General features: G+C 71.0%; 103 protein-coding genes, 2 tRNA genes and 2 pseudogenes (2 of these 107 running past the window's edge). 41 read left to right on the forward strand and 66 right to left on the reverse strand.

Annotated elements, in window-relative coordinates:
• Positions 1-799 carry the 5' portion of an endonuclease III gene (gene nth / locus HEP81_RS18000; protein ID WP_037658497.1) on the reverse strand. It extends 224 nt beyond the left edge of the window, so only the first 799 of its 1,023 coding nucleotides appear in the window; the start codon lies at positions 797-799; its stop codon lies beyond the left edge, outside the window.
• 325 nt (positions 800-1,124) lie between these two features.
• Here nth and HEP81_RS18005 point away from each other — a divergent pair, with 325 nt between their 5' ends.
• Positions 1,125-1,799: a Crp/Fnr family transcriptional regulator gene (locus tag HEP81_RS18005; RefSeq protein WP_014674022.1), complete on the forward strand. Its 675-nt coding sequence runs from the start codon at positions 1,125-1,127 to the stop codon at positions 1,797-1,799.
• A gap of 118 nt (positions 1,800-1,917) precedes the next feature.
• Entirely contained in the window at positions 1,918-2,757 is an 840-nt protein-coding gene (locus HEP81_RS18010) for a nucleotidyltransferase domain-containing protein (protein WP_037658495.1), read from the forward strand.
• 71 nt (positions 2,758-2,828) lie between these two features.
• On the opposite strand, the gene HEP81_RS18015 is transcribed toward HEP81_RS18010, so the two are convergent.
• From HEP81_RS18015 to HEP81_RS18030, 4 genes are all read right to left on the reverse strand, one after another.
• Complete coding sequence (locus HEP81_RS18015) at positions 2,829-3,659, reverse strand: MBL fold metallo-hydrolase (protein ID WP_037658494.1); 831 nt, start codon at positions 3,657-3,659, stop codon at positions 2,829-2,831.
• Entirely contained in the window at positions 3,656-4,549 is an 894-nt protein-coding gene (locus tag HEP81_RS18020) for an NUDIX hydrolase (RefSeq protein WP_037658493.1), read from the reverse strand. The genes HEP81_RS18015 and HEP81_RS18020 overlap by 4 nt, the downstream gene beginning before the upstream one ends.
• Positions 4,550-4,668: 119 nt before the next feature.
• Positions 4,669-5,133 carry a RidA family protein gene (locus tag HEP81_RS18025; RefSeq protein WP_037658491.1) on the reverse strand — a complete coding sequence of 155 codons (465 nt, stop codon included), beginning with the start codon at positions 5,131-5,133 and terminating at the stop codon, positions 4,669-4,671.
• Positions 5,130-5,288 (reverse strand): Sp36 family protein, encoded by a 159-nt coding sequence (locus tag HEP81_RS18030; RefSeq protein ID WP_018547934.1) that lies wholly within the window; start codon positions 5,286-5,288, stop codon positions 5,130-5,132. The genes HEP81_RS18025 and HEP81_RS18030 overlap by 4 nt, the downstream gene beginning before the upstream one ends.
• Positions 5,289-5,388: 100 nt before the next feature.
• Here HEP81_RS18030 and bagA point away from each other — a divergent pair, with 100 nt between their 5' ends.
• Entirely contained in the window at positions 5,389-6,366 is a 978-nt protein-coding gene (gene bagA / locus HEP81_RS18035) for an ATPase BagA (RefSeq protein ID WP_037658488.1), read from the forward strand.
• A complete protein-coding gene (gene bagB / locus HEP81_RS18040; protein ID WP_243279456.1) occupies positions 6,363-7,829 on the forward strand; it encodes an ATPase BagB in 1,467 nt (488 codons plus the stop codon). Before bagA ends, bagB begins: the two co-directional genes overlap by 4 nt.
• A 182-nt stretch (positions 7,830-8,011) precedes the next feature.
• Here bagB and wblA read toward each other — a convergent pair whose 3' ends face one another.
• Entirely contained in the window at positions 8,012-8,350 is a 339-nt protein-coding gene (gene wblA / locus HEP81_RS18045; RefSeq protein ID WP_037658487.1) for a transcriptional regulator WblA, read from the reverse strand.
• A gap of 494 nt (positions 8,351-8,844) precedes the next feature.
• On the opposite strand from wblA, the gene HEP81_RS18050 reads away from it, so the two are divergent.
• A complete protein-coding gene (locus tag HEP81_RS18050; protein WP_190276009.1) occupies positions 8,845-11,157 on the forward strand; it encodes a transglycosylase domain-containing protein in 2,313 nt (770 codons plus the stop codon).
• A 135-nt stretch (positions 11,158-11,292) separates the two neighbouring features.
• Here the strand turns inward: HEP81_RS18050 and HEP81_RS18055 are convergent, their stop codons facing one another.
• Positions 11,293-11,760 carry a GatB/YqeY domain-containing protein gene (locus tag HEP81_RS18055; RefSeq protein WP_037658483.1) on the reverse strand — a complete coding sequence of 156 codons (468 nt, stop codon included), beginning with the start codon at positions 11,758-11,760 and terminating at the stop codon, positions 11,293-11,295.
• A gap of 94 nt (positions 11,761-11,854) precedes the next feature.
• Here HEP81_RS18055 and HEP81_RS18060 point away from each other — a divergent pair, with 94 nt between their 5' ends.
• The 3 genes from HEP81_RS18060 (at position 11,855) to HEP81_RS18070 (ending at position 13,728) form a co-directional block, all read left to right on the forward strand.
• Positions 11,855-12,781 (forward strand): metallophosphoesterase, encoded by a 927-nt coding sequence (locus HEP81_RS18060; RefSeq protein ID WP_037658481.1) that lies wholly within the window; start codon positions 11,855-11,857, stop codon positions 12,779-12,781.
• 77 nt (positions 12,782-12,858) lie between these two features.
• Positions 12,859-13,587 (forward strand): Pr6Pr family membrane protein, encoded by a 729-nt coding sequence (locus HEP81_RS18065; protein WP_037658480.1) that lies wholly within the window; start codon positions 12,859-12,861, stop codon positions 13,585-13,587.
• Between the two features lie 67 nt (positions 13,588-13,654).
• Positions 13,655-13,728, forward strand: a tRNA-Pro gene (locus HEP81_RS18070).
• 165 nt (positions 13,729-13,893) lie between these two features.
• Here the strand turns inward: HEP81_RS18070 and HEP81_RS18075 are convergent.
• The 3 genes from HEP81_RS18075 to HEP81_RS18085 all read right to left on the reverse strand — a co-directional run bounded on the left by HEP81_RS18075 (position 13,894) and on the right by HEP81_RS18085 (position 16,467).
• Positions 13,894-14,787: an alpha/beta hydrolase gene (locus tag HEP81_RS18075; RefSeq protein ID WP_051850327.1), complete on the reverse strand. Its 894-nt coding sequence runs from the start codon at positions 14,785-14,787 to the stop codon at positions 13,894-13,896.
• Positions 14,788-14,851: 64 nt separating this feature from the next.
• On the reverse strand, positions 14,852-15,454 hold the full coding sequence (locus HEP81_RS18080) for a TetR/AcrR family transcriptional regulator (protein ID WP_037658478.1): 603 nt from the start codon (positions 15,452-15,454) through the stop codon (positions 14,852-14,854).
• A gap of 143 nt (positions 15,455-15,597) precedes the next feature.
• Entirely contained in the window at positions 15,598-16,467 is an 870-nt protein-coding gene (locus HEP81_RS18085) for a 3-hydroxyacyl-CoA dehydrogenase family protein (RefSeq protein WP_037658475.1), read from the reverse strand.
• A gap of 144 nt (positions 16,468-16,611) precedes the next feature.
• On the opposite strand from HEP81_RS18085, the gene HEP81_RS18090 reads away from it, so the two are divergent.
• From HEP81_RS18090 to HEP81_RS41530, 5 genes are all read left to right on the forward strand, one after another.
• A complete protein-coding gene (locus HEP81_RS18090; RefSeq protein WP_037658473.1) occupies positions 16,612-17,334 on the forward strand; it encodes an acetoacetate decarboxylase in 723 nt (240 codons plus the stop codon).
• A gap of 96 nt (positions 17,335-17,430) precedes the next feature.
• The gene (locus HEP81_RS42680) at positions 17,431-18,483 is read left to right on the forward strand and encodes a LysR family substrate-binding domain-containing protein (protein ID WP_421673956.1); all 1,053 of its coding nucleotides are present in this window, start codon (positions 17,431-17,433) and stop codon (positions 18,481-18,483) included.
• Positions 18,386-18,769 (forward strand): hypothetical protein, encoded by a 384-nt coding sequence (locus HEP81_RS18100; RefSeq protein ID WP_381127602.1) that lies wholly within the window; start codon positions 18,386-18,388, stop codon positions 18,767-18,769. Before HEP81_RS42680 ends, HEP81_RS18100 begins: the two co-directional genes overlap by 98 nt.
• Entirely contained in the window at positions 18,766-20,949 is a 2,184-nt protein-coding gene (locus HEP81_RS41525; protein ID WP_243279459.1) for a caspase, EACC1-associated type, read from the forward strand. Before HEP81_RS18100 ends, HEP81_RS41525 begins: the two co-directional genes overlap by 4 nt.
• Before the next feature lie 165 nt (positions 20,950-21,114).
• Positions 21,115-22,530 carry a DEAD/DEAH box helicase gene (locus HEP81_RS41530; RefSeq protein ID WP_243279460.1) on the forward strand — a complete coding sequence of 472 codons (1,416 nt, stop codon included), beginning with the start codon at positions 21,115-21,117 and terminating at the stop codon, positions 22,528-22,530.
• Between the two features lie 198 nt (positions 22,531-22,728).
• Here the strand turns inward: HEP81_RS41530 and HEP81_RS18110 are convergent, their stop codons facing one another.
• The 6 genes from HEP81_RS18110 to HEP81_RS18135 all read right to left on the reverse strand — a co-directional run bounded on the left by HEP81_RS18110 (position 22,729) and on the right by HEP81_RS18135 (position 27,832).
• Complete coding sequence (locus tag HEP81_RS18110) at positions 22,729-23,334, reverse strand: hypothetical protein (protein WP_243279462.1); 606 nt, start codon at positions 23,332-23,334, stop codon at positions 22,729-22,731.
• A gap of 117 nt (positions 23,335-23,451) precedes the next feature.
• Positions 23,452-23,985, reverse strand: a complete 534-nt coding sequence (locus HEP81_RS18115; RefSeq protein WP_051850326.1) for a hypothetical protein — start codon at positions 23,983-23,985, stop codon at positions 23,452-23,454.
• A 2-nt stretch (positions 23,986-23,987) separates the two neighbouring features.
• The gene (gene ctaD, locus HEP81_RS18120) at positions 23,988-25,688 is read right to left on the reverse strand and encodes an aa3-type cytochrome oxidase subunit I (RefSeq protein WP_037658528.1); all 1,701 of its coding nucleotides are present in this window, start codon (positions 25,686-25,688) and stop codon (positions 23,988-23,990) included.
• Between the two features lie 188 nt (positions 25,689-25,876).
• Positions 25,877-26,653, reverse strand: a complete 777-nt coding sequence (locus tag HEP81_RS18125; RefSeq protein ID WP_037658470.1) for an SseB family protein — start codon at positions 26,651-26,653, stop codon at positions 25,877-25,879.
• 114 nt (positions 26,654-26,767) lie between these two features.
• The gene (locus tag HEP81_RS18130) at positions 26,768-27,427 is read right to left on the reverse strand and encodes a vitamin K epoxide reductase family protein (protein ID WP_037658467.1); all 660 of its coding nucleotides are present in this window, start codon (positions 27,425-27,427) and stop codon (positions 26,768-26,770) included.
• A 117-nt stretch (positions 27,428-27,544) separates the two neighbouring features.
• Complete coding sequence (locus tag HEP81_RS18135) at positions 27,545-27,832, reverse strand: metal-sensitive transcriptional regulator (RefSeq protein WP_037658465.1); 288 nt, start codon at positions 27,830-27,832, stop codon at positions 27,545-27,547.
• Between the two features lie 103 nt (positions 27,833-27,935).
• Between HEP81_RS18135 and HEP81_RS18140 the strand changes: the two genes are divergently transcribed.
• Together HEP81_RS18140 and HEP81_RS18145 are read left to right on the forward strand one after the other, a co-directional pair.
• On the forward strand, positions 27,936-30,011 hold the full coding sequence (locus HEP81_RS18140) for an NAD(+) synthase (RefSeq protein ID WP_037658463.1): 2,076 nt from the start codon (positions 27,936-27,938) through the stop codon (positions 30,009-30,011).
• Between the two features lie 153 nt (positions 30,012-30,164).
• Positions 30,165-31,949, forward strand: coding sequence for a potassium channel family protein (locus tag HEP81_RS18145; protein ID WP_037658461.1), 1,785 nt, complete (start codon positions 30,165-30,167; stop codon positions 31,947-31,949).
• Between the two features lie 87 nt (positions 31,950-32,036).
• On the opposite strand, the gene HEP81_RS18150 is transcribed toward HEP81_RS18145, so the two are convergent.
• Positions 32,037-33,809, reverse strand: coding sequence for a S9 family peptidase (locus tag HEP81_RS18150; RefSeq protein WP_167739858.1), 1,773 nt, complete (start codon positions 33,807-33,809; stop codon positions 32,037-32,039).
• Positions 33,810-34,018: 209 nt separating this feature from the next.
• Here HEP81_RS18150 and HEP81_RS18155 point away from each other — a divergent pair, with 209 nt between their 5' ends.
• Entirely contained in the window at positions 34,019-34,810 is a 792-nt protein-coding gene (locus tag HEP81_RS18155; RefSeq protein WP_037658458.1) for an SURF1 family protein, read from the forward strand.
• 69 nt (positions 34,811-34,879) lie between these two features.
• Here HEP81_RS18155 and HEP81_RS18160 read toward each other — a convergent pair whose 3' ends face one another.
• The 7 genes from HEP81_RS18160 to HEP81_RS18190 form a co-directional block, all read right to left on the reverse strand.
• A complete protein-coding gene (locus HEP81_RS18160; RefSeq protein ID WP_220511607.1) occupies positions 34,880-36,028 on the reverse strand; it encodes a hypothetical protein in 1,149 nt (382 codons plus the stop codon).
• A gap of 58 nt (positions 36,029-36,086) precedes the next feature.
• Positions 36,087-36,764, reverse strand: coding sequence for a SigE family RNA polymerase sigma factor (locus HEP81_RS18165; protein ID WP_078967502.1), 678 nt, complete (start codon positions 36,762-36,764; stop codon positions 36,087-36,089).
• 312 nt (positions 36,765-37,076) lie between these two features.
• Positions 37,077-38,132, reverse strand: coding sequence for an aspartate-semialdehyde dehydrogenase (locus HEP81_RS18170; protein WP_037658454.1), 1,056 nt, complete (start codon positions 38,130-38,132; stop codon positions 37,077-37,079).
• A complete protein-coding gene (locus HEP81_RS18175) occupies positions 38,129-39,400 on the reverse strand; it encodes an aspartate kinase (protein WP_037658452.1) in 1,272 nt (423 codons plus the stop codon). Before HEP81_RS18175 ends, HEP81_RS18170 begins: the two co-directional genes overlap by 4 nt.
• A gap of 204 nt (positions 39,401-39,604) precedes the next feature.
• A complete protein-coding gene (locus HEP81_RS18180) occupies positions 39,605-40,267 on the reverse strand; it encodes a DUF5063 domain-containing protein (protein WP_037658450.1) in 663 nt (220 codons plus the stop codon).
• Positions 40,260-40,859, reverse strand: coding sequence for a recombination mediator RecR (recR, locus tag HEP81_RS18185; RefSeq protein WP_037658449.1), 600 nt, complete (start codon positions 40,857-40,859; stop codon positions 40,260-40,262). Before recR ends, HEP81_RS18180 begins: the two co-directional genes overlap by 8 nt.
• Positions 40,860-40,910: 51 nt before the next feature.
• Positions 40,911-41,255 (reverse strand): YbaB/EbfC family nucleoid-associated protein, encoded by a 345-nt coding sequence (locus HEP81_RS18190; RefSeq protein WP_037658448.1) that lies wholly within the window; start codon positions 41,253-41,255, stop codon positions 40,911-40,913.
• 236 nt (positions 41,256-41,491) lie between these two features.
• Here HEP81_RS18190 and HEP81_RS18195 point away from each other — a divergent pair, with 236 nt between their 5' ends.
• Positions 41,492-42,238: an SLATT domain-containing protein gene (locus tag HEP81_RS18195; RefSeq protein ID WP_037658447.1), complete on the forward strand. Its 747-nt coding sequence runs from the start codon at positions 41,492-41,494 to the stop codon at positions 42,236-42,238.
• 193 nt (positions 42,239-42,431) lie between these two features.
• On the opposite strand, the gene HEP81_RS18200 is transcribed toward HEP81_RS18195, so the two are convergent.
• Positions 42,432-44,288 carry a serine/threonine-protein kinase gene (locus tag HEP81_RS18200; protein ID WP_037658446.1) on the reverse strand — a complete coding sequence of 619 codons (1,857 nt, stop codon included), beginning with the start codon at positions 44,286-44,288 and terminating at the stop codon, positions 42,432-42,434.
• A 210-nt stretch (positions 44,289-44,498) separates the two neighbouring features.
• Here HEP81_RS18200 and HEP81_RS18205 point away from each other — a divergent pair, with 210 nt between their 5' ends.
• The 3 genes from HEP81_RS18205 to HEP81_RS18215 all read left to right on the forward strand — a co-directional run bounded on the left by HEP81_RS18205 (position 44,499) and on the right by HEP81_RS18215 (position 47,393).
• Complete coding sequence (locus tag HEP81_RS18205) at positions 44,499-45,854, forward strand: aspartate aminotransferase family protein (protein ID WP_037658445.1); 1,356 nt, start codon at positions 44,499-44,501, stop codon at positions 45,852-45,854.
• Between the two features lie 117 nt (positions 45,855-45,971).
• Positions 45,972-46,667 carry a GntR family transcriptional regulator gene (locus tag HEP81_RS18210; RefSeq protein ID WP_037658442.1) on the forward strand — a complete coding sequence of 232 codons (696 nt, stop codon included), beginning with the start codon at positions 45,972-45,974 and terminating at the stop codon, positions 46,665-46,667.
• A 75-nt stretch (positions 46,668-46,742) separates the two neighbouring features.
• On the forward strand, positions 46,743-47,393 hold the full coding sequence (locus tag HEP81_RS18215; RefSeq protein WP_037658440.1) for a hypothetical protein: 651 nt from the start codon (positions 46,743-46,745) through the stop codon (positions 47,391-47,393).
• Positions 47,394-47,473: 80 nt separating this feature from the next.
• On the opposite strand, the gene HEP81_RS18220 is transcribed toward HEP81_RS18215, so the two are convergent.
• Positions 47,474-49,303: a bifunctional metallophosphatase/5'-nucleotidase gene (locus HEP81_RS18220; protein WP_037658439.1), complete on the reverse strand. Its 1,830-nt coding sequence runs from the start codon at positions 49,301-49,303 to the stop codon at positions 47,474-47,476.
• A gap of 257 nt (positions 49,304-49,560) precedes the next feature.
• The gene (locus tag HEP81_RS18225) at positions 49,561-50,844 is read right to left on the reverse strand and encodes an adenylosuccinate synthase (protein ID WP_037658437.1); all 1,284 of its coding nucleotides are present in this window, start codon (positions 50,842-50,844) and stop codon (positions 49,561-49,563) included.
• A 212-nt stretch (positions 50,845-51,056) separates the two neighbouring features.
• Here HEP81_RS18225 and HEP81_RS18230 point away from each other — a divergent pair, with 212 nt between their 5' ends.
• Both HEP81_RS18230 and HEP81_RS18235 read left to right on the forward strand, forming a co-directional pair.
• Positions 51,057-51,881: a diacylglycerol kinase family protein gene (locus HEP81_RS18230; protein ID WP_190276010.1), complete on the forward strand. Its 825-nt coding sequence runs from the start codon at positions 51,057-51,059 to the stop codon at positions 51,879-51,881.
• A 127-nt stretch (positions 51,882-52,008) separates the two neighbouring features.
• Positions 52,009-53,520: an APC family permease gene (locus HEP81_RS18235; protein WP_037658433.1), complete on the forward strand. Its 1,512-nt coding sequence runs from the start codon at positions 52,009-52,011 to the stop codon at positions 53,518-53,520.
• Positions 53,521-53,525: 5 nt separating this feature from the next.
• On the opposite strand, the gene HEP81_RS18240 is transcribed toward HEP81_RS18235, so the two are convergent.
• Positions 53,526-54,026, reverse strand: a complete 501-nt coding sequence (locus tag HEP81_RS18240) for a GbsR/MarR family transcriptional regulator (RefSeq protein ID WP_037658431.1) — start codon at positions 54,024-54,026, stop codon at positions 53,526-53,528.
• A gap of 74 nt (positions 54,027-54,100) precedes the next feature.
• Here HEP81_RS18240 and HEP81_RS18245 point away from each other — a divergent pair, with 74 nt between their 5' ends.
• On the forward strand, positions 54,101-55,015 hold the full coding sequence (locus HEP81_RS18245; RefSeq protein ID WP_037658429.1) for an ABC transporter ATP-binding protein: 915 nt from the start codon (positions 54,101-54,103) through the stop codon (positions 55,013-55,015).
• Positions 55,012-56,616 (forward strand): ABC transporter permease, encoded by a 1,605-nt coding sequence (locus tag HEP81_RS18250; RefSeq protein WP_037658427.1) that lies wholly within the window; start codon positions 55,012-55,014, stop codon positions 56,614-56,616. The genes HEP81_RS18245 and HEP81_RS18250 overlap by 4 nt, the downstream gene beginning before the upstream one ends.
• 242 nt (positions 56,617-56,858) lie before the next feature.
• Here HEP81_RS18250 and HEP81_RS18255 read toward each other — a convergent pair whose 3' ends face one another.
• The 19 genes from HEP81_RS18255 to HEP81_RS18340 form a co-directional block, all read right to left on the reverse strand.
• Positions 56,859-58,079 carry a cytochrome P450 gene (locus tag HEP81_RS18255; RefSeq protein WP_037658425.1) on the reverse strand — a complete coding sequence of 407 codons (1,221 nt, stop codon included), beginning with the start codon at positions 58,077-58,079 and terminating at the stop codon, positions 56,859-56,861.
• Between the two features lie 45 nt (positions 58,080-58,124).
• The gene (locus tag HEP81_RS18260; RefSeq protein ID WP_037658423.1) at positions 58,125-58,790 is read right to left on the reverse strand and encodes a response regulator; all 666 of its coding nucleotides are present in this window, start codon (positions 58,788-58,790) and stop codon (positions 58,125-58,127) included.
• A complete protein-coding gene (locus HEP81_RS18265) occupies positions 58,787-60,145 on the reverse strand; it encodes a sensor histidine kinase (protein ID WP_037658422.1) in 1,359 nt (452 codons plus the stop codon). Before HEP81_RS18265 ends, HEP81_RS18260 begins: the two co-directional genes overlap by 4 nt.
• Before the next feature lie 94 nt (positions 60,146-60,239).
• Positions 60,240-60,920 carry a response regulator gene (locus HEP81_RS18270; protein ID WP_037658420.1) on the reverse strand — a complete coding sequence of 227 codons (681 nt, stop codon included), beginning with the start codon at positions 60,918-60,920 and terminating at the stop codon, positions 60,240-60,242.
• Positions 60,917-62,311, reverse strand: coding sequence for a sensor histidine kinase (locus tag HEP81_RS18275; RefSeq protein WP_375139840.1), 1,395 nt, complete (start codon positions 62,309-62,311; stop codon positions 60,917-60,919). Before HEP81_RS18275 ends, HEP81_RS18270 begins: the two co-directional genes overlap by 4 nt.
• A gap of 10 nt (positions 62,312-62,321) precedes the next feature.
• A complete protein-coding gene (locus HEP81_RS18280) occupies positions 62,322-63,650 on the reverse strand; it encodes an acyltransferase family protein (protein ID WP_243279471.1) in 1,329 nt (442 codons plus the stop codon).
• The gene (locus tag HEP81_RS41535; protein WP_037658418.1) at positions 63,643-64,599 is read right to left on the reverse strand and encodes an alpha/beta hydrolase; all 957 of its coding nucleotides are present in this window, start codon (positions 64,597-64,599) and stop codon (positions 63,643-63,645) included. Before HEP81_RS41535 ends, HEP81_RS18280 begins: the two co-directional genes overlap by 8 nt.
• 221 nt (positions 64,600-64,820) lie before the next feature.
• Positions 64,821-65,696 carry an alpha/beta hydrolase gene (locus tag HEP81_RS18285; RefSeq protein ID WP_037658416.1) on the reverse strand — a complete coding sequence of 292 codons (876 nt, stop codon included), beginning with the start codon at positions 65,694-65,696 and terminating at the stop codon, positions 64,821-64,823.
• Between the two features lie 223 nt (positions 65,697-65,919).
• Positions 65,920-67,101, reverse strand: a complete 1,182-nt coding sequence (gene kynU / locus HEP81_RS18290) for a kynureninase (RefSeq protein WP_037658414.1) — start codon at positions 67,099-67,101, stop codon at positions 65,920-65,922.
• On the reverse strand, positions 67,094-67,939 hold the full coding sequence (locus HEP81_RS18295; RefSeq protein WP_037658412.1) for a tryptophan 2,3-dioxygenase family protein: 846 nt from the start codon (positions 67,937-67,939) through the stop codon (positions 67,094-67,096). Before HEP81_RS18295 ends, kynU begins: the two co-directional genes overlap by 8 nt.
• Positions 67,940-68,088: 149 nt before the next feature.
• Positions 68,089-68,502: a DUF3151 domain-containing protein gene (locus HEP81_RS18300; protein ID WP_037658410.1), complete on the reverse strand. Its 414-nt coding sequence runs from the start codon at positions 68,500-68,502 to the stop codon at positions 68,089-68,091.
• A 76-nt stretch (positions 68,503-68,578) separates the two neighbouring features.
• A complete protein-coding gene (locus HEP81_RS18305; protein ID WP_037658408.1) occupies positions 68,579-70,039 on the reverse strand; it encodes an MFS transporter in 1,461 nt (486 codons plus the stop codon).
• 114 nt (positions 70,040-70,153) lie between these two features.
• Positions 70,154-71,176, reverse strand: a complete 1,023-nt coding sequence (fbaA, locus tag HEP81_RS18310; RefSeq protein WP_037658406.1) for a class II fructose-bisphosphate aldolase — start codon at positions 71,174-71,176, stop codon at positions 70,154-70,156.
• Between the two features lie 140 nt (positions 71,177-71,316).
• Positions 71,317-71,865 carry an orotate phosphoribosyltransferase gene (pyrE, locus tag HEP81_RS18315; protein ID WP_037658405.1) on the reverse strand — a complete coding sequence of 183 codons (549 nt, stop codon included), beginning with the start codon at positions 71,863-71,865 and terminating at the stop codon, positions 71,317-71,319.
• Positions 71,866-71,874: 9 nt separating this feature from the next.
• A complete protein-coding gene (locus tag HEP81_RS18320; protein WP_037658404.1) occupies positions 71,875-72,663 on the reverse strand; it encodes an aldose epimerase family protein in 789 nt (262 codons plus the stop codon).
• A 122-nt stretch (positions 72,664-72,785) separates the two neighbouring features.
• Positions 72,786-73,595 (reverse strand): SRPBCC family protein, encoded by an 810-nt coding sequence (locus tag HEP81_RS18325; protein ID WP_037658402.1) that lies wholly within the window; start codon positions 73,593-73,595, stop codon positions 72,786-72,788.
• A 58-nt stretch (positions 73,596-73,653) separates the two neighbouring features.
• Positions 73,654-75,291 carry a polyamine aminopropyltransferase gene (locus HEP81_RS18330; RefSeq protein ID WP_037658400.1) on the reverse strand — a complete coding sequence of 546 codons (1,638 nt, stop codon included), beginning with the start codon at positions 75,289-75,291 and terminating at the stop codon, positions 73,654-73,656.
• Between the two features lie 100 nt (positions 75,292-75,391).
• A complete protein-coding gene (locus tag HEP81_RS18335; protein WP_037658399.1) occupies positions 75,392-75,934 on the reverse strand; it encodes a DUF2617 family protein in 543 nt (180 codons plus the stop codon).
• Between the two features lie 311 nt (positions 75,935-76,245).
• Entirely contained in the window at positions 76,246-76,659 is a 414-nt protein-coding gene (locus HEP81_RS18340) for a hypothetical protein (RefSeq protein WP_037658397.1), read from the reverse strand.
• Positions 76,660-76,799: 140 nt separating this feature from the next.
• On the opposite strand from HEP81_RS18340, the gene HEP81_RS18345 reads away from it, so the two are divergent.
• Positions 76,800-77,984, forward strand: a complete 1,185-nt coding sequence (locus tag HEP81_RS18345) for a pyridoxal phosphate-dependent aminotransferase (RefSeq protein ID WP_037658395.1) — start codon at positions 76,800-76,802, stop codon at positions 77,982-77,984.
• A gap of 70 nt (positions 77,985-78,054) precedes the next feature.
• Complete coding sequence (locus HEP81_RS18350; protein ID WP_051850324.1) at positions 78,055-79,239, forward strand: glycosyltransferase family protein; 1,185 nt, start codon at positions 78,055-78,057, stop codon at positions 79,237-79,239.
• A 13-nt stretch (positions 79,240-79,252) separates the two neighbouring features.
• Here HEP81_RS18350 and HEP81_RS18355 read toward each other — a convergent pair whose 3' ends face one another.
• A complete protein-coding gene (locus HEP81_RS18355) occupies positions 79,253-79,795 on the reverse strand; it encodes a type III secretion system chaperone family protein (RefSeq protein WP_037658393.1) in 543 nt (180 codons plus the stop codon).
• Positions 79,796-80,062: 267 nt separating this feature from the next.
• Here HEP81_RS18355 and HEP81_RS18360 point away from each other — a divergent pair, with 267 nt between their 5' ends.
• Positions 80,063-80,200: a hypothetical protein gene (locus HEP81_RS18360; protein ID WP_172636897.1), complete on the forward strand. Its 138-nt coding sequence runs from the start codon at positions 80,063-80,065 to the stop codon at positions 80,198-80,200.
• A gap of 3 nt (positions 80,201-80,203) precedes the next feature.
• Here HEP81_RS18360 and clpB read toward each other — a convergent pair whose 3' ends face one another.
• Positions 80,204-82,801: an ATP-dependent chaperone ClpB gene (gene clpB / locus HEP81_RS18365; protein WP_037658391.1), complete on the reverse strand. Its 2,598-nt coding sequence runs from the start codon at positions 82,799-82,801 to the stop codon at positions 80,204-80,206.
• 126 nt (positions 82,802-82,927) lie between these two features.
• Here clpB and HEP81_RS18370 point away from each other — a divergent pair, with 126 nt between their 5' ends.
• Positions 82,928-83,341, forward strand: coding sequence for a pyridoxamine 5'-phosphate oxidase family protein (locus tag HEP81_RS18370; protein ID WP_037658389.1), 414 nt, complete (start codon positions 82,928-82,930; stop codon positions 83,339-83,341).
• Positions 83,342-83,522: 181 nt separating this feature from the next.
• Here HEP81_RS18370 and HEP81_RS18375 read toward each other — a convergent pair whose 3' ends face one another.
• A complete protein-coding gene (locus HEP81_RS18375; protein ID WP_037658388.1) occupies positions 83,523-83,858 on the reverse strand; it encodes a Rieske (2Fe-2S) protein in 336 nt (111 codons plus the stop codon).
• Between the two features lies 1 nt (position 83,859).
• A complete protein-coding gene (locus HEP81_RS18380; protein WP_037658386.1) occupies positions 83,860-84,159 on the reverse strand; it encodes a hypothetical protein in 300 nt (99 codons plus the stop codon).
• 87 nt (positions 84,160-84,246) lie between these two features.
• Here HEP81_RS18380 and HEP81_RS18385 point away from each other — a divergent pair, with 87 nt between their 5' ends.
• Entirely contained in the window at positions 84,247-85,257 is a 1,011-nt protein-coding gene (locus HEP81_RS18385; protein ID WP_078967499.1) for a helix-turn-helix transcriptional regulator, read from the forward strand.
• Positions 85,258-85,419: 162 nt separating this feature from the next.
• Here HEP81_RS18385 and HEP81_RS18390 read toward each other — a convergent pair whose 3' ends face one another.
• The 7 genes from HEP81_RS18390 to HEP81_RS18420 form a co-directional block, all read right to left on the reverse strand.
• The gene (locus HEP81_RS18390; protein ID WP_037658382.1) at positions 85,420-86,436 is read right to left on the reverse strand and encodes a helix-turn-helix transcriptional regulator; all 1,017 of its coding nucleotides are present in this window, start codon (positions 86,434-86,436) and stop codon (positions 85,420-85,422) included.
• Positions 86,437-86,645: 209 nt separating this feature from the next.
• A complete protein-coding gene (locus tag HEP81_RS18395) occupies positions 86,646-87,752 on the reverse strand; it encodes a sugar ABC transporter substrate-binding protein (protein WP_037658381.1) in 1,107 nt (368 codons plus the stop codon).
• A gap of 338 nt (positions 87,753-88,090) precedes the next feature.
• Positions 88,091-88,546, reverse strand: a complete 456-nt coding sequence (locus tag HEP81_RS18400; RefSeq protein ID WP_037658517.1) for a heat shock protein transcriptional repressor HspR — start codon at positions 88,544-88,546, stop codon at positions 88,091-88,093.
• A 5-nt stretch (positions 88,547-88,551) separates the two neighbouring features.
• Positions 88,552-89,727 carry a molecular chaperone DnaJ gene (gene dnaJ / locus HEP81_RS18405; protein ID WP_037658379.1) on the reverse strand — a complete coding sequence of 392 codons (1,176 nt, stop codon included), beginning with the start codon at positions 89,725-89,727 and terminating at the stop codon, positions 88,552-88,554.
• A 36-nt stretch (positions 89,728-89,763) separates the two neighbouring features.
• Positions 89,764-90,438 carry a nucleotide exchange factor GrpE gene (gene grpE, locus HEP81_RS18410; protein ID WP_037658377.1) on the reverse strand — a complete coding sequence of 225 codons (675 nt, stop codon included), beginning with the start codon at positions 90,436-90,438 and terminating at the stop codon, positions 89,764-89,766.
• Complete coding sequence (gene dnaK / locus HEP81_RS18415) at positions 90,435-92,279, reverse strand: molecular chaperone DnaK (protein ID WP_093679426.1); 1,845 nt, start codon at positions 92,277-92,279, stop codon at positions 90,435-90,437. The genes grpE and dnaK overlap by 4 nt, the downstream gene beginning before the upstream one ends.
• Before the next feature lie 94 nt (positions 92,280-92,373).
• Positions 92,374-93,405 (reverse strand): MraY family glycosyltransferase, encoded by a 1,032-nt coding sequence (locus tag HEP81_RS18420; protein WP_037658373.1) that lies wholly within the window; start codon positions 93,403-93,405, stop codon positions 92,374-92,376.
• Between the two features lie 220 nt (positions 93,406-93,625).
• On the opposite strand from HEP81_RS18420, the gene HEP81_RS18425 reads away from it, so the two are divergent.
• Positions 93,626-95,908 carry a (Fe-S)-binding protein gene (locus HEP81_RS18425; protein ID WP_037658372.1) on the forward strand — a complete coding sequence of 761 codons (2,283 nt, stop codon included), beginning with the start codon at positions 93,626-93,628 and terminating at the stop codon, positions 95,906-95,908.
• A 139-nt stretch (positions 95,909-96,047) separates the two neighbouring features.
• On the opposite strand, the gene HEP81_RS18430 is transcribed toward HEP81_RS18425, so the two are convergent.
• Complete coding sequence (locus HEP81_RS18430; RefSeq protein WP_037658371.1) at positions 96,048-96,374, reverse strand: antibiotic biosynthesis monooxygenase family protein; 327 nt, start codon at positions 96,372-96,374, stop codon at positions 96,048-96,050.
• A gap of 109 nt (positions 96,375-96,483) precedes the next feature.
• On the opposite strand from HEP81_RS18430, the gene HEP81_RS18435 reads away from it, so the two are divergent.
• Positions 96,484-97,587 (forward strand): Yip1 family protein, encoded by a 1,104-nt coding sequence (locus HEP81_RS18435; protein ID WP_172636898.1) that lies wholly within the window; start codon positions 96,484-96,486, stop codon positions 97,585-97,587.
• A gap of 77 nt (positions 97,588-97,664) precedes the next feature.
• Here HEP81_RS18435 and HEP81_RS18440 read toward each other — a convergent pair whose 3' ends face one another.
• Together HEP81_RS18440 and dcd are read right to left on the reverse strand one after the other, a co-directional pair.
• On the reverse strand, positions 97,665-98,162 hold the full coding sequence (locus HEP81_RS18440) for a phosphoribosyltransferase (RefSeq protein WP_037658369.1): 498 nt from the start codon (positions 98,160-98,162) through the stop codon (positions 97,665-97,667).
• A 13-nt stretch (positions 98,163-98,175) separates the two neighbouring features.
• On the reverse strand, positions 98,176-98,751 hold the full coding sequence (dcd, locus tag HEP81_RS18445; RefSeq protein WP_037658368.1) for a dCTP deaminase: 576 nt from the start codon (positions 98,749-98,751) through the stop codon (positions 98,176-98,178).
• A gap of 548 nt (positions 98,752-99,299) precedes the next feature.
• Here dcd and HEP81_RS18450 point away from each other — a divergent pair.
• The 4 genes from HEP81_RS18450 to HEP81_RS40925 all read left to right on the forward strand — a co-directional run bounded on the left by HEP81_RS18450 (position 99,300) and on the right by HEP81_RS40925 (position 102,874).
• Positions 99,300-99,373 (forward strand) — tRNA-Gly (locus HEP81_RS18450).
• A 104-nt stretch (positions 99,374-99,477) separates the two neighbouring features.
• Positions 99,478-100,176 (forward strand): serine hydrolase domain-containing protein, encoded by a 699-nt coding sequence (locus HEP81_RS18455; RefSeq protein WP_397911833.1) that lies wholly within the window; start codon positions 99,478-99,480, stop codon positions 100,174-100,176.
• A 640-nt stretch (positions 100,177-100,816) separates the two neighbouring features.
• On the forward strand, positions 100,817-102,496 hold the full coding sequence (locus tag HEP81_RS18460; RefSeq protein ID WP_037658516.1) for an RICIN domain-containing protein: 1,680 nt from the start codon (positions 100,817-100,819) through the stop codon (positions 102,494-102,496).
• Positions 102,497-102,550: 54 nt separating this feature from the next.
• On the forward strand, positions 102,551-102,874 hold the full coding sequence (locus HEP81_RS40925) for an RICIN domain-containing protein (RefSeq protein ID WP_037658364.1): 324 nt from the start codon (positions 102,551-102,553) through the stop codon (positions 102,872-102,874).
• 153 nt (positions 102,875-103,027) lie between these two features.
• Here the strand turns inward: HEP81_RS40925 and HEP81_RS18465 are convergent, their stop codons facing one another.
• The 4 genes and pseudogenes from HEP81_RS18465 to HEP81_RS18480 form a co-directional block, all read right to left on the reverse strand.
• Positions 103,028-105,457 carry a non-reducing end alpha-L-arabinofuranosidase family hydrolase gene (locus HEP81_RS18465; RefSeq protein ID WP_051850322.1) on the reverse strand — a complete coding sequence of 810 codons (2,430 nt, stop codon included), beginning with the start codon at positions 105,455-105,457 and terminating at the stop codon, positions 103,028-103,030.
• Between the two features lie 331 nt (positions 105,458-105,788).
• Positions 105,789-106,574, reverse strand: coding sequence for a superantigen-like protein SSL4 (locus tag HEP81_RS18470; RefSeq protein ID WP_037658360.1), 786 nt, complete (start codon positions 106,572-106,574; stop codon positions 105,789-105,791).
• On the reverse strand, positions 106,571-107,101 hold the full coding sequence (locus HEP81_RS18475) for a SigE family RNA polymerase sigma factor (RefSeq protein WP_037658358.1): 531 nt from the start codon (positions 107,099-107,101) through the stop codon (positions 106,571-106,573). Before HEP81_RS18475 ends, HEP81_RS18470 begins: the two co-directional genes overlap by 4 nt.
• A gap of 141 nt (positions 107,102-107,242) precedes the next feature.
• Positions 107,243-107,509, reverse strand: a pseudogene (locus HEP81_RS18480) (expansin EXLX1 family cellulose-binding protein); the annotation flags it as partial.
• A gap of 541 nt (positions 107,510-108,050) precedes the next feature.
• On the opposite strand from HEP81_RS18480, the gene HEP81_RS18485 reads away from it, so the two are divergent.
• The 3 genes and pseudogenes from HEP81_RS18485 (at position 108,051) to HEP81_RS18495 (ending at position 110,236) form a co-directional block, all read left to right on the forward strand.
• Positions 108,051-108,680: a Mu transposase domain-containing protein gene (locus HEP81_RS18485; protein WP_421673957.1), complete on the forward strand. Its 630-nt coding sequence runs from the start codon at positions 108,051-108,053 to the stop codon at positions 108,678-108,680.
• A 21-nt stretch (positions 108,681-108,701) separates the two neighbouring features.
• Positions 108,702-109,514, forward strand: a pseudogene (istB, locus tag HEP81_RS18490) (IS21-like element helper ATPase IstB); the annotation flags it as partial.
• Between the two features lie 134 nt (positions 109,515-109,648).
• On the forward strand, positions 109,649-110,236 hold the full coding sequence (locus HEP81_RS18495) for a P-loop nucleotide/nucleoside kinase family protein (protein ID WP_051850320.1): 588 nt from the start codon (positions 109,649-109,651) through the stop codon (positions 110,234-110,236).
• A 456-nt stretch (positions 110,237-110,692) separates the two neighbouring features.
• On the opposite strand, the gene HEP81_RS18500 is transcribed toward HEP81_RS18495, so the two are convergent.
• Positions 110,693-111,571 (reverse strand): TauD/TfdA family dioxygenase, encoded by an 879-nt coding sequence (locus tag HEP81_RS18500; RefSeq protein ID WP_157854489.1) that lies wholly within the window; start codon positions 111,569-111,571, stop codon positions 110,693-110,695.
• Positions 111,572-112,072: 501 nt separating this feature from the next.
• Between HEP81_RS18500 and HEP81_RS18505 the strand changes: the two genes are divergently transcribed.
• The 3 genes in view from HEP81_RS18505 to HEP81_RS18515 are tightly spaced (at most 49 nt apart) and all read left to right on the forward strand, a layout consistent with a single transcriptional unit that may run on beyond the window.
• On the forward strand, positions 112,073-113,572 hold the full coding sequence (locus tag HEP81_RS18505) for an ABC transporter substrate-binding protein (RefSeq protein WP_051850328.1): 1,500 nt from the start codon (positions 112,073-112,075) through the stop codon (positions 113,570-113,572).
• A gap of 49 nt (positions 113,573-113,621) precedes the next feature.
• On the forward strand, positions 113,622-114,551 hold the full coding sequence (locus HEP81_RS18510; RefSeq protein ID WP_243279473.1) for an ABC transporter permease: 930 nt from the start codon (positions 113,622-113,624) through the stop codon (positions 114,549-114,551).
• Positions 114,551-114,647, forward strand: partial view of an ABC transporter permease gene (locus tag HEP81_RS18515; RefSeq protein WP_037658354.1) — the beginning only. 719 nt of this gene lie beyond the right edge of the window; only the first 97 of its 816 coding nucleotides appear in the window; the start codon lies at positions 114,551-114,553; the stop codon falls past the right edge of the window. Before HEP81_RS18510 ends, HEP81_RS18515 begins: the two co-directional genes overlap by 1 nt.

Here is a 114,647-nt window from a genome sequence, read left to right on the forward strand (position 1 = left end):
CGTGGTGGGACAGATCGGTCCAGTCGCTCTTGGGGAACAGCGCGCCGACCGCGGCCTCGATCTTGTCCGGGTCGGTCTCCTCGGTCCAGCGCCAGCGGCGCACCAGCCGCTGGAAGTGCGTGTCCACGGTGATCCCGGGCCGTCCGAAGGCGTTGCCGAGCACGACGAAGGCGGTCTTGCGGCCGACACCGGGCAGCTTGACCAGGTCCTCAAGACGCCCCGGCACCTCGCCGCCGAAGTCCTCCACCAGCGCCTTGGAGAGACCTATGACGGACCGGGTCTTGGCCCGGAAGAACCCGCAGGGGCGCAGGATCTCCTCTACCTCCTCCGGGTTCGCGACGGCCAGGTCCTCGGGGGTGGGATAGCGGCCGAAGAGGCCGGGGGTGGTCTGGTTGACGCGCAGATCGGTGGTCTGGGCCGACAGGACGGTCGCGACCAGCAGCTGGAAGGGGTTCTCGAAGTCCAGCTCCGGGTGGGCGTACGGGTACACCTCGGCCAGCTCGCGGTTGATCCGGCGGGCCCGGCGGACCAGGGCGGTCCGCGACTCCTTGCCCGGTGGTGCGACGGCGACCTTCTCGGCGGGCGCGGCCTTCTTCACCGGGACCGATCCATCGGCGGCCACGGCCTTCCCGGCCGGGGCGACCTTCCGGCCCGAAACGGACTTCCCGGCCGGGGCGGCCTTTCGGGCGGAAGCGGACTTCTTGGCCGGTGCCGCCTTCTTCGTGGAAGGCGCCTTCGCGGCAGACACCGCCTTCCCGGCAGACTCTGCCTTTCCCACCGAACCGGTCTCTTCCGCCATGTCAGCCTTTTTTCTACTTTTCCTACTGCCTCCGGGGCCCTGTTCGCCCACAGCGGAATCGCGACGTACAACCACCCGCTAAGCCCCCTTGGCCTGTGCTCTCACCGGTGATTTGGACACCCGGCCAGCCTAGAGCCCGGCACCGACATCCGCCCCGGACCCCGAAGATCGGCCCCCGATTGGACCCCTGACGCTTACCCCGGCACACCGGTGCGGCATCCTTGTGACAGATCACACTGTTTGGACCGTCCGGCAAAATGAGAACACGGTCCCTGGCACACAGGGGAGAAAGACCCCCCTGAGCAGGTCGACAAGGAGAAAACTCGTGGACGACGTTCTGCGGCGCAACCCGCTCTTCGCGGCGCTCGACGATGAGCAGGCCGCGGAGCTTCGCGCCTCGATGAGCGAGGTGACCCTCGCTCGCGGCGACTCCCTGTTCCACGAGGGCGACCCGGGCGACCGCCTGTATGTCGTCACCGAGGGCAAGGTCAAGCTGCACCGCACCTCCCCCGACGGCCGCGAGAACATGCTCGCCGTCGTCGGTCCCGGCGAGCTGATCGGCGAGCTGTCGCTGTTCGACCCGGGCCCGCGCACGGCCACCGCGACCGCGCTGACCGAGGTCAAGCTGCTCGGCCTCGGCCACGGCGACCTCCAGCCCTGGCTGAACGCCCGCCCCGAGGTGGCAGGCGCCCTGCTGCGCGCCGTCGCCCGCCGACTGCGCAAGACCAATGACGCCATGTCCGACCTGGTCTTCTCCGATGTCCCCGGCCGTGTGGCGCGCGCCCTGCTCGACCTGTCGCGCCGCTTCGGCGTGCAGTCCGAAGAGGGCATCCATGTCGTCCACGACCTCACCCAGGAGGAGCTGGCCCAGCTGGTGGGCGCCTCCCGCGAGACCGTCAACAAGGCCCTGGCCGACTTCGCCCAGCGCGGCTGGCTGCGCCTGGAGGCGCGCGCGGTCATCCTGCTGGACGTGGAGCGACTGGCCAAGCGGTCCCGCTGACCCGCGGTCCTTCCCCGTACGACGTCCAGGGCGCGGCTTTTCAAGGGCCGCGCCCTGAGCCGTTCCTCCCGGCACAAACCCGCTGCCCCGGCCCGGTCGGGCACGGCAGGATGGCCCCATGCCCGGACCGCCCGCCCCACCCCGCCCGCACGGCCTCGACCCCGATGGCTTCTTCCTGCGTGAGGGCTCCCTCGCGCGCGTGCCCGCCGCCTTCCGGCCGGTCGTGGCCGCCGTACGGAAGCGGTTGCCGGAGATCTTCGGGGCGCGGCTGGACGGCGCGTACCTCTACGGGTCGATCCCCCGGGGCACCGCGCGGGTGGGCCGCAGCGACCTGGACCTGCTGATCGTCCTGCGCGAGGAACCGGCCGACGCCGACCGTGCCGCCGTACGAGCCCTCGGCGAGGCCCTTGACCGGGAGTTCCCGGAGATCGACGGGGCCGGGACGCTGCTGTACGGCCGGGAGCGGCTGCTGAGCGAGCCGGAGCGGTACGACATGGGCTGGTTCCTGGCCTGCCTGTGCACACCGCTGCTCGGGGACGACCTGGCCGAGCTGCTGCCCCGCTACCGCCCCGACTCCCTGCTGGCCCGTGAGACCAACGGCGACCTCGCCCGGCTGCTGCCCCGCTGGCGGGAGCGGATCGCGGCCGCCGGGGACGACGAGGCGGCCCGGCGGCGCCTGGTGCGCTTCATCTCCCGCCATCTCGTCCGCACCGGCTTCACGCTCGTGATGACCCGCTGGAACGGCTGGACGAGCGATCTGCGCGAGATGGCCGAGGTCTGCGGTGCGTACTACCCCGAGCGGGCCGCCCAGCTGCTTACGGCGGCGGAGTACGGCCGCGAGCCCGTGGGCGACCCCCGGGTGCTGCGCGGCCATGTGGACGACCTGGGGCCCTGGCTCGCCGCCGAGTACGCGCGCGTGCACGGCGTGAAGAGCCCGGGGCCGGAAGAGAGCCCCTAGGGTCTTTCGTCCGGATCAGGCCGGATCAGGCACCAGAGCCCGCGAGCCCGGCGTGATCCGAACGAGAGGCCCTAGATCAGGCCGTGCTCGCCGAGGTACTCCAGCTGGGCGCGGACCGAGAGTTCCGCGGCCGGCCACAGGGAGCGGTCCACGTCGGCGTAGACATGGGCGACGACATCGGCCGCGCCGCGGTGGCCGTTCTCGACGGCGGTCTCCACCTGGGCGAGCCGGTGGGCACGGTGGGCGAGATAGAACTCCACGGCACCCTGGGCGTCCTCCAGGACCGGTCCGTGCCCCGGCAGCACGGTGTGCACGCCGTCGTCCACGGTGAGGGAGCGCAGCCGGCGCAGGGAGTCCAGGTAGTCGCCGAGCCGCCCGTCGGGGTGCGCCACCATCGTCGTACCGCGCCCGAGGATGGTGTCGCCGGTCAGCACCGCCCGGTCGGCCGGGAGGTGGAAGGACAGCGAGTCCGAGGTGTGCCCGGGGGTCGGTACGACCCTCAGCTCCAGGCCGCCGGTGGTGATCACGTCGCCCGCGGCCAGGCCCTCGTCGCCGAGGCGGAGCGCCGGGTCCAGGGCCCGCACCCGGGTGCCGGTCAGCTCGGCGAAGCGGCCCGCGCCCTCGGCGTGGTCCGCGTGCCCGTGCGTGAGCAGGGTCAGGGCTATCCGGCGGCCCGCCTTCTCCGCCGTGTCCACGACCGCGCGCAGATGGCCCTCGTCCAGCGGGCCCGGGTCGATCACCACGGCCAGATCGGAGTCCGGCTCGGCGAGGATCCAGGTGTTGGTGCCGTCCAGGGTCATCGCGGAGGGGTTGGGCGCGAGGACGTTGAGGGCCCGCGCGGTGGCGGGTCCGGAGCCGACCACGCCCCTGGGCTGGCCGGGCAGCGCGCTCGCGTCGGTCATGCGCGGCCTCCCCCGGTCGCGTCGGCGGGCGCCGAGCTCGACGGAACGTGCTTGGTGAACTCCTCGTGCCCCGGCCAGGACAGCACGATCTCGCCGTCCCGGAGCCGGGCGGTGGCCTGCACCGGCGTCAGATCGCGCGCGGCGGCGGCCGCGAGGGCCTCGGCGGCGGTGCCGTACGGCAGCAGCTCGCGCAGCGCGGCGATGGTGGGCGGCATCATCAGCAGCTCGCCCCGGTCGTACCCGGCGGCGGCCTCGGCCGGGCGGATCCACACCGTGCGGTCGGCCTCCGTGGAGGCGTTCCGGGTGCGCTGCCCTGCGGGGAGGACGGCCGCGAAGAACCAGGTGTCGTAGCGGCGCGACTCGAACTCCGGGGTGATCCAGCGCGCCCAGGCGCCCAGCAGGTCCGAGCGCAGCACCAGGCCGCGCCGGTGCAGGAACTCGGCGAAGGACTGCTCACGCGCGACCAGGGCGGCGCGGTCCGCCTCCCAGTCGTCGCCCGTGGTGTCGCCGACGACCGAGTCCGGGTCGGGCCCGGCGAGCAGGACTCCCGCCTCCTCGTACGTCTCCCGGACCGCCGCGCAGACGATCGCCTGCGCGCCGGCCTCGTCCACCCCGAGCCGCTCGGCCCAGGACGCGCGCGGCGGGCCCGCCCAGCGGATCCGCGTGTCGTCGTCGCGCGGGTCGACGCCGCCCCCGGGATACGCGTACGCGCCTCCGGCGAAGGCCATGGAGGCGCGTCTGCGCAGCATGTGGACGGCCGGTCCGGCCTCGGTGTCCTTCAGCAGGAGCACCGTCGCCGCGCGCTTGGGGGACACCGGGGTGAGGGTGCCGTCCGCGAGCGCGCGGATGCGGTCCGGCCACTCCGGGGGGTACCACTGACCGTTCGCCATGGCCGGAGGCTATCCCGTGTAGGGCGAATGTTCGAGAGGTACCCGAGGTGCCGGAGCGGTGCGGGCGATGCCGGTGGTACGGATGCGGCGGGGCTACGGACGGTACGGGTGCGGCGGGGCTACGGAACCAGCTCGACCTGGATCTCGACCTCGACCGGCGCGTCCATCGGGAGCACCGCGACACCGACCGCGCTGCGGGCGTGCACGCCCTTGTCGCCGAGGGCCTCGGCGAGCAGCTCGCTGGCGCCGTTGATCACACCGGGCTGCCCGGTGAAGTCGGCCGCGGAGGCGACGAACCCGGTGACCTTGACCACGCGCGCGATCCGGTCCAGGTCGCCGGCGACGGACTTCACGGCCGCCAGCGCGTTCAGCGCGCAGACGCGGGCCAGGTCCTTGGCCTCGTCGGCCGTGACCTCGGCGCCCACCTTGCCGGTGACGGGCAGCTTGCCCTCGACCATCGGCAGCTGGCCCGCGGTGTACACGTAGACACCGGACTGCACGGCCGGCTGGTAGGCGGCCAGCGGCGGTACGACCTCCGGCAGGCTCAGGCCCAGACCGGCCAGCTTCTCCTCGACCGCGCTCATGCCTGCTTCTCCCGCTTCAGGTAGGCGACCAGTTGCTCGGGGTTCGGCCCGGGCACGACCTGGACGAGCTCCCAGCCGTCCTCGCCCCAGTTGTCCAGAATCTGCTTCGTGGCATGGACGAGCAGCGGCACGGTTGAGTATTCCCACTTGGTCATGGGCCGACTGTATCCGCTGTGACCGATCACTCCCTCGTCGTCTCCCCGTTATCCACAGCCTCCCGCGTGACGGTCGGCCGGACTGGTTAGTCTCGAAGACGTGAGCAGGCTCCAGGTCGTCAGCGGCAAGGGCGGGACCGGAAAGACGACGGTCGCCGCCGCACTCGCGCTGGCCCTCGCGACCGAGGGGAAGCGGACGCTTCTCGTGGAGGTCGAGGGCCGGCAGGGCATCGCACAGCTCTTCGAGACGGAGGCGTTGCCGTACGAGGAGCGGAAGATCGCGGTGGCTCCCGGGGGCGGGGAGGTGTACGCACTGGCCATAGACCCCGAACTGGCCCTTCTGGACTACCTCCAGATGTTCTACAAGCTGGGCGGCGCGGGCAGAGCCCTGAAGAAGCTCGGCGCCATCGACTTCGCCACCACCATCGCGCCCGGCATCCGGGACGTCCTGCTCACCGGCAAGGCGTGCGAGGCGGTGCGCCGCAAGGACCGCGCCGGCCGGTTCGTCTACGACTACGTGGTCATGGACGCGCCCCCGACCGGCCGTGTCACCCGCTTCCTCAATGTGAACGACGAGGTGGCGGGCCTGGCGAAGATCGGCCCGATACACAATCAGGCGCAGGCCGTGATGCGGGTCCTCAAGTCTCCGGAGACCGCGGTGCACCTGGTGACGCTGCTGGAGGAGATGCCGGTCCAGGAGACCGCCGACGGCATCGCCGAACTGCGCTCGGCGCGGCTGCCGGTGGGCCGGGTCATCGTGAACATGGTGCGGCCCGAGGTGTTGGACGCCGCCGATCTGGAACTCGTACGGACGGTGGACCACTCCGCCATGGCCCGGTCCCTGTCGGCCGCCGGCCTCGGCGGCGCGCGGCGCGGCGGCAACGCGGAGAAACTGGTGGACCCGCTGCTCGCCCAGGCCGCGGAGTACGCCGAGCGGCACGCCCTGGAGCAGGAGCAGCGCGGTGTGCTCGGCGAGCTGGGCCTGCCCCTGCACGAACTGCCGCTGCTCGCCGAGGGAATGGACCTGGCGGGCCTGTACGAACTCGCCGCCGAGCTGCGCGAGCAGGAGGTGTCATGACAGCCGAGGAGCAGTTCGCGGCCGACGGGCGCGAGGCGGCGACCGGGGACCGGGAGAAGGCCGGGAGCCGCGACAAGGCCGGGGGCCAGGAGAAGGCCGAGGAGCGGGGCGCGGCTGGGGAGCGGGGCTCGGCCGAGGGGCGGGAGGCGACGGCCCGGCGGCTGGCTTCCTCCCGGGTGCTGGACGTCGACGCGCTGCTGGACGACCCGAAGACACGCATCGTGGTGTGCTGCGGCTCCGGTGGCGTCGGCAAGACGACCACCGCGGCCGCCCTGGGCCTGCGCGCGGCCGAGCGGGGCCGCAAGGTGGTCGTGCTCACCATCGACCCGGCCCGCAGGCTGGCCCAGTCGATGGGCATCGACTCCCTCGACAACGTGCCCCGCCGGGTCAAGGGCACCGACGGCGGCGGAGAGCTGCACGCCATGATGCTCGACATGAAGCGCACCTTCGACGAGGTCGTGGAGGCGCACGCGGACCGCGAGCGGGCGGCCGCGATCCTGGCGAACCCCTTCTACCAGTCGCTCTCGGCGGGCTTCGCCGGCACGCAGGAGTACATGGCGATGGAGAAGCTGGGTCAGCTGCGGGCGCGGGACGAATGGGACCTGATCGTGGTCGACACCCCGCCCTCCCGCTCGGCCCTGGACTTCCTGGACGCGCCCAAGCGGCTCGGCTCCTTCCTGGACGGCCGGCTGATCCGCCTGCTCACCGCCCCCGCCAAACTGGGCGGCCGCGCGGGCATGGCGTTCCTGAACGTCGGGATGTCGATGATGACCGGCACCCTGGGCAAGCTGCTCGGCGGCCAACTCCTCAAGGACGTCCAGACGTTCGTGGCCGCGATGGACACCACCTTCGGCGGCTTCCGCACCCGCGCGGACGCCACGTACAAGCTGCTCCAGGCGCCTGGTACGGCGTTCCTGGTGGTGGCGGCCCCGGAGCGGGACGCGCTGCGCGAGGCCGCGTACTTCGTGGAGCGGCTGGCCGCGGAGAACATGCCGCTGGTGGGACTTGTGCTCAACCGGGTGCACGGCAGCGGCGCGGGCCGGCTGTCCGCCGAGCGCGCGCTGGACGCCGCGGAAAATCTTGCGGACCCCGGCATTGTGGATCAGGGGGACGGGAAAGCTGGACTTCGTAACTCTCCCGAAACGTACGGCAGTTCAGAACCTCGCGCGGCCGAGGCCGCAACCGGTACCGACGCGTCCGGCGCCTCCCCCGAAGGCTCCCCCGCCGACGAGGAACGTTCCGTCGACCGGCTCGCCGAGGGCCTGCTGAGGCTGCACGCCGAACGCATGCATCTCCTGGCACGCGAGCAGCGCACGCGTGACCGCTTCACCGCCCGCCACCCCGAGGTGGCGGTGGTCGACGTACCCGCCCTGCCCGGCGATGTCCATGACCTCACGGGCCTGCGCGACATCGGCGGCCGCCTCGCGGCGGGCGCGCCCACGGAGCGTCCGGAACCGTCGTAGCGGACGCGGCCCGGCACAGCGGACGTGATCGCGCTCGCCCTGGGCTCTCGGCCGAACCCGAGGTGCGTGGGCCGCGAGGTCTGTCGGACCTACGACGCCTGACCTGCGGTGTGCTTGATATGCCGTGTGCTTGACCTGCCGCGTGCTTGACCTGCTGTTCGCTGGGCCCGCGCCCGCGGTCCTCAGCTCACGGCCGCGTAGTTCTCGTACACCTCGTCGCTGTCGAGGCTCACGAACCCGGAGCCGCGCTCGTACTCCAAGCGGGCGGTCTCCAGCAGCCTGCGCCAGGAGGTCACGGTGGGCCGCCGGCGCAGCAGAGCGCGGCGCTCCCGCTCGGTCATGCCTCCCCACACGCCGAACTCGACGCGATTGTCCAGCGCGTCGGCCAGGCACTCGGTGCGTACCGGACATCCGGTGCACACCGCCTTGGCTCTGTTCTGCGCTGCTCCTTGAACGAACAGTTCATCCGGATCGGTAGTGCGGCAGGCAGCCTGCGCACTCCAGTCGGTTACCCAGCCCATACCGGCGCCGTCCTCTCCCGAATCGAGGCTCCCCCACGGCGGCAGCGGCATATTCACCGCCGCCAGTTGAGGACGTTACGGAAGGTGGGCACAGCGCAACACCCCCGTCGGGCCCAATCTTGAATGGCCCGAACGGACTATGGGTAAGCGGCAGATCACCCGCGGGAGTGAGCTGGCGACATATGCGACCATCCCGGCAAACCAGGACAGCTACGGTGCGCCACAGCGGGCACCAGGTGACACACGCGGCGCAATCGGACACGTCTCGGGGTGCGACACGAGCGGTTCGCGACGGTTCGGAACGCCGGACGGAGTGCTACGGGGCCGCACTGCCGTGACAGTTGGGAGCAGCTTAGGCCAAGGGCTGCACGCCTGTCCGGGAAATGCAGACGTAGGCAGGTCAGGGGGCACGCGGGGCCTCGTACCGGTTACGGAACATCCCGAAGGCAAGCCGCTCCCTCAAAACGCTCAGGAGTACGGATTAGGCTGCCCCCATGCCAAAGAAGCGCTCGGGCGGTGGTCTGTCGCCGTTGCAGCAGGCCGCGAAGTTCCTCGGTGTCAGTGTGCTCGCGGGAGCCGTGATGGCGGGCATCGCCCTGCCCGCGGCCGGCGCTCTGGGCCTCGCGGCCAAGGGCTCGGTCCAGAGCTTCGACGAGATCCCGGCCAACCTGAAGAGTCCCCAGCTCAGTCAGCGCACGACGATCCTGGACGCCAAGGGCGGCCAGATCGCGAGCGTGTACAGCCGGGACCGCACGGTGGTCGACCTCAAGGACATCTCGCCGTACATGCAGAAGGCGATCGTCGCGATCGAGGACTCGCGCTTCTACCAGCACGGCGCGATCGACCTCAAGGGCGTGCTGCGCGCCCTGAACAAGAACGCGCAGGAGGGCGGGGTCGCGCAGGGCGCCTCCACGCTCACCCAGCAGCTGGTGAAGAACTACTTCATCGAGGAGGCCGGCGACGACCCGACGAAGGTCGCCGAGGCCACCCAGCAGACGATGGGCCGCAAGGTCCGCGAGCTGAAGTACGCGATCCAGATCGAGGAACAGCTCGGCAAGAAGAAGATCCTCGAGAACTATCTGAACATCACCTTCTTCGGTGAGCAGGCCTACGGTGTGGAGGCCGCCTCCGAGCGGTACTTCTCCAAGCACGCCAAGGACCTGAACCTCCAGGAGTCCGCGCTGCTGGCCGGCATCGTGCAGTCCCCGAGCCGCTACGACCCGGTCAACGACGAGGCGGAGGCCACCAAGCGCCGCAACATCGTGCTCCAGCGCATGGCGGAACTGGGCGACATCTCCCCGCAGGAGGCCGCCCAGGCCAAGCGCCAGCCGCTCGGACTCAAGCCCAGCCAGCCCAAGAACGGCTGCATCACCGCGGTCCAGGGCGCCGGCTTCTTCTGCGACTACGTGCGCGAGGTCTTCCTCACCGACCCGGCCTTCGGCAAGACCAAGGAGGCCCGCGCCAAGCTGTGGAACCAGGGCGGTCTGACGATCCGTACGACGCTCGACCCGCAGTCCCAGCAGTCCGTGCAGAGCTCCATCAAGAACCACGTCTACAAGTCCGACCAGGTGGCGACGGCCGCGACGATCGTCGAGCCCGGCACCGGCAAGATCCTCGCCATGGGCCAGTCCCGGCCGTACGGCTTCGGCACGGACGAGACGCAGATCAACTTGTCGGTGAACCAGGGCATGGGCGGCGGCGCGGGCTACCAGCCGGGTTCGACGTTCAAGCCGATCGTCGCGGCGGCCGCGATCGAGGGCGGCAAGTCCCCGGCACAGCAGTACTCGTCGCCGTACGAGATGCCGTACCCGAGCCCGGTGGCGGCCTGCAACGGCAAGACCTGGCGCAACGACCCGGCCAAGCCGGCCAAGCTCACCAATGAGAACGAGTCGGAGCACGGGCCGTACGGCATGAAGGAGGCGACCGCCAAGTCGGTCAACACCTACTACGTGCAGCTGATCAGCGACATCGGCATCTGCCCGGTGATCGACATGGCGAAGAAGATGGGCGTGGCGCGCGCCGACGGCCGCCAGATCGACCAGGCCCCCTCGATCGCGCTCGGCACCCAGGAGATGTCCCCGCTGACGATGGCGAACGCGTACGCCACCTTCGCCTCGCGCGGCATGTACTGCACCCCGGTCGCCATCGAGTCGGTCACCCAGACGACCGGCAGCCGGGTGAAGTCCCTTCCGGTGCCGCGTTCGACCTGCTCGCGCGCGATGTCCGAGAAGACGGCGGACACCGTCAGCACGCTCCTCAAGGGCGTGGTCGAGGACGGCACCGGCCAGGAGGCGGGCCTCGGCGACCGGCCGAGCGCGGGCAAGACCGGTACGACTGACGAGCGCTTCGCCGCCTGGTTCGTCGGCTACACCCCGAACATGGCGGGTGCGGTCTGGGTCGGCGACCCGCGGCACCAGCGCAAGATGATCAACATCACCATCGGCGGCGTCCCGCACGACAAGGTCTACGGCGGTGAGGTCCCCGGCCCGATCTGGCGCGACATGATGAACGGCGCCCTGGAGGGCAAGCCGACGGAGGACTTCAACCTGGTCGACATCCCGGACGACAACGGCTCCGGCGACAACCACCAGGGCCAGGGCCAGGGTCAGGGTCAGGGCAACGGCGGTCAGCACGGCGGCGCCAACGGAGGCGGCCACGGACAGCTGATCGGCGGCCTGCTCGGCGGTCTGACCGGCGGCGGCGCGACGGGCGGCGGCGCGACCGGCGGCCCCGGCAACATCATTCAGGGGCAGACGAACGGCGGGGCGAACGGCCGGGCGGTCGGGGGGACCGGCGGTCGCCGCTAGCGCTTCCAGGAAGTCGCCGGCTCGTCCGGACGATACGACGACGGGGCCGCACCCTTTTCCCGGGTGCGGCCCCGTCGTCGTACTCCCGTACTCCCGTACTGCTTTCCCTGCCGTACTGCTTTCCCGGTCCCGGGGTCAGCCCTGGAGGAGCTTCTTCACCGCGGCGGCGACGCGACCACCCTCGGCCTGGCCGGCCACCTTGGGGTTCACGATCTTCATGACGGCACCCATGGCCCGCGGTCCCTCGGCACCCGCCGCCCTGGCCTCCGCGACGGCCTGGGCGACGATCGCGTCCAGCTCGTCGTCGGACAGCTGCTGGGGCAGGTACTCGGCGAGCACCTCGCCCTCCGCCTTCTCGCGCTCGGCCGACTCGGCGCGGCCGCCCTTCGCGAAGGCCTCGGCCGCCTCGCGGCGCTTCTTCGCCTCGCGGGTGATCACCTTGAGGACCTCGTCGTCGGACAGCTCACGCTTCTGCTTGCCCGCGACCTCCTCATTGGTGATCGCCGAGAGGGTCAGCCGGAGCGTGGAGGAGCGGAGCTCATTGCGCTCCTTGATCGCGGCGTTGAGGTCGTCCTGAAGCTTCGACTTGAGCGTGGTGGTCATGTGGTCGATTGTCTCAGGTGCGGGGCCCGGGGTGCCTGCCGATTTAGCGGGCGGGCGGTCCCGGGTGGCGGGCGCGGTCTGACACGATGGTCATATGCGCGCGCGATACGGAATCCCCCTGGGAATCATGGCGGCAGGCGCCGCCGGTCTGGCGTACTCGGTGGGCTTCGAGGCCCGCTCCTTCCGCCTGCGACGGGTGACCGTCCCCGTCCTGCCGCCGGGCATGCATCCACTGCGCGTGCTCCAGGTCTCCGACATCCACATGGTCGGCGGCCAGCGCAAGAAGCAGCGCTGGCTGCGCTCGCTGGCGGGCCTGCGCCCGGACTTCGTGATCAACACCGGCGACAACCTGTCGGACCCGGAGGGCGTGCCGGAGGTGCTGGACGCGCTGGGCCCGCTGATGGAGTTCCCCGGCGCGTACGTCTTCGGCTCCAACGACTACTACGGCCCCAAACTCCGCAACCCCGCCCGCTACTTGCTGGAGAAGACGAGCGGCCGCCACGGCCTGAACGGCAACGCGCCGGCGGTCGGCGCGATCCACAACCCGTGGGAGGACCTGCGGGACGGCTTCGACGAGGCGGGCTGGGTGAATCTGACCAACACCCGCGGCGCCCTGAAGATCGAGGGCGTGTCGATCGAGCTGACCGGCCTGGACGACCCGCACATCAAGCGTGACCGCTACGCCAAGGTGGCAGGCGGCCCGACGGAGTCGTACGACTTCTCGCTCGGCGTGGTGCACGCCCCCTACCTGCGTGTCCTGGACGCCTTCACCGCGGACGACTACCCGTTGATCCTGGCCGGCCACACGCACGGCGGGCAGCTGTGCATCCCCTTCTACGGCGCCCTGGTCACCAACTGCGACCTGGACACGGACCGGGTGAAGGGCCTGTCCACGCACACGGCGGAGGGCCGTACCTCCTATCTGCATGTCTCGGCGGGCTGCGGCACCAACCGCTACACCCCGGTCCGCTTCGCCTGCCCCCCGGAGGCGACGCTGCTGACGCTGGTGCCGAGGTCGTAAGACGCTGGTGCCCAGGTCGTAACCCGCCTGGCGTAGCCCGCATGGCCCGCACGCCCGCCCCTTCCTAGCGTGAGGGCATGACCGCCCAGATACCCAGGGAGATCCCGGGCCTGCCCCCGGTCCCGGCGTCCCCCCTGCTCCCGCGTTCCCCGGCGCCGGCCAGGGCGGTACTGGCCCCGTCCCACCGCCCCGGGGCCGCCGTGTACCGCCTGCTCACGGCGCTGATCGCGGCGGCGGGCGTGGCCCTCGCCGTCCTGCGGAGCACTCCGGCGCACGCGCTGAGCTACTTCGGTGTGCAGGCGAGCGCGATCCTGGCCGTGACGATGCTCCTGTCGGCGTCCCGCGCATGGCGCGGCCACCGCGCCCTTCCCTCGTGGCTGACCGGCGCGGCCCTGCTGTACGCCCTGGTGTCCGCGCTGACGTACCACCTGCTGCTGGCCAGGACCCCGTTCTCGATGACCGCGCTCTCGACACCCCCGGAGCGCTGGCACACCCAGTGGATCACCCTCCAGCTCCTGCACACGGTGGCTCCCGCGGCGGCCCTGCTGGACTGGCTGTGCCTGACCCCGGCACCCCGGCTGCATCTGCACCAGGCCACGACCTGGCTCCTCTACCCCCTGGCCTACCTGGCCTTCTATCTCGCCCGCGGCGCCCCCTACCTCTACCCCTTCCTGGACCCCGCCGCCCACGGCTACCGCGTCGCCCTGGCCAACGCCCTCCTCCTGGGCCTTGCGACCTACGCCCTGGCCACCCTCCTCGTGGCCCTCGACCACGCCCGCCCGACCCCGATCCGCCGCCACCTCTGAATCGGATTTCGTTTCCCGGCCCCCAGTGGGCTAAAGTAAACGACGTCGCCGCGACAAGCAGTGACATCGGGGTGTAGCGCAGCTTGGCAGCGCGCTTCGTTCGGGACGAAGAGGTCGTGGGTTCAAATCCCGCCACCCCGACAGTGAAACACCAGGTCAGGCCCGGTGCTGAGAGATCAGCACCGGGCCTGACCTGTCGTGTGGGCCGGTTTGGGGGGCCATTCCGCCCTGCGCGGCCAGGTCACCGGGATCGGCCGCGACAAGGCGTCGAAGGTCAGGCTCGCGGCTCCGCTCGGCCTGTGATGATCAGTCGCGCGCGCTCCGCCTGATGCGGTCCGCCGCATCGCGGAGGGCCTGGCGGGCTTCGGGGGTCCGGCCCGCCCCGACGAAGACGTGAATGGCGGTGGGCCAGACGCGCAGGTCGACGTGGGTGCCGGCGGCTCGTGCCTTGGCGGCGAACTTCTCGGCGTCGGGCAGGAGGATGTCGTGGCCGCTCTGGTGGATGGTGATGGGTGGCAGTTTTTCCAGGGTGTCGTGGAGCGGGCCGACCATAGGGTCGGTGACACTTCTGCCGCCTGCCCAGTCCTGTCCGGCGGCGACGAAACCGGCCGGGGCGAGCATGGGGTCGAGCTTGGTGAGGGCGGGGATGCCGGGGTTGGTCATGGTGACGTCGAGCCACGGGGAGAACAGGATCAGACCGGTCGGCGGGCGCAGTCCCTCGTTCCGGCAGTGGATCGCCAGGCCGACGGACAGCCCTGCCCCGCAGGAGTCGCCGGCGAGGAAGACCGGGCGGTCCCCAGCCCGCTGGACCACCCTCTCGTAACCGGTGTCGAGGAACCGGTACGCGTCGTCGGCGGTGTATCGGGGGGCGAGTCCGTAGAGCGGGACGACGAACGTCGCGCCGGTCCGGCGGATCAGGTCCTCGACCAGGTCCTCGACGATGCGCCAGTGCGCGCTGACCAGCGGCCGGACGTAGACACCGCCGTGGAGGTAGATCACCTCCGTTCCCATGGGGCCCGATCTCGGGGTGAGGGTGATGACCTCGTGACCGTCCACGGTCCCGGTGCTGACGAGGCAGGAGCGGCGCAGGGATTCCAGGACGGGGGCGTCGGGCGGGTTGTGGCGCAGCGCCTCGCGCAGTCGCTCCTCGGTGACGAAGACGTTCGGCTTCCCGCGCAGCAGCCAGTCGGTCAGTTTCATCGCCAGGGACGTGGCGTACTCCTCGGAATCCGCGAAGCCGCGCTCGCGCGACCGGTGGGCGGCGCTATCCCGTGACGGGTTCGGTGAGCGCGCTGATGAGATGGGGTGTCAGGTGCTGGGCGTCGTACGCCGGCCCGTGGATGAGCTGTAGGGCGGTGAGTCCCTCGAAGACGGCGGTGAGCAGGCGGGCCAGGTCGGTGACGGGGATGGTGGACCGGCGGCCGGTGCGGGTGAGCGCTTGGGTGAGCACCTCGGTCAGGCCCTGGGTCACCTGGTCCTCGTGGGCGGCCAACTGCGCGGCCAGTTCGGGGTGCCGGGCGGCGTGGAGGGTGAACTCCATGGAGAGGAGGAACCACCGGCGTTCCTCGTCGGTACGGCCGGCCATCCGGTGCTGGATCTCGTCGACGGGGTTGTCGCCCGGCTTCATCTGGGCCGCGGCGTCCCGCAGGTCGGCCAGCAGACGGTCGGCATGGGCGTCGTAGAGCGCGAGGAAGATCTCTTCCTTGTCGCGGTAGTTGGAGTAGAAGGCCCCGCGGGTCAGGCCGGCGCGTTCGACGATGTCGCTGATCGAGGTGGTGTGGAAGCCCTTCTCCGTGAACAGCGCCCAGGCGCTCTCGGTCAGGGCGGCCCTGGTGAGGGGGCGGCGTTTCGTGGGCGACTTCGGCATGACGGGACCTCTCTGCGGCGCTCGGGTTCTGCGGCTTCGGGGCTGTGCCGCGTGTCACCGGCTCCACCGGACGCGGCGCGGGACCGCTTCGCCGGACGGGGACGGCAGGCCAGGCTATGCCGTCCCCCGGACTCGGGCGACGGTCAGTCGCGGGTGCCGTAGTCGTAGAACCCGCGGCCGTTCTTCACGCCCAGGTGTCCGGCGTCGACGTAACGCTGGAGCAGCTCGCGGGGGCCGGTGGGGAGGCTGGGGTTCTCGGCGGCGTAGTGGTTCTCGATGTCCAGGACGACGTCCAGGCCGACCTGGTCCATCATGCGGAACGGGCCGCCCTTGAGGCCGGTGTTGATCATCCACATCCGGTCGACGTCCTCCGGGGTGGACACGCCGTCGGCGACCACGGCGAGGGCCTCGCGCTTGATGGCCGCCCAGATGCGGTTGAAGATGAAGCCGGTGCTCTGGCGGTGCGCCTCGAAGGGGAAGACGCCGTAGCGGGGCAGCACCTCCAGCAGCAGGTCCAGGACGGCCCGGTCGGTGTGGCCGCTGGACATCAGGTCGATCGCCGCCTGCGCGGGCGGCATGTAGAAGTGCATGTTGACCACGCGCTCGGGGCGGGTGACGTGGTCGATGAACTGACTGGCCGGGTACGACGAGGAGTTGCTGGCCAGGATGGCGTCCGCGTCGGCGAGCCGGTCGAGGTCGGCGAAGACCTGCTTCTTGAGCTCCAGGCGCTCCGGGACGGCCTCGACGACCAGCCACGCGCCGGCGAGGGCCTCGGCCAGGTCGGTGGTGGCCACCACGGAACCGGGCGTACCGCCGCCGACGCGCGAGGCGACCTCTGCCACATGCTCCTCGACGTAGCCGCACGCCTGCTTCCCGGCCTCGGCGGACGGGTCGTAGACGCGCACCTGGCCGCCGCGGGTCGCGAACATCAGGGCGATACGGCGACCGAGCGTACCCGCGCCGAGGACGGCGACCGGGCGGGCATCGATGTCGGCGGGGAGGGTGAAGGTCATGTCTGCACTTCCTTGGCGCTGGGGGGTGTGACCGACGTCCGGTTGCGACGGCGAGCCATCGGATTCACTATGTATCCGATACACCGTGTATGCAAATGGATCGCGGTCCGCCGGTCCGCTTGCCGCTCGACGAGAAGAGGCACCATGCGCGCCGAAGAGGTCCGCCGCCACATCAGCACCCCCCTGACCACCCCCGTCTACCCGGCACGGGCCACCCGGTTCACCGACCGCGAGTACCTCAACGTCGTCTACCGCACCGACCCCGAGGCCCTGCGCGCCGTCGTCCCCGAACCGCTGGAGATCGACGAACCGCTGGTCCGCTTCGAGATCATGAAGATGGGCGACGTCGAGGGTTACGGCCCCTACCTGGAGTGCGGCCAGGTCATCCCCGTACGCCACGGCGCAGAGCACGGCGAGTACCTGCACGCCATGCACCTGGACAACTTCGCCGCCACCGCGGGCGGCCGTGAGCTCAGCGCCTACCCGAAGACCATCGGCACCCCGGCGCTCTTCCCCGACAACGGGGCCCTGGTCGGCACCCTCGACTACGGCACCCAGCGCGTCGCCACCGCGACCATGGCCTACAAGTGGGAGCCCCTCGACCTGGACGAGGCCCGCGCACAGATCACCGTCCCCACCTACGGCGTGAAGATCATCCCCGGCCGCGTCTGCGAACTCGCCCGCACCCAGATCACCGACATCACCGTCAAGGGCGCCTGGACCGGTCCCGCCCGCCTCACACTGGTCCCCCACGTCATGGCACCGCTCGCCGACCTGCCCGTGCGCGAGGTCGTCTCGGCCAGCCACATCATCACCGACCTCACCCTCGCCCCCTCCGTAGCCGTCCACGACTACCTCGCCCGCTGAGACGGCGCCCGCGCCCCGTCGCCTGACACGAGGGGGGGCCGGCTGCTCGCCGCCGAGACGGCGGCCCTCGACCGGGCCCGCCGCGTCGGTAAAGGACTGGAAGGCGACCTGCGCCTCGGCTACGTCAGCCTGCTGAGCCTGCGCTATCTGCCCCGGCTGCTGGGCGCGGCGGCCATGGAGCTCCCCGGCCTGCGCGTCCGGCTTCACCAGGACTCCTCGGCCGGGGTGGCCGACATGGTCCTCACGGGCTCGCTCGACCTGGGCTTCGTCCGTGACCTCAGTGCCGTCCCCGCGGAACTGGTCACCAGCGTGTTCGCCCGCGAACGCGTCATGGCCGCCCTGCCGACGGGCCACCCCCTGGCCGGCGCCGAGGCCCTGGACCTGGCCGAACTGCGCGACGAACAGTTCGTCCTGCCGACCCAGAGCGCTCTGCCGGCACTGCGCGGGCAGATCCACCACGTCTGCGAGGCGGCCGGGTTCACCCCCGCCGTCCGGGCGTCCGCCGACGACCTCACCGGCCTGCTCAGCTACGTCGCCTCGGGCCTGTGCGTCAGCCTGCTGACCGAGGCACTGCTCGACCTGCCGGTACCGGGCATCACCTACGTCCGCTGTGCGGAGCGCCGGGGCGCCTGGAGAGCACCGTCACGGCCGTCCACCGACCGGACCCGGACCCGGCCGTACGACGAGTGCTGGACCTGGCCACCGAGTTGTACGGCGGTGGATGACCGGGCCCGCCCCGCAGGGGCGCCCCTCATCGCGGAACACCGACGATCACCGCCAGCCCGGGAGCCGCCTGGCCCCCCGGGCCCCTTCGGGACCACCCGACACCACCCCGCCCCGACAGCCGGGCTCGGTGTCGGCACTCCTGAGAAGCGCCGGCGGCACACTGCGCCTCCAAAGCGCGGAGGTGGCCGGATGCCGTTCCTCCCCTTGCCCCCGACTGTCACCAGCGAACGTCCTCGTGCCAAAGTCGCCGAACAGACCGGACAAGCGAACAGGCGAATGCGAGGAGCAGCACATGCGCGACGGGGGACCGCAGTGGACACTCACCGTGCCCACAGGCGGCGACACACTCCGGCAGGAGCGCCTCACCCGGGATCTGCACAACACCCTGGAAAGGGCAGACGGTCTCGTCGTCGGCTTTCATGATGCCGACGGGCCCGCCGAACCGGGCCGTAAGGGCGCGGGCGTGGGCGAGGTGGCTCTCTGGGCCGCTACGACCGCCACTGTCGTTCGCCCGGCGTCCCAGGTCCTGATCACTCTGATCAAGGAGTGGTGCGCCAAGGAACGACACCGCAAGGTCGTGGTCACCATCGCGGGCGACTCCATCGAGATCACCGGGCGCCCCGACGCCGCGCAGGAACGCATGGTCCGCGAATTCCAGGACCGGATCTCCGGCAACGACGGAACCGAACCGGATGACAGCGCACCGTGACCCGCCTCCATAAGCGCCGAGCCCTTCTGATCGGCAACGAGCACTACGACGACAGCCGCTTCTCGCCACTCGCCTCCGCCCGGGCGGACGTATGGGGACTCGCGCAGGTCCTGAAGCACCGCAGCATCGGCAACTTCGTCTCCGTCCAGCCGGAACGCGATCTCACCGCGGACGACATGCGGGCAGTCATCGGCGAGTTCCTTCAGGAACGCGACGAGGACGAACTCGCGCTCGTGTACGTCTCCGGGCATGGTGTACGCACGGTGCGGGACGGCGGCGAGTTCCACTTCGTCGCCAAGGACACCGACTACGACAGGGTGGCCACGACCGGTGTCAGCGCCGGGTTCCTCAATGATGCGCTGGAAGAGTGCGTCGCACCACAGAAGATCGTGATGATCGACTGCTGCCGCAGCGGCGGGTTCGCCATGGGGCTGCGCACGTCGGACCGACGGTCTGACAGCTCCGTGGCGAAAACCGGCGAGCAGCCCCCGCTGACCAGCAGGGGTGTGTACGTCCTGTCGTCCTCACGAGCCGGGGAAGACTCCTTCGCCGACGCGGGCGACGGCCATGACGTGAAGCCGTCGGCATTCACCGGTGAGGTCATCGAGGCGCTGCGCACGGGAAAGGTCAGCAAGGACGGCGGCAAGGAAGTACAGGTCAGCGACCTGTTCCACTATGTGAACCGGCGTATGCGTGCCCAGGACGGTGGCCGTCAGGTGCCGGTGCACTCCGCGCTCGGCGTCGACGACCGAATCGTCATCGCGGACAGCCCGTTCGGCCGGGCCCCCATCCTCGATCCCCTGATTCCGCGACCCCGCCCCGGCGCCGAGGAGCCACCACAGCCGCACGCCGCGAAGTCCGCTCGTACACAGCCCACTTGGTCCGGCCTGCTGGACTACTACCGCGAGTGCGTTCTGGCCGAAGGCGCTGAGACGCCTCTGATGGAGGTGGGCCACCAGAACACGTCGTACGTATGCCTGGACGGCGCGGAGAGGTTCATCTCCGGCGACGTGGACGACGACGGATGCACCGCGCTCCCCCAAGAAGCGGCCTCGCTGGTGGGCTCGGCGACCGAGGAGGACGCGGAGCTCTGGGCGGGTTACCCGGCCGTGGTCCTCACCGGGCCGCGCTCCGGACGCCCCTGGCGGCACCCGAAGTTCGCGCCGCTTCTGGTACGCCGTGTCGAGATCGTCCATGGCGAGGGCGAGGTGAGGCTGAAGCCGTACGGTCCGGTCCAGCCGCATCCTCAGCTGGCTCTCGACTGGCTCGGTGAGGAGGAGGCCACCCAGCTCATCGACACGTTCCAGCCGTCTTGGCATCGAGGGCAACACGACCGTATGGCGTTGGAGGTGCGCAACCTCCTTACGCAGGAGTTCGAGCTGCCGTGCGTTCAAGAGCTTCGGCCCGACCAACTCGCCGACCGCATCGACGTCCACACACCCGGCCACGGCGCCCGCAACACCGCGGTCCTCTTCTCGGCGCGCCCCCAGACAGGCTTCACCAAGCGCCTGCTCAACGACTTCGCCGACATCGCCAAGCGGACCGATCAGATCGAAAAGACCGCCCTCGGGGCCCTCGCGCCCGAAGCCTCGCCGCGTGACCGAGCCCTCGGCCACACGGAACCCGAACCGGCGCGCCTCGTGACGCCGTTGCCCTGCAACGAGGCGCAGGCCGCAGTGCTCCGGTCCGCCATGACCCGCCCACTCACGGTGGCCACCGGCCCGCCCGGCACCGGCAAGAGCCAGTTGGTCGCCAATCTCGTCGCCACCGCGATCTGTGCCGGTCAGACCGTACTGGTCGCGTCCACCAACAACGAGGCCGTGGACGAGGTCTGGCGCCGTTGCGACACACTGGTGCCCGGCAGCATCGTACGGACGGGTTCGGCGCGGAAGAACGCCAAGAGCAATGCGGAGCACGAGGCCGCCGCGCTGCACGCACTGCGCACCGGCCCGGAGCCGTCGTCCACCGTGGCCACGGCATCCATGGCGGCCACCTTGGCCGCCGACCGTCTGGCAGAAGTACGGCGGGACCTGGCGCACATCGCGGAGACGGAGCTGCGGCTCCGCCGGGCCGGCGAAGCCCGCGACCACCACGCGGAACAGCTCGGGATCGCCGTCGCCGAACTCCAGGACCTGCTCGGTCGTCTGCCCCGGCCGAGGGAGCTGGAGGACAAGGCGTGACGCCTCTCCCGCGCGCGCTTCCTCGGGTCGTGGCGCCGGGCCCGGTTCCTGCGCGGGGTCGGTCTGGACGGATACGACGGCGATTCCGTCGCGGGCTGCCTCGCGCTCGCCGGCTTCGCCGCGGCCGAGACGGAATGGCGTGACGGACGAGAGCGCGCGGCCTCCGTGGACGACACATCGCTCGCGCGTGCACTGCGCGACGCCGAGAACACCGTTCAGGACGCTTCACTCGCTCTTCTCGCCACCAAGGTGCAAACCGCCGCTCTGGCTGGGCGCCGTCGCATCCTCGATCTACTGACCGCTCAGGACCACGATCGCAGCGACTGGCCGCAGATGCGGAAGGTTCTGGGCCGCTCGGACAGCTCGACGGATACGCCCGCGGTGGCCGGGTGGGCCGTCACCAGTCTCTCCGCCCGGCGTTTCCCTCTGGGGCCGGCCCTGTTCGATCTCGTCGTCATCGACGAGGCCAGCCAGTGCGCGATCCCGCATGTCCTGCCGCTGCTCTTCCGCGCACGGCGCGCCCTCGTCATCGGCGACCCCATGCAGCTCACGCACATCACGAAGATCAGCCCGCACCGCGAGGCACTCATCCGCCGCGGAAACGGGCTGCGGTCCGAATGGCTTGAGAAACACCACCTTGCCTATCGGCGCCACTCCGCTTTCCATGCCGCCGAACGCTCCGCAGGCGGCACGTTGCTTCTCGACGAGCATTTCCGCTGCCACCCGCACATCGCCGCGATCTCCAATGACCTCTTCTACGACGGCGGGCTGACCGTTCTCACCGACACCCGCGGCCGACCCGCTCTTCCGCGTCCCGCCGTCATCTGGACAGACGTGCCCGGACGCGCCACCCGCCCCTCGCTGGGTGGCTCCTGGGTCAATGAAGACGAGCTCCGAAAAGCGCACGACAGCGTCAACTACCTGCTGGAACAGCTGCCGCCCGAGGCCACCGTCGGCGTCGTCACTCCCTTCGCGCCGCAAGCCGAAGCACTGCGGAGGCGGCTGCGACCGTACGACGAGGAGCGTCTGCGCATCGGTACGGTACACACCTTCCAGGGTGGCGAACGCGATGTCATGGTGTTCACCCTCGTCGCCGGAGACGGCATGCACCCCGGTGCCGTCGAATGGGTCGGCGGACAGCTGAACCTTTGGAACGTCGCCGTCACCCGCGCGCGAAGTCATCTCATCGTGGTGGGAGACAAGGAGCGCTGGCGGAAACGGGGAGGCGTAGGTGCCGCGCTGCTTGAGATCGCGGAGCGCGACGGCGTGCCTCCGCGTGACAGCAGCGAAGACGCGCTGCTCAAACGCCTGTACCAGGTCCTCTCCCGCGAGGCCGGTGCCACTGTCACGCTGGACGAGACCGTTCACGGGCATCCAGCAGACGCTCTGGTGCGAGGCGTCGGCAACACCGCCCCTAGAGCTGTACTGCTCGACAGAGGAGTCACAGAAGGCGCCGACGCGGCGCGCCACCTTCGGCTCATGCTGCACCGGCGGAACCTGCTGGGCGGAGGGGACGGCGAAGCCGAAGCCGCTCGATGGCCGGCCTGGAGGCTGTACGAGACGGACGAGCATCGAGGGTGAGCCCTCGCGCCTTGACCCGGCGGAAGGCCGCGTCCGTCGGCCGGTCGACGCGGGTTGGGACCCGGGACTCGCGCCTGCCATGGCCGCGCTCAGAGTCGCGCTCCATGAGAAGAACAGCCACGCGCCGAAGTCATCGTGAGGCCAAGGCACCAAGTCGTCCGGCAAGCAGGTGGCCGGCCGGCGCCCTCGACTGATCCCTCAGCCGGCGTCTCCCCAAACAGCTTTCAGATCCTCACAACAGACGGTGATCGACGCATCGGTGAGCGCGATTTCATGCGTACAACCACCGCCCTCGTACGGGAGAATTTCATCGAGGAGCACAGTGTCGACCAGCATCCACTCGACGGCATGCGCATAATCGATAGAGAAATGCTTCACCCCTGAATAGCTGATGCGCAGCCCGACATCATGCTTCCACTGGTTCGGGGCGAATTCCAGTACCAGGTTTCCGCTTTTATCGGTGGCCACCCGAACAGCAGACAGTTCCAAGTCCTTTACGCAGCGACTGTTGCCGTGACCCAAGGCATAATGTGCTGGATCGGACGCAAATTCTCTTGCCTCATCCGGCAACTGATCTCGAAACTTGGGAAGTTCGGCCAAGTATGCGCTGGGGTCGACGTAGAACCCGCCATCATCCCAAACGGCCGTAACGTACTTCATTTGCAACCTTCCGCAGCGAGAGTCGGTCCCCTTGGGTCCGATTCGGCCGATCTTTCGCAGTTCGTAGATCATCCAACCCTTGATGTCGGCGGTCTTGATGTCCAGAACCTGGCCGGGGACGCAGAGTTCACCACTTTCAGCCAAGTCGGCAACTAATTGGCCGGATACATCAAGGTCGTGGGCTTGCCTGTAAGCGGGAGTAGGGCGGGGCGCACGTACAGCTGAGGGGGTGCGCCCCGCCCGGGTTTGGGGCGGGGGTGGTCAGTGAGGGTGGCGGTGGTGGGTGTGGGTGGCGGCCAGGGTGATGAAGAGGGTCAGGATCGCGGCGGGGGTGGTGATCGTGGTCAGCCAGGCTGTCGGGGTGTCGGGGTTCTCGGCCAGGCGGAGGGCGCCGATGACCGTGGCGGTGGTCAGGCCGGTGGTGAGGAGGGCGGCGACCACGTAGCGGGTGCGGTCGGAGGTCGGTGGGGGCTGGGTGGGGGCCAAGTCCGTCCAGTGGGTGGCGGCTTCGCGGGTCTCGCGGGAGTGGTGCAGGGCGGAGGAGATGAGGAGGGCGAGCGCCGGCAGGGTGCCGGTGGCGGCGGCTGCCGCCGGCCAGGTCCAGGGGTTCGTGGTGAGGAGGAGGACGCCGACGGTCGCGGCCGTCGCCCATGCCGTCACGCACGACGCCGCCCGCATCCGGCGGGAGACCGGGCGGTCGGCGCCGGCGCGCAGGTCGGCGAGGGCCGGGAGGTACCAGACACAGCCGGCGGCGGTCACCGCGGCGGTGGCCAGGGCCAGTACGGGATGCGCCACGGCTAGCTCACCGCCTCTGCCTCGAGGGCCGCGATCTCCGGGTGGTGCAGGTCGAACGCCGGGGATTCGCTGCGGATGCGGGGCAGCGCGGTGAAGTTGTGCCGCGGGGGCGGGCAGGAGGTCGCCCACTCAAGTGAACGGCCGTAGCCCCAGGGGTCGTCCACGCCCACCGGCTCGGCGTACTTCGCGGTCTTCCAGACGTTGTAGAAGAACGGCAGGATGGACAGGCCGAGGAGGAACGAACCGATCGTGGACACGGTGTTGAGGGCGGTGAAGCCGTCGGTGGCCAGGTAGTCGGCGTACCGGCGCGGCATGCCCTCGGCACCCAGCCAGTGCTGGACGAGGAAGGTGAGGTGGAAGCCCACCGTCAGCGTCCAGAAGGTGATCTTCCCGAGGCGTTCGTCCAGCATCTTGCCCGTGAACTTCGGCCACCAGAAGTGGAATCCGGCGAACATCGCGTACACGACCGTACCGAAGATCGTGTAGTGGAAGTGGGCCACCACGAAGTACGAGTCGGAGACGTGGAAGTCCAGCGGCGGCGAGGCCAGGATCACACCGGTCAGACCGCCGAAGACGAAGGTGATGAGGAAGCCGGTCGTCCACAGCATCGGGGTCTCGAAGCTGAGCGAACCCTTCCACATCGTGCCGATCCAGTTGAAGAACTTCACCCCGGTCGGCACGGCGATCAGGAAGGTCATGAAGGAGAAGAAGGGCAGCAGCACGCCACCCGTGACGTACATGTGGTGCGCCCAGACCGTGACCGACAGGCCGGCGATGGAGATCGTCGCGGCGATCAGGCCCATGTAGCCGAACATCGGCTTGCGGGAGAAGACCGGGACGACCTCCGAGACGATGCCGAAGAACGGCAAGGCCAGGATGTAGACCTCTGGATGGCCGAAGAACCAGAAGAGGTGCTGCCACAGCAGGGCGCCGCCGTTGGCCGCGTCGAAGACATGGCTGCCGAACTTGCGGTCACACTCCAGCGCGAACAGGGCCGCGGCCAGGACCGGGAAGACGATCAGGACCAGGAGCGCGGTCAGCAGCACGTTCCATACGAAGATCGGCATGCGGAACATGGTCATACCGGGCGCGCGCATGCAGATGATCGTCGTGATGAAGTTGACCGCGCCCGCGATCGAGCCGAAGCCGGACAGCGCCACGCCCATGATCCACAGGTCGGCCCCGAGCCCCGGCGAGTGCACCGCGTCGGACAGCGGGGCGTACAGGAACCATCCGAAGTCCGCCGCGCCGTCGGGCGTCAGAAAGCCGCCCGCCGCGATCAGCGAGCCGAACAGGAACAGCCAGAAGGCCAGCATGTTCAGCCGGGGGAACGCCACGTCCGGCGCGCCGATCTGAAGCGGCATGATCCAGTTCGCGAAGCCGGTGAACAGCGGCATCGCGAACAGCAGCAGCATGATCGAGCCGTGCATGGTGAAGGCCTGGTTGAACTGCTCGTTCGTCATGATCTGTAGTCCGGGCCGGGCCAGTTCGGCGCGCATCAGCAACGCCAGCACGCCACCGATCAGGAAGAACGCGAACGCGCAGACCAGGTACATCGTCCCGATCTGCTTGTGGTCCGTGGTCGTCAGCCACTGGATCCAGGTGGGCCGTGTGCGTCGTACGGCCGGCTGCCGCGGGCCGGCCTCGGTGACCTCGGCGCTCGGCCGCTCGGTCATCACCTTGTGTATCTGTGCCTCGTCCACCGGATGGCGTCCCTCCCAGCTGTGCATGTCGGAGCCGGCCGGGAAGCGCCACGCGTGCGGGTTGTGGACCCGGCGCTTCCCGGCCCGCCACATGATCGGCCCGGGGACACCCCTCGCCGATAGGGCCCAACAGGCCCGGGTACGCCCCTCGGCAGGGCCGGGTGGCCCCTCTTGCCTCGCGCTTGCCGTCAGTGCCTGCGGTACAGCGGGGTGCCGAAGACCGCCCTGTCCCCGGGTACGACCGCGAGGTCCAGGCCGTGGTCCAGGCGCACCCGCAGCAGGGGGTCCCGGGCCAGGTCGGCGGCCAGGTCGCGCACCGCCTCCGCCAAGTTGTCCGCGGCTGCGGGCAGTTGGTCGTCCGTCTCGGCGGACGCCGGTACGACGACCAGCCGGGCGTCCGTGTCACCGGCGGCCGGCAGCAGATGGGCGCGGCTCACGGCGGGATGGCGGGCCAGGATCGCGCACAGGGCCGCGGCGATCTCGGGGTCGCGTGGCGGAGGCAGATGGGGACGGCGTTCGGCGACCGCGCGCAGGGCGGCGCCGGAGAGTTCGTAGAAGACCGGGCCGGACAGGTCGATCAGGAGAGTCTCGGCGCCCGCGTGCCAGGCGGCCTCGACCGCCTGGCAGGCCGGGACCGGTGCGGGGCGGGCGCCGGGGCGCCAGCGGGCCAGCGCGTCGAGGCCGGTGAAGGCCGGCAGTCCGCGGCGGCCGTCGGGGAGGTGCAGGGTGGCGACCGCCATGTCGCTCGTCTTCTCGCCCTTGCGGCCGTCCGGGCCGATCTCCGTCTCGCCGAGTACGGCGACGATCGGCACCAGCAGGCGGGCGTCCGCGAGCAGGGCGAGCAGTTCGGTCTCCGCCGTGACGGAGGGGGCGGCGGACCAGGCGGTCAGGGCGGCGGCGAGACGGGGTTCGGGTGAGCCGTCGTCGCCCGCGAAACCCGGGTCGGGGATGTTCTTGCGCTCCATCGCGCGACGCTAACCAGGGCGAGGCGGGGGGAGGGAGGGCCGATCGGCCCCGGCCTCCTCGACAGCTGGGGCAGCGAAAACGGGGTCAGGGAAGCGGGGTCAGGGGAAGCGGGATCAGAACAGCGACACCCAGTAGTCCCACCACCGCGTGGCGATCAGCATCACGATGCCCAGGTACCAGGTCACCGGCAGCACCCAGTGGAACTCCAGCACGCCCGCCACCACGGCGCGGGGCGCGCGGATGACGCCGTGCATCAGGTTGTGCGCGGTGGTGTACCAGAACATCGCGATGGTGGCCGCCCAGGCCAGGCAGCACCACAGGCACAGCGCGCCGATGCCGTACAGGGCCTGGCTCATCAGCCACATGCAGAAGCCCGCGCCGAACAACGTGCCCGCGTTCAGACCGAGCCAGAACCAGCGCCGGAAGCGGGCGCCGGACAGCAGGGCGAAGCCGATGGTGACCACGACCGGGTAGGCGGCGAGGCCCAGCAGGGGGTTGGGGAAGCCGAGGACGGACGCCTGGGCACTGCGCATCACGTCGGAGCAGGACAGCACCGGGCTGAGATTGCAGGACGGGGTGAAGTGCGGGTCCTGGATCAGCTGGATCTTGTCGATCGTGATCACGAAGGAGGCCAGGATGCCGAGCGCGCCGGTCACGATCAGCAGCCAGGCGTAGGCGCGGGAGGCGGTGGTCGTGGCCTCGGGCGGGATCGGCGGGCTGCTCCGCCGGTCCCGCTGCCGAGGGGTGGCGCCGGTGGTCGTGTCACTGGTCATCGGGCGTTCCGCCTTGCCGGTGGTGGTCGGGGGCCGACGGACCAGTGAAGTCAGGGCGGACGGGGGCGGACAAGGGCCGAACGGCCCGCGCGCGGGTGTTCGAGCCCGGTCAGCGGATCACGCCAGCGAGAGGAACAGCCGCTCCATCCGCGCCTTCATCGCCTCCGCGTCCTCCCCGTTCTTGCGGCCCGACTCGATGTCGGCCACGCACTGCTGAAGCCCCGTGGCGATGATCGCGAAACCGGCGCGGTCCAGCGCCCGCGAGGCGGCGGCCAGCTGGGTGACGACGTCCTCGCAGTCCCGGCCCTCCTCGATCATCCGGATCACCCCGGAGATCTGGCCCTGCGCACGCCGCAGCCGGTTCAGGACCGCCTTCAGGGACGCGCCCTCAAGCTCCAGTTCCACGCTCACTCCTCGAAAAATACCCCTAGGGGTACTGTACGTCCGGGTTCGGGGCAAAGGCGAGCGCCTGTGACCGCCGTAGGGCAGAAGTTCTAGGCTTCCCCCTGTGAACTTCTGGTCGATCTATCAGCATGGCTTCGCGCGCGTCGCCGCGTGCACGGGCCACACCGTCATCGCCGACCCCGGCGCCAACGCCGAATCGGTCCTGCGCCAGGCGCGCCGGTGCGCCGAGGAGGGCGTCGCCGTCGCCGTCTTCCCGGAGATGGTGCTGTGCGGCTACTCGATCGAGGACCTGCTGCTCCAGGACCCGCTGCTCGACGCGGTCGAGACGGCCCTGGCGGCGGTGGTCGCCGGTTCCGCGGACCTGCTGCCGGTGCTGGTCGTCGGCGCGCCGCTGCGCCACCGCAACCGGATCTACAACTGCGCGGTCGTCGTGCACCGCGGCAAGGTCCTCGGCGTGGCCCCGAAGTCGTACCCGCCGAACTACCGGGAGTTCTACGAGCGCCGCCAGATCGCCGGGGGCGACGACGAGCGCGGCGGCACCATCCGGATCGGCGGCGCGGACGTGCCGTTCGGCGTGGATCTGCTGTTCGCGGCGGACGACGTGCCGGGCCTGGTGCTGCACGCGGAGATCTGCGAGGACATGTGGGTGCCGGTGCCGCCGAGCGCGGAGGCGGCGCTCGCGGGGGCGACCGTGCTGGCGAACCTCTCCGGCAGCCCGATCACCGTCGGCCGCGCCGAGGACCGCAGGCTGCTGTGCCGATCGGCCTCCTCCCGCTGCCTGTCCGCGTACGTCTACGCGGCGGCCGGTCTCGGCGAGTCGACCACCGATCTGTCCTGGGACGGCCAGACGATGATCTACGAGAACGGGGTGCTGCTGGCCGAGTCCGAGCGCTTCCCGCTCGGCGAGCAGTTCGCGGTGGCCGACATCGATCTCGATCTGCTGCGGCAGGAGCGCAGCCGGATGGGCAGCTTCGACGACAACCGTCGTACCCATGCCGCGCGCACCGGCGACTTCCGCACGGTGTCCTTCCCTCTGGACCCGCCGGTCGCCGCCGATCTGGGGCTGCGGCGCCGCGTGGAGCGCTTCCCGTTCGTGCCGGCCGACCCGGACCGGCTCGCCCTGGACTGCTACGAGGCGTACAACATCCAGGTCGAGGGGCTCCAGCAGCGGCTCGGCGCGATCGGCGGCCCCAAGGTGGTCATCGGCGTCTCCGGCGGTCTGGACTCCACGCACGCGCTGATCGTCGCCGCCCGCGCGATGGACCGCGCCGGGCGCCCGCGCAGCGACATCCTGGGCTTCACGCTGCCCGGCTTCGCCACCAGCGACCACACCAAGGACAACGCGCACCGGCTGATGCGGGCGCTCGGCATCACCGCGGCCGAGCTGGACATCACGCCGACCGCGCGGCTGATGCTCAAGGAGATGGGCCACCCCTTCGCCGCGGGTGAGCCGGTGTACGACGTCACGTTCGAGAACGTCCAGGCGGGGCTGCGCACCGACTACCTGTTCCGGCTGGCCAACCAGCGCGGCGGCATCGTGCTCGGCACCGGCGACCTCTCCGAGCTGGCGCTCGGCTGGTCGACGTACGGCGTCGGCGACCAGATGAGCCACTACAACGTCAATTCCGGTGTGCCCAAGACACTGATCCAGCATCTGATCCGCTGGGTGATCAGCAGCGAGCAGTTCGACGCGGAGACCGGCGAGATCCTCGCCGCGATCCTGGACACCGAGATCAGCCCGGAGCTGGTGCCGGGCGAGGAGATGCAGTCCACCGAGTCGAAGATCGGCCCGTACGCGCTGCACGACTTCACCCTCTTCCAGGTGCTGCGCCACGGCTTCCGGCCCTCGAAGATCGCCTTCCTGGCCTGGCACGCCTGGCACGACGCGGCGTCGGGCGCCTGGCCGCCCGGCTTCCCCGAGGCCAAGCGGGTGGCGTACGACCTCGCGGAGATCGTGCGCTGGCTGGAGGTCTTCTGCCGCCGCTTCTTCGCCTTCGCCCAGTTCAAGCGCTCGGCCATGCCGAACGGGCCCAAGGTCTCGGCCGGCGGTTCCCTCTCCCCGCGCGGCGACTGGCGGGCCCCCTCGGACGGCAACGCCCGGGTGTGGCTCGCGGACCTGGCGCGCTTCGACTTCGAGGAGGCGGCGGCCGAGGTGGAGAGGGCGGCGGCCGAGCGCTGACGGACGCCGCCAGCCGTCATAAAGGCCGCCACGGGGGCCGAACGCCGGTGTGCGACACGGCGTTCGGCCCGCCCTGGAACCAGTCTTCTTCCTGAGGCAGTCTTTCCCTTCGTGGCGAGCGTTCCGTTTCAAGGGGGACCCGGCGCACCCCATATGGTGGTGTGCGGGGACGACGGGCTTGCGCACCGGCTGGCGGCCGAGTTGCGCGGGGTGTACGGCGAGCAGGTGACCCTGGTGGTGCCGCCGGCCGAGCGCGCGGCGAGAGGGCCGGTGGTCGGCCGGGCGCGGGCCGCCTCGGCGGCACTGCTCGACCGGGTGGTCAACGCGGCGGTCGGCGGTCGGCCGATCGCGCCGGGTACGGCGGGCGCGGTGGCCGCGGCTGCCGGGCCGGTCGGCGAACCTGTGCTCGAAGCCGTGGAGTTGACCGAGGCGGTGCTCGCCGCGGCCGGGGTGGAGCGGGCCACCGCGCTCGCGCTGGTGCACGACGACGACGAGACCAACATCCGTGCCGCGCTCACCGCCCGCCGGCTCAACCCCAGGCTGCGACTCGTACTGCGGCTCTACAACCGGCGGTTGGGCCAGCACATCGAGGAACTCCTCGACCAGGCGGCCGCGTTGGCGTACGACGGCGGGGGCGACACGGACGTGGAGGCGTCGACGACCGTACTGTCCGACGCCGACACCGCCGCGCCCGCGCTGGCCGCGACCGCGCTCGCGGGCACCAGCAAGGTCGTACAGACCGAGGGCCTGCTGCTGCGGGCGGTGGAACGGCCGCTGCCCGCCGACTCGGGCCTGCACACCCTCGCCCTGCTGTCGGTGAGCGATCCCACCGCCGGGGACCAGGAGCCCCGGCTGCTGCCGGCCGACGAGGAGGTGCGGGGCGCCGCCGGACGGACCGCGATCGTGCTGGAGCAGGTGTCCACGGCCGGCGGGCCCGAGTCGGCGGCGCGCGGCGCGGGGGTCATCCCCTGGCTCAACTCGCTGTTCTCGCGGCGGCTGCGGTGGTCGCTGGCCGGTCTGGTCGGCTGTGTGCTGGCGCTGGCGATCGCCCTGTGGGCGGTGACCGGGATCCAGCCGGTGCGGGCCTTCTACCTCACCCTGCTCGACATGTTCGCCATCGACGACCCGGCGGTCGGCGCCCCGCTCGGCCGCCAGCTGCTCCAACTCCTTTCCGCGCTGGTGGGGTTGCTGCTGCTGCCGGTGCTGCTGGCCGCGGTCCTTGAGGCGCTGGGCACCTTCCGCACCGCCACCTCGCTGCGCAGGCCGCCGCGCGGACTCGGCGGGCATGTGGTGCTGTTGGGGCTCGGCAAGATCGGCACCCGGGTGCTGACCCGGCTGCGGGAGCTGAACGTGCCCGTCGTCTGCGTCGAGTCCGACCCCGAGGCGCGGGGGCTCGCCACGGCGCGCCGGCTGCGGGTGCCGGTGGTGCTCGGGGACGTCACCCAGGAGGGGGTGCTGGAGTCCGCGAAGATCCACCGGGCGCAGGCCCTGCTCGCGGTGACCAGCGCGGACACCACGAACCTGGAGGCGGCGCTGTACGCGCGGACGGTACGGCCGGATCTGCGGGTGGTGCTGCGGCTGTACGACGACGACTTCGCCACGGCGGTCTACCGGACCCTGCGTGCCGCCTATCCGGGCGCCCTGACCCGGAGCCGGAGCGTGACGCATCTGGCGGCGCCCGCCTTCGCGGGGGCGATGCTCGGCCGGCAGGTGCTCGGCGCGGTGGCGGTGGAGCGGCAGGTGCTGCTGTTCGCCGCGGTCGACGTGGACGGCCATCCCATGCTGGAGGGCCGCACCGTGGACCAGGCGTTCCGCCCCGGCTCCTGGCGGGTGCTGGCGCTCGCGGGCCGCAGCGACACCCCCGCCGACCATGTACTGGCGAAGGGGGACCGGGTGGTGGTCGCCGTCACCCGCAGGGGCCTGGCCGCACTGCGCTGAACCCGTCCGCCGACCCCCCGCCGACCCGACCCCCCGCCGACCCCTCCGGCGGGATGCCGGAGAGAAGCGGGCGGGCAGGGCGGACGGCTACGCCGGGAGGTGCCGCTTGGCGAAGTCCAGCTCCAGGGCCACCTGCTTGATGCGCTCGTCGACGACCAGGGAGCCGTGGCCGGCGTCGTAGCGGTAGATCTCGTGGGTGGCGCCGAGGGACTGGAGGCGGTGGATGTAGTTGTCGATCTGGCGGATGGGGCAGCGGGGGTCGTTGACCCCGGCCGAGATGTAGACCGGGGCCTTGACCTGGTCGACGTAGGTGAGGGGGGAGGACGCCTCGAAGCGCTCCGGGACCTCCTCGGGGGTGCCGCCGAGGAGGGTGCGGTCCATGGCCTTCAGGGCCTCCATCTCGTCGTGGTACGCCGTGACGTAGTCCGCGACCGGGACGACCGCGATGCCGACCGTCCATGCCTCCGGCTGGGTGCCGATGCCGAGGAGGGTGAGGTAGCCGCCCCAGGAGCCGCCGGTGAGGACCAGCCGGTCGGGGTCGGCGAGGCCCGAGGAGACCGCCCAGTCGCGGACCGCCGCCACGTCCTCCAGCTCGATCAGGCCGACCCGGTGCTTGAGGGCGTCGGTCCAGGCGCGGCCGTACCCCGTGGAGCCGCGGTAGTTGACGCGGACCACCGCGTATCCGTGGTCGACCCAGGCGGCCGGGCCCGAGGCGAAGGAGTCGCTGTCGTGCCAGGTCGGGCCGCCGTGCAGGTCGAAGACGGTGGGCAGGGGGCCGGTCGCGCCCGCGGGCTTCTGGATCAGGGCGTGGATCCGGCCGCCGGGGCCCTCCACCCATACGTCCTCCACCGGCACCGACGGCGGGCACTTCATGCCGGGCGGGTCCAGCACCACACCGCCGGAGGTGGAGCGCACCACCGACGGCTCGGCGGAGGAGGACCACAGGTACTCCACGCTGCCGTCCGGGCGCGCGGTCGCCCCGGAGACGGTGCCGGGCGGGGTGGGGACACGGGTCAGCTCGCGGCTCGCCAGGTCGTACCGGAACAGCTCGCTGCGGGCCTCGAAGCTGTGCGCGATCAGCAGGCCGGAGCCGTCCGGGTACCACTCGGCGCTGACATCGCCGGGCAGCTCAAGGGCGAGGTCCGTCTCCTCGCCCGTGGCCACGTCCCACACCAGCGGCTCCCAGCGGCCCCGGCGCTGGTGTCCGATGAGCAGCCGGGTGTCGCCGTCGACCGGGGCGAAGCCCAGCACCTCCAGGCCCAGCTCCTCGGCGCCGCCCTTGGTGTCGTCCAGGTCGGCGACCGCCGAGCCGTCCGGGCGCAGTACGCGCAGCGCGGCGTGCATGGCGTCGCCGTGCTCGGTGTGCTCGATGGCGATCAGGGATCCGTCGCGGGAGAGGTCGCCGACGCCCGCGGACTCGCGGTGCCGGTAGATCTCCACCGGGTCCGCGCCGGCGCGGGCCAGATGGATCGTGGTGCCGTCCTCGTCCGTGGAGCGGCCGACGACCGCGGTCCGCCCGTCACGGCCCAGGGCGAGGCCGGCCGGGTAGGAGGCGGCGAGGCCCGGGACGGCCGGCTCGTCGGCGCCGCCGGTGAAGGGCTGGCGGCGCCAGATGCCGAACTCGTCGCCGTCCTTGTCGTCGAACCACCAGATCCAGGCGCCGTCCGGGGAGAGGGTGCCGTCCGTCGTGCCGTTCGGCCGGTCGGTGGCCTGGCGCTGCTCGCCCGTGGTGCGGTTCCACGCGTACAGCTCGTACGTCCCCGTCGCGTTCGACACGAACAGCGAGCGGTCCGGTGCGTCCTCGGCCCAGTCGGGCAGGGACACCCGCGGCGCCCGGAACCGCTTCTCCCAGTCCGGCATGTCCGCGCTGCCCGGCGCCTGCGATGCGCTCGGCGTCGTGCTCTCAGTCTTGGCCCCAGTCATGCGCCCCATACTGCCTGGCCGCCGCGACAATTGTGCGGCGGGTGAGCGCAGCCTGTGGATAACTTTCCCGCCAGGGGCACCGCGCACGGACGTGTGAGGGCCGACCCGCGAGCGGGGCGGTGGGGCGGGCGCCGTACCGTGGGAGCGTGTACCGGTTTCTGCTGACTCCGCGCTGGTGGGGCATCAACGTCTTCGTGCTGCTCGCCATCCCCTTCTGCATCTTCATGGGGTCCTGGCAGCTGAGCCGGTTCGAGGGGCGGGTGCACGAGGAACACGCCGCGAACCGGCAGGCCGCGTCCGACGCCGGCCAGGCGGCCCGCCCGCTGGACTCGATGCTGCCGGTGAACAAGGCCACGTCCGGGCGGCGGGTGTCCGCACACGGACGGTACGGGGCGCAGCTGCTCGTGCCCGGCCGGCAGCTGGACGACAAGAACGGGTTCTACGTCCTGACGCTGCTGCGCACCGACCAGGGGAAGTCGCTTCCCGTGGTGCGCGGGTGGCTGCCCGGGACGGCGTCCGCGGCGAAGGCGCCCGCCGCGCCGCGCGGTGAGGTGACCGTCGTCGGCGCGTTGCAGGCGTCCGAGACTCCGGGGGACAACGGGGTCAGTGCGCAGGGCGGCCTGCCCGCGGGGCAGACGGCGGCGATCAGTTCGGCGGCGTTGGTCAACCTGGTGCCGGACCGGTTGTACGACGCGTGGGTGACGCTGGACAGGGCGGATGCCGGGATGAAGGCGGTGCCGGCGTCGGCGCCGGACGGTACGGGGCTGGATCTGAAGGCGTTCCAGAACCTCGGGTACACCGGGGAGTGGTTCGTCTTCGCCGGGTTCACGGTGTTCATGTGGTTCCGGCTGCTGCGGCGGGAGGCCGAGGCGGCACGGGACGCTGCGCTGGGCTTGGCGCCGGAGGAGACCGTGCCGGTTTCGGTACCGAGCAGCTGAGCCGAGTTGGTGCCGCCCCAAGCGGCACGACTGCCCGCAGTAAGTAGAGGCGGCCCTGTGTCCGGCCTCCTACGAATCCGCCAGTACCCCCGTGTAATACACCGTCCCCGCGCACTCCCCCGGCACCTTCGTCGAAGCCGTCGGGCCGCCGGAGGCGGGGGTGTGGGTGATCAGGACGCTGCCGTCGGCCGTGGTGTCGCCCGTGCCCAGTTGGGGGGTGGTGCCGGAGGCGCTGCCGATGTCGGCCGGGCCGTCGCTCGGGGTCGGGGACGGGTCCGGGGTCGCGCCGCCGTCCGTGCCGCCGGTCGGGCCGCCCGTGCTGGGACAGGTCTCGGAGGGGACGAAGGCGAACTTCTCCTGGTAGGCGGCGCCGGGCTGGAGGACCAGACCCGTGGCCTCCTGGGAGGGGTCGGGAAGGCCCGTCGCCGCGTCGCCCGCGGCATGCCGTACGACGGCGATCTTCGCGGGGTCCGCCGCGCCCTGCGCGCTCGCGCCCACCGTGCCCGCACCGCTCACCGCGCAGGGCCCGGAGGAGACATTGCTGACGCGGAACGTGCCGTACACGATCCCCGTGGAGTCCGGCGCGGCCGCGCTGCCCGTGGCCGAGCCCAGCTGGGCCGGCGTGCAGACCGGGACGCCCGCGGCCAGGGTCGCGGAGGGGTTCGCGGCACCGGCACCCCCGGCGTCGCCCGTGCCCCTGCTGTCCTTGTCCCCCGGCTTCCCGGGCCCCTTGCCGGGCTGGACCGAGCCGCCGTCCGTGCCCCTGTCGCCGCCCGCGGTGCCGGCCTTGTCCTTGTCGTGCCCGGAGCCGGACCGCGCCTGCGAGGAATGGCCGGCCATCGCGGTGTCCGGGTCGGAGCCGCCGGAGTCGGAGACATGCACCAGGGCCGGGATCGCCGTACCGAAGAACAGGGCCGCCGCCGCCATGCCCACGGCCGCCTGCCGCTTGCGGGCCCGGCGCGCGGGGACCGCCCGGCGCAGCCGCTCCAGGGTGCCCGCGCCCGGCTCGACGCCGTCGACCGCGGAGTGCAGCAGCCGCCGCACCGCCGCCTCGTCCGAGCCGAGTCCGCCGAACGTCCGGGCGAGCCACTCGCCCTCGGCTCCCGGACGCGCGTCCGGCTCCCCGCCGTCGAGGGGGGAGCCGAAGAAGTCGGCGCTCTCCCGGTCGTGTTCGGGTTCGAGCCCCTCGGTGCTCCGGTCGTCGGGGCCGTGGTTCACAGTTTCGTTCCCAGCGTGCGGTGAGGTGTGGTCGTGGCGTTGCGGTGCGGGTGCCCGGTCATGCGAGTGCCTCCATGGCCACCCGCAGCGCGGCGATGCCCCGCGAGCCGTACGCCTTCACCGAGCCCAGGGAGATGCCGAGCGTCTCGGCGACCTGGGCCTCGGTCATGTCCGCGAAGTAGCGCAGGACCAGGACCTCACGCTGGCGGCGCTGGAGCCCCTTCATCGCCTTGATGAGGTCGCGGCGCTCCAGCTGGTCGTACGCGCCCTCCTCCGCGCTCGCCATGTCCGGCATCGGCTTGGCGAGCAGCTTGAGGCCGAGGATGCGGCGGCGCAGCGTGGAGCGGGAGAGATTGACGACCGTCTGCCTGAGGTAGGCGAGGGTCTTCTGCGGGTCGCGGACGCGTTTGCGCGCCGAGTGGACCCGGATGAAGGCCTCCTGGACGACGTCCTCGCAGGAGGCGGTGTCGTCGAGGAGGAGGGCGGCGAGACCCAGCAGCGAGCGGTAGTGCGCCCGGTAGGTCTCGGTGAGATGGTCCACGGTGGTGCCGGTGACGGCCTCCGTGGCCGCGGTGTCGTCGGCGCCGTCACGCTGACCGGGTATGCGGGCGGGCCGCGCGGCTGGCATGGGCGCGATCACCGGCATGCCGCCGGGCGTGCGGGGGCGCAACGCCGCACGCGGCGGCCGAAGGGCCGCGGTGCCGCGTCCCCCTGTGAGTTCCAGTACCTCTGCCACGCCTGTTGGACACGTCTGCCCCCGCCAGGGTTGTACGCGCCGGGCGTCACATGTGCGACAGCCGGCGGTGCCTCAAGTGCCGTCATGCGTCCCGCTCTTCCCCTATGTCCGATGTGGACGGGCATCCCCGCGCCCGGTCCGCTCACGGCGCCCCCACGCCCCGAAGAGTGACCGCAAAGACGCTCCCGCCCTCCGCGTGGTTGCGGAGGGCGGGGAGCCACATCTTCTGTCGCCGAGAGGGCCGGCTCAAGCGGTTTGGACCATGCCGCCGGACACACTTCGCACACAGATCCTACAAAGCGGCCACACGGTTCACCCGGCGGACTCCTGGGCGACCAGCTCCGCGATCTGTACGAGGTTCAATGCGGCGCCTTTGCGCAAATTGTCGCCGCAGACGAAGAGTTCGAGCGCGGTCGGGTCGTCCAGCGACTGCCGCAGCCGCCCCACCCAGGCGGGATCGGTGCCCACCACGTCGGCGGGGGTGGGGAACTCACCGGCCGCCGGGTCGTCGCACAGCACCACACCGGGCGCGGTGGCGAGGATCTCGCGGGCGCCGTCCACGCCGGCCGCTCCCTGGAAGCGGGCGTGGACCGTGAGGGAGTGGGTGGTGACCACCGGCACCCGGACACAGGTGACGGCGATGGGCAAGCCGGGCAGCGAGAGGATCCGGCGGGTCTCCTCGCGCACCCGCAGCTCCGCCGAGGACCAGCCGTCCTCGGCCACGGTGCCGGCCCACGGTACGACGTTCAGCGCGACCGGCTCCGGGAACGGTCCGGTGGCGTCACCCACGAGGCGTCGTACGTCTCCCGGCGCGGTGCCCAGCTCGGTGCCGGCGACCTGGGACAGCTGGGCGCGCAGCGCCTCCACCCCGGCCCGGCCGGCGTCGCTCACCGCCTGGCAGCAGGAGACCACCAGCTCGCGCAGCCCGTACTCGGCGTGCAGGGCGCCGAGCGCGACGATCATCGTGAGGGTGGTGGCGCCGGGGTTGGCGATGATGCCGCGCGGGCGGTTGCGCACCCGGTGCGCGTTGACCTCGGGCACCACCAGGGGCACATCAGGATCGGCGCGGAAGGCGCCGGAGTTGTCCACGACCACCGCGCCGGCCGCGGCGGCGATCGGCGCCCACTCGGCGGCGACCCGCTCCGGCACGTCGAACAGGGCGATGTCGACCCCGTCGAAGCAGCCCTCGGTCAGGACCGAGACCTCGGCCTCCGCCCCGCGCACGGCCAGCTTGCGGCCGGCCGAGCGGGGGGAGGCGAACAGACGGATCTCACCCCAGATGTCCTTGCGCTGGGAAAGGATCTGGAGCATGACCCGGCCGACCACTCCGGTCGCTCCCACGACCGCGAGCGTCGGCTTGGCGTTCATCGGCCGGTGCCTCCGTAGACGACGGCCTCGTCGGTGTCGGAGTCGAGCCCGAAGGCAGTGTGCACGGCGCGCACGGCCTCCGCCACATCGTCCTTGCGGGTGACGACCGAGATACGGATCTCGGAGGTCGAGATCAGCTCGATGTTCACCCCCGCGTCGGACAGCGCCTCGAAGAAGGCCGCGGTGACGCCCGGGTTGGTCTTCATACCCGCGCCGACCAGGGAGATCTTGCCGATCTGGTCGTCGTAGCGCAGCGAGTCGAAGCCGATGCCGGGGCGGTTGCGCTCCAGGGCGCCGATGGCCTTGCGGCCCTCGGTCTTCGGCAGCGTGAAGGAGATGTCCGTCAGGCCGGTGGCGGCGGCGGACACGTTCTGCACGACCATGTCGATGTTGATCTGCGCGTCGGCGATGGCCCGGAAGATGGCGGCGGCCTCACCCGGCTTGTCCGGCACACCGACGACCGTGATCTTGGCCTCGGAGGTGTCGTGCGCGACACCGGAGATGATGGCCTGCTCCACCTTCTTGTCCCCAATCGGCTCACTGCTGACCCATGTGCCCTGCAACCCGCTGAAGCTGGAGCGTACGTGGATCGGGATGTTGTAGCGGCGGGCGTACTCCACACAGCGGTGGAGCAGGACCTTGGAACCGGAGGCCGCGAGCTCCAGCATGTCCTCGAAGGAGATCCAGTCGATCTTCTTCGCCTTCTTGACCACCCGCGGGTCGGCGGTGAACACGCCGTCGACGTCGGTGTAGATCTCGCAGACCTCGGCGTCGAGGGCGGCGGCGAGGGCCACGGCGGTGGTGTCCGAGCCACCGCGGCCGAGCGTGGTGATGTCCTTCTTGTCGGCGCTGACGCCCTGGAAACCGGCGACGATCGCGATGTTGCCCTCGTCCAGCGCGGTCCGGATGCGGCCCGGCGTGACATCGATGATCCGGGCCTTGTTGTGGACCGAGTCGGTGATGACGCCGGCCTGGCTGCCGGTGAAGGACTGGGCCTCATGGCCCAGGTTTTTGATCGCCATGGCCAGCAGCGCCATGGAGATCCGCTCTCCGGCGGTCAGCAGCATGTCGAATTCGCGCCCGGCAGGCATCGGAGAGACCTGCCCGGCGAGATCGATCAACTCGTCCGTCGTGTCGCCCATCGCGGAAACGACGACGACAACCTGGTTGCCGTTCTTCTTCGCTTCCACGATCCGCTTGGCGACGCGCTTGATGCCCTCGGCATCGGCTACGGAGGAGCCTCCGTACTTCTGCACGACAAGGCCCACGTGCGCTCCTCGCTCGGTTCGTTTGTGTCGGCTCAGTTTAACGAGCGTCCAAAATCCACCACCCTGCTCCCGCATGGTGAGACATCAGCCCATGGGACCCGGGACGCCCGCTTCCGGATGGCCTTCTGCCCGCCCGGAACCGACCCACGCGGAACGTGCCCCGGGTCACACCCGGCGCCGTACCCGCGCGGCGTGGCTACGGCGTCACGAACCGGGCCGCATCCCCAGCGGTCCGCCGATCTCCTCGGCCATCACCCGGCCCGCCTCGAACTCCAGGGTCTCGTCGCCCATGGGGCTCTGGTCGGTGTCCAGGCCGTCCAGCTCCTCCAGGGGCTGGTTGAGGCGGACGTGGATGAGCACCGACTGGAGGGCGCGCAGCACGGCGGAGGCCGTCGGACCCCAGTTGGAGAAGTAGGAGAACTGCCACCACCACAGGGCCTCGGTGGTGCGGCCCGCGCGGTAGTGGACCATGCCGTGGCGCAGGTCCGTGATGATGTCGGCGAGGTCGTCGGAGATCCGGGCCGGCACCGGGGCCTTGCGGGGCTCGTAGGGGTCGAAGACCTCGGAGTAGACGTCGACGGGCTCCAGCAGCCGGGCGAAGTTCTCCCGCACCCCGTCCACGTCCGGCTCCGGGCCCGGATCGGGCTCGTAGCGATCGTCCGGGACGATGTCCTCATGGGCGCCCAGCCGGCCGCCGGCCAGCAGCAGCTGGGAGATCTCCAGGAGCAGGAAGGGGACGGTGGAGCCGGGCTCGTCGCCCCGCGCCACCTCCGTCACGGCCACCAGGAAGCTCTCGACCTGGTCCGCGACCTGTACGGCGAAGTCGTCGGGGTTCTGCGACGTGGCGTGCAGCGTGGCGTCAGACATCTAGGAGTCTTCTCCCCTCGAAGGCGCGGCCGAGGGTGACCTCGTCCGCGTATTCCAGGTCGCCACCCACCGGGAGGCCGCTGGCCAGGCGGGTGACCTTCAGGCCCATGGGCTTGATCATGCGCGCGAGGTACGTGGCCGTCGCCTCGCCCTCCAGATTCGGATCGGTGGCCAGGATCAGCTCCGTGACCGTCCCGTCGGCCAACCGCGTGAGAAGTTCCCGTATACGCAGGTCGTCGGGACCGACACCCTCGATGGGGCTGATCGCCCCGCCGAGCACGTGGTAGCGGCCGCGGAACTCGCGGGTGCGCTCGATCGCGACGACGTCCTTCGGCTCCTCCACGACACAGATCACCGCGGGGTCGCGGCGCGGGTCACGGCAGATGTTGCACAGTTCCTCCTGCGCGACATTGCCGCAGGTCGCGCAGAAGCGGACCTTCGCCTTGACCTCCAGGAGCGCCTGCGCGAGCCGCTTCACGTCCGTCGGCTCGGCCTGGAGGATGTGAAAGGCGATCCGCTGCGCGCTCTTGGGACCGACGCCGGGCAGCCGCCCCAGCTCGTCGATGAGGTCCTGGACCACGCCTTCGTACAACGGACTGCCCTTCCTGGAGACCTTTCGGTACGTACGCTAGTTGGACCGGAGTCAGAACGGCAGACCGGGGATGCCCGTGCCGCCGCCCAGGCCCTGGGCCAGCGGGCCGAGCTTCTGCTGCTGGAGCGCCTGCGCGTTCTCGTTCGCCGCCTGTACGGCGGCCACGATCAGGTCGGCGAGGGTCTCGGTGTCCTCCGGGTCCACCGCCTTGGGGTCGATCTTCAGGCCGCGCAGCTCGCCGGCGCCGGTCACGGTGGCCCTGACCAGGCCGCCGCCCGACTGCCCGTCGACCTCCGTGTTCGCCAGTTCCTCCTGGGCCCGCTGTAGATCCTGCTGCATCTGCTGGGCCTGCTGGAGCAACTGCTGCATGTTGGGCTGGCCACCACCGGGGATCACGATCAGCTCCTCTGTGTCTTTCTTCTTGGCACGAGCCTACGTGGTCCAGGCGGCCATCACACCGCCACTCTTTCGAGTGAGAGAGATGGCGGATCTATAGCTGATCAAGGCCTTCTTCCGGGCGGAAAAGCCGGGAAAGTCACGACCGGGCCACCCGTTGGGCGGTAGGAAGGGTGGCGCACGTCGGCAGGGGATGTCACGCTACGTGACCGGTCGTGATCAGTAGGGAGTGCCGGGTGGGTCAGCCGGAGATGCAGCCCGAGGGGCCGCCTCAGGACGGGCGGGGCGAGGGCTCGGCCGGACCCCGGCCGGGTGATCTGACCGGGCGGGCGCTGCCGCCCGGTGACTGGGGCGAGCCCGGCGAGCGGCTGGACGAGCTGTACCGATGGGTGGAGCACGGCGCGCTGCGGACGGCGGACTGGTATCTGCGGGACCGGGTGTGGAAACGGCGCGGGGCGCGGGTGCTGCGGGCCGGGGCGGCGGTGGGCGCGGTGACCGGGGCGGCGCTGCCGCTGCTGGATCTGACGAAGGTGGCCCAGGGCGTGGCGCCCTGGGGGTGCCTGGCCCTGCTCCTCGCGGCCGCGTGCGCCGGTGCGGACCGGTACTTCGGGGTGACGTCCGGCTGGATGCGGGACGTGGCGACGGCACAGGCGGTGCAGCGGCGCCTCCAGGCGCTCCAGTTCGACTGGGCGGTGGAGGGGGTGCGGGAGGTGCTGGGCCCCACGGAGGGCACGGCGAGCGAGGCGGCGGAGCGGTGCGTGGTCCTGCTGCGCCGGTTCTCGGAGGACATGACGGAGCTGGTCCGGGCGGAGACGGCGGACTGGATGGTGGCGTTCCGGGCGGGCGCGGCGCCGGTGGGGGCACAGTCGGCGGCGTATGTGCCGCGGCAGGAGGTGGTGGGGCAGGCGGCCAGATTCGTCCTGCCCCCGGCGGGGGGCGCGCGGCCGAACATGCCGAGGCAGCGGCCACCGGAGCCGAGGTGACCGCGGGGGTCGGGTCGCCCACCGGCCGCCTGGCCCACAACTTCAGTCCCTCCGGCGTCCAGCACGGCACATGTCCGTGTGCGCGGACGATGTCCTGCCCGTTCCCCGCCCGGCTGCGCCCGGTTCGACACCTTCCCCGCGGACAGCCGGATGCCGAGCGAGCCGTCGTTCTCGACGCGCAGCGACCACCCCCTCACTGCCGGGTGTACGTCAGGCTCTCCCCGCCGCCCTGCTGCGCCCGCTGCAACCGTCCGTCCGGCAGCAGGCTGACCTCCGTCGGGTCGCCCGGGGAGCACGAGGAGAGGGGCTCGCCGCTGGTCACGACGGACGGCCCGATCTCCAACGGCCCCCCGGCGTACGGCGCTTGGCTGAGTTCGGCCGTGAAGACGCAGTGGTACATCCCGCCGCCCTCCGCCGGGCCCTGCGCCTCCAGCGTCAGCACGTCCTCCCCCACCTTTCCCTGCCGGATGGTGAGCCGGCGGGTGTTGGTGCCGCTCGCGCTGTCGATGGTCGCCGCCCAGGTCCCGAGATAGGCGTCCGGGACGGCACCCGCGCCCGAGGAGGAGGGCGAGGACGGGTCCGGACCGCGCTCCCCGGAACCGGTGGGCGACGCGGACCGCGAGGCAGGCGCGGGACCGGCCGTGCCGCCGCCCTTGTTCTCGGCTCCGCCGTTCAGCAGCGCGTACACCGAACCGCCCGCGCCCACCGCCACGATCACCGCGATCACGACCAGCAGGGCCGTGGACCGCCCGCTGCGCCGCTCCGGCTCGGGCTCCGTGCCGTACGGCGGGTACGACTGCTGGGGGTACCCGTACCCGAAGGCCTGGGGCGTCCGCGGCGACGGCGCGGCCGCGGCGCCCGGTGCGAAGTACGGCTGCCGGGCGCCCTGTTGGGGGTGCGGCTGGGCCTCCTGCCGGGGATCCCCGTACGCCCCGGGGACCGTCACCGGCAGCGGCGCGCCCTCCCCCGCCGACGGCGGCCGCTCGGTACCGGAACCGCTCCCCTGCGCGGCGGCCGTCCCGCCCCCGTCCGAGACGGCGGAGTGCTCGGGCGAACCGCCGCCCTCCGGTCCGGCGTCCCCCGCGGCGCGCGCACCCGGTGCCGCCGCGGCGAGGCCCTCCGCCGCCGGCTCCTCCACCTCAAGCAACCCCACCGCGTGCCGCCCCAGTTGGGCCACCAGCGCGCCGGGCAGCCAGGGGTCGCGGGAGCGGCCGTCGGACACCGTGTCCTCCGCCCCCGTGCGCTCCAGCAGCGCGTCCAGCGACGGCCGGGCCGCCGGATCCTTGCGCAGGCACTGGCGCACCAGATCGGCGATGCCCTCCGGCACCCCCGCCAGATCCGGCTCCTCCTGGGCGATCCGGAACATCAGCGCGTGCACCCCGCCGCCGGCGTTCCCGAACGGCATCCGCCCGGTCGCCGCGTACGTCAGCACCGAGCCGAGCGAGAAGACGTCGCACGCCGGGGTGACCTTGTCCCCGCGCACCTGCTCCGGCGCCATGAACCCCGGCGAGCCGACCAGCGACCCGGTCTGGGTGAGCCCCTCGCCGCCCGCCGTGCCCGTCTCCAGGGCGCGGGCGATACCGAAGTCGATCACGCGCGGCCCGTCGATGGTCACCAGCACATTGGACGGCTTCAGGTCCCGGTGCACGATCCCGGCCGCGTGGATGTCCTTCAGCGCGTGCGCGAGCCCCGCCGCGAGAATCCGTACCGACCGCTCCGGCAGCGCCCCGTGATCGTGCCCCACGACCTGTTCGAGGCTGGGCCCGGCCACATATCCCGTGGCCACCCAGGGCACCGCCGCCTCGGTGTCCGCGTCCAGCACCGGCGCGGTCCAGTACCCGCCGACCCGCCGCGCGGCGCCCACCTCGCGCCGGAACCGCGCCCGGAACTCCTCCCGCGCGGCCAGCTCCTCGCGCACCAGCTTCACGGCGGCCGTACGGCCCCGGTCCGAGCGGGCCAGGTACACCCTGCCCATGCCGCCCGCGCCCAGCCGCGCCAGCAGCCGGTACCCCCCGATCCTCTGGGGGTCCCCCGGACCGAGTTCCTCCATGACCGCCCGCCCTTCCCGCCCCGTCAGCTGTGGCAACGGCCCGAGAATAATCCGGTCGTACAAGGTGCCGGAGGCTCGGTCGTCCACGGTTCCGTAACAGGCTGCACGCCCCTGCCCGACTTAGTGTCGACAACCTGTCGCGGATTGGGCCCGCCCACGGCACAGGACGCCGATACCGCGTCCGCATCCCGGACATTTACGCTCGCCCGCATGACCCCTCAGACCGATCCCGCAGCCGGTGCCGCAGTGAAGGCCGCGGACCGTGCGCACGTCTTCCACTCCTGGTCCGCCCAGGACCTCATCGACCCGCTCGCCGTCGCCGGCGCCGAGGGGTCGTACTTCTGGGACTACGACGGCACGCGCTATCTGGACTTCACCAGCGGGCTCGTCTACACCAACATCGGCTACCAGCACCCCAAGGTCGTCGCGGCCATCCAGGAGCAGGCGGCGACGATGACCACGTTCGCCCCGGCGTTCGCGATCGAGGCCCGCTCGGAGGCGGCCCGGCTGATCGCCGAGCGGACCCCCGGCGACCTGGACAAGATCTTCTTCACCAACGGCGGCGCCGACGCGGTGGAGCACGCGGTGCGCATGGCCCGGCTGCACACCGGCCGCCCGAAGGTGCTCTCGGCGTACCGCTCCTACCACGGCGGCACCCAGCAGGCCGTGAACCTCACCGGCGACCCCCGCCGCTGGCCCTCCGACAGCGGCACCAGCGGTGTCGTGCACTTCTGGGCTCCGTTCCTGTACCGCTCCCGTTTCTACGCCGAGACGGAGGAGCAGGAGACCGCGCGGGCGCTGGAGCACCTGGAGACCACGATCGCCTTCGAGGGTCCCGGCACCATCGCCGCGATCATCCTGGAGACGATCCCCGGCACCGCCGGGATCATGCTGCCCCCGCCGGGCTACCTCGCCGGGGTGCGCGAGCTGTGCGACAGGTACGGGATCGTCTTCGTCCTGGACGAGGTCATGGCCGGATTCGGCCGTACCGGCGAGTGGTTCGCCGCCGATCTGTTCGATGTCGTACCGGACCTGATGACCTTCGCCAAGGGTGTGAACTCCGGCTATGTGCCGCTCGGCGGCGTGGCCATCTCGGGGAGGATCGCGGAGACCTTCGGCAAGCGCCCCTACCCGGGCGGTCTGACCTACTCCGGGCACCCGCTGGCCTGTGCCGCCGCCGTCGCCACGATCAACGTGATGGCTGAGGAGGGCGTGGTGGCCAACGCCAAGCGGCTCGGCGAGAGCGTGCTGGCGCCGGGCCTGGCCGAGCTGGCGGCGCGCCACCCGAGCGTGGGCGAGGTCCGCGGTGTGGGCATGTTCTGGGCGTTGGAGCTGGTCAAGGACCAGGAGACACGGGAGCCCCTGGTGCCGTACAACGCGGCCGGTGAGGCGAACGCGCCGATGGCCGCCTTCGCCGCGGCGGCCAAGAAGCAGGGCCTGTGGCCGTTCGTGAACATGAACCGCACCCATGTGGTGCCGCCGTGCAACACGAGCGAGGCGGAGCTGAAGGAGGGCCTGGCCGCCCTCGACGCCGCGCTGTCCGTGGCGGACGAGTACACGGCGTAACCGGCTCGGTACTGCCGTCGGCAAAGGCCGAACGCGTAAGGTGACGTGCTCGTAAGACTCTGAGGAGTCGGCCATACGTGCGAGTACGTCACCCATACGCGTGAGGAGAGACCGGCCATGTCCGGCAACGGCATCGTCACCCGCAGCACCCTGCGCCAGCAGATCGCGGACGCGCTCCGTGACGAGGTGCTGGCGGGGCGGCTGCGGCCGGGCCGGGCGTTCACCGTGAAGGAGATCGCCGACCAGTACGGCGTCTCCGCCACCCCGGTGCGCGAGGCGCTGGTCGACCTGTCCGCGCAGGGCATCCTGGAGGCCGACCAGCATCGCGGCTTCCGGGTGCCCGAGTACTCGCTCGCCGACTACCGGCACATGATCGAGGCCCGCAGCCTGGTCACGGACGGCATGTTCCAGGCCCTCGCCGCCGGGCACCCCGCCTTCCGCACCCCGTTCGAGGACCCGCGCACCCTCGCCCTGCTGGCCACCGTGCGCCGCCGCGGCGAGGAGGCCCAGCGCGCCGCCGCCGCGGGCGACCTCACCGTGCTGATCGGCTACGACCTGCGCTTCTGGCGCGAGTTGAGCGTCCTGTTCGGCAACCCCTACCTCGGTGACTTCCTGCACCGGCTGCGCGTGCAGTCCTGGGTCTGCGCGGTCCAGCGGCTGCGCCGGCTGCCCGATCCGCGCGGCCGGCTGTGGGCCGGCCACACGGACCTGGTCGAGGCCCTGGCCCGGCGGGACACCGAGGCCGCCCGCGCCCTGGTCGCCGCGGCCAACGCCCACTCGCTCGCCCTGCTGGAAGATCTGTCCGATAGCTGAGCGGACGTGGGGGTATGGGACCACCCGTGCACCGATTACGCTTCCCGGACCACCTCTTTGTGTGAGGAGCTCTCTTTGGCCTGTGACCTGTGGCTGGTCCCGCTCGTCGACGTGTTGTGCCACACGCCGGACAATCCGTTCGCCGAGGAACTCGCGCACTACAACCACGCGCTGGCCGCGGCGGGGCTGCCGCCGGTGCCGGTGTACCAGTACATGCCGGGCCTGTCCGGCGAGGTCGCGCCGGTCGCCGGGTTCGACTACGACGCCCTGCACTTCCTGCGCCGCGCCTATCTGCTCCAGGTCTGCGGACTGCCGGTGACGCCGGTGGACGAACTCGGCGGGGACTACGAGCAGTTGCTGGAGATGTTCGAGTCCACGGCCCAGCAGTCGCACCTGGTCTGGCACTACGACCACGCGGGCGCCTACGTCCCGGTCGACTTCCCGCATCCGCTGGCCGACGAGCAACTTCTGGCGGGCGGCGGGCCCTTGGGCTCCGCCCAGGCGCTGCTGCGCGAACTCCAGTACGTCGCCCCGGTGATCGGCATCGACCCGGCCAACCCCCCGGCGCCTCCGGCCCCGCCCGCGGCCCCCACCGAACTGGAGGAACCGGCCGCCTCCACCCCCTACGACCCGAACCCCTTCTCCCGCGAACGCCATGTCTGGCTGGGCCTGCACGCCGCCGCGACCCGCTCGCTGGCCCAGGGCTCGATGATCGTCTTCAGCTGACCGGGGCGTACGGCACCCGCCCACCCGTGGCGCGGGTGGACGGGTGTCCGGTGCCTGATGTCCGGCGTCCGGCGTCCGGGCTAGAAGACCGGCGTGCCCGCCTGGGTCAGCTTCCAGTTGGTGACCGCGAAGTCGGCCGGGTCGAGGGTCTTGGTCGCGGTGACGTAGTCGATCATCATGTCGCGGATCTCGCTGGTGGAGCTGTACGCGATCTCCGCCGAGGCGATGTGCGGGTAGCCCGAACCGCCGTTGGCGCGGTAGTTGTTGACGGCGACCACGAAGACCTGGTCGTCGGCGACGGCGGTGCCGTTGTAGCTCAGGTTCTTGATCCGGGAGCCCTCGGGCTGGGCGATGTCGATGTCGTAGTCGACACCGGCCGCCGTGTCGTACATGTAGTCCCAGAAGCTGTTGGCGTTGGTGAGGGTCGCGGTGTCGACCTTCGTGCCCGCCGGGACCCGGATGTAGTACTTGGCCGCGTACTCCAGGTAGTCCTTGAGCTGGGCGCCCGTGAGCTTCTTGGCGTAGAGCGTGTTGTCGTAGATGTAGAGCCCGGCGATGTCCTTGATGGTGACATTGCCCTGCGGGATCTCGGCGGTGCGGCTGAAGGGCGCCGCGACCGAGATCAGCGGGAGGGCGGCGTCCGCCGCGGACAGGCCGGCCCTGACCGTCTCGGTCTGGACCTTGTGGATGAAGTCCATGATCGGCACGTCCTTCCAGCAGGACTCCGCCGCCGAGAGGTCCGCCGTGCAGGTGCCGACCGGGGTGTTGACGTACTTCACCACCAGCTCGTGGTCGGCTTCCAGGAGCTTCTTGATCTGCGGGTCCTCGGCCACCCCGTTGGGGTTGAGGGTCTGCGCCTTCTTGCTCGTCACCTTCCACTGGCCGTGGTGCAGTTCGAGCTCGAAGTCGAAGACGCTGAGCCGGTAGCCCCAGCAGTACGGCTCGGACAGCAGCACGTCCTCGCCGGTCTCGTCGTTCTTGACGGTGTAGGACGGCACCTCGACATGGGTGTGGCCCACCAGGATCGCGTCGATGCCCGGGACCTGCTCGGCGACCAGGTTGGACGCGTTCTCGATGTAGGGGAGTTCGTCGCCCCACGAGGAGGAGCCGTCCAGGCCGGAGTGGTCGGTCAGGAAGACCACGTCGCAGCCGAGGGCGCGCAGCCGCGGCACGTACTTCTTCGCCTGCTCGACCAGGCCGGGGAAGACCAGCTTGCCGCCGACGTTGTCCTTGTCCCAGATCGCGATGCCGGGGTTGGTCAGACCGAGGATGCCGACCTTGATGTCGGGGGCGCCGGGGACCTTGATGTGCTTGACGGTGTACGGCTGGAAGGCCGGGCGCAGCGTCTTGGCGTGCAGGGCGTTCGCGCCGAGCAGCGGGAAGTCGCACTGGTCCTCGAACTTGCGCAGCGTGTCGATGCCGTAGTTGAACTCGTGGTTGCCGAGGGCGGCGGCGTCGTAGCGCATGTGGTTCATGGCGACGGCCATGGGGTGCTTGGGGCCGCGCTTGCCGTCGGTGCCGGTGATCGGGTCGACCCGGGCGAAGTAGTAGGCGAGCGAGGTGCCCTGGATGATGTCGCCGGCGTCCACGAGCAGCACCCGGTGCTCGCCCTTGGCCTCGCGCTGCTGCTTGATGAGGGTGGCGACGCGGGCCACGCCGACCGAGTTGCCGGCCTTGTCGGTGTAGGGCGCGTCGGCGTAGTAGTCCCAGTCGAAGACATGGCCGTGCAGGTCGGTGGTGCCCAGGATGGAGAACGACCAGGTGCGCGGCGCCTTCTCGTGGCCGTGGCCGTGGCCCTGCTCGGCCGCCTCGGCACTGCCGCTGCCCACCGCGCCCGCCGCGGCGACGGCGGCGCCGGTGACGGCCGACTTCTTCACGAACTCCCGGCGGTTCATGGGACTGTGGGTCATTCAAGGCTCCTGAGACTGGAGTTGGCGCGTGCAGAGGGGCGTTCCATGCGGAGGCTACCCGCGTAGATCGTGCTCGTGCCCTTCATCGCCGCAAACCAGGAGATGACCATGTCCAGGTCAAGGATGAGTCAGGTGGGGCGGAAAACGAGAGCGCCCGCCGGTCCCGCCCGAAGGCGGATCCGGCGGGCGCTGCCGCACGGTGAAGACGGGTCGAACTCCGGCTTACCGAAAGGAATCACCGGAGGCCCGCGGGGGGCCTAGAGGAACGAGTTGACCTCGATCGTCTCGTCCCGGCCCGGGCCCACGCCGATCGCGGAGATCGGGGCGCCGGACATCTCCTCCAGCGCCTTGACGTAGCTCTGCGCGTTCTTCGGCAGGTCGGCGAAGGTCTTCGCCTTGGTGATGTCCTCGGACCAGCCCGGCAGGTTCTCGTAGATCGGCTTCGCGTGGTGGAAGTCGGTCTGGGAGTAGGGCAGTTCCTCGACGCGCTTGCCGTCGATCTCGTACGCCACGCAGACCGGGATCTGCTCCCAGCCGGTGAGCACGTCCAGCTTGGTGAGGAAGAAGTCGGTCAGGCCGTTCACCCGGGTCGCGTAGCGCGCGATCACCGCGTCGAACCAGCCGCAGCGGCGGTCGCGGCCGGTGGTCACACCGCGCTCGCCGCCGATCCGGCGCAGCGCCTCGCCGTCCTCGTCGAACAGCTCGGTCGGGAACGGACCGGCGCCGACCCGGGTGGTGTACGCCTTGAGGATGCCGATGACCCGGCTGATCTTCGTCGGACCCACACCCGCGCCGGTGCAGGCGCCGCCCGCGGTCGGGTTGGAGGAGGTGACGAAGGGATACGTGCCGTGGTCGATGTCGAGCAGCGTGCCCTGGCCGCCCTCGAAGAGCACGACCTTGTCCTGCTCCAGGGCCTGGTTGAGGATCAGCACGGTGTCGGCGACGTACGGCTTGATCTGCTCGGCGTAGCCCAGCAGCTCCTCGACCACCTGGTCGGCGGTGATGGCACGGCGGTTGTAGAGCTTGGTGAGGACCTGGTTCTTGACGTCGAGCGCGGCCTCCACCTTCTGCTGGAGGATCGACTCGTCGTACAGGTCCTGGACCCGGATGCCCACACGGTTGATCTTGTCCGCGTAGGTGGGGCCGATACCGCGACCGGTGGTGCCGATCTTCCGCTTGCCGAGGAAGCGTTCCGTCACCTTGTCGACCGTCACGTTGTACGGCGTGATGACGTGCGCGTTGCCGCTGATGAGCAACTTGGAGGTGTCGACGCCTCGCTCGTTCAGACCGCTCAGCTCGGAGAGCAGGACCGAGGGGTCGACGACGACACCATTGCCGATGACCGGCGTGCATCCGGGAGAGAGGATGCCGGAGGGCAGGAGGTGGAGGGCGTACTTCTGGTCGCCGACGACGACCGTGTGGCCGGCGTTGTTGCCGCCCTGGTATCGCACCACATAATCCACCGATCCACCGAGCAGGTCGGTGGCCTTCCCCTTGCCCTCGTCACCCCACTGAGCACCGAGCAGCACAAGTGCGGGCACGCGCGTACACCCCTTCCGGGCGGGGCATGTCCAAGGTCAGGGGCGCGGGCGTAAGGTTCACCGCCGCGTGCCACCGCGACCGTCGTTGGCCGCACAACCGTCGGACCGGATGCCCCGGAATAGACGAAGCCCCTGGCGCAATAGCGCAAGGGGCTCTTGCACAAAGATGCTACCCGAGGAAGCGAGGCAGGACCGAGGTGGCGACTTTCGCGATGTCCGATCAGCTGCTGGTGATCATCGATCCGGGGGCACGGCAGACGGACGGGGAGTCCGTACGGATCGCGAAAGACGTGCTCAGCGCGGGTGCGGCGGCCAAGGTGTGTCTCCCGGAGGGCCCGGAGGAATTCGCCCGGGCACTGGGCCGTAGGGGTTCCCGCCGACCGGTGGTGGTGGGCGACGACGCCGCCCTGATGCGCGCGGTGACCCTGCTGCACCGGGAGCGGGAACTGGCCGGATGCGCGCTCTCGGTGGTGCCGGTGGGCGAGACGCTCTCCCTGGCGGCGTCCCTGGGGGTGCCGACCGGGGCGGTGGCGGCGGCGCGGGCGGTGCTCGACGGCGCGGAGCGGCGCCTGGACCTGCTGGCCGACGACAGCGGGGGCCTGGTGCTCAGCGGGCTCGCCATCCCCCCGGCCCCGGCGCGGGTGCCCGCGCGCACGCCGATGGCGGCCGCCGCCCGCCCCTGGTACCGGTCCCTGGTGCGCACCCTGACCCCGCGCCCGACCCGGCTGTCCGCGATACCCGCCCCCGGCCCCACCCGGCTGCGGGTGGAGGTCGACGGCGAGGCGCTGGTGGACCTCGACCAGCCGGTGGAGTCCCTCTCCCTGACCCCGGCCACCGGCGGCCTCGCCGAACTGGAGGTCCATCCCCTCTCCGTGGGCGCCGAGGCCGGGCCCCTGCGCGCCTGCGGACGCACGGTCACGGTCACCGGCCCCGACTTCCACTACCGGGCGGACGCGTCGGTGACGGGCCCGGTACGGCGCCGGACCTGGCGGGTGGCCGAGGGGGCGTGGGGACTGGTGCTCCCCGCCCGTCCGTGACCCAGCGCGCCTCGCCCCAATGGTCTAGTGACAAATATTTAACCGTTCCGACCCCTTCCCGTGCCCCCTTCTCGTCCAGCATCCTGCTCCATCAGGACCCAGGGAGCGGACCCGGAGGGGGTCATTCATGGCAGTGGACGAAGGTGTCGTACCGGCGGCGGGGACCGATGGAGGCGAAACGATTCATCGGCTGAAACCCAATGCCGTCGGGCTGCTCGGTGTGGTGTTCATGGCCGTGGCGACGGCCGCGCCGATCACCGCGATGACCGGGAACGTGCCGTTCATGGTGTCGTCTGGCAACGGCATCGGGGCGCCCGCGAGTTATCTCGTCGCAATGGTCGTACTGGCAATCTTTTCCGTCGGATTCACCTCGATGGCGAAGCACATCACGTCGACGGGCGCCTTCTACGGATTCATCTCCTACGGCCTCGGCCGCACGATCGGGCTGGCCTCCGGGCTGCTCGCCACCTTCGCCTACGTCGTCTTCGAGCCCGCGCTCATCGGGATCTTCTCCACCTTCGCCACGACCACCCTGCGGGACCAGACCGGACTGCATCTGCCCTGGTGGTCCTTCGCGATCCTGATGCTGGCGATCAACAGCGCCGGTACCTGGTTCGGGGTCAGCGTCGCCGAGAAACTGCTGGTGGTGCTGCTGGCCACCGAGGTCACGGTGCTCGCCGCGATGGCCGTGTCCGTCGCCCTGCACGGCGGCGGGCCGCACGGGTTCAGCCTTGCGCCCATCGACCCGGTCAACGCGTTCAAGGGCACGTCCGCCGGGCTCGGCCTGTTCTTCGCCTTCTGGTCCTGGGTCGGCTTCGAGTCCACCGCGATGTACGGCGAGGAGTCCCGCGACCCCAAGCGGATCATCCCCAAGGCGACGATGGTCAGCGTCCTGGGCGTCGGGGTCTTCTACGTCCTCGTCTCCTGGATGGCCATCTGCGGCAACGGCGAGGCGGCGGCCGTGAAGGCGGCGTCCTCCGCGAACCCCCTGTCGATGTTCTTCGACCCCACCGAGCGGTACGTCGGCCACTGGGCCGTCGACGTCATGCAGTGGCTGATGATCACCGGGTCACTGGCCTGCGGGATGGCCTTCCACAACTGCGCCGCGCGCTATCTCTACGCCCTGGGCCGCGAGGGCGTGCTGCCCTCGCTCAAGCGCACCGTCGGCCGCACCCACGCCCGGCACGGCTCGCCGCACATCGCCGGGCTGGTGCAGACGGGGGTGGCGGCGGTGCTGATCGGCGCGTTCTGGATCGCGGGGAAGGACCCGTACACCGGGACGTACGTGCTGCTCGCGATCCTCGGGACGATGGCGATCCTGGTCGTCCAGGCCGTCTGCTCGTTCGCCGTGCTGGCGTACTTCCGCTCGCACCACCCCGAGAGCCGGCACTGGTTCCGTACGTTCGCCGCGCCGCTGGTGGGTGGGGTGGCGATGCTCGGGGTCGTGGTGCTGCTGGTGTCCAACATGGGGGCGGCGGCGGGGAGCGAGTCGGGATCGCTGGTGCTGCGGGCCACGCCGTGGCTGGTGGGGGCGGTCGCGGTGGCGGGGGTGGCGTACGCGCAGTACCTCAAGCGGCGGGCACCCGAGCGGTACGCGCTGCTGGGCCGGACCATCCTGGAGGAGACCAGGGAGCGGTGACGGACTCAGCGGTGTCTCGCGTCCCGGTAGGCCCGCCACCGCTCCATCATCTCCGCCACGTCCCGCTCGATGAACTCGAAGAAGTCCAGCGTCTCGGCAAGGCGGCGGCCCGCGGGGGTGTCGGCGCCGAGGCTGGTGACGCCCTCGCGCAGGGCGTCCTCCCAGCGCTTGATGATGGCGTTGCGGCTGGTGAGGGCCTCGTACCACTGGTCGCTGTGCACGCGGTAGCGCTCACGGCGGGAGCCGGGTTCGCGTTCGCGGGAGACCATGTGGACCTGGGAGAGATAGCGCACCGCGCCGGAGACGGCGGCCGGGCTGATCCTCAGCTGCTCGCCCAGCTCGGCCGAGGTCAGGGTGCCGGTGTCGGAGGCGAGCAGGGCGGCGAACACCCGGGAGGGCATCCGGGTCATCCCGGCCTCCACGAGCTGCGCCGCGAAGTGCTCCACGAAGGCCGAGACCGCCTCGGGATCCCGCCCCGCCCCTGCCGCGCCCACCGCATCCGTCATGGTGCTCACCGTACCCAAATTTAGGGACCTTCGGTAACTTCACAAATTTGTGAAGGAAGCGTACGTTCGGGCCCATGACGAAGGCAATCACGGTCGCCGGACTGCACAAGTCCTTCGGCCGTACCCACGCGCTGGACGGCCTCGATCTGGAGGTCGAGGCCGGCGAGGTGCACGGCTTCCTCGGGCCGAACGGCGCGGGCAAGTCGACCGCCATCCGGGTGCTGCTCGGGCTGCTGCGCGCGGACGCGGGCGCCGTGCGGGTGCTGGAGCGCGACCCCTGGCGGGACGCGGTGGAGGTGCACCGGCGGATCGCCTATGTGCCCGGCGATGTGACCCTGTGGCGCAATCTGTCCGGCGGCGAGGTCATCGACCTGTTCGGCCGGCTGCGCGGGGGCCTCGATCCCCGGCGGCGCGCCGAACTGGTCGAACGCTTCGAGCTGGACCCGACGAAGAAGGGCCGCACCTACTCCAAGGGCAACCGGCAGAAGGTCGCCCTGGTCGCCGCCTTCGCCTCGGACGTGGATCTGCTGGTCCTGGACGAGCCGACCTCGGGCCTCGACCCCCTGATGGAGGAGGTCTTCCGGCGCTGCGTGGAGGAGGAGCGGGCGCGCGGCCGTACGGTCCTGCTCTCCTCCCACATCCTCGGCGAGGTGGAGCAGCTGTGCGACCGGGTCAGCATCATCCGCAAGGGGCGGACGGTGGAGAGCGGTTCGCTGGCCGAGCTGCGGCATCTGACCCGGACCAGCGTGAGCGCCGAACTCATGGACGAGCCGCGCGGGTTGGCGGAGCTGCCGGGCGTGCACGACCTCGACGTACAGGGCCGGCGGGTGCGGCTCCAGGTGGACACCGATCAACTCGACGGCCTGCTGCGGGCGTTGGGTGAGTCCGGGGTGCGGACGCTGACGTCGACACCGCCGACGCTGGAGGAGCTGTTCCTGCGGCACTACGCACAGGACGCCGACGCGGAGCCGGACGGGGTGGCGGTATGAGCGCGGCCGTCGTGTCCCTGCGGGCGGGCGGTGCCCGGTCGTTCGCCGGAACCGGAACCCTGGTGCGCCTCGCGCTGCGCCGGGACCGGGTGCTGATCCCGGTCTGGATCGCGGTGATCACGCTGATGGTGCTGTCCATGCCCGCCAGCCTCCGGTCGATCTACGGCACCCCCGCCGCCCGCGCCGACCTGATGCACCAGATGGCGGCGAACACCTCGCTGCGCGCCATGGTCGGACCGGTCTTCGCCGACTCGCTGGGCGCGCTCACGGCCTGGCGGGTCGGCGTGTACGCCGGTGCGCTCGCCGCGGTGCTGAGCCTGCTGGTCGTCGTACGCCACACCCGGGACGAGGAGGAGAGCGGGCGCCAGGAGATGGTGTCGGCCGGAGCGGTCGGACGGCGGGCCCCGCTGACGGCCGCCCTGGTGACGGCGGCGGCCGCGAACGCGGTCCTCGCGGTACTGATCGCGGCGGGCCTTGCCGCGCAGGGCGGCGCGGGGGCGGTGGCGTTCGGGCTCGGCGTCGGCGGGACCGGGCTGGTCTTCGCGACCATGGCGGCGATCGTCGCCCAGCTGACGGAGAGCGCGCGGCTCGCCCGGGGGCTGACGTCGGGGGTGCTGGGCGCGGCGTTCGTGCTGCGCGCGGCGGGCGACTCGGCGTCCTCCGACGGTTCCTCGGCCATGACCTGGCTCTCTCCGCTCGGCTGGCTGGAGGAGCTGCGGGCCTTCGCGGGCGAACGCTGGTGGGTGCTCGCGCTGTTCGCGGCGGCGGCCCTGGTGCAGGGCGCGATCGCCTATGAGCTGGCCGGGCGCCGGGACCTCGGGATGAGCTTCCTGCCGACCCGGCCGGGACCGGCGACGGGACGGCTCGGCACGGCGGGCGCGCTGGCCTGGCGGTTGCAGCGGGGCGGTGTGCTGGGCTGGGGACTGGGGTTCTTCGTCGCGGGGGTGGTGTACGGCGGGGTCGCGACCGGCGCGGCGGACCTGGTGCGCGACAGCGATCAGGCCCGGGAGATCTTCCAGCGGATGGGCGGGCAGTCGGGGCTGACGAACGCGCTGCTGGCGGCGCTGACCGGGATGCTGGGGCTGGTGGCGGCGCTGTACATCGTGCAGTCGGTGCTCCGGCTGAGCGGCGAGGAGTCCTCCGGCCGGGCCGAACCCGTGCTCGCGGGCGCGGTCGGCAGGCTGCGCTGGGCCGCCGGGCATCTGGTGATCGCCTTCGGCGGCGCGGCCCTGCTGATGCTGCTCACCGGTCTGGGCTTCGCGGCGGGCTACGGCAAGGACGTCGGCCCGCTGCTGGCCGCGTGCCTCGTCCAGCTCCCGGCGATCTGGGTCATCGGCGGCATCGCCGTCCTGCTCCACGGCGTCCTGCCCCGCGGCGCGTCCGCGGCCTGGGGCGTCGCCGGCGCCGTCCTCCTCCTCGGCTGGATCGGTCCCGCCCTGAAGGCCCCCCGGTCCCTGCTGGACCTCTCCCCCTTCACCCACCTCCCGAAGCTGCCGGGCGGCACGGTGCACTGGCCGCCGATGCTGGCGCTCACGGGGATCGCGGTGGTGCTGGTGGGGGTGGGGCTGGCGGGGCTGCGGAGGAGGGATGTGGCGGGGTGAGGGCGGGCCTCAGCCGACGTACTGCTTGAGGTCCTCGGTGTCGATCTCGATCCCCAGCGGTTCCGGGAGGGAGAACTTGGCACCGAAGGGCTTCTTCTCGGCGCTGCGGTATCCGACTCCACGGTCAACGGGGATGCGTGCGTCACAACCGTCATGGTGCCCTCCTCGTCAGGCGAGCACCAGCGTGCCGTGCCCCCGTGGGGCATATGCCAAAACGTCCGCCCGATCAGCCGAACGGGTGATCACCGCACCTCCACGCTCAGCCCGTCCAGGCCCCGGATCACGAAGTTCGGTTTGCGGGTCGGGTCCTTCGCCAGGGTGAGGGTGGGGGCCCGGTTCAGGAGGGCGGTCATGGAGGCGGTCAGTTCGAGGCGGGCCAGGGGGGCGCCGATGCAGTAGTGGATGCCGGCACTGAAGGAGATATGGGGGTTGTCGGCGCGGGCGAGATCGAGGCGGGTGGGGTCGGGGAAGACGGCCGGGTCGTGGTTGGCGGAGCCGAAGAGCATGGCGATCTCGGCGCCGCGCGGGATCACCGTGCCGTCGATCTCGATGTCGTCCAGAACCCAGCGCTCGAAGAGCTGGAGCGGGGTGTCGTAGCGCATCAACTCCTCGATCGCGGTGGGGATCAAGGAGTGGTCGGCGCGCAGGGCGGCCAGCTGGGCGGGGTTGCGGAAGAGCGCCCACCAGCCGTTGACCGTGGCGTTGACGGTGGCCTCGTGGCCCGCGTTGAGCAGCAGGACCGCGGTGGAGATCATCTCCTGCTCGGTCAGCCGGTCGTCCTCGTCGTGCGCGGCGATCAGCCCGGAGATCAGATCGTCCCCGGGACGCCCGCGCCGCTCGGCGATCAACTCCCGCAGATACTCGGAGAATTCCACCGATGCGCGGACCGCCCGCGCCGCCGTGTCCTCGGACGGATTCAGCTCGTACATCCCGCAGATCGCCGCCGACCAGGGCCGCAGCTGCGCCCGGTCCGCCTCCGGGATCCCCAGCATCTCGGCGATCACCGCCACCGGCAGCGGCTCGGCGACATCCGTCAGCAGATCGCCGCCGCCGTCCCGGACGAGGCCCCCGACCAGCTCGTCGGCCAGACCGCGCACATACGGCTTCAGCCGCTCCACCGTGCGCGGGGTGAACGCCTTCGACACCAGCCGCCGGATCCGGGTGTGGTCCGGCGGCTCCAGGTCCAGCATCCCGTGATCGTTGAGCGTCCGGAACGGCTCGTGCGCGGCCGGCGGCGCGCTCCTCCCGAACTCCTCGTGCGAGAAGCGGTGCTGGTACGTCCGCCCGAGCCGCCGGTCCCGCAGCAGCGCCGAGACGTCCGCGTGGTGCGGCACCAGCCACTGGTTTGTGGGCTCGTACCGGACCACCCGCCCGCGTGCCCGCAACTCGGCGTACGCCGGGTACGGATCGGCCACGAACGCCGGGTCCCAGGGATCGAAAGCGAGGTCTACAGGCCCTGACATGCGCCGACGCTAACCCGCCGGACCGGATCTGACCAGGCCATGGGCTCAGCCCGGCGTCACCAGCCGCGCCTCGTACGCGAACACCGCCGCCTGGGTGCGGTCGCGCAGGCCCAGTTTGACCAGGATGCGGCTGACGTGGGTCTTGGTGGTGGACTCGGCCACCACCAGGCGTTCGGCGATCTCCGCGTTGGACAGGCCCTGGGCGATGAGGACCAGGACCTCGGTCTCGCGGTCGGTGAGGTCGCCGTAGGCGCCCTGGGCCGCGGGCAGCGGCCGACGGGCCTCCGGGAGGCGGGAGAACTCGGAGATCAGGCGCTTGGTGACGGAGGGCGCGAGCAGCGCCTCACCGGCGGCCACCACCCGCACCCCGTCGGCCAGTTGGCGCGCCGAGGCGTCCTTGAGGAGGAAGCCGGAGGCGCCCGCGCGCAGGGCCTGGTAGACGTACTCGTCCAGGTCGAAGGTGGTCAGCACCAGGACCTTCGCCGCGGCGTCGGCCGCGACGATCTCCCGGGTCGCCTCGATGCCGTTCAGCTCGGGCATCCGGATGTCCATCAGGACGACGTCCGGGGCGAGTTGCCGTACCCGCTCCACCGCCTCGCGGCCGTTGACGGCCTCGCCGACGACCTCGATGTCCGGCATCGCGTTCAGCAGGACGGAGAAGCCCTCGCGGACCATCATCTGGTCGTCCGCGATCAGGACACGGATCGTCATGCGCCGCCCTCGGGTTCGGCCGCCGGGGTCGCCACGGGGAGGAACACTGCCACCTCGTAGCCCCCCTCGGTGGTGCGGGCCGCCGTCATCTCGCCGTCCAGCATGGTGACACGCTCGCGCATGCCCGTGAGGCCGTGCCCCGCGCCCGGTGACGGCTTCAGCAGGCTCGGCGCGGGCGGCGGCCCGTTGACCACGCGCAGCCCGAGCCCGCCGAGTACGTAGGAGACCTCCACCCGGGCGCTCGCCCCCGGCGCGTGCCGCAGGGTGTTGCTCAGCGCCTCCTGGACGATCCGGTAGGCGGACAGCTCCACCCCCTGCGGCAGTTCGCGCACCGCGCCGGTCACCGCCTTGTCCACGGTGAGCCCGGCCTCGCGGACATTGGCGAGCAGCCGGTCCAGATCGGCGAGCGTGGGCTGCGGGGCGTCCGGTGCCTCGTAGTCCTCCGCGCGGACGACCCCGAGGACCCGGCGCAGCTCGGTCAGGGCCGCCACCGCGTTCTCCCGGATGGTGACGAACGCCTTCTCCAGCTCCGGCGGCGGGTTCTCCACCCGGTACGGCGCCGCCTCCGCCTGGATGGCGACCACCGACATGTGGTGGGCGACCACGTCGTGCAGCTCCCGCGCGATGGTGGTGCGCTCCTCCAGCAGGGTGCGCCGCGAACGCTCGTGCTCGGTCACCGTCTGCTGCGCGGTCACCTCCAGGGCGGCCTCCTTGCGGACGTGCCGCACGGCGACCACCAGCAGGATCAGCGCGGACACGAACATCATCTGGGCTATGGCGTCCTGGTCGTACGCGTGGCCGAACAGGCTCGCGTCGAAGAAGCTGTACGCCCCGGTCAGCGCCCACATCCAGGCAGCGGTGCGCGGCCGGGTGCGGATCGCCACGACGGTCAGCACCACCAGGTGGGAGAAGAAGCTGCTCGGCGTCCAGTTGCTGCTCATCGGATCGCTGCCGCTGATGATCCCGGTGACCGTGCACCCCGCAAGGGACAGCCAGAACGCCCCGGCCGGGCGGACCAGGGTCAGCAGGACCGGCGCCAGGGCCAGCAGACCGCAGATCATGGCCGGCCCCATGGAGGTGTCGGCGCGGAACAGGGCGATCCACAAGGCCAGCAGGCCGAAGAGGGCCACCACGGCGTGCCGGCCCCAGGGCGCGTACTCCCTCAGCCGGCCCGAACGGCGGCGCACGAAGCGGCTGTCGGGGCCGAGCGGGGGCAGCGGCCGGTAGGCGAAGGCGTCGTGGAACAGGTCCTGCCGCAGCCCGGCGAGGGCATCCGCGGCCAGCCGGAACTCCGGGCTGCGCGGGCGGCCGGACCCGAACGGTCCTGTCGGGTGCGGGGGCGTCGTCTCGGTCACAGGGAAAACCGTAGGCGGCGGGCGGTGTCCGGACGTCACCTTGGAGTCGGGTTCCCCGGCCTCCGTCTCAGGTACTACTCGGGGCATACGGCCCTCACCGCGTCCCCGGCCGGATCAGGCCCGACTCGTACGCGAAGATCGCGGCCTGGGTGCGGTCCCGCAGTCCCAGCTTCACCAGGATCCGGCCCACATGGGTCTTCACCGTCTGCTCGGCCACCACCAGCCTGCCCGCTATCTCCGCGTTGCTCAGCCCCTGTGCGATCAGCGCCAGTACCTCCGTCTCCCGTTCGGTGAGGTCCCCCACGCGCCGGTGCCGCGGGGAGCGGCGACCGCCGTGCAGCCGGGAGAACTCGGCGATGAGGCGCCGGGTGACACCGGGGGCGAGCAGGGCGTCGCCGCCGGCCACCACCCGTACCGCCTCGGCGAGTTTGTCGGCGGAGGCGTCCTTGAGCAGGAACCCGGAGGCGCCGGCGCGCAACGCGTCGTACACGTACTCGTCCAGGTCGAAGGTGGTCAGGACCAGGACCTTGACGGCGGGTTGGGCGACGGCGATGTGCTCGGTGGCCTGGATGCCGCCCAGTTCGGGCATGCGGATGTCCATCAGGACGACGTCCGGGGACAGTTCGGCGGACCTCGTGATCGCCTCCCGGCCGTCCACCGCCTGGCCGACGACCTCGATGCCGGGCTGGGCGTTGAGCAGTACGGTGAAGCCCTGCCGGACCATCTCCTGGTCGTCGGCGATGAGTACGCGGATGGGGCCGGCGCCGCTCGTCATGGGGTCTTTTCTCCTGGGGTGGACATGGGCGGGGGCGGGGTGCCGTCGCCGGGCAGGAAGGCCGTGACCGTGAAGCCGCCCTGGGCGGTGGCGGCAGCGGTGACCCGGCCGCCGAGCATCGCCGCGCGCTCGCGCATGCCGAGCAGTCCGTGCCCGGCGCCCGGGGAGGGCGGAACCTTCCGCCGGGGGCGGGAGTTGGCTATCTCCAACTGGAGCCCGTCCGGGCCGTGGACGACCTCGACGCGCACCCGGGAGCCCGGCGCGTGCCGCAGCGCGTTGCTCAGCGCCTCCTGCACGATCCGGTACGCCGACAGCTCCACGCCCGGGGTGTACGGCCGTACCGCGCCCCGCACCTCCGCGCTCACGTCCAGCCCCGCGGCCCGGGTGTTCTCGATCAGGGTGCCGAGCCGGGCCAGGGTGGGCTGGGGGGCGTCGGGGGCGGCGCCGGTGCCGGGTGCGCCGAGCCCGTAGGGGCCCTCGGGGTCCTCCGGGTGCTCGGAGCGCAGCACGCCGAGGACCCGGCGCAGTTCGGTCAGGGCGTCCAGCGCGTTCTGCCGGATGCCCGTGAGGTTCTCGACCAGTTCGGGCGAGGGCCGTTCCACCAGGTGGGGGGCCACCTGGGCCTGGATGGAGATGACCGACATATGGTGCGCGACCACGTCGTGCAGTTCCCGGGCGATACGGCTGCGCTCCTCCAGGAGGGTGCGCCGGGCCCGCTCCTCGGCGGTGAGGCTGGTCTGCTCGACGAGTTCGTCGCGTGCCTGGCGGCGGCCGTGCAGGGCGATGCCGAGCACCGTGACGACCGCGGACAGGACCACCGCGGCGACCCCGGTCGGCTGATAGCCGGCCCCGCCCCAGCCGCCCTCCAGGGCCCAGGTCAGCAGCGCGGTCAGGGCCAGCGCCTCGACCGCCACCCGGGCGCGCACCCGCAGCGCGAGCAGCAGCAGGACCAGCAGGTGGCCGATGATCCCGGCGGCCGTCCAGGGCCAGGAGAACACCACCCCGGGTGTCTCCCCCAGGTGCGCGCGCACGGCGATGGCGCAGACCACGGTCGCCGCCATGGACAGCCACCAGGCCGCGACGGGCCGGCGCAGCGCGAGCAGGACCGCGCCCGCCGGTGCGAAGCCGATCGCGAAGGCGGCGCCCGGGTTCAGCCCGCCGTTGTTCCCCAACTGGGCCACACCGCCGAGCGCGACCCCGAACGCGGCCAGGCAGACCAGTCCGTGCGGCAGCCAGCGCAGCCACACGAACACGGGCAGTGGATCGCGTCGCGCCGTCCACAGGTCGTCGCGCAGCACGCGCAGCGCCCGCAGCGCTCCCGGCACCCATAGCCCCTGCCGCCCGCGGTCCGCGAGCAGCGCGAACCCCTGACGATCCCCCGATTCCGTCACGCCGTCCACCTTAGACACGGTGACCTCGCGGAACACGGGGGACAGCCCCCGTATCCTCGCCGCCCGCAGCGCCGTTGGCCTGCCCGACGCGCGCGACGCGCCCGCGCCGCCCGGCCTGCCCGCCCCGCCCGACACCCCGGTGCACCCGCACCACCCTGCTGCGCCGCCCCCGCACCCGCCACCCTCGCACACGCCGACGGCCGCCGCCGCCCTGCTCGTACGTCCGGAACGCGCCCCAGCACACCGTGAGGACCAGCGCGAACACCGGGAGCCAGCCGAGCCGGGCGGCGATCCAGGCCGGGCCGTCGGGGACGGTGTGCAGGCCGGGCAGGCGGCCGGCCCAAAGGGTCGCGGCGGTGGTGGTCATCAGGGCGGTCTGGTGCCACAGGAAGATCGTCATCGCGGAGAGGTTGACCGTGGCCACGGCCGCCCACGGCAGCGGGCGGCGCAGCGCGCGGCGCAGCCGGTCGCGCAGCAGCAGCGCCAGGCCGCACTGGGCGAGGCCGAAGGTGACGGCGGCGAGGGTCGGCGGGTCCAGGTTGGAGATCGCCGCGCCGGGCACGCCGACCATGGCGGCCGGGTAGCCCGCCCAGCAGACCAGGCCCACCGTGGCCGTCGTACCGAAGAACAGCAGCACCCGGCCCGCGCGGCGGGTGTCCAGTTCACCGCGGGTCCAGGCGGCGCCCAGGGTGTAGGGGACCAGCCAGCCGGCGGGCAGGTTCGCCCAGCCGAGCCAGGAGGGGCCGAGGTGCAGGCCGAAGCGCAGCACGTCCACATGGAGGACGACGGCGAGCGGCCACAGGGGGTGGAGGCGGGCGACGAGGGGGGTCGCGGCGGTCAGCGCGGCGAGGACCAGCAGGAACCACAGCGGGGACAGGGCGAGTTTGACGAGGGTGTGGACGGTGTCCGCCGGGGCGCCGGTGAGCAGCAGGCCCGCGGTGACCACGGCCCACAGGCAGAGCAGGGCGAGGACCGGACGGGCGAGGCGGCCGAGCCGGGCGCGCAGCCACTGCCCGTATGTCAGACCGCGGGCGCGCGCGGAGGCGAGGCTCTTGGTGGCCACGTGCCCGCCCACCAGGAAGAACACCGCGAGGGTCTGGAAGATCCAGGAGATCGGGGCCAGCCAGGGCATGCGCCCCAGGGGGCTGGCGGTGTACAGCCCGCCGTCGTGCGCGACCAGCGCGGTGACCAGCCAGTGGCCGAGGACGACCCCGAGGATCGCGCACGCCCGCAGGGCGTCGACGGCACGGTCACGGGAGTCGGGCGTGGCCTCGTCGACGCGCCGCGCGCCGTGCCGTACGGCCTGCCACCTCCCCTTCTTCGCAGGGCTGTCAGCCACGGGTGACCTCCGAGGTCTCGCCGCGGGTGATCCGGGCCAGGTTGGCGAGGGAGGCCGAGCCCGGGGTGAAGTAGCCGCTGTGGTCGGCCGGGCCCGCGTCGAAGACCCGGGCGCCGAAGTCCCTGGAGACGGGGTCGGCGCCGAGGCCGACGGTGGCGAGGAGCAGATCGACGCGGACGTGCGGCACATCCGCCACCCAGTCGTCGCCGCCGCGCGCCGCCCAGACCCGGGCGCGGGTGCCGAGGGCGGCCACGTCGCCCGCGCCGGTGCCGGGGCTGCCGACCAGGGCGATGTCGGCCACATCGAGACCGTGCGCGGCACGCCCGCAGACGACGGAGCCGTAGGAGTGGCAGACGACGGAGAGGTGCGAGCCGGGGGCCAGCTCGCGCAACGTCCTGACGAACGACTGGAGTTGTGGCGCGGCTTCGTCGGCTCGGGTGGTGGTGGCGACCGTGGTGCTGACCGTGCTGGGTGTGCGGTAGCCGAGCCAGGCGACGACGGCGGTACGGGGGCCGGGGCCGCGGTTCGCCGCCGCGTAGAGGGCCTCGGCCGCGCGGTGGAAGCGGGGGTAGGTGTCGAGGGAGGTGTCCGAGCCGGGGACCAGTACCGCGATGTGCCCGGCGTGCGCGAGATCGCCGAACACCTCGGAGACCAGGCCCGCGCCCCGCCCGTCGAAGGCCAGCGGCTGACGCCGTGTCGAGCCGATGGCCCGGTCGGCGGCGGCACGGCGGGAGTCGCCGTGGGCGGCCGCCATCCGCGCGGCACGGGTGGCGTCGGCACGGTTGGCGGCGTACGCGGTGGCGAGGCCGGCCGGGGTGAGCGGCGGCAGGGCCGCGGGAGCGGGAGCCGGAACATTCGGCCGGGCGGCCGCGGAGAGCGGGACGGTGAGCGCCGCGGCGAGCAGAGCGGCGACGGCGGTACGACGGGTACGGTGCGCGAGGCGCCCCATGACGGCTTCCTTCCAGCCGTCCCGGCCATCGGGCTTGGCTGGTAAGGAAGTTAGAAAGCGGCGGCCGTCGTCGGCGTCCCGCCGGGGAGCTGTCCTGGGGGGTAGTTCTCAGGTACTACGGGTATGACGGCGTACCTGCGAGGAGGGTACGCCTGTGCTTCGGTGACCCGGACGGTCGACGATCGCGCCGTGCACGTCGTGCTCGCCCCCGAGTTCCCTCGTCACCAGGCCAGTTGCGCGATCTCCTCCGCGACCGTGATACACGCGTCCGCCGCCGGGTCGATCAGGGGGAAGTGGCCCACGTCCGCCAGCAGGGTCAGGCCCACCAGTTCCCCCGCGTTCGCCGCGGCGTCCGCGTAGGACTCGCTGACCGCTTCCGGTACGACGAGGTCGGCGCGGCCCTGCACGAGGGTGGTGGCGATGCCTGTCGGGAGGAGGCGGGCGGGGTCGGCGTACGGCAGGCGCTGCTCGAAGTGGGCGCTGCCGCCGAGGAGTTGGAGGGAGGCGTGCTCGCAGACGGCCAGTCGCTCGGCGACCGTGAAGTCGGCGATCGGGGCGAGGGCGACGACACCGCGCAGGGGGGCGGCCTCGGGCAGCCGCCAGGGAGAGTCGGCGGGCAGGACGTGCCGGGCGGCGGCCCACAGCGCGAGGTGGCCACCGGCGGAGTGGCCGGTGAGGACGGTACGGCGGACATCGGCCCCCGGGAGCGCCGTACGGGCCAGGCCGGGGAGGGCGTCCAGGGCGGCGGCGACGTCCTCGAAGGTGTCGGGCCAGCGGCCCGCGGGCGGGGTGCCGCCCACCGGCTCGGTGTCGCCGCCGCGGCGGTACTCGACGTTGGCCACCGCGAAGCCCCTGCGGGCCAGGAAGTCGGCGAAGGGGGTGACATGCCGGCGGTCGTAACGGGCGCGCCAGGCACCGCCGTGCAGGACGACGACCAGCGGGGCCGGGGCGTCTCCCGCCGTGCGGGGGGCGTAGAAGTCGATCACCTGGTCGGGGTGGGTGCCGTAGGAGGCGGTGGCATCGGGGTCGACCGGGTCGTGCGAGAAGGCCGACTCCTCTTCGGCGGCGGCGCGGGCTGCGGCGGCGTCGTCCGGCATGCTCCAACCTCTCCATGATGCAACGTACTTGGGGGGCGGCGGACCAGGTGGGGGGCGTCGTCGGCCGTTGGCGGGGAACGGTATCAGGCGTGTGACGTGCCGGTACGCGGGGTGGGGGCCGGGCCGGACCGCTCGTTCGCGTCGGCCGGGCTCCCCGGCGGGTGCGACCGGTCCCGCACCCGCCCGCGGCCGATGACCGCGGGCGGATGAGGCTCGGCGGTGACTACCCGAGCACCGCTCCCAGCACCCGCGCCGCCCGCTCCGCCTCCGCGAAGCTCGTGTACAGCGGGGTGAAGCCGAAGCGGAGAACGTCCGGCGGGCGGAAGTCGCCCACCACACCCGCTTCGATCAGCCGCTTCATGACGTCACCGGCGTTCTCGCAGCGCAGGGAGACCTGGCTGCCGCGCTCGCCGTGGGCGGTCGGGGTCACGGACTCGACCCGGTCCCCGGCGTAGTGGGCCACGCACGACAGGAAGAAGTCCGTCAGCGCGAGCGACTTCGCGCGGACCGCGTCGATGCCCACGCCCTCCCAGACCTCCAGCGCCGCCTCCAGCGACAGCATGGAGAGGATGTCCGGCGTACCGACACGGCCGCGCACCGCGCCCGGCGCCGGAGCGTACGAAGGCTGCATCCCGAAGGGCTCGGCATGGGAGTTCCAGCCGGGCAGCGGGGAGTCGAAGCGGGGCTGGAGCTCGCGGCGGACGTACAGGAACGCAGGTGAACCGGGGCCGCCGTTCAGGTACTTGTAGGTGCAGCCGACCGCGAGATCGACCCCGTGCGCGTCGAGCCCCACCGGCAGCGCGCCCGCGCTGTGGCACAGGTCCCAGACCGCGAGCGCGCCCGCGGCATGGATGGCCGCGGTGAGCGAGGGCAGGTCGTGCAGCCGCCCGGTGCGGTAGTCGACATGGTTGAGCAGCACCGCCGCCGTACGGGGCCCGAGCGCGTCCGGCACCTCGGCGGGCGTCACCGCGCGCAGAGTGCGGCCGGTCAGGCGGGCCGCCGACTCGGCGATATAGCCGTCCGTGGGGAACGTGGTGGCGTCGACCAGGATCTCGGTGCGCTCCTCGCCGGCCATCCGTGCCGCGGCCACGACCGCCTTGAACACATTGACGCTGGTGGAGTCGCCGACCACGACCTGCCCCGGCGCCGCCCCGACCAGCGGAGCGATCCGGTCGCCGATCCGCTCGGGCGCGGTCCACCAGCCGCTCTCCTCCCAGGAGCGGATCCGCAGCTCGCCCCACTCGCGGCGCACGACGTCCGCGATCCGGCCCGGGACATGCGCGGGCAGCGCGCCCAGCGAGTTGCCGTCGAGGTAGACGGCATCGTCGAGGAGGAAGCGGGACCGCACCGGCGCCAGCGCGTCCGCCGCGTCCAACTCCTTCGCTTGCAAGGTGAGTTCAGACATAGGAGCGGGCCGTCCACAGCTCGGGGAACACGTTCTTGCGGGCGCGCTTCTCCAGCCAGGCCACCCCGGCGGAGCCGCCGGTGCCGGTCTTGGAGCCCATCGCGCGGCGGGTGGCGACCAGATGGTCGTTGCGCCAGCGCCACACCAGCTCGGCCACGTCGGTCAACGCCTCGCCGAGGCGGACGAGTTCGCCGTCCTGATCACCGGAGTAGATCTCCGTCCAGACCTGTTCGACGGCGGCGACGGGCTCATGGCGCTGGGCGACATCGCGGTCCAGGACCTCGGCCGGGATCGCGTGGCCCCGGCGGGCCAGCAGCCGCAGCACCTCGTCGTAGAGGCTGGGCTCGTGCAGCGCCTTCTCCAGTTCCGCGTGCGCGCGGTGGGCGCCGCGGTGCGGGACGAGCATGGACGCGGACTTCTCGCCGAGCAGGAACTCCAGCCGCCGGTACATCGCCGACTGGAAGCCGGAGCCCTCGCCGAGGGCGGCGCGGTAGGAGTTGAACTGGGCGGGGGTGAGACCGGCGAGCGGGGTCCAGGAGGCGTTCAGGGCCTCCAGCTCGCGCACGGAACGCTTCAGCGCGGCGATCGCCGTGGGCACGTCGTCCGAGCGCAGCGCCTTCGCGGCGGTCTCCCACTCGTGCACCAGCACCGTGAACCACAGCTCCATCACCTGGGTGGTGACCAGGAAGACCATCTCGCCGGGGTCGTCGGAGAGGGTGTGCTGGAGGTGGGTGAGCAGGTCCGCGCGGACGTAGTCCTCGTACGGCGTCGTGCCCGCGAAGTCGAGATGCGGGGTCTCGGGCTCAGCGGCCTCGTGGGGGTGAGCCTGTTGGGACATCGCTGTCTCCTGTGTTGCTACGGGTAGCGGTCCGCCCCTGCCGATGCCGGCACGGGGGCCCCGGTCCCCACTCGCATCCTCCGCAATCACCCCGGGTACGGCAAGGCCCGCCTGTTGCCAGACGGGCCACACAGGTGACACACCGTGTCTCAGCCGAGGGTCGAGGCCGCGGTCGGCGAGGAGTCCTTCAGGAACTGGGCGCAGCGCTCGTACTCCTCCTGCTCGCCGATGGCCTGGGCGGCGCGGGCGAGGGCGTGCAGGGCGCGCAGGAAGCCGCGGTTGGGCTCGTGCTCCCAGGGGACCGGGCCGTGGCCCTTCCAGCCGCTGCGGCGCAGCGAGTCGAGGCCGCGGTGGTAGCCCGTACGGGCGTAGGCGTACGACTCCACGACGGAGCCGCGCTCGAAGGCGTCGTCGGCGAGCTGCGCCCACGCGAGGGAGGAGGTGGGGTGCTGCGCGGCGACGTCCGCCGGCGCGGTGCCCTGGGCCAGCTGCTCACGGGGTTCCGGGTCATCGGGGAGGTGGGTCGGGGGCGGCCCGCCGAGCAGGTTCTCGTGAATGGTCATGGGTCCAGTCTCGCGTACCGGCGTGCGCGTCCGGGAGAACCCCTGGGGTACGGCGGCGAAAACCCCTGGGGGACGGTTACGGACCGGCCCGCTCCCCCTCCAGCGGCGGCGTCGTCAGCGAGCAGTGCGTATGTCGCTCCGGATGCTGGCATCCCGCTGTCGGACGGCCGGTGACCAGGAAGAACGCGAGGACCGAGCCCAGCACCAGGACGCCCGCGCAGATCGGCATGGCCCGGTTGAAGGAGGCGTCGAAGGCCGACGCGGAGCGGTACGCGTCCGGCCCCATCCCGGCCAGCAGCGGCAGCGCCGCCACCGCCACCAGGCCGGCCGCCCGGGCCGCCGCGTTGTTGATGCCGCTGGCGACGCCCGCGCGGGCGGTGTCGACGGAGGCGAGGACCGTGGCGGTGAGGGGGGCGACGAGGGTGACCATGCCGGCGCCCATGACCAGCAGCGCGGGGAGCACATCGGTCAGATAGCTCGCCCCGGGCCCGACGCGCAGCATCAGCAGCATCGCGACCGCGCACAGCAGCGGCCCGACGGTGAGCGGCAGCCGCGGGCCCGTGCGGTCGGACAGCGCGCCGGAGGCGGAGGAGAACAGCAGCATCAGGATGGTCGTCGGCAGCAGCGCCGTCCCCGCGACCAGCGGCGACCAGCCGACCGCCACCTGCAACTGGAGCGCGGTGAGGAAGAAGAAGCCGCCGAAGGCCGCGTACACGCACAGCGTGACCAGGTTGACCGCGGTGAACTGCCGTGAGGCGAAGACGTCCGGCGGCAGCATGGGGTCGGGCCGGTGCCGCTCCACGTACACGAACGCGGCCGCCGCGGCGAGGCCGAGCACCGCGCTCACCACCACCGCCGCCGTACTCTCCCGCGCCTCGATGAGCGCGTACGTCAGCAGCGCGAGCGACAGCGCGCCGAGGACCGCGCCGAGGACGTCGAAACGGCCGTGCGCGTGCTCGTCGGCCGACTCCGGGACATGGCGCAGGGCCACCGGCACGCAGAGCAGGGCGAGCGGCACATTGAGCAGGAACACCCAGCGCCAGCCGGGCCCGGAGACCAGCCAGCCGCCCAGGAAGGGGCCGACCGCAGCGCCGATCCCGCCGAACCCGGACCACAGGCCGACGGCCCGGCTGCGGTCGTCGGGATGGAAGGACGCCTGGATCAGCGCGAGCGAGCCGGGGGTGAGCAGCGCCCCGCCGACGCCCTGGAGGGCGCGCGCCGCGATCAGCAGCACGGAGTTCGGCGCGATGCCGCACAGCAGGGAGGCGGCGGCGAACCAGACCACCCCGAGCACGAAGATCCGCCGGCGGCCGTAGCGGTCGCCGAGGGAGCCGCCGAGCAGGATCAGCCCGGCCAGCGTGACCATGTACGCGTTCACGGTCCACTGGAGGGCGCCGAGGCTCGCGTTCAGATCGCGGCCGATGCGGGGCAGCGCCACATTGACGACGGTCGAGTCCAGCATGGCCATGCTGGAACCGAGCACCGTGGTGAGCAGGATCCACGTACCCCGGGACGAGCCGAGCCGGACTTCGGGCATGCCCCCACATATACAGCGATACGGCGGACCCGGCGGCTCGAAAAGCCGCCAAGTCCGCCGTGGACGCCTTGGACGCCTTGGACGCCGCGAACGCCGTGACCGGCGCCCGAGCGCTTACTTGATCTTGTTGCCCGCGGAGCGCAGGTGCTGCGTGGCCTCCACGACGCGCGCGGCCATGCCCGCCTCGGCCAGCTTGCCCCAGGTGCGCGGGTCGTAGGACTTCTTGTCGCCGACCTCGCCGTCGACCTTCAGGACGCCGTCGTAGTGGGCGAACATGTGGCCGGCGACGGGACGGGTGAAGGCGTACTGGGTGTCGGTGTCCAGGTTCATCTTCACCACGCCGTTCTCCAGCGCGGTGCGGATCTCCTCCTCGCTGGAGCCGGAGCCGCCGTGGAAGACGAAGTCGAACGGGGACTCCTTGCCGAACCGCGCGGCCACACCCTCGTTGAGCTCCTTCAGCAGCTCGGGGCGCAGCACGACGTTGCCCGGCTTGTACACGCCGTGCACATTGCCGAAGGACGCGGCCAGCAGATAGCGGCCCTTCTCGCCGAGGCCGAGCGCCTCCGCCGTACGGATCGCGTCGTCGACCGTGGTGTACAGGGAGTCGTTGATCTCGTGCGAGACGCCGTCCTCCTCACCGCCGGTCGGGGTGATCTCCACCTCCAGGATGATCCGGGCGGCACGGGCCTGCTCCAGCAGCTCCTGCGCGATCTCCAGGTTGTCCGCGAGGGTCTCGGCGGAGCCGTCCCACATGTGCGACTGGAACAGCGGGGTGAGACCGGCTTCGACGCGCTTCTTGGACAGGGCGATCAGCGGACGGACATACCCGTCGAGCTTGTCCTTCGGGCAGTGGTCGGTGTGCAGCGCGATGTTGACCGGGTACTTCTCCGCGACGATGTGCGCGAACTCGGCGAGCGCGACCGCGCCGGTCACCATGTCCTTGCTGTACTGGCCGCCGAGGAACTCGGCGCCCCCGGTCGAGATCTGGACGATGCCGTCGCTCTCCGCCTCCGCGAAGCCGCGCAGCGCGGCGTGCAGGGTCTGGCTGGAGGTGACGTTGATGGCCGGGTAGGCGAACTTGCCTGCCTTCGCCCGGTCGAGCATCTCGGCGTAGACCTCGGGGGTTGCGATGGGCATCTGTCCGCTCCTTGTGTTGCGGGTGGGTTCTGCGTACGGCCCTGACCTAGACCTGGTGGGTGACGTCGTCGTCGGTCCCCCATCCTTCCAGACGGGGGGTGACGCACGCCGCCCCCCCAAGTCCAGGTCAAAGGGGCGTGTCAGTCCAGACCCAGTTCATCCTTCGAGAAGGCGAAACGGTACGGCACCCCCGCGCCGGCCTCGATCTTCTCGGCGGCGCCGGTCGCCCGGTCCACGATGGTCGCGACGGCGACGACCTCGGCACCGGCCTCGCGCACCGCTTCCACGGCGGTCAGCGGGGAACCACCGGTGGTGGAGGTGTCCTCGACCACCACGACCCGGCGGCCCCTGATCTCCGGACCCTCGACCCTGCGCTGCATCCCGTGCGCCTTGGCGGCCTTGCGGACCACGAAGGCGTCCAGCCGGCGCCCGCGCGCGGCGGCCGCGTGCAGCATGGCGGCCGCGACCGGGTCGGCGCCCATGGTGAGCCCGCCCACCGCGTCGAACTCCAGGTCCTCGGTGAGGTCCAGCAGCACCTGGCCGACCAGCGGGGCGGCCTCGCCGTCCAGGGTCACGCGGCGCAGATCGACGTAGTAGTCGGCCTCCAGACCCGAGGAGAGGGTCACCTTGCCGTGCACCACGGCCTTGTCCTTGATCTGCTGAAGCAGCTCAGCGCGTACGTCGCTCATGCGGCCAGCTTAAAGGCGCCGCCAGCTCCAGGTGGTGGTCGCCTCCAGCGGCTCCAGGGGCGTGACCAGGCGCGGGCAGGTGTTCAGCCCGTTGGGCGGCCCGGTCTGGGGCTCCACGCAGACGGCCTCGTCCTGCTCGTCGTAGACCACCGCCCACTCCTCGCGGCTCGCCACCTTCAGCTCCAACAGGCCCGGCCAGGTGAGCGTGACGTCGACGCCGCCGGGCATCCCGAAGCAGTCGTCCCAGGGGCCCGGCTTCGGGTCGATCCGGTTGCCGGTGGGCAGGTGGTCGGCGCCGCGCTCCTCCTGCCAGGCGGGCGTGAAGTCCAGGGCCACGTCCACGCCGTCGAGGCTGCGGTGGAACCAGGGGTGCCAGCCGATCTGCGCCGGGAACGAGTCGTCGTACGTCTCCACGGCCATCGTCAGCGTCAGGCTGTCCTCGGCGAGCGCGACGATCTGGGTGACGCGGCCGGAGTGCGGCCAGGGGTCGGTCAGCTCGTGTGTGATCACCGCCTCGTGCTCGGTGACGCGCGCGGTGCGCCAGGCGCCGTCGCGGGCCGTGCCGTGGATGGCGTGCGGCGGGGAGTTCAGGGGCATCTGGCGGACGACGCCGCCGTCCAGGAACCGCCCGTCGCGGATGCGGCCGGCCCAGGGGACCATCGGGAAGCAGCCGAAGCGGTCGCCCTGCCGCAGCAGTTGGGTGCCGCCGATCCTCAGTCCACCGATGCGGCCGCCGCTCCCGGGCCGCACGATCACCTCCGCGTCGCCCGCGGTCAGCGTGATGTCTTCGTTACTCACGGGACGACAGTACTGGGGTGGTGCGGTCCGATGTACGGCTTCGGTGCGCCGGTGGCTGATCGCGCCCGTGCGGCGGAGCCGCAAATCGGACACGGCCCCGCGCTCCCTCTCGGGGTGCCCGGTCAGCGGCGCCTGCGCAGCGCCCGGCCCACCACGATCGCCGACGCCACCGCCAACGCCGCCGCCGGGGCGGCCCACTTGAGTGCCTGGTTCGCCGAAACGGTCTGCGGGGCGGGTACCGGGGCATAGCGGCCGCGCGGCGGGGCGTGGTCGACCTCCTCCGCGCTGCGGCCGATCATCGTGCGGCGGGCGTGGGCCGCCTCGGCGGGCGGTACGCCGGTGTCGGTGAAGTCGTCCGCGGGGCTCTCCACGCCCTCGGCCGGCTCCCGCGCGCCCTCCTCGGCGCGCTCGTCGTCCGCCTCGGGTTCGAGCGAGGATGGCGGAATCTCGGTGTCGAAGACGGACGCGCGCCCGGCCTCCGGCGCCTCCTCCGCCTCCTTCCCCGGCTCCTTCGCCCGCTCCCCCAGCGCCTCCAGGAACCGGGTCAGCAGCCGGGCCGCCGCCGCGGCGACCGTGTCCGCGGGAAGCTCCGTGATCCGTCCCGAGGCGTCCGCGCCGCCCTCGGCCGTGACCGTCGTACCGCCCTCGGCGTCCGCGAGGCGCAGGGTGAGGGCGAGCTTGACCGCGCCGCCGCCGCGGGCCTCGGTGGCATCGCCCTCGACGGTGTACGTGCCGTCCTCCCGGGCGAGCACCCGCGCGGTGCCGCGATAGGTGACGGAGTGTCCGCCGACCCGCAGTTTGAGGCGTCCGGCGACGGGTGGGGCGCCGGCGTCCTGCTGTAGCCCGGGGACGGCCCGGGCGACGCGCGCGGGGTCGGCGAGTGCCGTGGCGAGACGGTCGGCCGGGACCGGGACGAAGACCTGGTGCTCCATGTCGGCTGAGCCTACCCAGGAGCGGGCGGATCGTACCCTCGCCGGAGCGGGCACCTGCTCAGTACCGCGGATGGATCAGGGTGGAGGCGGGCAGCCCCCCGACCCTGATCCGCTCGGCCGCCCGCCGGTCCGCCGCGAGGCCGGCCGGGGTGAGGGTGACGACGGGGACCGTCGGGTCGAGACGCAGGGGCGGGGGCGCGCGGCCCGCGGCGGCGAGCAGGAAGCCCCAGTCGTGCGGGGCCTCGGGCGCGCCCGCCGAGCGGTCGGGGCCGGCCGGGAAGCCGGGGTCGTGGCCGAGGACGCGGTAGGGGGTGGCGGCGAGTCCGGCCGCGCGCAGGGTCGCGGCGACCGTCCAGAAGACACGCGGGCGGGTGGTGACGGACCCGGCGTGCACGACGAGACGGCCGCCGGGGGCGAGCACCCGGCGGGTGAGGCCGTAGAACTCCTCGGAGTACAGCTTGGTGCTGGCGGTGATGCCGGGGTCGGGGAGGTCGGCGATCACCACGTCGTACGAGGCGCCGGGCGCGGTGCGCAGCCAGCCCAGGGCGTCGGCGGTGGTGAGGTGGACGCGGGGGTCGGCGTAGACATGGCCGTTGGCGGCGGCGAGGCCGAGGTCGCTGCGTGCCAACCGGACGAGCTTCGCGTCGAGTTCGACGATGTCGACGCGGCGCACTCCGGGCCGGCGCAGCACCTCGCGCGCGGCGAGGCCGTCGCCGCCGCCGAGGATCAGCACCCGGGCGTGCGGCCCGGCGAGGGCGGGGTGGACCAGGGCCTCGTGGTAGCGGCGGGCGTCCTGGCCGCCGACGCGCAGCCGGCCGTCGAGGTAGAGGTCGAGAGGGCGGCCGTCGGTGCCCCCCGCGAGGACGACCTCCTGCACCCCGGTCTGCACGGCGACCCGGACGTCCGTGCCGTACACCGCCCGGCGCGCGGCGCGTTCGAAGTCGGCGGAGAGTGCGGCGGCCGAGGCGAGGACGCCGAGGACGGTGAGGCCGACGAGGAGCAGGGACCAGCGGGCGCGGCGGGTCAGATCGCGCCGGAAGAGGCCGAGGACGAGGGCGCCGCCCGCCACGAGGTTGACCGTGCCGGTGAGCAGCGCGCCGGTCAACTGGCCGAAGAACGGCAGGAGTACGAAGGGAAAGGCGAGGCCGCCGACGAGGGCGCCGACGTAGTCCGCGGCGAACAGGTCGGCCACGGCGGTGGGCGCGTCCTGCCGGCGGATGCGCTGGATCAGCTCCATCAGCAGGGGGACCTCGGCGCCGATGAGCAGGCCGATGGCGAGCGAGAAGGCGACCAGCAGGCAGCGCGGGCCCTCGGCCCACAGTCCGCCCCAGCCGCCGGTCCAGGCGAACACCGCGTACAGGGCCATCGCGCTGCACCCGCCCACCAGGGCGAGCAGCGTCTCGACCGCGCCGAAGCCGACGGCGGTGTGCCGGCGCAGCCGTTTGGCGCCGAGCGAGCCGATGCCCATCGCGAACACCATCACGGACAGCACGACGGACGCCTGGGTGACCGAGTCGCCGATCAAGTACGAGGCGAACGCGACGAGTTCGAGCTCGTACACGAGTCCGCAGGCCGCGCAGACGAAGACGCACACGAGGACCAGGAACCGCCCGGTGCCGGGCCGGACGGGCAGCCCGGCGGGGCCGGTCCGGGAGGGCGGGGCGCCCGGGGGCGCGGGGGCGTGCGGTTCGATCACGCTGCGACGTTACGTCACGTGACGGGCACGCTTCGTCACCCACAGGTGTGGATCTGGGGGCGGTCGACCCCATCCGGGTTTATGCGGCGGACATCCCGGACTACGCCGCTTCGGCGTCCTGGCCGGGCCGCCCGCCGCGCGCCCGCGCCCCCACCCGGGTCCGGGTGGCGACGAGTTGACCGTCCTGCGGGTAGGCGTGCCAGGTGCGCCAGTGCACATGGTCCTGGTGCCGCTGGGCCAGCATCGCGGTGAACGCGTGCGGGCTGCCCGGGAAGACGCCCGCGAGTCCGTGCGGGTGCTCGGAGACGAGGGCGAGCAACTCCTGGGCGCGGCCCGCGAAGGAGCCCGGGGTGAGCATCTCGACGCGCGCCGCGAACTCGTACTCCCAGTCGCCGACGCGCTTGGCGACGCCGAGCGGCAGCGGGGTGCTGGAGCCGGGGATGCAGGCCACGGTCTCGGAGCACAGGCCGCGCTCCTCCTCCAGCAGAACCTGGTGGGAGGCGCCGAGCAGTCTCAACTGGAGCTTCGCGCCGGTCAGTTCGAGGTCGAGGGTGGCCAGGGCGGGAAGCGGTTCGCGCCCCAGGGCCCAGGCGAGGTCGGCAGCGCGCGTATCGCTGTAACTGGTGTTCAGGGTCGTGAGCATGGGTCGGCTCCGCTAACACGCAAATGAGGGGAGTTGGCCGTGTCAGCCCAGCCGGCCCGGCCGGTACGAGGCGTCCGCGAGACGTCCTGGGGGCTGCGTTGGCTGCATTGGCGTTTTAGAGGGAATCATGAACAGAGGGGCTGCCACAGCGTTTTTACCCAACTTCGGGGGCATTCCATCCGTCGGGGGGCCCACAGCTCAACTGTTCCACCACGGCGCACGCCGGCGCGGGCCCAATGTCCCGCACCCCTCACCCCGGCAGCCTCTCCCCACCCCGCCCCAACACCCCGACCCACCAGCTCACCACCCCCTCAGCTGCTCCCGCAGCCACCGCCTCCGCCGCAGGACGAGCCGCCGCCGCACGAGGAGTGGCCGCCACCGCAGGAGTGTCCCGAGTGGCCCCCGCCGCAGGAGGAGTGGCCGCCGTGGTGACCGCCGTGGCTTCCGTGGTGGCCGCCCGAGGAGGACCCGGTGTCCCCGGCCCACCAGCTGTTGCCCGGGTCGCCGGTGCTGTTCGCCGACGACGAGGAGCCGGAGGTGCCGCTTCCGCCCCACCGGCCGCCGCCCCCGGCCGCGCCCCCGCCGAACATCGCCGACGAGCCCGACCCCCGCCCGCCGCGCCCGCCCCGCCGGGCCGCCCCGCCCCTGCCGCGTCTGCCGGACACCCGCGCGACGACGACGAACAGGACGAACACTCCCACCAGCCCGATGACGAACGGATCCATGGCGCCACCCTCTTCCGGTCCCCCGAAGCCGCCCCCCGTGGGCGCCTCGTTCCTTCCCGCGCCGTGCGCGGTGCCCCGGAGATGCCCGCCCGGGGCGAGCGCCAAAGCGGAGTTGAGGAACTCCAGAGCTTGGGCGCAGGATGGCCGCCATGACCTCCACCGCGCGCCCCCTCCTCAACCGCAGGCTCGCCGAGTTCGGTACGACGATCTTCGCGGAGATGTCCGCCCTCGCCGTCGCCACCGGGTCGATCAACCTGGGCCAGGGCTTCCCCGACACCGACGGCCCCGAGGAGGTCAGGGAGGCCGCCGTACGGGCGCTGCGCGACGGGCGCGGCAACCAGTACCCGCCGGGCCCCGGCGTCCCCGAGCTGCGCACCGCGATCGCCGCGCACCAGCAGCGCCGGTACGGCCTGTCGTACGACCCCGACACCGAGGTGCTGGTGACGGCGGGGGCCACCGAGGCCATCGCGGCCGCCCTGCTCGCGCTGCTGGAGCCGGGCGACGAGGTGGTGGCCCTGGAGCCGTACTACGACTCCTACGCGGCGAGCATCGCGCTGGCGGGCGGCCGCCGGGTGCCGGTGACCCTGCGCCCGCACGAGGGCAGCTTCCGGCTCGACCTGGACGAGCTGCGCGCCGCCGTCACCGACCGCACCCGGCTGCTGCTGATCAACACCCCGCACAACCCCACCGGTACCGTCCTCACCCGCGCCGAGCTGGCCGCGATCGCCGAGCTCGCGGTGGAGCGGGACCTGCTGGTGGTGACGGACGAGGTGTACGAGCACCTGGTGTTCGACGCCGCCGAGCACCTGCCCCTCGCCTCCTTCCCCGGGATGCGCGAGCGCACGGTGACCATCGGCTCGGCCGGCAAGACGTTCTCGTTCACCGGCTGGAAGGTCGGCTGGGTGACGGCCGCGCCCGCCCTGGTCAGCGCGGTCCGCGCGGCCAAGCAGTTCCTCACCTACGTCTCCTCGGGCCCCTTCCAGTACGCGGTGGCCGAGGCCCTCGCCCTGCCCGAGTCCTACTACGACGACTTCCGCCGCTCGATGCGGGAGCGCCGGGACATCCTGTCGGCGGGGCTCACGGCGGCGGGCTTCGAGGTGTTCGAGCCGGCGGGCACCTACTTCATCACCACCGACATCCGCCCCCTCGGCGAGAAGGACGGCTTCGCCTTCTGCCGCGCCCTGCCCGAACGCGCCGGTGTCGTCGCCATCCCGAACGCGGTCTTCTACGACGACCGCGAGGCGGGCGCCCCCTTCGTGCGGTTCGCGTTCTGCAAGCGCGAGGACGTGCTGCGCGAGGCGGCGGAGCGCCTGCGGGCCATGTGAGGGACGGTTCGCCGCCGGTTGGCCGCGCCCTGCTCGCATCCGGCGGCGGATCCTTGCACAGTGCGGAACTGTGACCCATGCCGGCACCGTCCTCTCCCCGCCCGTCACCGCACCCGAACCCGCGCCCGGGGAACGCGCCCGCTTCTCCCTGCTCAGGGCCAGCGGCGTAGCCGTAGGTCTGTTCCTCGGCGCGCGGCTCGCCGGTGCCGCCGTCCTCGCCCTGCTCGCCGAGGCCGCGGGCCGGCCGGTCCTGGCCCTGCTGGGCCGCTCCTGGGACTCGGTCTGGTACCTGGGCATCGCGGCGCACGGGTACGGCCATGCCCTGGGCCGGCACGGCTACAGCGATCTGGCGTTCTTCCCGCTGTACCCGGCGCTGGTGCGGGCGGTGAGCGAGGTGAGCACGCTCGGCGGGGGCGCGGCCGGGCTGCTGGTGTCCTGGTCGGCGGCGCTGGTGGCCGCGGCGGGCCTGTACGCGGTCGGGACGCTGCTGTACGGGCGGCCGGTGGGGATCGCGCTGGTGCTGCTGTGGGGGCTGCTGCCGCACTCGGTGGTGCTGTCGATGGCGTACACCGAGCCGGTGCTCGCCGCGTGCGCGGCCTGGTCGCTGTACGCGGTGCTGACCGGGCGCTGGCTGTGGGCGGGGTCCCTGGCGGCGCTCGCGGGGCTGGCCCGTCCGAACGGGTTCGCGGTGGCCGCCGCCGTGCTCGCCGCAGCGGCCTGCGAGGTGTGGCGGCGGCGCGGCCGGGTTTCCCACAGGCTGTGGACGGGCGCGGCGCTCGCCCCGCTCGGCTGGACCGCGTTCCTGCTGTGGGTGGGCCGGCGCCGGGGCGATCTGCTGGGCGGCTATTTCGCCGTCCAGGCGCGCTGGGGCTCCCGGTTCGACCTCGGGCGCGGCTCACTGCGCTTCGTGCGCGCCCTGCTGCTGCACGGCGGCCGGGTGGTGTTCCCCATGGCGCTGCTGCTGGTGGCCGTGGGCGTGGTGCTCTTCGTGCTGCTGGCGCTCGACCGGCCGCCGCTGCCGCTGCTGGTCTACAGCGGGGTGCTGCTGCTGGTCGTGCTCGGCGGTTCGGGCATCTTCGAGTCCAAGCCGCGCTTCCTGCTGCCGGCCTTCCCGCTGCTGCTGCCGCCGGCCCGCGCGCTGGTGCGCACGGCGAAAGCCCGGCCCTGGCACGCGGCCGTACTGGTCGCGTCCCTGGCCGGGCTGTCGTACCTCTACGGCGCGTACCTGCTGGTGCTGGGGAACGCGCCGCTGTAGCGGAGAGGGCCGGTCACTCGCCGGAGTCGGCCTCGCCGTCCTGCGGCTTGTCCGTGCCGTCGACATCCTCCTCCAGGCCCAGCTGCTCGACCAGCCACTTGTCGAACTCGATCGCGGCGCGCACCCAGCTGACCGTGGACGAGACGAAGTGGTTGAGGTCGACGCCGGTGCCGATCAGCATCTGGGCCTCGCCGATGAGGCGGACCGTGCCGTCGTCGTGCGTGTGGGTGTAGACCTTGGGCCACAGGGTGCGGCGGTTCCAGTCGTCGACCGATTCGAGGAGCTGGGCCTTGTCCTCGATCTGGTGCGGGCGGTCGTAGAAGGTCCGCACCGAGAAGACCGCGTGCTCGTCCTCCCCGCGGAACATGAAGTAGGTGCGGAACTGCTCCCAGGGCGCCGCGAGGTCGCCCTCCTCGTCGATGACGTACTTCAGCTCCATCTGTTCCAGGAGCTGCTTCACGAGGTCCTGATCCGGGAGGACGGGGCCGCCCGGTCCCTGGGGCTGCGGCTCGGGCTGGCCCCCGAAGTTCGGAATCGAGGACGGGTCGATGCTCACCGTGTTTTTCCCTTCGTACGGATCCCGCCATCCTCCCCCATGCGGGGAGGGGGGTGGCAAGCCCTGGCGGGCCCTGTCAGCCTTTGGCTGACATGATCCAGTGCCCGGACGGCGGGCCGGTGAACACACGGCGGCCGATATGGCGGGCCGGGGACGCGGCAGACGGGTGCTGCCGGGGGCCGCGCTTGCGGTCCCGGAGCAGGTGCCGTGCGCCGAGGCGCTTGAGTTCGGCGGCGGAAAACTGCCGCAGGGCGCGTACGGCACCCGGTGCACCGTGCAGAGCCGGCTGGACACGTCGAGGCGGCGGGGCCACCGGCGGGCGCGGGCGCCGACGCGGTGACGGTGAACGTGACGTACGAGGGCCCGGACCGAGCCCTCGTACGGTTCAGCGCGTTCACCGGGTGAGCGTCAGAGCGTCTTGCCCGTCGGCGGGCCGACCAGCAGGCCCTCGCCGAAGCGGTCCACGCGGACCGTGTCGCCGTCCTTGATCTCGCCGGACAGGATCTCCCGGGCGAGCCGGTCGCCGATGGCGGTCTGCACCAGGCGGCGCAGCGGCCGGGCGCCGTACGCCGGGTCCATCCCCTCCTCCGCGAGCCAGGCCAGCGCCTCGGGCGTGACGTCCAGGGTGAGCCGGCGCTCGGCGAGCCGCCGGCCCAGCCGCTCGATCTGCAACCCCGCGATCCGCTCCAGCTCGGGCTTGGTCAGCGCGGAGAACACCACCAGGTCGTCCAGGCGGTTGAGGAACTCCGGCTTGAAGGACGACCGTACGACCTCCAGCACCTGCTCCCTCTTCTCCTCCTCGCTCGCGACCGGGTCGACCAGGAACTGGCTGCCCAGGTTGGAGGTGAGCACCAGGATGGTGTTGCGGAAGTCGACGGTGCGGCCCTGGCCGTCGGTCAGACGGCCGTCGTCCAGCACCTGGAGCAGGATGTCGAAGACCTCCGGGTGGGCCTTCTCCACCTCGTCCAGGAGGACCACGGTGTACGGGCGCCTGCGCACCGCCTCGGTCAGCTGGCCGCCCTCCTCGTAGCCGACGTACCCGGGGGGCGCGCCGACCAGCCGGGCCACGCTGTGCTTCTCGCCGTACTCCGACATGTCGATGCGGACCATGGCCCGCTCGTCGTCGAAGAGGAAGTCCGCGAGGGCCTTGGCGAGTTCGGTCTTGCCGACGCCGGTGGGGCCGAGGAAGAGGAACGATCCGGTGGGCCGGTCGGGGTCGGCGATACCGGCCCGGGAGCGCCGTACCGCGTCGCTGACCGCGCGCACGGCCTCGCCCTGGCCGATGAGCCGCCTGCCCAGCTCGTCCTCCATGCGCAGCAGCTTCTGGGTCTCGCCCTCCAGCAGCCGGCCGGCCGGGATTCCGGTCCAGGCCCCGACGACGTCGGCGATGTCGTCGGCGCCGACCTCCTCCTTGACCATGGTGTCCTTCGCGGCCTCCTCCTCGGCCTCGGAGGCGGCCTCCAGCTCCTTCTCCAGCTGCGGGATCTCGCCGTAGAGCAGCTTGGCGGCCTTGTCGAAGTCGCCGTCGCGCTGGGCGCGTTCGGCCTGGCCGCGCAGATCGTCCAGCCGCTCCTTGAGTTCACCGACCCGGTTGAGGGACTGCTTCTCCTTCTCCCAGCGGGCGGTCAGGCCCCGCAACTCCTCCTCGCGGTCGGCGAGATCGCGGCGCAGCTTCTCCAGCCGGGCCAGCGAGGCGGGGTCGGTCTCCTTGCCGATCGCCAGCTCCTCCATCTTCAACCGGTCCACGGAGCGCTGGAGTTCGTCGATCTCCACCGGCGAGGAGTCGATCTCCATGCGCAGCCGGGAGGCCGCCTCGTCCACCAGGTCGATGGCCTTGTCGGGCAGGAAGCGGGAGGTGATGTAGCGGTCGGAGAGGGTGGCCGCGGCGACCAGGGCGCTGTCCGCGATCTGCACCTTGTGGTGCGCCTCGTAGCGGCCCTTGAGGCCGCGCAGGATCGCGATGGTGTCCTCGACGGTCGGCTCGGCGACCAGCACCTGCTGGAAGCGGCGCTCCAGGGCGGGGTCCTTCTCGATCCGCTCCCGGTACTCGTCCAGCGTGGTGGCGCCGACCATGCGCAGCTCACCGCGGGCGAGCATGGGCTTGAGCATGTTGCCCGCGTCCATCGCGGAGTCGCCGCCCGCGCCCGCGCCGACGACCGTGTGCAGCTCGTCGATGAAGGTGATGATCTGCCCGTCGGAGTCCTTGATCTCGGCGAGGACGGCCTTGAGGCGCTCCTCGAACTCGCCGCGGTACTTGGCGCCCGCCACCATCGCGCCGAGGTCCAGCGAGACCAGCCGCTTGTCCTTCAGCGACTCGGGCACATCGCCCTTGACGATCCGCTGCGCGAGCCCCTCCACGACGGCGGTCTTGCCGACGCCCGGCTCGCCGATCAGGACCGGGTTGTTCTTCGTACGACGGCTCAGCACCTGCACGACCCGCCGGATCTCCTGGTCCCGTCCGATGACCGGGTCGAGCCGGCCCTCGCGGGCGGCGGCGGTGAAGTCGGTGCCGAACTTCTCCAGGGCCTTGTACTGGCCCTCCGGGTCGGCGGTGGTCACGCGGCGTCCTCCCCTGGCCTTCTTGAAGGCCTCCAGCAACTTCTTCGCCTCGGCGCCCTCGCGCCGCAGCAGCTCACCGGCGGCTCCGCCCTTGGCGGCGATGCCGATCAGCAGGTGTTCGGTGGACAGGTACTCGTCGTCCAGGTCCTTGGCCCGCTCGCCCGCGTCCGCGATCACGGCCAGCAGATCACGGCTCGGCTGCGGGGGCGCGACGGTGGAGCCGGCCACGCTGGGCAGCGCGGCGAGGAGCTTCTCGGCGCCCGCGCGGACGGCCGCCTGGTCGGCGTCGACGGCGGCGAGCAGGTCGGTGATGTTCTCGTTCTCCTGCCCCGCAAGCAGCGCCAGCAGCAGATGCGCGGGGGTCAGGTCCGGGTGCCCCTCGGTCACGGCCCGGGTGCTGGCCGCGTTGATCGCGTCCCGGCTCTTGTTGGTCAGCTCGGCGTCCACGTGTGCGTTCTCCTCCTAGACGTACCTCAGCCCTGCATCCCTCTGCTGACTTAACCAGCGTACATAAAGTTGAGTCTATTCCACTCAAGGCTGCTCACGCACCGGTCTACGGCTAGGTTTCCGGGCATGGCGAACCATTCCGTGGATCCGGGTTCCCCGGACGAGGCGTATCTCGGCTTCTGGCGCGAGCGGCATCTGTGCACACTGACGACCATCCGCCCGGACGGCAGTCCGCACGTGGTGCCGGTCGGGGTGACGTACGACCCCGAGGCGCGCCTTGCCCGGGTCATCTGCAACGGGGCCAGCGCGAAGGCGGCCCATGTCCGCGCCGCCGGCCCCGAGGGCGCCCTCGCCGCCGTCTGCCAGGTCGACGGGCGCCGCTGGGCCACGCTGGAGGGGCGGGCGCACCTGTCCACGGACCCGGACCGGATCAGGGAGGCGGAGCGCCGCTACGCCGAGCGCTACACCCGCGAGCCCGCGCCGAACCCGGCCCGTGTGGTGATCGAGATCTCACTGGAGAGGGCGCTGGGGCGGGGGTGAACGGTATGTGGAGGTCGAGTGACGCCACGGCGGTCGTGTTCGATTCGTTTCGGCCACTGTGGGAGTTGGGGCATACCCCGAAATGTCGCCACGAACAACAGCGGCGTCACCGTGTTCAGGTCACGGTGACGCCGCTGCGGGGGGAAGCGCCTGAGCGATCTTTTACGACGGGGGAATCGCGTCAGGCACTGCGGGGGGTGGCCGAGATGGTTCTCAGGTCGGACTCCACCGGCTCGGTGAGCCGGTGATCCCGCTGGTCCAGGTTCACAAAGATCATTCCGTACCGTATGGCACACCGCACCGGCTGAGGCGCCCCACGCGGCTTGCGCAGGCACCGGTAGGCCCGGACGTCCTCCTCGTCGTCGCGCGTGACGACGACCGGCTCACCGAAGACGGTCACCATCAGCGAGTCCCCCGGGTGGGGAATCGCGGTCACCAGATCGATGAAGTGCCAGCCGGAACGGTAGGCGGTGACCATCTCACGGCGGAAGGAGCGGTCGTCGGGTGGCGTGGTCACATCAGCTCCCGGCTACCGAAGGCCACTTGGTGTCCGTCGGCCACTTGGTGTCCGCGGGCACGGCGTTCGTCACGCCGGCCGCCGCCACCGAGGGCCACTTGGTGTCACCGGGCCACTTCGTGTCCGCGCGCACCACGCTGCCCGCGTCGAGCGTGGCCACCGAGGGCCACTTCGTGTCTGCGCGCAGATCACTCTTCGCACCGAAGGGGCCACTCAGCACTCCAAGGGCCACAACGGCGGAGAAGGTGGCGACCAGCCCCGAGCGAATCATCTTCTTGCCCATGGTCGACTTCGTCCTCACTTGAAGGTCCCCTTCTTCCCCCGTCGGATAAGACGATGGCTCATTCGGGCACATCATGACCACACAATCAGTGCATCATGTTCCTGCATGTTCAGGACCCTGGGGGGTGGAGATTTGACTTCAAATCGGCACAATACGGTACATCCCCATGCGGTCACCGAACTGTGCGAGGAAGGGGGCCGACTTTACGCCAACGCCCTGCGTACCGGACGGGTCTCCCGTGCCGACGTGATATCGGCTCCCTGCTTGATGGAGTTCGCCCTGCTCCACCCGGATCCGGACGACCCCGACTGGCTGCGCCCGGTGCCCCCGGCCGTGGCGCTGGCCCAACGGCTCTCGCCGCTCGAACGCGAGATAGCAGATCGCCGGCGCTGGGCCGTCGAACTCTCCGACATTTTCGAGCCGTTCCTCGCGCTGAGCACCCAGACGGCCTCGATGACCGACTCGATCACCGTGCTGGAGGGCAGCGACCGCATCAACGCCGCGCTCGACCTGGCCACCACCGAATGCCGTTCCTCGGTGCTCACCGTCCAACCGAGCAACCACTTCACCGAGCGCAACGTACGCCAGGGCCTGGAGCGCGACACCGCCCTGGTGGAACGGGGCGTGCACATCCGCACCCTCTACCAGCACACGGTCCGCTACAACCTCAAGCAGATCGGTTACGTCGCCCAGCTCACCAGCGGCAAGGTGGAGTACCGCACCATCGACGAACTGGTCGAACGGCTCATCATCTGCGACGAGTCGGTCGCCTTCATCCCCACCCGCGACGACCAGCAGGTGGCCCTGGAACTGCGCAACCCCGGGCTCATCCGCTACCTCATCAAGGTGTTCGAGTTCATGTGGAACCGCGCGGTACCACTGACCGCGGGCGCCCCGTACGAGACCGCGCCCGACGGCATCACCGAGATCCAGCACTCCATCGCCAAGCTGCTGGTGGAGGGTCATGTGGACGAGGCCATCGCGCGCCGGCTCGGGATGAACGTACGCACCTGCCGCGCCCATATCGCCCGGCTCGCCCAGGCGCTCGGCAGCGGCAGCCGGGCTCAACTGGGCTTCCTCATCGCCCAGTCCGGCATGCTGGACCGGGACCTCTGAGCCGATGACCGCGGCACAGCCGCACCCGCGACACGGCGTCGAGGAGCTGTGTGCGCAGGGCCGCGCGATGGACGAACGCGCCCTGCGCACCGGGCGGACCGACGCCACCGGCGCCGAGCGCACCATGGCCCTTGAGATCCGTCGGGCGGAGGGGACGCGGGCTCACAACGAGGCGTCCCGGGCGGCCGGCAGGCCCCTGCCGCTGCCGTCCAGGCCCGCCTGGGCGATGCGCACCCCCAGCTGGGTACGGCTCGCCGCGCCCAGGGTCTCCGACAGGCGGGCGATGTGCGCGCGGCAGGTGCGCACGCTGATGCCGAGCCGCTCGGCGATCACCGCGTCCTGGTGGCCCTCGGCGAGCAGCGCCGCGATGGACTGCTCGCGGTGCGAGATGCCCTCGATACCGGTGTCCGGCAGCGGCGCGGTGAGCGGGATGGCGAGCCGCCACAGCCGCTCGAAGACGGTCACCAGGTACTCCACCAGCGCCGGGTGGCGCAGCTCCAGGGCCATGGTGCGGTCGGCGTTCGCCGGGATGAAGGCCACGGTGCGGTCGAAGAGGATGAGCCGGTCGATGACCTCGTCCAGCGTGCGGGCCTCCACCGTGTCGCCCATCAGCTCCAGGTAGTTGAGCAGCCCCTGTCCGTGCCGGGCCACATGCGTGTACAGGTCCCGCATCCGCACGCCCCGCCCGCGCAGGGCCAGCGCCCGGTGCAGGCCCTCGGTCAGCTCGGCCTCCCGGCGGATGCCGCCCGGCTGGACGGTGAGCACCTCGGTGGTGCACGCCTGCGTCGCCTCGTCCATCGCGGCCTGGATCCGGGACAGCCCGTCCAGCACCCGTACCGCACTGCCCCCGCCCGGCGCCGCGAGCGCCTGCGACTGGCCGAGCCCGGCGTACCACTCGAAAGCGGCCACCGCCGAGCCCACCCGGCGCTGGCTCTCACTGACCTCGTCGTAGACCCCGCGCAGCAGCCGGGTCATGACCTCCTGCGGGGAGGTGGGGACCAGCCAGTCCATGTCGTCGGGGTCCGGGTGCAGCAGGGCCAGTTCCAGCAGGCAGGGCACCGCCTCGGCCTCGACGCGCGGCACCCGGCCCCGGCGCACCGCCCGTTCGTACACGCGGTCCCCGGCCTCGCACAGCCGGTCGGCACCGTGAGGATGCTGCTCCGCCCTCCGCCCGGCCATCGCGCATTCCACCCCCGGTGTGCTGCCACTTCCGCAGCGCAACTATGCGTGGCGCCGACCGGGTCCGCAACACGGCTCCCCGCACCCCGACGGGCGTTAACCGCCGCCTTGCGGGGGTATCTCCCGGGCTCCGTGCCGCGCACCGCGACCAGCCGCCGCCGGCTCCGGACACCCGCCCGGAACCCCGGCCGCCGTACCCCGCGGACGGGTTATTTCAGGCCGATCGCGGCGCACTGCGCCTTGAACTTGGCGGTGCAGATGTCGTCCACGGTGTAGATGCCGTCCGCGATGACCGTGTCCTTGATGGTCTTGCGCGTCAGGGCGCTCACCTGGACCAGCTTGGACGGGATGTTCTTGGTGGTGGGGCTGTCCACCTTGTCCTCGGTGAGCGCGTCGAACTGGATGTCCTTGCCCTGGACCTTGGAGACGGCCATCTGCGCGGCGGCCTCGGCCTCGTCCGGGTAGGACTTGTAGACGCTCATGTACTGCTCGCCCGCCACCACCCGCTGTACGGCGTCCAGCTCGGCGTCCTGGCCGGTGACCGGCGGCAGGCTGGTGACACCCGCGGCCTTCAGGGCCTTGATGACACCGCCCGCCATGCCGTCGTTGGCGGAGTAGACGCCCGCGATGTTGCCCGCGCCGATCTGGCTGATCGCCTTCGCCATGTTGGCCTGGGCGTTCTCCGGCTTCCAGTCCGTGGTGTCGTAGCTGGCCGCGATGGTCACCTTGCCGTTCAGCTCGGAGAGCGCGCCCTCCTTGAACTGCTTGGCGTTCGGGTCGGTGGGCGAGCCGTTCATCATCACGATCTTCGTGGCGGTGCTCGCGTTCGAGCCGAGCGCGTCCAGCAGCGAGCGGCCCTGCACCTCGCCGACGAGCTCGTTGTCGAAGGAGACGTACGCGCTGATCGGGCCCTCGGCCAGGCGGTCGTAGGCGATGACCGGGATGCCCGCGTCCTTGGCCTTCTTCACCTCGCCCGCGATGGCGCGCGAGTCGACGGCGTCCAGCAGGATCACATCGACCTTGTCGTCGATCATCTTCTGCATCTGGCCGGACTGCTTCGCCGCGTCCGCGTTCGCGTTCTCGTACTCGACCTTGCCCTGCTTGGCGGTCAGGTCGGAGACCTTGCTCTTGATGATGGGGTAGTCGAACTTGTCGTAGCGCGTGTTGGTCTTCTCCGGCAGCAGCAGACCCACGGTGAGGTCGTCGCCCTTGGCCGGGCTCGCGCTCGTGCTGTCCCCCGTCGCGTTCAGGACGCCGCAGCCGGCCAGCGAGAGGGTCGCCGCGGAGGCGGCCACGGACAGGGCGATACGGCGCATACGAGGGCTCACTTCACGTGTGTTTCGGACGTGGGTGCTGCTATAGGACCCAGGTGTCTGAAAAGACAACGCGGAGCCGACAGCCGGCGTCAAGAAGCCTTGCTTAACGAGTGGGCAACACTACGCGCCGTCCAACATGTGAAAGCAATGGGGAAACCTCTCCAAACACTCTTTACGGACCGTCCATCCAAGGGGAGTTCACGAGGCGGCAAAGAATGGGTTGTGCCCGCGCCGCGTCCGTCGGGTCCGTCACCGGAGCCGCCGGGTGCGGGGACGGCGAAGGGCCCGCGGACGGGATGCGTCCGCGGGCCCCTCGCCGTGCGTGGTACGGCGGATGCTCAGTCGCCCTGCTGCGGGGACCGCTTGGGCCGCCACACGACCAGCGCGCTGGTCTGCTGGACCTCCTGATACGGGACCAGGTCCCGCCGGTAGGAGGCGTGCACGGCGGCCTCGCGCTGACGCATGGTGGCCGCCGCTCCGTCCAGGGCCGACTCCAGCTCCGCGACACGGGACTGGAGCGCGGCGACCTGGTTCTCCAGTTCGATGATGCGCTTGATGCCGGCCAGGTTGATGCCCTCGTCCTGCGACAACTGCTGCACCTGGCGGAGCAGTTCGATGTCACGGGCCGAGTAGCGCCGGCCCCGGCCCGCGGTGCGGTCCGGGGAGACCAGGCCCAGGCGGTCGTACTGGCGCAGCGTCTGCGGGTGGAGTCCGGAGAGCTGGGCCGCCACCGAGATGACGTAGACCGGGGACTCCTCGGTCAGTTCGTACGGATTGCGCCGGCGGCCTTCCATCACGCTCAAGCTCCCTTCGCGGCCTCGAACAGCTCCGCCCGCGGGTCCTCGCCCGCGGTCGCCTCGCGATACGCCTCCAGTGCGTCACGAGCCTTCCCCGACAGGTCCTCCGGGACACTCACCTCGACGGTGACCAGGAGGTCGCCGCGGGTGCCGTCCTTGCGGACCGCGCCCTTGCCGCGGGCCCGCATGGTCCTGCCGTTCGGAGTGCCCGGGGGCAGCTTCAGGGTGACCGGCGGGCCGCCGAGGGTCGGCACCCGCACCTCGCCGCCGAGCGCGGCCTCCGCGAAGGTGACCGGGACGGTCACCGTGAGGTTGTCGCCCTTGCGGCCGAACACCGGGTGCTCGCCCACGTGCACGGTCACATACAGATCGCCGGCCGGTCCGCCCCGCTCGCCGGGGGCGCCCTTGCCGCGCAGCCGGATCCGCTGCCCGTCGGTGACACCCGCCGGGATGCGGACCTGCATGGTGCGCGAGGACTTGGCGCGTCCGCTGCCCTTGCAGTCCGGGCAGGGGTTCTCGGCGATCAGACCGCGGCCCTTGCAGTCGGGGCAGGGGTCGGTCAGCGAGAAGCCGCCGCCCGAGCCCCGGGCGATCTGACCGGTGCCGACACAGGTCGGGCACACCCGGGGCGTGCCGTTCTTGTCGCCGGTGCCGGAACAGGCCTTGCAGGGCTGCTGGGAGGTCATCCGCAGCGGCACCGTGGCCCCCTCGATCGCCTCGGTGAAGCTGAGGGTGACCTCGGTGTCCACGTCCTGGCCGCGGCGCGGCTGCGTACGGGTCGCCCCGCCCGCGCCGCCGCGGTTGAACAGGCCCCCGAAGACATCGCCGAGCCCGCCGCCGAAGCCGCCGCTCTGGGCGGTGCCGCCGCCTCCGAAGAGGTCGCCCAGGTCGAAGTTGAAGTTGCCGCCGCCGGCGCCCGGCCCGGGGCCGAAGCCGCCGTTGCCGAACAGGGCGCGCGCCTCGTCGTACTCCTTGCGCTTCTTGGGGTCGCCGAGGACATCGTTCGCCTCGGAGATCTCCTTGAAACGCTCCTCGGCCTTGGCGTTGCCCTTGTTGGCGTCCGGGTGGAACTCGCGCGCGAGCTTCCGGTACGCCTTCTTGATCTCGGCCTCGGTGGCGTCCTTGGGGACGCCGAGGACCTTGTAGAAGTCCTTCTCGATGAAGTCCTTGGTGCTCATCCCCGACGTCCCTCCTTCCCGTCCGCTGTGATTACGTCAGCCCTCCTCCGGGCCACCGTTCTCCTTGTCGTCGGCCGCCTCGGACTTCTCCTCGGCGCCCTCGGCCTTGCCCGCCTTCTCCGGCTTCCCGGCCTGCGCGCCCGGCTGCGGCTCTGCCACGGCCACCCGCGCGGGGCGGATGGTGCGCTCGCCGATGCGATACCCGGGCTGAAGGATCGCCACGCAGGTCGTCTCGGTGACGTCCGGCGCGTAGCTGTGCATCAGGGCCTCGTGGATGGTCGGGTCGAAGGGCTCGCCCTCCTTGCCGAACTGCTGGAGGCCCAGCTTGGCCGCGGTGGCCTCCGTCGACTCGGCCACCGACTTGAAGCCGCCGACCAGTTCGCCGTGTTCCCGTGCGCGGCCGATGTCGTCGAGCACGGGCAGCAGCTCGGTCAGGAGGTTCGCGACGGCGACCTCCTTGACCGTGGCCCGGTCCCGCTCGACCCGGCGGCGGTAGTTCTGGTACTCGGCCTGGAGCCGCTGGAGGTCCGCGGTGCGCTCGTTCAGCGCGGTGCGTACCTGGTCCAGCTGGGCGACCAGACCGGCGTCTGCGTTCGCGTCCCCGGCCGGGGCCGCCCCCTCCTTGGGGGCGGCCTTCGACTCGGCGTCGTCAGGGGTGGCGCCGGAGGGGACGTCGGGCTTCTCCTCGAAGCCCGGGGTCTCCTCCGTCACGCGGCACCGTCCTTGCGCTCGTCGTCCACGATCTCGGCGTCCACGACGTCGTCGTCGGCCTTGGCCTGGCCGGCGTCGGCGTCACCGGCACCCGCGGCCTGCGCGCCCTGGGCGTCGGCGTACATCGCCTGGCCGAGCTTCTGCGAGACGGCCGCGACCTTCTCGGTGGCGGTGCGGATCTCGGCGGTGTCCTCGCCCTTGAGCTTCTCCTTCAGCTCGGCGATGGCGGACTCCACCTCGGTCTTGACCTCGCCCGGGACCTTGTCCTCGTTGTCCTTGAGGAACTTCTCGGTCTGGTAGACGAGCTGCTCGCCCTGGTTGCGGGTCTCGGCGGCCTCGCGGCGCTTGTGGTCGTCCTCCGCGTAGCGCTCGGCCTCCTCGCGCATGCGGTCGACCTCGTCCTTCGGCAGCGAGGAGCCGCCGGTGACGGTCATCTTCTGCTCCTTGCCGGTGCCGAGGTCCTTCGCCGTGACGTGCATGATGCCGTTGGCGTCGATGTCGAAGGAGACCTCGATCTGCGGGACGCCGCGGGGCGCCGGCGGCAGACCGGTCAGCTCGAACATGCCGAGCTTCTTGTTGTACGCCGCGATCTCGCGCTCGCCCTGGTAGACCTGGATCTGCACGGACGGCTGGTTGTCCTCGGCCGTGGTGAAGATCTCGGAGCGCTTCGTCGGGATCGTGGTGTTGCGCTCGATCAGCTTGGTCATGATGCCGCCCTTGGTCTCGATACCGAGGGACAGCGGGGTGACGTCGAGCAGCAGGACGTCCTTGACCTCGCCCTTGAGGACACCGGCCTGGAGCGAGGCGCCGATGGCGACGACCTCGTCCGGGTTGACGCCCTTGTTGGCCTCCTTGCCGCCGGTCAGCTCCTTGACGAGCTCGGCCACGGCGGGCATACGGGTGGAGCCACCGACGAGGACGACGTGGTCGATCTCGTTGATGGAGATGCCGGCGTCCTTGATGACGTTGTGGAACGGCGTCTTGCAGCGCTCCAGCAGGTCGGCCGTCAGCTGCTGGAACTGGGCGCGGGTGAGCTTCTCGTCCAGGTGCAGCGGGCCCTCGGCGGACGCCGTGATGTAGGGCAGGTTGATCGAGGTCTCGGTGGACGAGGACAGCTCGATCTTGGCCTTCTCGGCGGCCTCACGCAGGCGCTGGAGGGCCATCTTGTCCTTGGACAGGTCCACGCCGTGACCGGACTGGAACTGCTTGACCAGGTAGTCGACGACGCGCTGGTCCCAGTCGTCACCACCGAGGTGGTTGTCACCGTTGGTGGCCTTCACCTCGACGACGCCGTCGCCGATCTCCAGCAGGGATACGTCGAAGGTGCCGCCGCCGAGGTCGAAGACGAGGATCGTCTGGTCGTCCTTGTCGAGGCCGTAGGCCAGCGCGGCGGCCGTCGGCTCGTTGACGATGCGCAGGACGTTCAGGCCCGCGATCTCGCCGGCCTCCTTCGTCGCCTGGCGCTCGGAGTCGTTGAAGTACGCCGGGACGGTGATGACCGCGTCGGTCACCTTCTCGCCCAGGTACGCCTCGGCGTCCCGCTTGAGCTTCTGGAGGATGAAGGCGCTCATCTGCTGCGGGTTGAACTGCTTCCCGTCGAGCTCGATCTTCCAGTCCGTGCCCATGTGGCGCTTCACGGAGCGGATGGTCCGGTCCACGTTCGTGACCGCCTGGCGCTTGGCGACCTCGCCGACCAGCACCTCGCCGTTCTTCGCGAAGGCGACGACGGACGGCGTGGTCCTGGCACCCTCGGCGTTGGTGATGACGGTGGGCTCGCCGCCCTCCAGAACGCTGACGACGGAGTTAGTCGTGCCCAGGTCGATGCCGACCGCACGTGCCATGGTTGATTCCTCCAGCTGACTTGAGTGCAACGGACTCAAGTGTGCACGAGCGGGCCGCTGGGGTCAACAGACCTGAGTCATCCAGACTCAAGTCTTATCCGTTCCTTACACGCAACCGCTCGCTGACCTGCGTCGATGCCATACGGCGAGGCCGCTGGACCGGAATCCGAACAGGCGCCCGCAGGAGTACGAGCACCAGGACGGCCGCTCCTCCCGCCACCCAGAGCGCGAGTTCCTCCCGCGCCCACCCGGCGTGCACGAGCACTCCCGCGAACACCGCGGCGAAGGCGCACACCCCGAGCACCACCACGGCCCCCGGCTGGGTGAGCCCGAACCGCCGCAGCCGGTGCACCAGGTGGTCCGGACCGCGCCGCAGCAGCGGCCGGCGCCCGAGCAGCCGTACGAGCACCACCAGGGCGGCGTCCGCGAGGGCGACGGCGCCGAGGCAGAACAGCACGGCCGCGCTCGGCCCGATCGCGTACCCCGCGCGGGTGAAGACGACCCCGGAGGACAGCAGGAACCCGGTGAACAGCGAACCGCAGGCGCCGAGTCCGACGCGGGCGGGATGCCAGTTGTGCATCAGGAAGCCGGTGAGGGCGGCGGCGAACACGCTGAGCAGGACGGCGAGCCCGTCCATCACCTCGATGGCGGCGCAGACTCCGGCCCCGAAGGCGGTGACCACACCCACGGTCCCGGCAAGCCCGTCCGCGTGGTCGAGCCCCCGGAAGGCGAGCGTGACGAGGACGATCCCGGCCACGGCGAGCGCGCCCCCGGCCACCCCCGTCTCGTCGTAGGGCACCACGCAGGCCGCCGCGACCGCCGTACCGGCGGCGATCACCCGGCCGCGCAGCCGCCAGACGTCGGCGACCAGGCCGAGCAGTCCGACCGCCACGGCGGCCAGGAGCAGCCCGCCGACCCCGTCACCCAGCGGGGCGACCCGGGTCCATTCACCCGTCCAGGCGACCAGCGAGGTGACGGTGACGACGGCGAGGCCGCCGAGCAGGGGCAGCGGACGGCTCCGGCGCCGGTCGACGACCCCCGCCCGCAGGGCGGGCAGCCGGAGCAGTGCCGCGAGGACGGCGGTGAGCAGCAGGGCGGCGGAGGCCGCAGCGATCCCGTAGAGCACAGCCCTAAGGTAGGGGTGAAAGTAGCAATTCGGGATGAATAACACGATCAGATTGCCCTTCAGGTGATCAGCACGTCACCATGGGCGGCCACTCAGCGACCCATATCACCCCGCGCTCCCCTGCGGCGCGACGGAAGATAGGGGTAGTCTCAGAGAACCACATAAGTTACCGCTTAGTAATGTCCGCTCGGTCAATTCGAGGCCGCCCTCAGGAGCCCCAATGCAACTCGCCGCGATCATCGTGTCGCTGGTCCTGATCGTGGTCGGCGTGGCACTGTTCGGCCGCGCCCTCCTCCAGATCTTCAACTTCATGCGTCTCGGCCAGCCCGTGCCGGCCGGGACCAGGACCAATGACCCCGCACAGCGCACCGTCACGGTGGCCAAGGAGTTCCTCGGCCACACCCGGATGAACCGCTGGGGCATCGTCGGGGTGGCGCACTGGTTCGTGGCGGTGGGCTTCTTCTCGCTGCTGCTGACGATCGTCAACGCGATCGGCCAGCTCTTCAAGGCGGACTGGCTTCTGCCGATCATCGGCGACTGGGCGCCGTACAACGTCTTCGTCGAGTTCCTCGGCACCATGACCACGATCGGCATCCTGGTGCTGATCGTGATCCGCCAGCTGAGCAAGCCGAACAAGCCGGGCCGCAAGTCCCGCTTCGCCGGCTCGAACTTCGGCCAGGCGTACTTCGTCGAGGCCGTCATCCTGATCGTCGGCGTCTGCATCTTCACGCTGCACGCCCTGGAAGGCGCCCAGCACCACGTCGACGGCTACGAGGCGTCGTTCTTCATCTCGTATCCGGTCGTCGCCTGGTTCAAGGGCATGAGCGTCGGCACGCTCCAGAACCTCACCTACTTCTTCGCCGCCCTGAAGATCGCGACCTCCTTCATCTGGATGATCACGGTCGCCCTGAAGACCGACATGGGCGTGGCCTGGCATCGCTTCCTCGCCTTCCCGAACATCTGGTTCAAGCGCAACGCCGACGGCGGTACCTCGCTCGGCGCGCTGCTGCCGATGACCTCGGGCGGCAAGGCGATCGACTTCACCGACCCCGGCGAGGACGACGTCTTCGGCGTCTCCCAGGTCGAGCAGTTCTCCTGGAAGGGCCTGCTGGACTTCTCCACCTGCACCGAGTGCGGCCGCTGCCAGTCGCAGTGCCCCGCCTGGAACACCGGCAAGCCGCTGTCCCCGAAGCTGCTGATCATGTCGCTGCGGGACAACGCGCACGCCAAGGCGCCGTACCTGCTGGCCGGTGGCGGCAAGACGGTGGAGGGCGAGGAGAAGGCCTCCGAGGAGCAGCTGGCCGGGGTGCCGGCCGCGGCCCTGGCCGAGGCCGAGCGCCCGCTGATCGGCACCGCCGAGGAGAACGGCGTCATCGACCCGGACGTGCTGTGGTCCTGCACCACCTGCGGCGCCTGTGTCGAGCAGTGCCCGGTGGACATCGAGCACGTCGACCACATCGTGGACATGCGCCGCTACCAGGTCATGATCGAGTCGGCCTTCCCCTCCGAGGCGGGCACGATGCTCAAGAACCTGGAGAAGAAGGGCAACCCCTGGGGTCTGGCCAAGAAGCAGCGCCTGGAGTGGACCAAGGAGGTCGACTTCGAGGTCCCGGTCGTCGGCAAGGACATCGAGGACCTCACCGAGGTCGAGTACCTCTACTGGGTCGGCTGCGCGGGCGCGCTGGAAGACCGCGCCAAGAAGACCACGAAGGCCTTCGCCGAACTCCTCCACATCGCGGGCGTCAAGTTCGCGATCATGGGCGGCGACGAGAAGTGCACCGGTGACTCCGCCCGCCGCCTGGGCAACGAGCCTCTGTTCCAGGAGCTCGGCATGGAGAACGTGATGGCCCTGAACACGGCGTTCGGCGAGGAACTGGACGACGACGGCAAGGCCACCGAGGAATCCAGGAAGCCGAAGTCGGCGAAGAAGATCGTCGCCACCTGCCCGCACTGCCTCAACACGCTTGGCAACGAGTACCCGCAGCTCGGCGGCGACTACGAGGTCATCCACCACACCCAGCTGCTCCAGCACCTGGTGGACGAGGGCAAGCTGATCCCGGTCACGCCGGTCGAGGGCATCATCACCTACCACGACCCGTGCTACCTGGGCCGCCACAACAAGATCTACACGCCCCCGCGCGAGATCATCGGCAAGGTCCCGGGTCTGCGCAACGAGGAGATGCACCGCCACAAGGAGCGGGGCTTCTGCTGCGGCGCGGGCGGCGCGCGGATGTGGATGGAGGAGCGCATCGGCAAGCGCATCAACAACGAGCGCGTGGACGAGGCCCTCTCCCTCAACCCGGACATCGTCTCCACGGCCTGCCCCTTCTGCCTCGTCATGCTGACCGACTCGGTCAACGGCAAGAAGAACGACGGCAAGGCCAAGGAATCCATCCAGGTCGTCGACGTCGCCCAGCTGCTGCTGGACTCGGTGCGGACCCCGGTGGACCCGGCGGGCGAGTCCGAGTCCGAGACCACCCCGGAGCCCGAACCGGTCAAGTGACGGCCCCCGTGGCCCCCTGAAACCCGGCAACGCCCCCTGCTTCGCACAGGCAGGGGGCGTTGCCGTGTTCGGGGCAGGGGTGGAGAGCAGGGGACGGAGCGCCGGGCCCCGTGAAGCCGCCGAGGCCCGGCGCCGGACGTCACGCGTTCTTCGGGGCCGCCTGCTGGACCACGTCGAAGGTCCACAGGGTGGAGCCGGAGGCGGCCGGCTTGGGGCGGTCGCCCTCGGTGGCACCGCCCTGGTGGGCGGCCTTCATCGGGCCCTCCATCCACGCCTGGAAGGACGCCTCGTCACGCCAGCGGGTGTAGACGAGGTACTGGTCGGTGCCCTCGACCGGGCGCAGCAGCTCGAACCACTCGAAGCCGTCGGAGTTCTCCACCGCGTGCGCCCGCGAGGCGAACCGCTTCTCCAGGACCTCCCGCTGCTCGGCGGGCACGGTCAGCACATTGATCTTCACTACGCTCATGGGTCCATCCTGCGCCACCCGCCCCGCTCCCACGAACCCCGGCGTACCGGGCCGGGACAGTTCAAACCCGGAACCATCCCTGGTGAAACGGCTGACGACCCCTTAGGGGATGTCACAGGTCGGCCGCAATGCCGGGCCCGGACCGCCGGGCCAGGCACGTCACCCTCCGGGACCAGGTACGTTCGATGACGTGGCTGGATTCAGGATCGGACGCGGGGGCCGGGACGACCGCACCCCCCAGGGACAGCAGGCGCAGCAGGGACCGTCGTACGGCCGCTCCGGCCCGTCGGGCGGGCGACGCGGCGCGTCGTCGCACGGGCAGCAGGGGCCCCAGGCGCCCGGACAGGGCGCGGGACGGCCGTCGTACGGCTACCCGTCGCCGCAGCCGCCGCAGCCCTCTTACGGGCAGCAGTCGTACGGGCAGCCGCCGCACGCACCGCAGTCGTACGGGCAGCAGTCGTACCCCCGGCAGGGTCGCCCCTACGGGCACCAGGGCCCGGCGGACGACGGTCCGGAGTACTTCGACGACGGCTACGGGGGCGGCACGCCGGACCCGTACGCGGCGAACACCCCGGGCCACACCCAGGCCTTCTCGATCGACGAGGCCGCCGGCTACACCCAGGGCTCGACCTACCAGGCCGGCTCCGCCGCCGCGCCCGCCCCGCCGGTGGGCCCGCCGCTGCACTGGAAGGAACTGCTGCGGGGGATCGTCCTCTCCCCCGACCCGACCTTCCTGCGCATGCGGGACTACACGATGTGGGGCCCGGCCCTGATCGTGACCTTCCTCTACGGCCTGCTCGCCGTCTTCGGCTTCGACGACGCCCGCAAGGAGGCCATCGGCGCCACACTGTCCAACGCGGTGCCGATCGTGCTGATCACCGCGGTCGTGATGGTGCTCGGCCTGTTCATCCTCGGCGTGGTCACCCACACCCTGGCCCGCCAGCTCGGCGGCGACGGCGCCTGGCAGCCCACGGTGGGCCTGTCCATGCTGATCACGGCCCTCACGGACGCGCCCCGCCTGGTCTTCGCCATGTTCTTCGGCGGTGACGCGGGCTTCGTCCAGATACTCGGCTGGGCCACCTGGCTCGCCGCGGGCGCGCTGCTCACCGTGATGGTGTCCCGCTCCCACGACCTGCCGTGGCCGAAGGCGCTGGGCGCGTCGGCGATCCAGCTGATCGCGCTCCTGTCGATCGTGAAGCTGGGCACGTTCTAGTTCCCGGTTCGACATGTGAGAGGGCCCTGGTGGTATGCCACCGGGGCCCTCTCACATGTCCGACGTGTCCGTGTTCCTCAGGCGTCGAGCACCTGGTCGTCCCGCTTCACGACGGGCGGCTGCACGCTCCACGGGAAGTTGATCCAGTCGTCGGTGCGCTTCCAGACGTACTCGCACTTCACGAGGGAGTGGGACTTCTCGTAGACCACGGCGGAGCGCACCTCGGCGACGGTGTCGAGGCAGAAGTCGCGGACCAGCTTGAGCGTCTTGCCGGTGTCGGCGACGTCGTCGGTGATCAGGACCTTCTTGTCGGAGAAGTCGATCACGTTCGGGACCGGTGCGAGCATGACCGGCATTTCGAGGGTCGTGCCCACGCCGGTGTAGAACTCGACGTTCACCAGGTGGATGTTCTTGCAGTCGAGGGCGTAGGCGAGCCCGCCGGCCACGAACACACCGCCCCGGGCGATGCTGAGCACGATGTCCGGCTCGTACCCGTCGTCCGCGATGGTCTGGGCCAGCTCACGGATGGCGCCGCCGAAGGCGTCGTAGGTCAGATTCTCCCGCACGTCACTCATGTTCTGGATGCCCTCACACCTGGGTCCGATGGAAATTGACATAGGACCGCGAGGCGGTCGGCCCGCGCTGGCCCTGGTACCGCGAGCCGTAGCGCTCACTGCCGTACGGGAACTCCGCGGGCGAGGACAGCCGGAACAGGCACAGCTGGCCGATCTTCATCCCCGGCCAGAGCTTGATGGGCAGGGTGGCGAGGTTCGACAGCTCAAGGGTGACGTGACCGCTGAAGCCCGGGTCGATGAACCCGGCGGTGGAGTGGGTGACCAGACCGAGCCGGCCCAGCGAGCTCTTGCCCTCAAGGCGCGAGGCGAGGTCGTCGGGCAGCGAGATGACCTCGTACGTCGACGCGAGCACGAACTCACCGGGGTGCAGGATGAACGGCTCGTCACCGTCCGGCTCCACCAGCCGCGTCAGATCGGCCTGCTCGACGGAGGGGTCGATGTGCGGGTACCGGTGGTTCTCGAACACCCGGAAATAGCGGTCCAGCCGAACATCGACGCTCGACGGCTGCACCATGGATTCGTCAAAGGGATCGATCCGCACTCGCCCGGCGTCGATCTCGGCCCGGATGTCCTTGTCTGAGAGAAGCACGTAGCGAGGATACGCAAGGCGCGCGGAGCCATGACAATCGTGACGACTCCGCGCGCCGGTGGTGACGACGCGGCTACCCCGCGTACGTGACTACTTCGCCGCCTACCCCTGCTTCTGCAAGGCGACCGGCACGACGCTGCGGAGCCGCGCGCATCGAGGGCACCGCATGAGCCGACCGGGGCCGAGCCGCTCGGCCTGCTGCATCGGGAACGAAGCGGTGCTGAAGACGTGCCCATCGGCACAGCGGACGACGGTGCGTTCCATCAAGTCCCTTAAGTCCCTTCCCCAAGAGCCTCGTCGGGCTGACCAACCTGACGACAAAAGCCACATTACGGGATCAAAGAAACGACTCTCCAGGCGGCACTCCGACCCCACCCGGACCCTCTCGCAGCGCCCCCACCGTACGCCCCAACTCCCGCCCCCCGCAGCCGGATCCCCACCCTGAAACCCACTCACACCTCGGGGGTTCGAGCACCGGGAGCCCGCGATGAGGTACAGTGAGCGAGCGTCGGACAGAGACCGCTCTCGGGAACTTTGTCCGTACTTACGCGGGTGTAGTTTAATGGTAGAACATCAGCTTCCCAAGCTGAGAGCGCGAGTTCGATTCTCGTCACCCGCTCCAGAGAAAACCCCAGGTCAATGGCCTGGGGTTTGTTTTTTGTCTAGACCAATTTGGGGGCAGAACCTTCCGAAGAGCGGTACTCGCGCCGGGTGATCCCCGTCTCGGTGCGTTTCTGGCGCGAGGTCACCGGCCATCCGCTCGGTGCCGTAACTGCCGGGCAGCTGCTGACGCATACGGCCGGCGTTCCACTGCGGGCCCAGCTGAAGAATCTCTACGGCACGAGTGCCGACGAGATCCGCCGCGGCGTACTGCACGAGCAACTCCACCGGCCGCCAGGCGAGGCTGTCGCGTACACGGACCGGGCCGCCCTCGTCCTCGGCCACCTCGCCGAGTATCTCTCCGGCCAGCTCCTGGACCAACCGGCCACCACTCGCACCTGGCTCCCCATGGGCATGGACTCCACCCGCCTTGGCCCCTGCCCGCCGAAATCGCCGCCCGCTGCGCCCCGACCGAACTCGACCAGGGCACCGACACCCACCTCAAGGGCATCGCCCATGACTTCTCCGCCCGCCTCCTGGGCGGCGTCTGCGGCATCGCCGGTGTCTTCACCGTCCTGGACGACCTCGCCGCCTTCCCGCGCTACATGCTCGCCCCGGCCGTATCCCCTTCCAGCGCCGGTTTCGGCACCAAGTGGACCGCACGCTCCCTGTCCATCCAGACGGGAGAACTTGAGCCGATCCGTGGCCCGTTCTGGCACCCGGCCCCTGGTACCAGCGCCGTACAGGACGTTTGGATCCACTACGGCTTCGCCGGTACCGGCATGCGGATCTCGCCTTTGCGCGGACAGTGGGCGGTGCTGCTGACCAACAAGCTCTACCACACCCGCGATCGCGGACCTCTGGCCGACATCACGCATCCGGTGATCACTGATCGACAAGGACTCGCGTGGCGCTGGTGGCCACGCTCGGTACGTCCGAGGACCATCGGCTGTCGGACGAGCGGCTGGAGTCCTCGTCCTGGGAGTCACAGGCCACACGGTGAGCCGGTTCTACGACTGAGGGCCGGGCCGCGGCGGTGCCGGTCACGGTGGCCACCGGCAAGCGGATGGTGCGGGGCCGGCTGGTGGAGATCCGGCAGAACCCAGTCCGGCTGCGGCGGCCGACGCCGCACGTCAAGGCGGAGTACCGGAGTCACACGTCGCCGGTCTGTCCCGCTACGGCCTGGCTGGCCGAAAGATGTGTGGATCTTCGCGTGCGCGGCAACCTTTCGGCCTTCGCGGACCACTTGGTGTCGTCCGGCCAGGTGGTCCGGTCAGAGGCAACGGCTGAAAGAGAGCAAGACATGTCCCCAAGCCCACCCCTGTCATCGGAGGCATACCGCTCCGGCGGCCACGCCCGCGGTAGTCGCCGGTCGTCCCGCTCGACCGGCTCAACCGTCGCGCGGAGAGCAACACATCGCGGCCGTCGGTTGTTCGCGCGGCGGAGTGTCTGGGCGGCCGTCGTCATGGCTGTCGTGGCCGGCGGCGTTGTGGTGGTCAGCAGCGCCTCAGCGCAGCCCGTGGATCCGAAGGCATGGTATGTGCTGGTCAACCGCAACAGCGGCAAGGTGCTGGATGACCGCGCCTTCGCCACGGACGACGGCGCGCCGGTGGTGCAGTGGAGCCGTCACGGCGGGACCAACCAGCAGTGGCGGTTCATCGACGCGGGTGACGGGAACTACCGGCTGCAGAACCGGAACTCCGGCAAGGTACTGGACGACTACGGCTGGTCGAAGACCGCCGGCTCCGCCATGGTGCAGTGGCGCGACCACAACGGCGCCAACCAGCAGTTCCACCTGGAGAAGTCGTCGGGCGGCTACGTGCGTCTGATCAACCGCTTCAGCGGCATGGCCGTCGAGGTCCAGAAGGGCTCCAAGGCCGATGGGGGCCGCGTCGTCCAGTACCACGACCGGGGCGGCGCCGATCAGCAGTGGAAGCTTGTCCCGGCCGGGAGCATGGGCAGCACCGGCACGCCCCCCGCGACGGGCGGCAGCGTTCCCGCAAGCCAGGCTCCGAGCGGTACGCACCCGTCGTCTCCGTCGTCTCCCGCGGCCAGTGGCAGCAGTTCGGCGACACGTTTCATGGGCAGTAGCACGGTGTTCGTCGGCGGGTCGATGTCCGACGCCTCGGCGGCCGCCGCGCCGTTCGACGTGCGGTACGCCTATGTGCACAGCCAGCCCGCGCCCTCGTCGGCCTACTACTCGGCATCGCGTTGCCAGGCCGCGTGGTCGAGCTGGTGGGGCTGCTGGAACGGCAGCACCACGGCACCGGGCACGTACGTGACCTGGCGGGACACCGTGGCGGCCCAGGCGACGTACAAGGGCAGCCCGCGCCCGCAGAAGATGCTCTGGACCTGGTATTCGCTGCGCGACCTCGGGGATGCGGCAGGCCAGGGCGACGGTCCGGGCGAGGTCGTGGCCATCAACAGGGTGGACCTGCTCACCCGGTACATGAACGACTACCGTTTCTTCCTCCAGAAGATCGGCAACTCGAACGACATGATCGACCTTGAACCGGATTTCTGGGGCTACGTCCGGTCGCTCGGCGATCCGCACAAGGTTGCCGCGCAGGTCTCGGCCGCAAATCCGGCGGATTGCGGATCGCAGGAGAACAGTGCCGCCGGACTCTCCCGCTGCCTGATCTCGATGGCGCACAAGTACGCGCCGCACACCGCCGTGGGGCTCCACCTCACCTGCTGGGACTGGCAGAACAACACCCAGGGATGCGTCAAGGACTACGCGAGCCTCGGGGCACAGAACGCCGACCTCCTGGTCACCGACGTGTCGGACCGCGACGCAGGCTGGTACGCACAGCCGGCCCACGGCGGCCGTAACACCTTCTGGACCGGCCAGCAGGCCGCCGCAGCGCTGAGGTTCTACAAGACGATGGCCGAGTCCGTGGGCAAGCCGGTGGTCCTCTGGCAGATCCCCGTGGGCAACATGGCGCAGAACAACACCCTCAACCACTACAAGGACGACAAGGTGGACTGGTTCTTCGCGCACATGGACCAGGTGGCGAACGCGCACATCGTCGGCCTCCTGTTCGGTCCAGGGCAGCAGGAACAGACATCCGTCGAGACCGACGGCGGAAACCTGATCAACAAGACCATCGCCTACCACAACTCGGGTGGCACAGCACTCAAGTAGGCAGAGGTACGCAGCCGGTCGGCCATCAGAAGATGTGGCGATCGGAAGACCTGCGTGGACGCCTACGCGGGCCCGGTGTACTTCATGCTGCACGACGTGCGAAGCCAGGACCGGGCCCGGGAACTCGTCGCCGTTTCCCATGCTGCCCTGTACGGGGAGCTGGAGCCACTCAAGCGCGTGGTGCCTGAAGCTGACTTGATCTGTCCACGGACACTCCGACATCCGAGTGATGGGAAGCAGCCCGACAACCGGAGCAACCAGCAGCAGTGGAGGATCGTCGCCCTGAGCGGCGGCTACGACCAACTCGCCGACCAGGTGAGCGGGATGGCCCTGCGGTATCCGCGGTGGCATCGCGGTGCTTCGGTCCCCCTGCGATGAAGGTCCGCAGAAGAGAGAGGAACCCCAGCCGACGCACGGCTGGGGTTCCTCGAGGCGGTAAGTTCGGTCAGCAGCTGGAGTTGCCCACGTCGTAGACCGCTCGTCTACGTGCCGGCGCACCGCACCACACCGCGGCCACCGGGATGAGACGGGTCAGCGGCGCAAGGTGAGGAGACCCGGTCGCCATGGCAGTTGGTCGTAGGGGCCGCTCGCCGTGGGGGACTTGCCCTGGTAGAGGAATCGCAGGTTGCAGGGGTCGACGGTCATGGTCTGGTCGGGGTTGTCGCGGACCAGGTCACCGTGGCTGATGTCGTTGGTCCAGGTGGCGCCGCTGTTGGCCTTGCCCGCGAAGGGGTTGCTCTCGCTGGCGGCCTGCGGGGTCCACGGACCGTCCAGGCTGGAGGCCGTGAAGGAGCGGAAGTAACGCTGCTCGTTCGCACCCCGCGCCTCAACGACCATGAGGTACTGGTTCTGCCCCTGGACCTTGTAGACCTGGGGCGCCTCGAACAGGTTCTTCGTCGTGTCGCTCATGACCGTGGTGTACGACGAGCCGAAGTTGCCCGGGAAGTTCCCGATCGGCATGCTCGCCCGGTAGATCTTGCCGTTGTCACCGGCGAAGAACAGGTACATGTTCTTGCCGTCACCGATCAGGGTCTGGTCGATCGGGGTCGAGCCGGGGATGCTGCCGGTGAACAGCGGCTGCGGCGCGGACCAGCCGTTGGGGTTGGTGGGGTCGCTGGAGGTGCGGTAGATGAAGGGCCACGCACCCCACTGGTACGCCAGCACCCAGATGTTCTTGGGCGCGAAGTAGAACAGTGTGGGCGCCACCGCGTACGGCGAGCTCATCCCGGTCTGGCCGGCCGACGCCATGTCCGACCAGTTCGTGAAGGGCTTGAACATCATCGAGCCGTACGACGATCCCGTCACGTTCGACGCGTAGACCAGGTGCTTGCCGTTGTAGACCACGTCGGTGAAGTCCTTCAGCGCGGACCATCCGTTCGCCGGCTGCGCCAGCGCTCCCGTCGACGTCCACCGGTACGTCGACGGGAGAGCACATGTGCCGCCCGTCGGCCCGGGCGTCGCGGCCTTGACGTTCCAGTGCTGGTTGGCGCCGCCGGCCGAGTCCCAGACCTGGACGGGGGTGCCGTTGGCGGTCCGGCCGCCGGGGATCTCCAGTGTCCGGTCGCTGGCGACGTTGGTCAGTGTGTAGGAGCCGTCGCTGTCGCGGCCGACCCGCCAGTGCTGGTTGGCGCCGCCGTTCGAGTCCCAGACCTGCGTCCTCGTTCCGTTGCCCCTCTGGTTGCCAGGCTCCTCCAGTGCCCGGCCGCTGGCGACGTTGGTGAGCGTGTAGGAGCCGTCGCTGTTGCGGCCGGCCCGCCACTGCTGGTTGGAGGCACCGCTGGCGTCCCATACCTGGAGCGGGGTGCCGTTGGCGTTGTATCCGGCGGGCTCGTCGAGAACGCGTCCCGCGGCCGCGTCGGAGAGCGTGTAGACCGCGCCGGAGGTGATGCCGCCTGCGTCCGGCGTCCCGCCGCCGGCACCGCCCAGGGCGGTGAGCGCCGCGCTGTAGGAGGGCTTCTTGTTGCCGCCCGCGTCGAACAGCAGCGGGTTCTCACCGGTGCGCCAGGAGTCGCTGTCGCGGATGCCCCACACCGTGATGCCCGTGCAGCGGGCGACGTTCACGCACGCCTGGACAGCGTTGGCATACGCCGCCGACGACGCCTGGGCGATGTCGAGTTCGGTGATCTGGACGTCCACGCCGAGCGCGGCGAACTTGGACAGAGTGGTCTGGAAGCTCGCCGGCGGGCCGCCTGCGCCGAAGTGGCTCTGGAAACCGACGCAGTCGATGGGCACGCCGCGCGCCTTGAAGTCCTTGACCATCGCGTAGACGCCCTGCGTCTTGGCGTCGGTCCAGTTCTCGGTGTTGTAGTCGTTGTAGCAGAGTTTGGCCGAGGGGTCGGCCTTGCGGGCGGTGCGGAACGCCTCCTCGATGAAGCCGTTGCCCAGCACGTTCTGGAACACGGAGCTGCGGTGCTGACCACTGCCGCCGTCGGCGAAGGCTTCGTTGACCACGTCCCAGGCGTAGATCCTGCCCTTGTAGTGGCTCATCTCGGTGGCGATGTGGTTGTCCATCACGCTGCGCAGCGTGTTCGGGTCGGTGATCGACCTGACCCAGGCGGGCAGCTGCGAGTGCCATACCAGAGTGTGGCCGCGCATTCGCTGACCGTGGGCGGAGGCGTGGCTGACGATCGAGTCGGCCGGGCCGAAGTTGAAGGTGCCGCGGGACGGTTCGGTGGTGTCCCATTTCATCTCGTTCTCCGGGGTGATCATGTTGAACTCCCGGTCGAGAATGGTGGAGTACGTCGAGTCCCCGAGCCTGCCCGAGGCCACGGCCGTACCGAAGTAGCGGCCGCTGCCGGCCGCCTCGGCGGCCAGGGTCGGCGTGCGGGCCTTGGGCGTGTGGGCGGCCTGGGCGACGAGCGGCACGGCGGCACCCGCGGCGGCGAGAACCACGGCGGCGGCGAGCACGCGGCGGGTTGCCGGACGGCGGCGATGAGGACGGTTCTGATGTGACAACGGCATGTCCTTCTGGCACAACGGGCCTTGATCCGGCCCTGGTTACCCGTCAGTTGCCGTCACGCACACAAAGGTTGCCGCGGTCGGGGGAAGACTCTTCACGGTCGCCGCCAGCGGCTGGCGCGGCCTGCCCGCGGCCGTCACCGCGACCGCCGGCACCAGCCCGGTCGGACGCCGCCTGCACGTGGTCCACAACTGGGGCTGGTCGTCCGCCGAAAGCCAGCCCCCCGTAGAGCTGACCGACGTCGGGCCGGTACCCGACCCGGCAACACCTGCTTCGCCCGTACTCGGCCGGGGGCGCCTCACCGGGATCTGCTCGACCACCGAACTGTGGTGTTCACCGGGTCGGGACGAACCCTCCCCGGGCCGACGCGGAGCCGCCCGAACCCTGCGCCTCCACGCGGTAGCCGTCGCCCGCGGTACTGCGCACACCGGTTCCGTTGTTGAACTGGGCGGCAAACTCATAGCTCCCGGCCGGCACGGTCAGGCCGGGTCTGAGGACCCAGCGGTAGACCAGCGTGCCGTCGGCCTCCTGGGCGGTGACGGTGAAGTCAGCACTCGGCAGGGTCTGCCAGGTGCCGGTGTTCTTCACCCCGCCGGTCTGCACGATCCGCATCTCGATCGTGAGCGAGGTGAGCGGCTGGGTCGTCTTGAGGGCGAGGTTGCTCTGCGTCCAGTAGACGGTGCTGTGCGGGTCCACCGAGCCGGCCGACCACAGCGACCCGCGCTTGCTCTCGCCGGCGGCCGGCGATGGACTGGTGGCCGGCGGAGTCGGGCGCGCGCTGCCCGGGGTGGTGGCCGGGGCCGGCGCGACGGGGGTGGGGCGGGCCGATGTCGGTTGCGGGGAGCTGACGGTCGGGGACGGGGTGGCAGGCGCGGTCACGGTGACCGACGGCGACGAGGTCGCGACGATGGCGGCGACGGCGAGGCCGCCGGTCGCCAGGATGCCGGTGGCGGCGAGCCCGGCGAGCGCGACCCTGGTACCGGACCTCGCGAACGGCCGCGCGCGGTGACGAACGGCGGGGCCGGACACGCCGCGTTGCACCCGGGCCAGCATTTTGGCACGGTCGGGCCGGTGGGCCTCGGCGGCCTCGCGCAGCCGGCGGGCGATCTCCTCGTTCACCGGTTCCTCCTCCCTGCCACCAGGTCCCCGACCGCTCGCGCGCCAAGAATCCTTTCCAGCTCGGCCATTGCCTTCGAGGTCTGGCTCTTCACCGTACCGACCGATATGCCCAGCGCCACCGCCGTGTCCTTCTCCGACAGGTCGAAGGCGTGCCGCAGCACCACGCAGGCACGCTTGCGGAACGGCAGCCGGGCGAGCGCCGCGCGGACGTCCAGCACAGCCGCCATGTCCGGCCCCTCCACCTTCTCGGGGCTGCGGGACCAGAACAGCGTGATCCGGCGTCGCTCGCGCACCGCGCTGCGGATCCGTCCGCGCGCCAGGTTGGCCACCACACCGCGGGCGTAGGCGAGCGGGTGGTCGGCCTGCCGCAACCGGTCCCAGCGCTGCCACAGAGCGACCAGGGCATCCGCCGCCAGGTCGTCCGCCGCGTCGGTCTCGCCGGTCAGCAGGTATGCCAGACGGGCGAGTTCGGCATAGTGGCGTTCGAAGAATTCGTGGAACTCCGCGGACGCGTCATCGAGGACCATCCCCCGGTCGCCCTCTCCTGGCAATGATGTGCGCGTTGGTTGCATGTTTAACAATGGGGCGGAGCCTAACAGTGCCCAGCCCGGGATCCGAACGGCGCTCTTGCTCGGTTGTGGGCCGGTGAAGGCCGGCCGGTGGGCTGGTCAATGCCGGGCGAACTGGACGCCGGTCGGCTGCGCGACGTCCGGCCGCACGGCGATGCCGTCGACGGTCAGCTGCTCCCTGTAGATGTCGGTGATCCTGAGCGCCCCGCCTCAGCCGGTGCCATCGGCGGACAGGAAGTAGTCGTAGACGGTGCGGGGCAGTTGCCGACAGCCACCGGCGGTCCGCACCTCCAGCGCCGCCACCGGGTTCCGGTGGCCGATCACCTGGATCCCGCACCACCACTTGGCGGGCCCGGCCTTGTACCGGTTTCGCTCCCGGTGAGGACGGTCAGGGCCAGGCAGAACCAACGCACCGACGACCAGTAGCCCCGAGGGAATGCCCGTGCCCGGTCCGCGCCTGCGCCGCGGTTGTGGCGCGGCGTGCTTCGTTGCCCTCATGCCCGTCCATCCGATAGTTCGACTCGGCCTTTCGGCTCCCAGTTGCCGCAGGGGACGAGAAGGTTGCCGCCCCGACGCTGATTTCTCGGCGACCGTTGCACGGCACGAAAGGGATCTGAAGAACATCGGATTCGGCGGCAACCTCTCCGTCCCGGGCGGCCACCCGATCGGGAGCTCGCACTACGGCTTCGACGCCTTCTACTGCATGCCCGGCGAGGACGGCGCCCACTCCCGCACTCGAACTCCGCGGTCGGCAGCGGGCCCAGCTCTTCGTCCTGGCTGCGGAAGTCGAAGCCGATCGAGGTCAGCTTGCCCCGCGGCATCCGCTGATCCTCAGCCTCGTTGATCGTCGTCAGACGGGCGTTGAGCTCTTCCAGCGAGGCGACGTCGGGGGCCGGGACCAATCACGCTGACGCCGAAGGTCGAGCGGACCAGCAGGATCACCGGCCGCCAGTGCTACTACTCGGCGCCGGCCCGCTTCATCGGCGAGCGGGTACGCGTTCTGCTGCGGGGCAACGAGCTGATGGTTTTCAACAAGCGTGAGCTCGTCGCCCGGCATCCGCGGCTGACCCGGCGGGGCGCCTACCGGGATGTCCTTGATCACTACCTGGAGATCCTGCTGGCCAGGCCCGGGGCCATGCGGGTTTCGACCGCGCTGGCCGCTGCCCGGGCCGAGGGTGCGTTCACCGCCGCCCATGAAGCGTTCTGGGCGGCCGCCCGCAAGGCTCACGGCGACGCGGCGGGCACCGTAGCGTTGATCGAGGTCCTGCTGCCGCACCGGCGGCTTCCCGCCGAGGCGGTCCAGATCGGCATCACCGCCGCCGTCAAGGCGGGTTCCACCAGCCCGGACGTGGTGGCCATCGAGGCCCGCAAGGCAGAAGCCGCCGCCCGGGACCCCGAGCCGGAGGACGACAAGGACGATCCTCCTCCCTGGACCGAGGAGAACGCCGGACGGGTGCTGACGCTGCCCCCACGACGAGCCGTTCTGCACGAGGACCGGCGCCACCGCCGTCGGTGGACCGCTGTGACCATCTGCTGACCGCCAACCGAGAGGTTCCGCATGACCGACAACACCGCCCTCTTCGACGTCGGGGCCCCGCAGCCCCGCAAGGACGCGGCCGCGGCCGGCGCGGTCGAGACCGTGATCGATGAAGCCTGCCGGACCCCGCACCTGCCCACGATCCGCTCCCGCTGAGAGGAACTGGCCGCCACCGCGCTGAAGGAACGGCTCACTTTCAAGGACTTCCTGGCCGACCTGCTGGAAGCCGAGTGCCTCCAGCGCGAGGAACGCAAGAAGGCCCGTCTGGTCCGGGAGGCGAACTTCCCCCGCCCCAAGCGGCTGGAGGACTTCGAGTTCGACAAGAACCCGACCATCGTCTCCGAGCAGGTCAACACGCTCGCCGACCCGCCCTGACTGAAGACCGGCCTGCCGCTCTGCCTGATCGGCGACTCCGGCACCGGCAAGTCCCACCTGCTCACCGGGATCGGCACCGCGATCGCCGAGGCGGGCCTGCGAGTCCGCTACACCACGACCTCGAACCTCGTGAACGAGCCGGCCGAGGCCGCAGACGAGAAGAAGCCGGCCCGCACTCCTGCCCGATGCGGGCGTGTTGACCTGCTCTGTCTGGACGAGTTCGGATATCTCGTCCCGGACAAGTCCGGCGCGAAGCTGCTGTTCCAGGTCTTCACCGAACGCGAGGAACGACGGGCGATCGCCATCGCGTCGAACGCCCCGTTCCCGGAATGGAGGCAGACCTTCACCGACCCGCGGCTCCGCTCGGCGATCGTGGGCCGGGTCACCTTCAACACGCACATCGTCGAGACCGGCACCGACGGCTTCCGTCTGGCCCAGGCCCAGAAGAGACGCCGCCAAAGCTGTCAGGGCCGGTCCGACACAATCCCATCATGCGCGAGCGCGCGTCGGTCCCGGGCCCGGGAAACAGGCTCCGGGAGCGGGTTCGTGGGCGACATACTGGCCGCTGTGACGACTTACGAGACCAAGACGCGATGAGCACACCGACCCTGGTCGTCGTGAGCGGCGGCCCCGGCACAGGGAAGACCACGCTCGCCCACGAACTCGCCCGTGTCCTCGGATGCCCCGCGATCATCCGCGACGAGATCAAACAGGGCATGGCCATGTCCCATCCTGGCTACCAGAGCGGCGGCGACGATCCCCTCAACCACCCGACCCTGGACGCCTTCTTCGGAGTACTGAAGGTACTCCTGGAGGTCGGCGTCACGGTGGTCGCTGAAGCGGCCTTCCAGGACAGGCTGTGGCGGCCGAACCTCGAGCCGCTCACCGGCCTCGCACATCTGCGCGTCATCCGCTGCACCACCGACGCCGACATTGCCCACGACCGCATCATCCAGCGCGCCGAGGAAGACGCCCACCGGGCCGCCCACGGCGACCAAGAACTGCTCGACTCCATCGCCGCCGGAGGACACTCTCTCGACTCCTTCGTCCCGATCTCCTTGGACGTCCCCACCCTGACCGTGGACACCGCACACGGCTACCAGCCAGCTTTGCCGGACATCGCGGCCTTCGCCCGCGCATCCGACGATGGTGCGTCACCCGAACGCATGATGGAAAGCTAACGTGCCGCTCAGAGCGGAGTTACTGACGATCTTTGCAAGCTCACACACAGAGGCCGACGCCCCTCGGGGACGCCGGCCTCTTCCATGCTGAGCCCGCCCGTTCTCCGCCGACCGGGCCAATGCCCGTCCTCGTCGTCCACCGCGGATCGGGGAATCCGGCGGTCCCGGATCGAACACGGGTCGAGATCCTGCGGTCCGTCGAGCCTGTCGGGGGCCCTCCGTCCGGTCCGGATCCGATGCGTTTCACGCTGGGTTTGTTTTTGTCTAGACCAATTTGGGGCGGGCGTGCCCTCCGCGGGCCTGTGAGGCGCCAGGGGCCGGAACGAATTCTCCGCCGTGAACGGGATCCCTTCGGAGGTGGCCCAGGGGCCCCGGTCCTCTCCGGCATGGCACTTTCTTGTACAGGGCGAGGGCGCGCGGGGCGACCCTCGCCCTGTATCAGGAGGCTCATTCACGTCAGTGCGTCTTCGGCATGCCGAAGCGGAATGCCGCGAAGTCGGCCGGGTACTCACGCGCCTTGCGGGTGTTGAGCCACAGGCGCAACAGATCACGGTGGCGTCCCGGCTGGTCCTCGAACGCCGTACGGCCGTGCACCACAAGGTTGTTGTTCAGCAACTGGATGTCGCCCGGCTGGAGCTTCATCGAGATCTGGTGCTCGTCCATGGCACCGATCTCCTGGAAGAGCCGGAGGGCGTACCGCTCGATGTCACTGAGCGGAATCCCGGACCGCGCGGTGGCCGACTCGATGTACTGCGCCATGTAGAAGCGGCAGCTGAGCTGGCCGTTGAAGTAGCCGTACACGGCGTTGCGGTAGTACGGCACCTCGTCGGTCGCCTCTTCGGCCCGTCGGTCGTAGACGAAGCCGCGATAGTAGATGCCGAGTAGCTCACGATGGTGGGCGAGCAGGTAGTTGTAGATCGTCATGGAGCTGGCCAGCGTGCTGACCCCGCCGTGTCCCGCGTTGCGCAGGCACAGCAGGCCCACGATGTCGGCGCTGTCGGTGTGGAAAGGCAGCGCGGAACGGGTCCGGTAGGCGCGCGTCACGGTGTTCGGGTCGTCGAGGTCGCCCTCCGAGTGGTCCTTGACATGGGCCATCAGATCGCCGGCCGCATTCTGTGACACCGGTACGCCGAGGTGGAGCCCGATGCCCCAGTAGATCACCTTGGCATCCTCCACCGACCACTTGTCGACCGGAAGACCGCGCAGCACACTGAATCCGCGGCCGAACTCCAGTTCGTCCACGATCGCTTCGAGCCGCCTGCTGAGGGTGGGCAGTGGAAAGTCGTCCACGGAGAGTTTCCCGAGCGGCTCTCCGCGCTCCTTCGCGGTACCCAAGGCGCTTTCCAGTTCGGCGATTTCCCGCTCATCGAGGACCTCCGTCCAGGAGCTCGAATCGGTGAAGTCGCTCGCCTGCCAGACTCCAGGACCGGTGACCGGCTCGGTGCGTATGAAGGGGTGGGAATTCGGGGGCAAAAGATCTCTCCGATCTCGTAATGCGGCGGTTCACGCCGACTGCGCGACTTCCCGCGCGACCGTACGGTTTGAACGCAGGTCGATCATGGTGGTAGCCGACCTGAACGTCAAAGCTACAGAAGGGTGTTGATGCTGCATCAGGGCAGCGGGTAGGGTGCCGATGTCCTACCTCAGGCGTGTGCGGTCCGGCCCGCCCGACCATCAATTCCCGAGCTGTGGCGACGTTGTCTCACTATCTTGGTTTCACCACGAAGACAGTCCGTGCCGGCTCCGGGCACACATAGCCCGACCCCACCCGATGCGTTGAACTCGCCCTGGCCCTGCCGCGGGTCGGCACCGGCCCATCACGGAGAGACAGTGATCATGCTCCCCCGACGGATTCCTGCCCTCACCCTCAGCGCTGCCCTGGTCACGGTCACGCTGGCCGGCTGCGGATCGGGGGCCGACCGACACTCCACCGACGCTCTCACCGTCGGGCTGGTGGCCGAGCCCGCGACGCTGGACTTCTCCACCACGGATGGCGCGGCGATCCCGCAGGCGCTGCTGGGCAACGTGTACGAGGGCCTGGTCCGGATCGATCAGCAGGGCCGAATACAGCCTGGGCTGGCGAAGAGCTACGACCGCAGCGCCGACGGTCGCACCTACATCTTCCACCTGCGCAACAACGTGAAGTTCACCAACGGGAAGGCCTTCACGGCGGACGACGCCGTCTTCTCCATCAATCGCGTCCGGACGGTCTGGAAGCTGAAGATCGCCCAGCAGATGGACGACGTACGCAGCGCGACGAAGGTGGACGCCGACACCGTCAAGGTCACGCTGAAGCGCCCCAGCAACAACTGGCTGTACTCGATGACCACGCGCGTCGGCGCGATGTACAGCCGAGACGGGGTGTCGGACCTGAAGGAACACCCGGTCGGTACCGGTCCCTTCGAGGTGGCGAGCTGGCAGCGCGGCGACAACCTGGTCCTCAAGCGCAACACCGGTTACTGGGGCGCCAGGCCCGCGCTGGACACGGTGACCCTGAAGTACTTCAAGGACTCCGGAGCCCTGAACAACGCGATGCTCGCCGGGGACATCAACGTCCTGGGCGCCGTGCAGGCCCCCGAGACGCTGTCGATGTTCAAGGACAAGAGCCGCTTCCAGGTCATCGACGGATCCTCGACCGCGGAAGTCGTACTGTCGATGAACAACTCCCGCAAGCCCTTCCAGGACAAGCGGGTCCGGCAGGCCGTGCGGTACGCCATCGACCACGAGGCGCTGCTGAAGACCACCCGCGCCGGCCGCGGCACGCTGATCGGCTCCCAGGAGTCACCGAGCGACCCCTGGTACGCGGGCGCGTCCAACCGCTATCCGTACGACCCGGCGAAGGCCAAGCGGCTGCTGAAGGAGGCCGGGGCGGAGGGCACCAGCATCCGGATGCGGATCCCCAACCTGCCCTACGCCGTCAGCGCGGCCCAGGTCGTCCAGGACCAGCTGGCTCAGGTCGGTCTCAAGGTGCGGATCGAACCCCTGGAGTTCCCGGCCCGCTGGCTGTCGGAGGTCTTCGACAAGGCCGACTACGACATGTCGATCATCGCCCAGGTCGAACCCCGCGACCAGTGGATCTTCGCCGACCCGCACTACTACTTCCGCTACGACAACCCCACCTACGCCCAGCTCCTCCAGAAGGCCGATGCCGGCTCGCCGCAGGAGGCCGCCGCGGACTACCGTCAGGCGCTGAAGCTGCTGTCCCAGGACGCGGCCGCCGACTGGCTCTACCTCATGCCGAACCTGATGGTGGCGGACAAGAGCCTGCGGGGCCTGCCGGTCAACCAGGTCGGCGAGGGACTGGAGTTCGCGGGCGTGCGGTGGTCCGGGAAGTGAGCCACCGCGTCCGCGGCGCCGACGGTCGCGGTGCCGTATGAACCACGTCGTGCGCAGGACCGCGACCCTGCTCGTCAGCGTGGTGGTGGCCAGCTTCGTGGTATTCGCCTTCCTCGCCGTACTGCCGGGCAACGCGGCGGAGGTCGCGCTGGGCACCAACGCCACTCCTGCGGCCGTGGCCAGGCTGAGCCGGGAGTTCGGCACGGACCGGCCGTTGCTGGTGCAGTACGCCGACTGGGCCCAGGGCCTCCTGCACGGTGACTTCGGCACCTCGTACGTGACGCACGAGGCGATCGGCCCGCGGATCGCGGATCGCTTCGCGGTGACGGCCTGGCTCGTGGCGGGCGGCATGCTGGTGGCCCTGCTGCTCGCGCTGCCCGCGGGTGTGCTCGCGGCCGCCTGGCACCGCACCGGACGCGGGGCCCTGCTGTCCGGCCTCAGCCAGGTCGGTATCGCTGTCCCCGCCTTCCTCGCGGGCATCCTGCTCGTCTACACCTTCGCGGTACGCGCCGGCGCCCTGCCGGCCGGAGGGTACACACCGCTCACCGAGGACGCCCAGGACTGGGCCCGGCATCTGGTGCTGCCCTGGGTGTCGCTCGGCTTGGTCCAGGGCGCGGTGCTCACGCGCTACGTACGCTCCGCCCTGCTGTCCGTGCAGCGTCAGGACTTCATGCGCACCGCACGCGCCAAGGGGGTGCGCCGGTGGGCCGCGCTGTGCCGGCACGGGCTGCCCAACGCCGCCATCCCCGTGGTCACCGTCCTGGGCCTGCAACTGTCGAATCTCCTGGTCGGGGCGATCGTCGTCGAGCATGTCTTCGTCATCCCCGGCCTCGGCGATCTGCTGTTGCGCGGTGTGCAGGACCGCGATCTGCTGCTCGTGCAGGGCGTGGTGGTCGTTCTCGTTGTCGCGGTGCTTGTGCTGAATCTGGTGACTGACCTGCTCTACCGCGTGCTCGACCCCCGTCTGCGGAGCCGCTGATGAGATCCCGGGCAACTCTGCTGACCGGCTGCCTGATCGTCGCTCTCGTGCTCGCCGTGGCCGCCGTCTCCATGGTGTGGACTCCGTACGATCCCA

The sequence above is a fragment of the Streptomyces griseofuscus genome, from assembly GCF_014673495.1.
GTDB classification, from domain to species: domain Bacteria; phylum Actinomycetota; class Actinomycetes; order Streptomycetales; family Streptomycetaceae; genus Streptomyces; species Streptomyces murinus.

Bases quoted from the DNA above. Each gene is read 5' to 3' on its own strand.
- HEP81_RS18010 (WP_037658495.1), top strand. From the start codon at position 1,918: ATGCCCGGACCGCCCGCCCCACCCCGCCCGCACGGCCTCGACCCCGAT.
- HEP81_RS18015 (WP_037658494.1), bottom strand. From the start codon at position 3,659: ATGACCGACGCGAGCGCGCTGCCCGGCCAGCCCAGGGGCGTGGTCGGC.
- HEP81_RS18020 (WP_037658493.1), bottom strand. From the start codon at position 4,549: ATGGCGAACGGTCAGTGGTACCCCCCGGAGTGGCCGGACCGCATCCGC.
- HEP81_RS18025 (WP_037658491.1), bottom strand. From the start codon at position 5,133: ATGAGCGCGGTCGAGGAGAAGCTGGCCGGTCTGGGCCTGAGCCTGCCG.
- HEP81_RS18030 (WP_018547934.1), bottom strand. From the start codon at position 5,288: ATGACCAAGTGGGAATACTCAACCGTGCCGCTGCTCGTCCATGCCACG.
- bagB (WP_243279456.1), top strand. From the start codon at position 6,363: ATGACAGCCGAGGAGCAGTTCGCGGCCGACGGGCGCGAGGCGGCGACC.
- wblA (WP_037658487.1), bottom strand. From the start codon at position 8,350: ATGGGCTGGGTAACCGACTGGAGTGCGCAGGCTGCCTGCCGCACTACC.
- HEP81_RS18050 (WP_190276009.1), top strand. From the start codon at position 8,845: ATGCCAAAGAAGCGCTCGGGCGGTGGTCTGTCGCCGTTGCAGCAGGCC.
- HEP81_RS18055 (WP_037658483.1), bottom strand. From the start codon at position 11,760: ATGACCACCACGCTCAAGTCGAAGCTTCAGGACGACCTCAACGCCGCG.
- HEP81_RS18060 (WP_037658481.1), top strand. From the start codon at position 11,855: ATGCGCGCGCGATACGGAATCCCCCTGGGAATCATGGCGGCAGGCGCC.
- HEP81_RS18065 (WP_037658480.1), top strand. From the start codon at position 12,859: ATGACCGCCCAGATACCCAGGGAGATCCCGGGCCTGCCCCCGGTCCCG.
- HEP81_RS18075 (WP_051850327.1), bottom strand. From the start codon at position 14,787: ATGAAACTGACCGACTGGCTGCTGCGCGGGAAGCCGAACGTCTTCGTC.
- HEP81_RS18080 (WP_037658478.1), bottom strand. From the start codon at position 15,454: ATGCCGAAGTCGCCCACGAAACGCCGCCCCCTCACCAGGGCCGCCCTG.
- HEP81_RS18085 (WP_037658475.1), bottom strand. From the start codon at position 16,467: ATGACCTTCACCCTCCCCGCCGACATCGATGCCCGCCCGGTCGCCGTC.
- HEP81_RS18090 (WP_037658473.1), top strand. From the start codon at position 16,612: ATGCGCGCCGAAGAGGTCCGCCGCCACATCAGCACCCCCCTGACCACC.
- HEP81_RS18125 (WP_037658470.1), bottom strand. From the start codon at position 26,653: ATGGAGCGCAAGAACATCCCCGACCCGGGTTTCGCGGGCGACGACGGC.
- HEP81_RS18130 (WP_037658467.1), bottom strand. From the start codon at position 27,427: ATGACCAGTGACACGACCACCGGCGCCACCCCTCGGCAGCGGGACCGG.
- HEP81_RS18145 (WP_037658461.1), top strand. From the start codon at position 30,165: ATGGTGGTGTGCGGGGACGACGGGCTTGCGCACCGGCTGGCGGCCGAG.
- HEP81_RS18150 (WP_167739858.1), bottom strand. From the start codon at position 33,809: ATGCCGGACTGGGAGAAGCGGTTCCGGGCGCCGCGGGTGTCCCTGCCC.
- HEP81_RS18170 (WP_037658454.1), bottom strand. From the start codon at position 38,132: ATGAACGCCAAGCCGACGCTCGCGGTCGTGGGAGCGACCGGAGTGGTC.
- HEP81_RS18180 (WP_037658450.1), bottom strand. From the start codon at position 40,267: ATGTCTGACGCCACGCTGCACGCCACGTCGCAGAACCCCGACGACTTC.
- HEP81_RS18200 (WP_037658446.1), bottom strand. From the start codon at position 44,288: ATGGAGGAACTCGGTCCGGGGGACCCCCAGAGGATCGGGGGGTACCGG.
- HEP81_RS18205 (WP_037658445.1), top strand. From the start codon at position 44,499: ATGACCCCTCAGACCGATCCCGCAGCCGGTGCCGCAGTGAAGGCCGCG.
- HEP81_RS18210 (WP_037658442.1), top strand. From the start codon at position 45,972: ATGTCCGGCAACGGCATCGTCACCCGCAGCACCCTGCGCCAGCAGATC.
- HEP81_RS18220 (WP_037658439.1), bottom strand. From the start codon at position 49,303: ATGACCCACAGTCCCATGAACCGCCGGGAGTTCGTGAAGAAGTCGGCC.
- HEP81_RS18230 (WP_190276010.1), top strand. From the start codon at position 51,057: ATGTCCGATCAGCTGCTGGTGATCATCGATCCGGGGGCACGGCAGACG.
- HEP81_RS18235 (WP_037658433.1), top strand. From the start codon at position 52,009: ATGGCAGTGGACGAAGGTGTCGTACCGGCGGCGGGGACCGATGGAGGC.
- HEP81_RS18240 (WP_037658431.1), bottom strand. From the start codon at position 54,026: ATGACGGATGCGGTGGGCGCGGCAGGGGCGGGGCGGGATCCCGAGGCG.
- HEP81_RS18245 (WP_037658429.1), top strand. From the start codon at position 54,101: ATGACGAAGGCAATCACGGTCGCCGGACTGCACAAGTCCTTCGGCCGT.
- HEP81_RS18250 (WP_037658427.1), top strand. From the start codon at position 55,012: ATGAGCGCGGCCGTCGTGTCCCTGCGGGCGGGCGGTGCCCGGTCGTTC.
- HEP81_RS18255 (WP_037658425.1), bottom strand. From the start codon at position 58,079: ATGTCAGGGCCTGTAGACCTCGCTTTCGATCCCTGGGACCCGGCGTTC.
- HEP81_RS18260 (WP_037658423.1), bottom strand. From the start codon at position 58,790: ATGACGATCCGTGTCCTGATCGCGGACGACCAGATGATGGTCCGCGAG.
- HEP81_RS18270 (WP_037658420.1), bottom strand. From the start codon at position 60,920: ATGACGAGCGGCGCCGGCCCCATCCGCGTACTCATCGCCGACGACCAG.
- HEP81_RS41535 (WP_037658418.1), bottom strand. From the start codon at position 64,599: ATGGGGCGCCTCGCGCACCGTACCCGTCGTACCGCCGTCGCCGCTCTG.
- HEP81_RS18285 (WP_037658416.1), bottom strand. From the start codon at position 65,696: ATGCCGGACGACGCCGCCGCAGCCCGCGCCGCCGCCGAAGAGGAGTCG.
- kynU (WP_037658414.1), bottom strand. From the start codon at position 67,101: ATGTCTGAACTCACCTTGCAAGCGAAGGAGTTGGACGCGGCGGACGCG.
- HEP81_RS18295 (WP_037658412.1), bottom strand. From the start codon at position 67,939: ATGTCCCAACAGGCTCACCCCCACGAGGCCGCTGAGCCCGAGACCCCG.
- HEP81_RS18300 (WP_037658410.1), bottom strand. From the start codon at position 68,502: ATGACCATTCACGAGAACCTGCTCGGCGGGCCGCCCCCGACCCACCTC.
- HEP81_RS18305 (WP_037658408.1), bottom strand. From the start codon at position 70,039: ATGCCCGAAGTCCGGCTCGGCTCGTCCCGGGGTACGTGGATCCTGCTC.
- fbaA (WP_037658406.1), bottom strand. From the start codon at position 71,176: ATGCCCATCGCAACCCCCGAGGTCTACGCCGAGATGCTCGACCGGGCG.
- pyrE (WP_037658405.1), bottom strand. From the start codon at position 71,865: ATGAGCGACGTACGCGCTGAGCTGCTTCAGCAGATCAAGGACAAGGCC.
- HEP81_RS18325 (WP_037658402.1), bottom strand. From the start codon at position 73,595: ATGGAGCACCAGGTCTTCGTCCCGGTCCCGGCCGACCGTCTCGCCACG.
- HEP81_RS18335 (WP_037658399.1), bottom strand. From the start codon at position 75,934: ATGCTCACGACCCTGAACACCAGTTACAGCGATACGCGCGCTGCCGAC.
- HEP81_RS18340 (WP_037658397.1), bottom strand. From the start codon at position 76,659: ATGGATCCGTTCGTCATCGGGCTGGTGGGAGTGTTCGTCCTGTTCGTC.
- HEP81_RS18345 (WP_037658395.1), top strand. From the start codon at position 76,800: ATGGCCGCCATGACCTCCACCGCGCGCCCCCTCCTCAACCGCAGGCTC.
- HEP81_RS18370 (WP_037658389.1), top strand. From the start codon at position 82,928: ATGGCGAACCATTCCGTGGATCCGGGTTCCCCGGACGAGGCGTATCTC.
- HEP81_RS18385 (WP_078967499.1), top strand. From the start codon at position 84,247: ATGTTCAGGACCCTGGGGGGTGGAGATTTGACTTCAAATCGGCACAAT.
- HEP81_RS18390 (WP_037658382.1), bottom strand. From the start codon at position 86,436: ATGGCCGGGCGGAGGGCGGAGCAGCATCCTCACGGTGCCGACCGGCTG.
- HEP81_RS18395 (WP_037658381.1), bottom strand. From the start codon at position 87,752: ATGCGCCGTATCGCCCTGTCCGTGGCCGCCTCCGCGGCGACCCTCTCG.
- HEP81_RS18400 (WP_037658517.1), bottom strand. From the start codon at position 88,546: ATGGAAGGCCGCCGGCGCAATCCGTACGAACTGACCGAGGAGTCCCCG.
- dnaJ (WP_037658379.1), bottom strand. From the start codon at position 89,727: ATGAGCACCAAGGACTTCATCGAGAAGGACTTCTACAAGGTCCTCGGC.
- dnaK (WP_093679426.1), bottom strand. From the start codon at position 92,279: ATGGCACGTGCGGTCGGCATCGACCTGGGCACGACTAACTCCGTCGTC.
- HEP81_RS18425 (WP_037658372.1), top strand. From the start codon at position 93,626: ATGCAACTCGCCGCGATCATCGTGTCGCTGGTCCTGATCGTGGTCGGC.
- HEP81_RS18430 (WP_037658371.1), bottom strand. From the start codon at position 96,374: ATGAGCGTAGTGAAGATCAATGTGCTGACCGTGCCCGCCGAGCAGCGG.
- HEP81_RS18435 (WP_172636898.1), top strand. From the start codon at position 96,484: ATGTCACAGGTCGGCCGCAATGCCGGGCCCGGACCGCCGGGCCAGGCA.
- HEP81_RS18440 (WP_037658369.1), bottom strand. From the start codon at position 98,162: ATGAGTGACGTGCGGGAGAATCTGACCTACGACGCCTTCGGCGGCGCC.
- HEP81_RS18460 (WP_037658516.1), top strand. From the start codon at position 100,817: ATGGCTGTCGTGGCCGGCGGCGTTGTGGTGGTCAGCAGCGCCTCAGCG.
- HEP81_RS18465 (WP_051850322.1), bottom strand. From the start codon at position 105,457: ATGCCGTTGTCACATCAGAACCGTCCTCATCGCCGCCGTCCGGCAACC.
- HEP81_RS18475 (WP_037658358.1), bottom strand. From the start codon at position 107,101: ATGGTCCTCGATGACGCGTCCGCGGAGTTCCACGAATTCTTCGAACGC.
- HEP81_RS18495 (WP_051850320.1), top strand. From the start codon at position 109,649: ATGAGCACACCGACCCTGGTCGTCGTGAGCGGCGGCCCCGGCACAGGG.
- HEP81_RS18505 (WP_051850328.1), top strand. From the start codon at position 112,073: ATGCTCCCCCGACGGATTCCTGCCCTCACCCTCAGCGCTGCCCTGGTC.